The sequence below is a fragment of the Kitasatospora sp. NPDC085464 genome, from assembly GCF_044541955.1.
In the GTDB taxonomy this organism is placed as follows: Bacteria; Actinomycetota; Actinomycetes; order Streptomycetales; family Streptomycetaceae; genus Kitasatospora.
This window is the reverse complement of sequence record NZ_JBITTM010000006.1, coordinates 167270-249972: the sequence shown is the minus strand read 5'-3', so window position 1 is coordinate 249972 and position 82703 is coordinate 167270. Positions and strand designations below refer to the sequence as shown.

Below are 82703 nucleotides of genomic sequence, written 5' to 3'. Positions count from 1 at the left end.
CGGCGATCATCTTCAACGCCCTGGTCATCATCGGCCTGATCCCGCTCGCCCTGCGCGGCGTGAAGTACCGCCCGTCCGACGCCAGTTCCCTGCTGGCCCGCAACATCGGGATCTACGGCGTCGGCGGTCTGGTGGTGCCGTTCGTCGGCATCAAGCTGATCGACCTGATCGTCCAGTTCATCCCCGGTCTGAGCTGAGAGAACGAGAACCATGCCCACCATCGTGCGCACCCACCTCACCGCGCTGCGGGCGCTGCTGGTGATGACCGTCCTGTGCGGCATCGCCTACCCGCTGCTGGTCACCGGCATCAGCCAGGTCGCGTTCAGCGACAAGGCCAACGGCTCGATCGTGAAGGCCGACGGCAAGGAGATCGGGTCCAGCCTGATCGGCCAGAACTTCAACCTGCCGAAGAAGAACCCGGACGACCCGAAGGAGGAGGCCCAGCCGGACCCGAAGTGGTTCCAGCCCCGCCCCTCCGCCGCCGGGACCGGCTACGACGCCTCCTCGTCGGGCGCCTCCAACCAGGGCCCGAACAGCGACGACCTGCTGAAGGCCGTCAACGACCGCCGCGCCGCCGTCTCCCAGTTCGACGGCGTCGACCCGGCGAGCGTCCCGGCCGACGCGCTGACCGCCTCAGGCTCCGGCCTCGACCCGCACATCTCCGTCGCGTACGCCAAGGAGCAGGTCGACCGGGTCGCCAGGGAACGCGGGCTGCCGACCGACCAGCTCAACCAGCTCGTCGACAAGTACACCGAGGACCGCTCGCTCGGCTTCCTCGGACAGGAGGGCGTCAACGTCGTCCTGCTCAACAAGGCTCTGAGCGAGACGAAGTGACCGCCTTGGCGACCTGAGCAGCCAGACCGGCCCGAGCGCGGAGGACCACCTGCGCGCCCGGGCCGGTCTCCGCGTTTCGCGCAATCCCAGCGGGCCACACCTCACCGTCTGCCTTCCCTACCCCGTTCGTTGCGGCCGCCCTTCGTCAGAAAGCGCAGCACCCATGTCTCCTGACCTCACTCCCGGCATCGTTCATCGCCGCGGACGGCTGCGGGTCTACCTCGGCTCCGCCCCCGGTGTCGGCAAGACCTACCGGATGCTGGACGAGGCCCACCGCAGGCGGGATCGCGGCGCGGAGGTCGTCGTCGGCTTCATCGAGACCCACGGGCGCAAGCACACCGCGGGGATGCTCGACGGACTGGAGGTCGTCCCCCGTATCCGCCGGCACTACCGGGACGCCGAGTTCGAGGAGATGGACCTCGACGCGGTGCTCGCCCGCCGCCCGTCCGTCGTCCTGGTCGACGAGCTGGCGCACACCAACATCCCCGGCGGCCGCAACGCCAAGCGCTGGCAGGACGTCGAGGAACTGCTCGCCGCCGGGATCGACGTCATCACCACGGTGAACATCCAGCACCTGGAATCGCTGAACGACGTCGTCCGGAAGATCACCGGCATCCCGCAGCGCGAGACCGTCCCGGACGAGGTGGTCCGCCGGGCCGACCAGATCGAGCTCGTCGACATGGCCCCGCAGGCCCTGCGCCGCCGGATGGCCCACGGCAACGTCTACAAGGCGGAGAAGGTGGACGCCGCACTCTCGAACTACTTCCGGGTCGGCAACCTCACCGCCCTGCGCGAACTCGCCCTGCTCTGGGTGGCCGGGCGGGTGGACGAGGGACTGCGCGACTACCGGGCGGCCCACAGCATCGACCGGGTCTGGGAGACCCGCGAACGCGTCGTGGTCGCCCTCACCGGCGGCCCCGAGGGCGAGACGATCATCCGCCGCGCCGCCCGGATCGCCGACCGCACCGCCGGCGGCGACCTGCTGGCCGTCCACGTCACCCGCAGCGACGGCCTGGCCGGCGCCTCGCCCGGTGCGCTCGCCCAGCAGCGACAGCTGGTCGAGGACCTCGGCGGCAGCTACCACATGGTGGTCGGCGACGACATCCCCACCGCGCTGCTCGCCTTCGCCCGCGCTCACCATGCCACCCAGCTGGTCCTCGGCACCAGCCGCCGCGGCCGGATCAACCGCTTCCTCACCGGCCCCGGCACCGGGCAGACCACCGTGGACGCCTCCGAGGACATCGACGTCCACATGGTCACCCACGAGTTCACCGGCCGCAGCCGGCTGGTGCCCAAGCTCGGCCCCCGCCACTCCAAGCGCCGCAGCATCGCCGGCTTCGCCGCCGGCCTGGTGGTGCCCACGCTGCTGACGGCCGTCCTGTCCCAGTTCCACAACTCGGTCAACCTCACCACGGACGCGCTGATCTTCCAACTCGGCGTCGTGGTAGTCGCGTTGCTCGGCGGCGCAACCTCCGCGCTGCTGGCCTCCCTGGTGGCTTCCCTGCAGCTCAACTACTTCTTCATCCCGCCCGTCCACACCTTCACCATCGACGAGACCAACAACTTCATCGCCCTGATCGTCTTCGCCGTCGTCGCGCTCACCGTCTCCACCGTCGTCGACCACGCCGGCCGCCTCACCACTCGGGCCGCCCGCGCCACCGCCGAGGCCGAGTCCCTCTCCACCCTGGCCGGCAGCGTGCTGCGCGGAGCCGACGCCCTACCCGCCCTGCTGGACAAGACCCGCACCGCGTTCGGCCTGGACTCCGTCGCCCTCCTGGGCCGCGACGGCGGCACCATCGCCCGCAGCAACGGCGACGGCGAACCGGCAGCCGACCACACGGTCACCGAACTGCCCGCCGGACCGGACGCACTACTGATCCTTGCCGGACGCCGGGTCTCCGCCGCCGACCAACGCGTCCTCACCGCCTTCGCCGCGCACATCGCCGCCGCGCTGGAACGCGACCGCCTCGCCACCGCCGCCGCCGAGGTCGAACCGATCAAGGCCGCCGACAAGATGCGCACCGCCCTGCTCGCCGCCGTCAGCCACGACCTGCGCACCCCGCTCGCCGCCGCCCTCGCCGCCGTCGGCTCGCTGCTCAGCGCGGACGTGGAGTTCGCCCCCGCCGACCGCGACGAACTGCTCACCATGGCCAACGAGTCACTGCTCAAGCTCACCGCACTGGTCGACAACCTCCTCGACATGAGCCGCCTCCAGGCCGGCGCCCTCACCCTCCACCTGGAGGCCGCCCAGCTCGACGAAGTACTGCCCCGAGCCATGGACTCCCTCGCCGACCCGGACGCCGCCGTCCAGCCCCTCGACCTGGACACCGCCCCGCCAGTGCTCGCCGACCCGCCCCTGCTGGAACGCGTCCTGGCCAACCTCATCGCCAACGCACTGCGGCACAACGCCCCCGGCGCGCCCGTCCTGGTCACCGCCAGCCACCACGCCGACCAGGTCGAGATCCGTGTCGTCGACCGCGGCCCCGGCATCGCCCCCGAGGACCGCGACCGGGTCTTCCTGCCCTTCCAGCGCCTCGGCGACACCGACAACACCACCGGCGTCGGCCTCGGCCTCGCCCTCTCCCGCGGCCTCGCCGAAGCCATGGGCGGCACCCTGGAGGTCGAGGACACCCCCGGCGGCGGCACCACCATGCTCCTCACCCTGCCCGCAGCCACACAGGTCGAGGAGGAGCAGTGAGCCGAATTCTCCTGGTCGACGACGATCCGCTGCTGCTGCGGACCCTGCAGCTCAACCTCCGAGCCCGCCAGTACGCGGTCCTGACCGCGAGCAGCGGCCGGGAGGCCCTCGACGTGGCCGAGGACGAATCGCCCGACGCCGTCCTCCTCGACCTCGGCCTGCCCGACCTCGACGGCATCGACGTCCTCCGCAGCCTGCGCGCCCACCTCGACGCGCCGATCATCGTCCTGTCCGGCCGCACCGACCCCGAGGAGACGATCCGCGCCCTCGACTCCGGCGCCGACGACTACGTCACCAAACCGTTCGACCCCGACGAGCTGTTCGCCCGCCTGCGGGCCGCCCTGCGAAGACCGCTCCACCTCGTACGCGAACAGAACCCCAGGATCGGCGAATACGAGATCGACACGGACACCACCACCGCCGCCGGACCGGACGGGCCCGTCCGGCTCACCCCCATCGAGTGGAAGATCCTCACCCTCCTGCTGGCCAACCCGGGCCACCTGGTGTCCGGCCGGCAGATCCTGCACGAAGTCTGGGGCCCAACCGCCGAGAAGCAGCGCCATTACCTGCGTGTCTACGTCGCGGGCCTGCGCCGCAAGCTCGAACCCGACCCCGCCCACCCCCGCCACCTGATCACCGAGGCCGGCATGGGCTACCGCTACGAGCCCTGACCAGCCCACGGGGAAACCAGGTCCGGAGGCAGTGGGCCGAACACGAACGGCCCGCCGGGCAGGTCAATGGTGTTCCTCCGGCCGGAGGCCGCCGACGACCTCGGCAACCAGTACACCGACTACGGCGGTGTCCACGGGCTGAGCGCCGACGGTGTGCGGACGGACGGTTCCACCCCCGGTCAGCCGGCGATCGATGCGAAGACCGGCCCGCTCACCGTGCGCCTGGTTTTCCTCCAGGGGCAGACGGAATCCGACTGCGAGTTCTCGTTGGCGCGGCCGGACCGGACCTGAAGCCCGAGCCACCGCCGATCGCCTCAGTCCCCGCCCGGGGCAGGCGCTCTACTCGCCGTGGTCCGCCGAGGGCGGGAAGCGGAACATCTGCCGGCGCAGCCATCCGTCCGGCAGGACGGCCCTACCGAACATGATCAGACCGATTCCGAGCGAGACTCCGGCGGGATAGACGCAGACCGTGGACAGCCATCCGATCCGGCGCTCGTCGGCGATGCCGCCCACGACGGCAGAGACCACGAACAACACGGTGCAGACCGCACTGATCAGCCCGTACACCCACCGCGGGCGCATAGTGGTCCTCCGATCGTCCGGTCATCCGCTGGCCGCAAGGCCCATGCGACGCACTGCATACGCACCTGTGCACTGCGATCAGGCACTGTAGGTCACCCACGCCGTCCCCGCGCGCGGGAACGAACCGGACTTCCCTGGACGACTGTGACGACCGGTGACGACCGTGGAGTCCGGCTTCGGGCCACGGCCCCGCTCTGCGGCTTCCCACGGCCCGGTCAGGCGAACTCGCGCAGGCGCGGCCGCACTCCGAGCGCGGTCAGGGCGAGCGCCGCCGCCAGGGCCGCCGCGCCGAGGCCGGCGGTGGTGGCGTCGAGGTCGTCGTCGGTGGTGGCGACCGCGGCCTCGAAGGCACGCTGGTTGATCGCCTGGTTGTCGTCGAGGGCCGAGCTGAGCGTCCCGAAGTCGGCGTTGGACTGGCCCGGGGTGAGACCGGTGTTGAAGGTCACGGCCTCCTTCAGCTTGCCCTGGGCGTTCAGCTCACGGATCTTCCGGTCGTCGCGCTGGTACTGCTGGAAGGCCGCCAACACCCGCTCCGCCGCGTCCTGTTCACCGGCGAAGGTGATGTTGCGCAGCTCGTCGCCGAGGTACCCCCCGAACCCCACCTGGCCGTGGTCGGCCCGGTGCTTGTCGGCCAGCGCCGCCAGCCTGTCGTTGTACGTGGCGAGGGTCGCGCCGTCGACCCGGGCGAAGGACTGGGTCTTGTCGAGGAAGCTCTGCTCGTAGGCCGCCGACCGGGCGGGGTCGCTCAGGTAGCGGCTCTCGTCGGCGTTCAGGTCGTACGCCACCGCGCGCGCCCGGCTGAGGGCGATCACCGAGTCGAAGGAGTTGCTCTTGGCGACCACCAGCTGGTGGTCCGCCCGGGATGTCAACGTCAGGGCCGTCACCAGGCCGACGACGGTGAGCAGACTCGTGACGGCCAACGGCACGTTGACCAGACGGCGGAACCGCACCGTCAGCAGCCGCTGCAGCAGCCCGAGGGCGGCCAGGGCGAGCAGCCCGGTGACCAGGATTCCCCACCAGCCGCCGGCCAGGGCATCACGCCGGTCGGTGTAGTTGTGCTCGACCACGGCCGCGTTGGCCTTGGTGACGTCGTCGACGGCCGGCAGCAGCCGCTGGCGCAGCAGGTCGGTGGCCTGCCGGTAGGCCACCAGGGCGTCCGCCGAGGGCCGGCCGGCCGCGGCATGGGCCTGCTCCTCCAGTAGCTGGGCGCGCGCCACCAGGGCCTCGTAGCGGCCGAGTTCACCGATGACGGTCTGCACGGCCCGCTGCCCGGCCGCATCGCCCGCCACCGCCTCCGTGACGCGCTGCAGGTCGGCGTCGGCCTGGGTGCGCCGCTGCTCGTAGGTGTCCAGCGTCTCCTTGCGCAGCGCCGCGTAGTCCGGGTCCGCGCCGAACAGCAGCAGGTTCGCGGCCTGGGCGTCCATGTCGTTGAGCGCGAAGTACAGGTCCGCCGAGCGCACCACCTGCGGGGCGGCCTCGTGACCGATGACGTCCATGCCGTCCCTGGCCCCGCCCAGGACGGTGCCGGTCGCCGTGCCGGCGGCAAGCAGCGCCGCGAGGCAGAGACCGGTGAGGCCGCGCACCAGGCGCGGGGTGTTCCACCAGACCCGGCTGCGCCAGGAGATGCCGAGCCGGTGTTGGGGGGCGCGCGGCACGGGGAGCGGTACGGCCGTCTCCTGTCGCGACGTGTCCGACGCGACCTCTTTCCCCATGACCGCCGTACCGCTCGACGTTCCCGTTGGCATCGCCGCGCGCCCCCTCCCCTGTTTCTCACTGGCCGCCGAACCTTCCCCGGAGGAACCCGCCGGGGGTCGGGGTTCGGCAAACGGTTCGCCGCCAGGCCCCACGCCCGGACGGCGAACCGTTTCCTCGCAGCTCACGCTAGATGTGGTCGAACATCCGTCCGTCGTTCCTGACGCGTCCTTGACGCCTTCGACGACCGTCTTGACGCAGCATTGGCGGTGCTTCAGCGGGTGATCGTCCACTGCTGCTCGGTGGACCCGTCGCAGGTCCACACGCCGAGCGTCTTCCGGTCCTCGTGGTAGGTCAGGCAGTCCTGGTCGCTGATCCTGATCTGGTACGCGTCACCCGTGATACTGAGGACCTCCCACCTCTGCTCCGGGCTTCCCTTCCAGCCGTTGACGTCGGCGAAGTAGGTGTCGGTGTTCTCGGTGAGCTCCGGGCCGAGGCCGTTGGTGATCCGTTAGCGGCCGCCACCGGCGTCCTTGAACGTCCAGCGGGAGCCGGCGCCGCCGAGCTTGTCGGCGATCACCGTCGAGCCCGGGGCGTCGTCGGTGGCGACGGCGCCGAGGCCGTTGACCGTCCACAGGTACACCGGGGTGTCCTGCGGCGGGCGGCCCGAGCCGGACGGCCTGCCTGGCTTGGCAGGCCCGCCGGGCTTGCCGGGGTGGGCAGGCTTGCCTGGCTGTATCGGCACGCCCGGCGTGGCGGGCTCCCCGCCCCTGGGGACAGCGGGAACGGTGGGCACGAACGGCGAGTCGATCTGGCCAGGCTGGGCCGACGTGCCGGACGGGACGGCACTGGTAAGCGTCCGCCGGAAGTTCACCACGGCATCGGTGTGGTTGTACCGCTGGCCGGGGCGGCTGGTGCCTGGCGGATAGGCCCAGTTGTGCTCGCGGCTGGTCCGGTCGAACAGGCCGTAGAACGCCCAGTTCCCCCAGCCGCCGTCGAATCCGTTGGCGAACATGCCGCCACCGTGGAAGATCCAGATCCGGTAGGCCTGGTCCTCCCGCGAGGTCTGGTCGCGGTAGGTGACGTCGTACGTGAAGTCGACATCCTCCAGGTGCTCCTCGTAGTTGTGGACATACCACGGATCCCCGAAGGCGTTGTTGCCCCTGATGTCGAAGATCATCACGTTGTAGTAGCCGTTCGTCTGCTTCACCAGCAGGTCGAGCAGCCCTTTGACGAAGCCCTCGCGCGCCTTCCGCTTGGCCTCACCGCTCTGTTGCGCCTGCTGGATGCACCACACCAGGGCAGTGGAACCCGGCGTCACCACGTTCGCGGCGTTGCAGTTCTCCATTCCCGGGTCGTAACTCCCGTCGGCCGCCGCCGGCCCGGCCTGCGACGGCCAGGGTGCTGAGGCCCGCGGCCACGGCCGCCAACCTGATCCTCGACAACACGTGCTCTCCTTCGCATTCGGACCCGAACGGATCCGATCGGAAGGCACGATGACAGTGCAGAAGGTCGATTCCGGGATTCCGCCGATAATCCTGACGCGATCCGTGCGAGAGGGATCAAGAGGGCACGAATTCTGTTGAACGCCTTTGCGTAGAAGGGCCGTTGATACGCACAGGAGCCTTGGGTCGAAAGAGATGAGCCCCGACACGGAACGTGGGTTTCGGCGTTCCGGATCTCAGCCGGGTCAGGGCTGGAACCGGCAGTCGGCCCCGAGTTCCGTCAGCAGGTGGCGCGGACGGGCCGTGTCGGTTCGAGCTTCCGCGACCGGACATGCCACAACCCCTGAGGCCCACCGTCCGCACAGCCGGACGACAGGCCTCAGGGGCCGAGGGAGTGCACCCGGTGCCGGTGGCACGCGGCACCGGGTGGGCCTGTCGGTTACTGCCCGGGCTTGCGGCCGTGGTTCGCCTTCTTCTTCCGCCGGGCCTTCTTCTTACGGGCGCGCTTGGACATCGCGGGTCCTCCGGTCTCTCGGGTCGTACGGTTCAGGCGGCCCGGCCGACCAGCTGGTCGGCCAGCTTGGCCAGGCGCTTGAGCGAGCGTTCCTCCTGAGCGGCCTGCGCGGTGGGCGCGATGGTGCCGCCGTCGAAGTAAGCGCCGTTGGTGACAACCGTCTCCGGCAGGCAAAGCCGGACGACCTCGGCCGCACCGTCGGCGGCCGGCGCACCGACCCGCCCGTAGAGCGGCAGCAGCGCGGTGTCGCACAGGCCCGGGTTGACGCTGACGGCGGTGATGCCGGAGCCGGCCGGGGCCATGTCGGCGGTCGCCATGGTCAGCGCGAGCTGCGACTGCGCGTACGCGGCGACCCGCGAGTACTTCTTCACCCGGTGCGGGTCCGACCAGTTCATCGAGGCGGTGCGGTGCAGGGAGGACGACACGTTGACGATGCGGGCGTCGCCGGCCGCCGACAGCGGGGCGCGCAGCAGCTTGGAAAGCAGGTGCGCGGCCAGGAAGTTGACCTGCAGCGAGACCTCGTTGCCGTCGTCGGTGAGGGTGCAGCGCTCGGGCGCCATCGCGGCGGCGTTGTTCACCAGCAGGTCCAGCGCCGGGTAGTGCTTGACGACCGCGCCGGCGAGCACCGCGACCTCCGACAGGTGAGTGAAGTCGGCTGCCAGCTCGACGAGTTGGTCCCGTCGGGCACCGGCGGCGACCAGCCGCTCGACGGCCGCCTCGGCCTCCGCGGTGGTGCGTGCGTGCACCAGCACGGTCGCGCCGTGCCCGGCGAGCAGCCGGGCGGTCTCCCAGCCGATCCCGGAGGAGGCGCCGGTGACGAGGGCGGTGCGGGCGGACAGAACAGCGTCGGACATGACCCATCCAAGGGTGGAAGGGCACCCGCGGGGTGCGAAGGCAATGCGGCACGAAGCCGCACGGCCACGGGGCCGCGGGTGCGAAGAGGTGTGATGCGAGGAACGAACGCGCGCCCGTCCCCGGGCCCTCGGAGCCGGTTGGAGCCGAGGGACGGGCGGCGGTGATCAGCACGGGACCGGTGGAAGCCACCGGATCCGTGCCCGCGGCCGGCGCCGAGCGGGGTAGCGGCTCGGTCCTACCGGACGGCGGTGGCGACCGCGACAGCGACGATCCGCGGCCGGCTATGCGGCGGGCGGTCGTGGTGGCGTGTCGAGCGGTGCATGGCCCCCATCAAAGCCCTCCCCGCCACCCCGGGGCAAGCCGGTTCACTCTCCCTGACGAACCCCTGACGCCCCGCCGACGACTCCTTGACGACGCAGGCGCATCCCGTCCTGCCGGAGGCGTCAACCACACCAGCACTGCGAGCAGTTGCGGACCATCCCCTCGCCGCATCGCCAAGGATTCGTCAGAAGGCGCCCCACCACCGCCAGGCTTCCGTCAACGGGGCGACGCCAGGCGGTCGCGGTACGCCGTACTGGAGGGATGCTCGTCAACACCCTTCCCGCCACCGACTGGTTCTCCCCCGAACGGCCCGGCGCACGCGTCCTACCCGCCCACGTCACCCGGAGCGCCCACGGCGGCTGGTGGGCGGACGACCCGGAGGCGGCCCGGGCACTGCTGGTGCACTGCGGACCCGAACGGCTGCTGCATGGGGATCCGGACCACCTGGACCCGGACGTCCTGGCACGCTTCGGGAGAGGCCAGTTCCACGCCCCGGACCGGTTCCTGCCCCTGCTGGGACGCACCTTCACCCACCTCACCCCGTGGGTGCGCGTGCTGCACGTCCACACGGAACGGCCCCGACCGGTGCCGCGCAACACGGCCGCGTGGGTCCGCCCGCTGAACGCCGGCGATGAGGCCGCGCTCGACCGGCTCGCCCGACGAGCCACCTCCCCGGGACAGCGCCCGGACGCCCCTCACTGGGCCGCCGCGACCTGGGGCGGCCATCGCGCGCTCGCGAGCAGCGGCTTCGCCTGGGGCGCGTTCCTCGGGCCCTACCTCGCCTCCCTCGCCTGCGGCTACCTCGTCGGACGCGACCACCTCGACATCGCCGTGGCCACGGACCCGGCCTTCCGCCGGCTCGACCTCGCGCTCGCCTGCGTCCACGCCGCGACCACCGCCGCCCACGCACAGGGTTTGACCGCGACCTGGTCGGCCCCCGGGAGCAACCACGCCAGCCGCGCGCTGGCCGCAGCGGCTGGCTTCCGGCCGGTTCACCAGGAGGTGGTGTACTGGGCGGGCCCGGCCCTCCCCCGCTGACAGCAGTGCTCGAAAGGGTGCCAGGAAGGCGTCGGAGCCGTGCCCGACGCCGTCGAGCCCGCATCGACGACCGGCTTCGACCACCTGCGCCGTGGTCGACTCGGAGCGTGTCCACCCCCTGATCCAGCGCGGAACAAGTGCTCGCCCGATCAAAGCCGGAGGTTCGGATGGACCACACCACCGGGCCTGATGACGGCCCGCTGCCGAATCGAGTCGTCGAGGCGGCCGCGCAGCGACGACTGGGCAGCCACCGTGCAACCTACGTTCCGATTCCGCCCTCACCGGCCGCCCATCGGTCGGACCGCATCGTCCTGTCCGTCTTCTTCGCCCTCCTGGTGTCCGCCGGCATCGCCCTCGCCCCCACGTCCCCGGCCCTCGGCGTCTTCTGCATCGCGCCGATCACGGTCCTCGTGGTCTCCCGGCTCGTACGCGAGAATCGCATCAGGAGAACCCGGAAGGACGCCGGCCTCCATTTGTACGAGCACGGCCTGGTCGTCGCCGCAGGGCGGAGGCTGCGGACGCTGCGCTGGGACGCCATGACGGTGTACCAGAACATCGGCCGCTACCACACCTTCGGCCGGAGCACTCGCATCAAGCACGCCTACACGCTGCGTGATGACGACGGCCGGGAGGTGACCGTCCGCGAAGGGTTCCCGAACGCCGAGGAGTGGGGCCCGCGGATCCAGCAGGCCGTGGCCGACGCACAGCTGACGGACGCGATCAACGCGCTCCGGGCAGGAAGGACGCTGCCGTTCGGCTGCTTCCGGCTGAGCCGTAACGACCTGGAAGCGGGCGGCAGGCGAGTCACCTGGTCCCAGGGGAAGGGTGTCGGCACGAGGCAGGGACTCGTCAGCGTCGAGGTCGCCGGCAGGCGCGCGGGGCTGTCCGGCGACCCGGTTCGGATGTTCCCGAAGCTGCGGCTCTTCACCTCGCTGGTCGAGCAGCTGCGTTCGTGACCGGCGAGCGTGATCGGCCACGACCGAACTGTTCCTGGATCGGTCGACCCCGTGCTGGGCCTTCGTCCGCCTGCGGAGCCGCCAGGCCCCTCGCAGGATACGAGGGGCGGTCACTGCCGTCAGGCGCTTCACTGTGGCCGCAACATATACCTGATGAGCCATCAGGCGCGGTCAGCAAAGGTCAGCATAGGTACGAGCAAACCCTGTCCAACGAGCACAGACGTGAGACTCGACCACTCGCGGAGCCCCCACTCGACGAGGAGCCCAGCCCCCCTGACTGGAGGCCCATGAGCCCTCTCGTGCCGACTGGAGTCGGCCGCTCGGCACCTGTCGAAGAGCGCTGAAGGCACGACTGCACGGGAATCCGTCCAGTTCAGAGCGATATCGAGCCGTCTCCTGGAGAGAACAGCGCTCTCAGCAGGGACGGCCCGCCGGACCTTCCGGGCTTTCCTCGACCTTTCCATATCTGTACAATGCGGACACCGGATCGGTCGATCTACTTGCGTGCCTCGATCAGGAAGCGGGCCGAGTGGGCGACGAACGGGCCCTCGGAGCGGATCTGCTGGTCCAGTTCGCGCAGCCGGTCCCGGTAGGCGTCGACGGTGAAGCCGGGGACCATCCAGATCACCTTGCGCAGGAAGTACACCACCGCGCCGATGTCGCGGAACTCCATCCGCAGCCGCTCGGAGCGCAGATCGACCACGTCCAGCCCGGCGGCGCGGGCCTCCTCGCTCTCGACCTCGGGGCGGCGGCCCTCGCGTGCCTCCGGCTGCGGCCCGAGGAAGTACTCGACCAGCTCGAAGACGGACGCCGGGCCCACGTGCTGGGCGAAGTAGCTGCCGCCGGGCCGCAGCACCCGGGCGATCTCCGTCCACCAGGCCCGTACCGGGTGGCGGCTGGTGACCAGGTCGAAGGCCTCGTCGGCGAAGGGCAGCGGAGGCTCGTCCTGGTCCGCGACCACCACCGCGCCCAGCGGGTGCAGGAGTCGCGTGGCGCGAGCGACGTTCGGCGGCCAGGACTCGGTCGCGGCGAGGACGGGCGGGAGCCAACCCTTCGGCTCGGCGAGCCGCAGGGCACCTGCCAGCACCTCGCCGCCACCGGTCTGGACGTCCAGCGCAGCCGTCACCGCGCCAAGCCGCTCGGACAGCAGCCGCTGGTAGCCCCACGAGGGGCGTTCCTCGGTGGCCCGGCCGTCCAGCCAGGAGAAGTCCCAGCCGTCCACGGACACGGCCTCGGCCTCGGCGATCAGCTCTTCGAAGGTGCGCATGCACGCATCATCCCGGCGTGTGCCCCGCAGGGCCACCGGATTCCGCGCCGGGCGTGCGCCGAAGTACCAGCTCAACCCGCATCTGCAGGCTCCCGGCGGCGATCAGCCCGGTCACCGGCTCCGAGCCTCCGCCGTCCGCCTCGAAGGCCACCAGCACACCCGGTGGCTCGCCGCACTGCCGCTCGACCGCCTGCCGCTCCTCGGGCGTGGGAACGCGGAACACCGGGTCGTGGAAGTCCGCCGGGCAGCGGACGTACAGCGGATCGGCGAAGACCAGTTCCAGGCCGTGGTGGTAGGACAGGTCGTACCCGGCGGCCAGGCGCAGCTCACCCGGGCGCCAGGAGAAGACGTCCCAGTCCCACCAGGACCCCTCGGGCAGTTCGACCGGCTGCTCCTCCGGGGCCGCTGCGGGACACGCTCCCGGTTCGGGTTCCGGTTCGGGTGCTGGTTCGGGTGCTGGTTCGGCTCGTAGCCCGGCTTCCGGTTCGGCTTGTAGCCCGGCTCGCGGCCCGGCTCGCTGCGCGGTCGCCCGCTGCTGCCCCGGATCCATCCGGTCCCCCTTCTCGCCCTGGCTGTGGCGTCGTCGAAAACCGGTGTCCCGCACCGGCTTTCCTCCGCAACGATAGTGGCATGACCAGCTCTCCCATCGGGCGTTTCTACGACGGCTTCGCGGCCGACTACGACCTCCTCTACGCCGACTGGGACGCTTCCGTGGCCCGCCAGGGCGCCGCGCTGGACGCCCTGATCCGGGACCGCCTCGGCGACCGCGTGGCCGAGGTGCTGGACTGCGCCTGCGGCATCGGCACCCAGGCGATCGGGCTCGCCGGGCTCGGGCACCGGGTCACCGGCACGGACCTCAGCCCGGTGGCCGCCGGACGCGCCGCCGCCGAGGCCGCCCGGCGCGGGCTCGACCTTCCCACCGCGGCCGCCGACATGCGGCAACTCCCCTTCCCGGACGGCCGATTCGACGTCGTCGTCAGCGCCGACAACGCGCTGCCCCACCTGCTCACCCCCGAGGACGTCCTGGCGGCGCTCGGCGAGATGCGCCGTGTTCTGCGTCCGGGCGGCCTGCTCCTGCTCACCACCCGACCGTACGACGAACTGCGCCGCAGCCGCCCGTCCTCCACTCCGCCGCAGACCGCCGAGCGGGAGGGACGGAGGTCCGTCGTCTTCCAGCTCTGGCAGTGGCACGAGGACGGCGAGCGGTACGACCTGGAGCTGTTCCAGCTGCTGCGCGACGACACCGCGCGGTGGCGGGTCGACGTCCGCCGCGCCACCTACTGGGCCCTCACCCGGACGCAGTCGAGCGGCTTCGCCACGGAGGCCGGCTTCACCGGGGCCACCTGGAATGAGCCCGCCGACACCGGGTTCTTCCAGCCCGTCCTCATCGCGCGGAGGCCCTGAGCGTCGCCCGGAGGCCTGAGCGTCGCCCGGCATCCCCGCCGGGCAACGCCGCTGCCGGCTCACACCGCGGATCGCGCCCCGCCGGGACGACGAGCCACCAGGGGGTGCCACTCGCGCCCGCACCCCGTGGCGCGGGACGCACGGCGTGTACGTCGACCTGAGCCCGGCCAGCCGGACGGCTTCCAACGCGTCACCTGTCGTGGCACGGGACGCCGCCACCGCCCGGGCCGACGCTCACCGTTCCGTTGGCTCCCCTCTCCCCTTCCCTCGGCGCCGCCACGGCTCGCTCCGCTACGACCTCCACGTCGCCACCACCTCCCCGACCCGCGCGGAACCGTCCTCCCGCGCCATCGCACGAGCCGCCGCCTCGGCCCGGGTGCGCAGGGTCCGGTCCTCGACGGCCCGGCGTATGGCCTCCGCCAGCCCGTCGGCGGTCAGATCGGCGAACCGGACCGGCGCGGAGGCAGCGCCGACCCGGACGAGCCGGTCGGCCCAGAACGGCTGGTCCGCCATCACCGGGACAGGAACGCTCGGGACCCCGGCACGGAGGGCCGCGGCTGCGGTACCGGCTCCGGCGTGGTGCACGACGGCAGCCATGCGGGGGAAGAGGTGGGTGTGCGGCATCTCGCCGACGCTCAGCACGTCGTCCCCTTCCCCGGCTGTTCCGGCCCAGCCCGCCTGCAGAACCCCCCGGACTCCCGCCCGCCGCAGCGCGTCCACCGCGAGCGCGCCCAGCCGCTCGCCCTGCCCCGCCGCCATGCTGCCGAACCCGATGAACACCGGCGGCGGACCCGCCCGGAGGAAGTCCTCGACCTCGGGCGGGAGCCGGTAGTCCGCGGCGACGTGCGGCCACCAGTTGCCGACCACCTGCAACCCCTTCCGCCAGTCGGCCGGGCGGGGCACGAGCGTGGGACTGAACCCGTGCAGCACCGGCCAGTTCACCCGTTCCACGGCCCGCCGCCGGGCGTTTTGGGAGACCGCCGGGAGGCCCAGCCGCTCCCGCAGCCGGCGTGCGGCCCCGGTGTGCAGGCGGTCGACGACCCGCTGGCCGAGCGCGCCCGCGGCCCGGTTGCCCCACCCGCCCAGCGAGCGGCCTCCGCCGACGACCGGCGGGAACTCCCGCGTCGGCAGCGTGGGTTGGAGGTAGACGCCGAGGCTCGGTACGTCCATCGCCTCGGCGAGGTGCCAGCCCAGCGGTGCGGTGGTGGTGCTGAGCAGCAGCAGGTCGGCACCGGGCGCAGCCGCGTCGGCGAGCCCGTCACCGAGCCGGTCGATGAACGCGGCCGCTCGCGCAAACAGTTCGGAGCTGCCGCCCCGGGGACCGGCGGACGCGCCGCGCGGGTCGACCGGGAGCGGACGGAAGTCCAGGCCGCTGTCGACCGCCGACTCGCGGAAGGTCTCCGGCGCGGCGAGCGCGACGTGGTGCCCCTCGCCGCGCAGGTGCGCCCCGAGTCCGGTGTAGGGCGCGACGTCACCGTGCGAGCCGGCCGCCATCACGAGGATCCTCATCGCGTCACCTCCGGGTCGGTCGCGGTCGCGGGGGCGTTCGCCGAGTTCGTCGTCCCGGACTCGTTCGGCGAGCTCGCCGTCGCGGGGGCGTTCGCGCTGTGCCGGTCGGCGTTGCGGCCGATGGCCGTGCGGAGGTAGCCCGCCAGTCCCGGGCGTTGCTCGGCTGCCGGTACGACGAGTGCGAAGGCGCGGGCGTCCGCCTCGTAGTCGTCGGCGATCCGGCAGTGCATCTCGGGCGGGCAGGGCGTGAACCACCGGGTGATGTGCCGCCGGTGTTCCTCGGCGAGGTCCAGCACCACCCCGTGGTCGGCCGGCAGGCCGTCGTCGAAGGCGGCCAGCAGCCGGCCGCGCCACTCGGCGGCCTCCGTCATCAGTTGCCGCCAGTCCTCCTTCGAGTGGGTGGCGGCGCGGGCCAGGGCTTCCCGGTGGCTCTCCCGTTCGCCCCACTTGAGGTGGGCGTCGGCGGCGTAGCTGAGGTCGAAGACGACGTCGCCGAAGACCTCGAAGCGTTCCTCCGGGCCGAGTTCGACCCCGGTGCGCCGGACCTCGATGGCCCGCTCGGCGACGTCGACCAGTTTCTGCAGCCGGGTGATCTGCTCGGTGAGGGCCTGCCGCCGGGCCAGCAGGTGGTCCAGGGCGTTGGCCTGCGGGTCCGCCAGGATGTCGCCGATCTCGTCGAGCGGGAAGCCGAGTTCCCGGTAGAAGAGGATCTGCTGCAGCCTGGCGAGGTCGGCGCCGTTGTAGAGCCGGTAGCCGGCCGGGCTGCGTTCGCTGGGCGACAGCAGCCCGGAGCGGTCGTAGTAGTGCAGGGTCCGAATGGTGACCCCGGCGAATCCGGAGACCTGTCCCACCGACCAGCTCATGCGTCCTCCCGTATCGTCCGTGCATCCGTGCGTTCGCTGCGGCCCCACCGTGCGGCCTGACGTGGGGTGAGGGTCAACACGCGCAGCTCGGCGGCCTGCTCCGGAGCCGGGAAGCGGGCCCGGTCAGGTCTCGCGCTGCGGGTGGTAGGCGGTCTCGGGTATGCCGAAGGTCCAGGCGACCCCGGCGCGGGCGGTGCGGGTGCTCGGGGGGACGCGGAGCCAGTAGGTGCGGTGGGTGCCGTCCGGCTCGGGGGTGGAGTTGACCACCTCGACCATCACGACCGGTTCGTCGTCGGGCAGGACGATCCGCCAGAGCACGCCGGTCTCGTCACGGTGGATGGGCTCGGCACCGGAGTCGGCCAGGTAGCGGTCGTAGCCGTAGTGCTCCAGCAGGACGCGGCGCAGCTCGGCGTTCTCCTCGGTGCGGATCCGCTCGACGCTCACCTCGGCCAGCCCCGCCAGGAACTCCGCGGGGACGGGCATGCCGCGCCAGGCGTGCAGGGCGAAGCCGTCGGCGTACTCCAGCGCGGGCCCGTCCGCCCGGTCGAGCCGTCCGGCCTCGTCGCGGTGCAGTTCGGTCGGCCGCTCGCTGAGCAGGGCCACCTCGCGGTAGGGCCACCACCAGCCGGCCTCGCGGGCCGACTCGGAGAGCGGCGCGACGGCAGCGGCGGCACTCGGCCCGGCGGCCTCGAAGGCCGCGAACCACGGCGCGTCGTGGTGGCCGCGGACGGCGTCCAACAGCGCGAGCCGGACGGTGGTGCGGCGGGCCCGGGCCTCGGTCGCCACGGCGACGTCCGCCGCGCGGTCGGCTTCGGGCGCGAGCCTGTCGAGCACGGCGTTGCGCACCCGGTCGGCGAGCGGGGTGGTGACCGGGCCGAGCTCGCCGCCGGTCAGTGCCCAGTGCGCAGGCCAGCCGGCCGGGCCGACCTCCTCGACGGCCAGCCGCCGGGCCTCCTCCCAGGGCCGGGTGCGCACGGCCTCGCGCACGCTCTGCGCACCGGCGGCCCGCAGCTCCGTCGCCGCCCCGGCTGCGGCGAGCGGCGAGCCGAACCAGCGGATCGCCGCGGGCTCGGGCAGCCCGCCCGCCCGGTAGGCGGCCCGGACGGCGCGCTCGGCCACCGCCCGGTCGCCCGTGCCGGTGGCCGCGGCGGCCGCCCGCCAGCGGGCCGTCACCTCGGCGGGCCGGGCCGCGGCCGGAAGGTCCGTCGTCAGCGCGGCCGCCGGGTTGTCGTGGGTCACCGTCTGCATCGCCTGCTCCGTTCCCGGCCGGGCTCCCCACCCGGCTGTCTCGTTCCCGTTCTCGTTCCCGCTCCGCGGGCCACCCTCGGCCCTGCCACCGCGCAGTGCCCCTGCCCGAGCCCCGCCCGCCGACCCCGTGCGGCAGCCCGCACGACAGGCGCGGCGGAGGTCAGTCCGCGACGATCCGCACCGCGCCGGGGACGTACTCGCGCTGACGGACCACCCGGTACCAGCCCTTGGGCAGCGGTATCGCCGCGTGCTCCTCGTGCACCACCCTGCCGCCCTCGGGCAGGTGCAGCCAGCCCGCGCCGAACGGCCCGGCCTCCCGGCGGAGCTCGCCGGGGCCGACCACGGCGTGCGCGTGCCCGGTGACCTCGCCGAGCGCGAGCACCATCCGGCCCCGCGCGTCCCGGGGCTGCACGGCCGGCTCCGCGATCCGCGGCGGGACCGCGTCCTCCTCGACCGGCACGATCAGCACATCGCCCTGGCGGTACATCAGTCCTCCCTCGCCGTACGGCCGGACCCCGGCGGACCCCGGAGCCCACGGCTCCGCCGCGCTCCCCGCGGTCACTCTCCGGAGCCATGACCGGAACATAGGGCAAGGGTCTGACAACGCACCCCGACGCCCACCCGGCCGCCGGGTTGTCAGCGAGCTGCAGGACGAGATCGCCGCCGCCCTCGCGCACGCGCCCGTGGTCGCCCGGTTGGAGTCGATGGACCTCTCCATGGGCGTGCTCTCCGACGAGGGCGCCACGGCGCTGCTGGAGGGCCAGCCGCTCACCCACCTGCGCCCGCCGACCGGCTGGAGGTGCTGGCCGCCCGGGGAACCACCCGGCTGAGCCTCGGCGTGCAGTCCTTCGACGACACGGAGGCGCGCTCCGCCGTCCGGCCGCAGAAGCGGGCCGAAGTGGAGGCCGCCCTCGGCCGGATCCGGGCGGCCGGGTTCCCGGTCCTCAACATCGACCTCATCTACGGGATCGACGGCCAGACGGAGGCGAGTTGGCTGCGCTCCCTCGACGCCGCGCTCGCCTGGCAGCCCGAGGAGCTGTACCTGTACCCGCTGTACGTCCGTCCGCTGACCGGTCTGGCCCGGCGCGGCGAGCAGGAGAGCCCGGCGGACTGGGACGCCCGCCGGCTCGCGCTCTACCGCTCCGGCCGCGACCACCTGCTCTGCCACGGCTACGAGCAGGCGTCGATGCGGATGTTCCGCCGCGCGGCCTCCCCGCAGGCCGGGGCGGGCGAGTACGCCTGCCAGACCGACGGCATGGTCGGTCTGGGCTGCGGCGCCCGCTCCTACACCTCGCGGCTGCACTACTCCTTCGACTACGCGGTGAACGCCACCGAGGTGCGCGGCATCATCGACGACTACGTCGCCACCGAGGACTTCCACCGGGCCGAGGTGGGCCACCGGATGCTTGGCGCAGAGCCGCGCCGTCGCCACCTGGTGCAGTCGCTGCTGCAGGCCGGGGGCATGCCGCTGGCCGACTACCGGGCCCGGTTCGGCGGTTCGCCCGCGGAGGACTTCCCGGCCGAGCTCGCCGGGTTCGCCGAGCGCGGCTGGCTCGCGGCGGGCGACCCGGAGCACCTGCGGCTCTCGCCGGAGGGGCTGGCCCACTCGGACGCGGTCGGTCCGATGCTGTTCTCGCCCGAGGTCCGGGCCCTGATGGCGGCGTACGAGGCGAAATGACCTTCCTCGGCATGCCCGCCGCCCGGCCCGGTTCCGCTCCCGCCCCCGGGCCGGCTGCGGAGGACGGCGCGCGGGAGCTCACCCTGCTCTACCGCGGCCCACTGGCCTCCTGCGACTACGACTGTCCCTACTGCCCGTTCGCCAAGCGCCGCGACACCCCGGAGTAACTGCGTGCCGACCGGGCCGCGTTGGAGCGCTTCACCAAGTGGGCCGCCGGGCGGGCGGGCAGCGGCGACACGCTGTCGGTGCTGTTCACCCCCTGGGGCGAGGGGCTGGTCCGTTCCTGGTACCGCCGGGCGCTGGTGGAGCTGAGCCGCCTGCCGCACGTCCGCCGGGTCGCGATCCAGACCAACCTCAGCTGCCGCACCGACTGGCTCGCCGGGGCGGACCTCGACACGCTCGCCCTCTGGGTCACCTTCCACCCCGGCCAGGTCGGCCGCGAGCGGTTCCTCGCCAAGTGCCGCGAGCTGGACGTGCTCGGGGTGCGCTACAGCGTCGGCGTGGTCGGCCGGCCCGAGCACCTCGACGAGGCCCGCCGCCTGCGCGCCGAACTCGCCGAGGACGTCTACCTGTGGGTCAACGCCGCCGAGGGCCTCTCCTACCCGGACGCCGAGGCCGCCCGGTGGGCCGAGCTCGACCCGCACTTCGGCTACAGCCGGCACGCCCACCCCAGTGCCGGGCTGCCCTGCCGCACCGGCGAGTCCGTGCTGTCGGTGGACGGCGGGGGGACCGTGCGCCGCTGCCACTTCGTCCGGGACGTCCTCGGCAACCTCTACGACGGCAGCTACCGCGCCGGGCTGGGGCCCCGCCCCTGCCCGGCGACGGTCTGCGACTGCCACATCGGCTACGTCCACCTGGAGACGCTGCCGCTGTACGAGCTGTTCGGCACGGGCGTCCTGGAGCGCGTGCCGCACGAGTGACCGCGGCGCAGGTCATAAATCGGTTGCGAACCGACCACGCTGCGTGAAAGCGTACGAACAACCGCATGCGACCAGCATGTTCAGGAAGGAGGCCCGACATGATCAGCGGCATACGACCGGAAGCCGTGCCGGGCCCCGTGCTCGGACGCAGCCCGGCTCGGTCTCGGCCTGCGCACCGCTCCTTGACAACTGAATCGTGTGCCTTCAGCGCCTCGACATGATCGACGCCCGCCGGCCGCCCGCACGCTCACCCCGCGCCGATGACTCCCAGCAACCCCGCGCCTACCCTCTGCATCGCCTCCTCGCCCACCGGGCGGCCCGGCTCCGGATTGCCTAGCCTGATAGCAGGGAGGAGGCGATACACCATGCTTGGAGACGCACCGCTGCAAGCAGTCATCCCCGCCACCGATCTCGCCCGCGCCAAGGCCTTCTACACCGACACCCTCGGCCTCAAGCTCACCGATGAGAGTGAGGAGGAGTTCGCCTGCGACTCCGGCGGTACCCAGTTCACCGTCTACCACACACCGAGCGGTGGGCAGGCGGCCCACACGCTCGCCAGCTTCAAGGTCGCCGACCTCGACGGCGAGATGGCCGGCCTCCGCGACCGCGGCATCACCTTCGAGGAGTACGACTTCCCCGGCCTGAAGACCGTCAACGGCGTCGCCGAGGGCGAGGGCATGCGCGCCGCCTGGTTCAAGGACAGCGAGGGCAACATCCTCTGCGTGGCCCAGCGCGTCGGGCCGTAGACCGTCCCACCACCCACCCGGCCGGTGGACGGTTCCGCGAGGGTCCGCCCACCGGCCCGTCGCGCCTCCCGCGCCTCCCGCACCCGCGACACCCGCCGCCTCCCCACGCGCGGTGACGCCGCTGCCCGGCCCACTCGTGCGGAGCGGACCGGGCAGCGACAGAGGCAGCGACGGGGACCGGGGCGGAGGCCGGCCGCTCGACCGGTCACCGGTCACCGGTCACCGGTCAACCGATCAGTCGTCCGTCTCGTCGTAGCGGCCGTGGCCGAGCCGGCGCGGGTCGAAGGACCAGATGCCACGGCCGAAGGTGGCGGCGTAGAGCTTGCCGTCCGGGCCGATCTTCAGCTGCTGCACCGAGGTGGTGGGGAGGTTGCGGCCGAGGACGCGCCAGTCGGTGGTGCCGGGGGCGCGGTAGAACGCGGCGAGGTCGGTGCCGAGGGCCAGGCCGCCGTTCGGAAGGATCTTCACCGAGATGGCCGGGACGTCGGGCAGGTTGGTGGACACGTCGGTCCAGCTGACTCCGCCGTCGTAGGTCTCGAAGAGGTGGCCGATGCCCGCGCCGGGGCCCTCCGTCCAGGTGCGCGAGAAGCCGTTGAAGGCGACGAGGACGTGCCGGGCGTCGTTCTCGTCCACGGCGAAGGAGGAGATGTAGCGGTTGGGCAGGGTGCCGTCGACGGGCAGGTCGAGCTGGTGCCAGCCGGTGCCGTCGGTCTTGCCCACCGCGATGCCGCGACTGAAGCCGACGTTGTTGCACGGGCCGCACCAGCCCGCGTACACCGTGCCGTCGACGGTCGCGACGGCGCTGGCAACGTGCCCGGCACCGAGGTCGTAGGCCGAGGTCCACTCGCTGCCGCTGCGGATCGCGTAGCCCTTGTGCTGCACCCAGACGTGCTGGCCGCCGGCGATCCAGGTGTTGCCGTCCTTCGGGTCGCTGGTGATCGGCGCGATGAAGCGCGCGGCACCGGCATCCTTGTCGGGCGGGGCGACCTCGTAGGAGGTGGCCTTGCTCGGGTCCTTCGTCCAGCTGCCGTCGTTCACCGCGCAGTTCTGGGTGACCCACATGTCGAGGTAGACGTACTCCTCGGCCATGTTGCAGCCGTTGTTCGGGTCGACGAGGGTGTCGGCGCCGTCACCGCCGAAGTTGGATCCCATCACCTTGTCGTGGGCGCGCAGGATCGACTGGCCGTTGTCCTGCAGGCCACCGGTGACGATCACGCCCTTGCCCGAACGGTCCGCCGGGTCCTTGCCGACGCCGACCGAGTAGTACTGCAGGGTGTCGATGGTGCCGTCGTTGAGCGGCGTCCAGTCCTTGGCGTGGCCGTAGGCGTCCAACTGCCCCGCGGCCGGGCGCCGGTAGATGCCACCGTCGTTGCCGACGAACACGGTGGCCTTGCCCTGGTAGCCGCCGAAGGCGACGGCGTGCTGGTCGGAGTGGGTGGTCGGCGAGCAGTCGCCGGTCTGCTTCGCCGGGTCGATGCTCCAGCAGGGGAAGCCGTTGTTCCAGTACGGCCCGACGGTGGCCCATTCGGCGCCGCCGTCGGTGGTCTCGAAGACCTCCTCAAGACCGGCGTAGACGTGGTCCGGGTTCGCCGGGTCGACCTGGAGGGACTGGTTGTACCAGGCCTGGATGCCGGGCTGGTAGCCCTCGTCCTGCAGCGCGGAGCCGGAGTTCTTCAGCTTGTCCTTGTCCGCGATCTGGGTCCACGGTCCGGACGGCGAACCGGACTTGGAGACGTAGATGCCCTTGAGGCCGGTGTCCGGGTCGCTCGCCATGACGGCCGGGGACTGGTCGATCGCGTAGTAGCGCGAGCCGTCCGCCGAGCGCGCGAAGGTCACGTTGCCGACGTTCGCGGCGTCGGTCGGCAGGTCCCCGAGCGAGGCCACACGCTGCCAACTGCCGTCCGCGGCCTTGCTGTAGAAGCCGTTGTAGGTGTCGCCGCCGCGCCAGCCCACCGCCAGGACCACCTTGGACGGGTCCTTGGGGTCGATCGCGATGTCGTTGGCGATGTTCTTGTACGGCGCAGCCGGGTCCCCGGCCTCGGCGCCTCCCGGCAGGTACTCCGGGTTGGGCGCGAACTCCAGCGTCCACGGGCCCGACAGCGTGGTGACCGAGTGGCTCCACACGCCCCGGCTGGTGGCCGCCCACACCTTGCCGCCGCCGAAGCGCAGCGCGTGGATGATGGTCGACTCCAGCTCGGCGCCGCCCACCCTCATGCCGGGCTGGAACTCGCCGTGCCTGGGATCGCCGAGCACGTACACACCGGTACCGACGTACGAGGTCGCACCGGTGTTGGACTCGCCCGTGGCGTACCAGAGCCGGCCGCCCTCGTCGAGGTTCAGGGTCCCGGTGGACAGGGTGGGCAGCTTGTCGGCGATCGGCTCCCAGTGACCGCCGCCGGTGCGGGAGCGGAACACCCCGCCGTTGGCACCGCCCGCGTAGACGTAGCCGTCCTTGTCGGCCGCGAGGCCGGTGATCCGGCCCGTGACCAGACCGGTTCCGCCGCTGGAGTTGGAGTTGACGTCGCGGTAGCGCGGGTCGTCGGAGTCGTACGGCTTGTCGGTGACGTGGTCCCAGGTGCCGCCGGTGTGCGGCATGGACTGCAGTTGGGCCCAGGCCGCACCGTAGGCGCCGGGCGCGACCACACCCGGGGCGGTGCGGGCCTCGGTGTACTGTGCGGTGCCCTCGGCGGAGTTCTCCGCCTCGTCACCGCCGTCCCCGGCCTCCGTCTCGGCCCGCGGGCTGAGGCCCGGGGCCGCCGGGGCCGCGGTCGTCGCGCCGGCGGCGTTCCGCACCTTCCGGGCGTGCTGTTTGCCGATGTCCGCCTGGTGCCGGACCTGCCACGGCTGCGAGTCCGTGGGGGCGGGCGGCGCGGCGAGCGCCTGGGTGGTGGTCAGTCCGATCGCGGTGAGCGTGACGGCGCTCAGCAGCAGCCGTCGTCGTTGCCTGGTGGGCACGGTTGCGGTCCTCCCCTGCGGCCGGCCGCGCGGTCGCGCGACTCGGCGGAAACAGGGGGACAGCCTGGTCGGCCGATCCGTCCGGGGGAAGGGGCGTACGGTAAGAAGGCGGTAAGGCCCTTACGGTTTCGAACAGTTGGCATTCACCGAATACTGACTGACCGTCATACCGGCGCGGGGGTATTCCGATCAGTGCCCACGCACCCGTCGCCAGGCCGCGCGCACGAAGGCGACCGGGTCGAAGGCGCCGGGGCGGTCCCGGGTCAGCGGGTAGCAGGCGAATCCGATCAGCGCCGCGCTGAGGTGACCGATGCTGGTGTAGTCCCGGTTCTGCTGGACACCCAGGCCGTAGACGACCAGCACGCCGACCGCGTACAGGTACCGCCAGGGCCGCACGATCAGGTAGGTGAGCACCGCGACCACGCCGGCGAGGGCGTAGCTGACGCCGTAGTCGAGGGTGTAGACGGCCCTCGGCGGGGCGAGCCCGCGGTGGATCGCCCAGCCGAGCACGCCCTCGCTGAGGTAGGTCGCACCGACGTGCGCGATCCCCGCCACCGAGATCCAGCGCAGCGTTCCGAGCCAGCGCTCGGCAGGCACGTGGAAGAGGTTGTAGAGCAGGAAGTAGGACAGCCACCCGCCGCCCGCGATCCACAGCGCGCTGGTCACCAGGACCCGGACCGGCGAGACCTGCAGGTGGTGCAGGTTGGTCGAGCGCCGCTGCAGGATGCGGTCGGCGGTCATCGGGTCGACGTGCCGGATCACCTGCGTGGTGACGAGCAGGATCGCCAGCCAGATGTAGGTGCCCGGCGCGCGCCGGACGTAGGCCCACACCGCGTGGGCGGCGCGTGCCCACCAGGGCCGCCGGTGCGCCTCGGAGCTCCTGGCGGTACTGCCGGCCATCGACGCCTCCTCGGCACTCCTCCCCGCACCGTCCACTCCCCTCACCCTCCCCCCGCCCGGCCGCCACCCGCCGCCGCGGCGGCCCGTCCGGGTGATCCGCCGCCGCCTCGGTCCCTCCCTGACCGGGCGCCCCACGAGCCGGGAGCCCTCGCGGACCGGGAGCCCTCGCGGACCGGGAACCCGCACGGGCCGGGAGCCCGCACCACCCGGGCCCGGACGGACCCGGTCCTGCCCGGCCCGTCGTCCGGCGGCCCGTCGTCCGGCGGCACGGCAGCCGGCGCCGGCGGCTACTCCCCCGGATCGGTGACCACGAGGACGACGTGCCTCGCGTCGTCGCTGTGCACGGCACTGGAGCGGTAGCCGGGCGGGACGTACAGGGCCTCGCCAGTCAGGGTGGGGACTTCGGCGGCGGGGGTGCCCGGCGACCGGAGCGTCCAGCGGCTCGATCCGGCGGACTGGATCACCAGGACGTGGCCGGAGGGTGGTCGCGCGCCGGTGGCGTGCTCGACCTTCCAGCCCAGCAGGCTCGTGAGGCCGGCCGCGACGTACCCGGCCAGTGCCGTGTCCGGAGGTCCGCCGGCGCCTCGGGGCACGACGGGGTCGTTCTCGGGCCAGAGCAGGCCGAAGGTGCGGGCGAAGTGGGCGTCCAGGAAGAGCGCCAGCTCCTGGAGGTAGGGATCCGTCCCGGGGCGCTCGCTCAGACGTTCCCAGTTCACGTGTCGTCTCCTTCGACGGTGCCGTCCACCACAGTGATGTCGGAGTGTCAAGAATGGTGCATCGGCGTGTCGCGCGGCATCACGATTTTCAGGTATCCAGCAGGCCCGCCCGACTGGCGGCGACGCCCGCCTGGAAGCGGCTGTCCGCACCGAGCTGCTCCAGGATCTCGGCGATGTGACGGCGCGCGGTGCGCAGCGACATGCCCAGCCGACGGGCGATCGCCTCGTCCTTCAGGCCGTCGGCGAGCAGGCGCAGGATCGTGGAGTGCAGTTCCCGGGCGACGGCCTCCATCTCGCGTCCGGTCGACTCCTGGAACGGGGTGGCCTGGCCCCAGGTGAGTTCGAACATCTCGTAGAGGTAGGCGACGGTCGACGGGTCGCGGACGACCGCCGCTCCCAGCTCCGGGCCCGCCGCCGGGAGGAAGGCGGTCTCGCGGTCCATGATGATGAGCCGACCGGCCAGTTCGTGCGTGGTGCGATACTCGGCGCCCAGGTCGGAAGCGGCGGCGACGTAGGCCTGGCTGGGGCCGTTGAAGCGGGCGGTGTGGTGGTAGAGGGTGCGGATGCGCACGCCGCGCTCCAGCATCGCCCGGTCGCGCACCAGCGCCTCGGACATCGCCTCGGGGAGCCGGGCGCCTCCGCCGGGCTGGCAGGAGACCACCTCGGTGGTGCACTGCTCGCCCAGCCGGTTGAGCAGGAAGCGCACCTCCGCCAGGGTGGGGATCACCTCGATGCCCGCGCCGGACTCCCGGCTGTCCGGGAAGAGCGGGGCGAACTCGTCGAACCGGCTGCGCATCCGGGCGATGTCGTCCTGGCGCCGGCGGATCTCCGCCTCGACGGGCGCGGCGCGCCGGAAGAAGGCCGAGTCGGGGGACACCACCCGCAGGCCTTCCTGCCGGGCGCCGGCCGGCGCCAGCAGTCCCGCGTCGAGCAGCCGCCCGACCGCCGCCGACACGTCGGACGGGGACAGTCCGGTCGCCCGGGCCACGACCGCCGCATCGTGGGCGCCGGTGTACCGGTTCTCCGCGAACCATGCGTAAACGGAGAGGTCGGGTTCGCGCCCCAGCCCTGCTTCGCTCCGACGCTCCCGACGCTCTGTCACATCGCGATCGCAATTGTCCATATTTACCCCCACACCCCTTTGCTGCCAGGCAAGTTGATGAACGGTTCCAAGCATGTCGACGATCTTCGGTGCCCGCCAGAGTGGAGCCATGGCCCCGTCACCCCATGGGGCGAATGCAAACGACCCCGGGAGATCCCCATGAAGCGCACCATCCTCACCACCGTGGCGCTGCTCGGCGCGGCCGCCGCCTGGCTGACGCCGACCGCCTCGGCCGCCGTCCCGGGGCACGACCACCGCGACGGCGCGACCGCTGCCACCCATCGCGCCGGGCCCGCCCCGTCCGCCACCGTCATCTGCCCGGCCAGTACCCGCTGCAACGACACCTCCTGGGGAGGCTGAGCCCTTTGTTCACAACGCGGGAGAGGGAGATCCTCGTTCACCTCGCACAGGGCCGCACCTCCCGGGTGATCGCCCACCTGCTGCACCTGAGCCACCACACCGTCGAGACCCACGTCCGCAACATGCGGGCCAAGAGCGGGGCCAGCAGCCGCACCCAGTTGCTGGCCATCGCCCTCGGGGTCGACGCCGTCGGGCCCGCCGGGCCCAACAGGGGCTGATCGCCGATCCAGTCCGAATCCGCTCAGCACTCCCGACGGGGGTCGGACAGGTCCGGCCGGCCGGCGACCCGCCCTGCGGCGACGCCAGGACCGGCGGGTACCGGGCGTGCTGGGAGGACCACTCCGGAGAAGGGGGATGTCACAGACCGATGGAAATACCGATCCTGATTTGTGCGGGCCAGCCGCTGATGCGCAGCGGACTCTCCTCGGCCCTCGTGGCCGAGCCGGACATCCGGGTGGTCGGCGAGACCGCGGACGGGAGCACCGCCAGCGCGCTGGCCCGGGAGCTGAACCCCGCCGTCGTCGTGGCCGACTTCGAACTCGCGGACATGACGGGGATCGATCTCGTCCGCGAACTCCTGGGGCCGAGCCGGGAGGCCCCCCGTACGCTGCTGATGGCACCGGCCGAGGACGACGCCGTCCTGGAGTCCATCCTCGCGGGAGCGACCGGGATCGTCACCCGGAACACCCTGGTGGAGGACTTCCCCCAGGCGATCAGAGCCATGGCCACCGGCCACTCCTTCCTCTCGCCCGACATCGCGGCCCTGCTCCTGGGCTGGGTCCGCGACAAACAGCCCGCGCTGTTCCCCGCGCTCGGTCTCAACCTCCTCACCTTCCGCGAACGCGAGATCCTGGCGCTCCTGGCGAACGGGATGTCCAACGCCGAGATCTCCAAGCGGCTCTGCATCGTGCAGTCGACGGTCAAGTTCCACGTCTCCCAGCTGCTCAGGAAGCTCGGCCTCAGGGACCGTCTGCAGGCCGCCGTGTTCGCCCACCAGAACGGTGTCATCTGATGCTGCGACAGAACCAGGACCACGGTGCCCGTTGGCTGCCGTGGACCAAGGGGACGACGGGCCTGCCCCGCGTCTACTGCCTCCCCTTCGCCGGCGGGGCGGCGCACTTCTTCCGCCCGTGGACGGAGGCGGCCCGGCACCTCGCGGTCGAGGTCGTCCCGGTCGAACTGCCGGGCCACGGGACCAGGTTGCGCGATCCCCTGGTGAGCGGCATGGCCGCCATGGTGGACGCGCTGTGCGAGGAGGTCCTCCGGCAGGAGAGCGGGCCCTTCGCGATCCTCGGTCACAGCATGGGCGCGAAGATCGCGTACGCGGTGGCCGAAGAGCTGGAGCGGCGGCCCGGGGCGACGCCGCCGGCCCGGCTGTTCGTGTCCGGGGCCCTGCCGGCCTCGGTCCCCGAGCCGAAGCCGCTGCACGGCCTGCCGGACGCCGCGCTCACGGCGGAGCTGTCCGCGATGGGCGGTACGCCTCCCGAGATCCTCGCCAACGCCGAACTGATGGAGATCATGCTGCCGGTGATCCGGGCCGACCTGACCCTGCTGGAACAGTGGCACGCGTCGCCGCGGAGCCGGGTCTCCTGCCCCATCACGGCGTTCGCCGGCCGGGACGACCGGATCGTCCCGGCGGAGCTGACCACGGGCTGGGCCGACCACACCTCGGCGTCCTTCGCGCTCCAGGTCCATCCCGGGGACCACTTCTTCCTGCGGGAGGAGAGGGACGCCGTGCTCGCCCGGGTCGCCGCCGACCTCCACGACCGCCCCGGCGACCGTCCGGCCCCGAGCGAGGTGTGACGAACCGCCGCATTCCGTCGGCCCGTCACACCTCCACGTCCCCGTCCCCGCCTCGGCGGCTCGTCGAGCCTCCCGGCCGCCCGTCACCCCTCCTCGACGCCGACCTCGATCAGTCCGGTCGCCTCGACCAGCGCCCGTCCGACGTCCTGCGGCGACGACCCGACGGCGATGACGTGGCCCAGCCGGTCGTAGGCGCTCCGCGGCGGCCGGACCTCGCGCCCCGGCGTCCCGCTCACCAGGACGCGCTCCACGCCCGGCACCCGCTCGGCCTGCCGGACCCCGTCCACGCCGGTCAGCCGCCCCGGCCGCGGCGCGGTCAGGAACCGCAGTCCGGCCCGGCGTGCGTGGTCGGCCGACAGGTTCAGCGGCAGGCCGGCGGCGGCGCGGATCTGCTGCTCCAGCAGATCGATCCCGGTGGCCGGGCGGATCAGTTCCGGGATCATGCCGCCGGCCAGCCGTCCGTTGATCTCGATGACGGCCGGGCCGTCGGCGGTCAGCCTGAGCTCGACGTGCGCCGGGCCGCGCTCGAAGCCGACGGCCTTCAGCGCCTGCCGGGCCGTGTCGGCGATCCGCTCGGCCAGCGCGTCGTCGATGTCGGCGGGGAAGAGGTGACCGGTCTCGACGAAGTACGGCAGCGGGCTGACGGTGCGCTGGGTGACGCCGACGCACCGGGCCTCGCCGTCCACGCCGAACATCTCGGCGCTGAACTCGGGCCCGTCCACGAACTGTTCGACCAGCACCGCGCCCGGGGTCCGCTGGCCGCGCACGTTGTGGGTGACGGCGAGCAGGTCGACGGCGTGCGCGACGGCGGTCGCGGCGTCCTCGCACCACAGCACGGACTGCGAGCCGGACTCCCCGACCGGCTTGACCACGCAGGGCAGCCCCACCGCGGCGACGGCGGCCGCGACCCGGTCCGGGTCCGGGTCCGTGACGATCGCGAAGCCGGGCTGGGTCACCCCGGCCTCGTGCAGCGCCGTGCGGGTCAGCGCCTTGTTGCGGCAGCGGGTCATCGCCTCCACCGGGTTGCCGGGCGTGCCCAGGGCCGCGGCCGCCCGCGCGGTGTGCTCCAGGTAGAACTCGCTGGTCGTCGTGACGCCCGCCACCCGGCGTCCGGCGCTGACCGCGGCGACGGCCCCGGTCAGCGCGGCCTCGTCGTCGGTGTCGCAGACCACGACCCGGCAGCCGGTGCCGGGCAGTTCCGGGTAGCGGGCCGCGTCCTTGGTGAACAGCACCGGTTCCAGGGCCAGCCGGACGGCCGTCCGCAACGCGATCATCCCGGTGCCGGTGGTGTTGGACTCGATGAACAGCAGCAGCTTCCGGTCCCGGCGGGGTATCCGGGCGAACGACCAGCTGGAGACGGTGGCACCGTACTCCACCTCTTCCGGGGCGGTGGAGACGGTGCCGAGCTCGGCGCCGTCGGCGTAGACGGTGTCCACGTACCGGTCCCCGCGGTCCGGCATGATCCCGACCAGCCGGGTGCCCGGCTCGGCGCGGGCCGCGAGGTGGGTGAGGATCCGGTAGACCGAGCCGGAGGTGTTCCCGCCGAAGATCTTCTGCTCCCGGGCGAGCCGGCGGGTGGCGTCGAAGGCCTCGTCGTCGGACAGCCAGTGCACCTCGTCGAGGAGCCGGTAGTCGATGTTCTCCGGGATGAGGCTGTTGCCGAGTCCGCTCTGCCTGCGGGTCGGGCGGTCCGGCTGGCCGAAGAGCACGCTGCCCACGCAGTCCACGCCCACCACCGAGACGTCCGGCAGGCGCTCCAGCAGCGCCCTGGACGTCCCGCAGAGCGAGCCTCCGCTGCCCACCGCCCCGACCACGACGTCCACCGGGCCCAGGTCGGCGACCAGTTCGTCGGCCAGGCCGCGGTACGCCGCCGGGTTCTGCGGGTTGCTGTACTGCTGCGGCCAGAACGCGCCGGGCAGACCGGCCATCAGCTCGGCCAGCCGCTCCAGCCGGGCGCTCTGCCAGCCCTGACCGGTCATCGCCGACACGACGTGGACCTCGCAGCCCAGCGTGCGCAGCTTGGCCAGGGTGACGGGGTCGATGCGCGGGTCCGTGACGATGTGCACGGGGTGGCCGAGGTAGGTGCCGACCAGGGCCACCCCGAGCGCCATCGTGCCCGAGGAGCTCTCCACGATCGGCCCGCCCTCGGCGAGCGCGCCGGTGCGCCGGGCTTCGAGGATCACCTGCCGGGCCACCCGGTCCTTCATCGCGAAGAGGTTCTGCATCTCCAGTTTGGCGAAGACCTCGACGCCCTCGGGGGCGTCCACCCGCAGCCGCACCGCCGGGGTGTGGCCGATGCCGTCGATGACCGATTCCTGCCGCATGTGTGCACGTCCTTGGGAGGTGTGGGATCCGCCGCTACCGGGCGGGCTGGGTGAGGGTCCGGAACAGCGACGTGTCGTCGCCCAGGGCCTCGCAGGCCGCGTGCGCTTCGGCCACCTTGCGGGCGCGGTCCGGGTCCGCGTCGTCGAACAGCAGGCCCAGCATGGTGCCGCTGTGCGCGCACACCACGCCGAGTGCCCCGGTCCGCCCCGCGATGGCCAGCATCGCGTCCAGGTGCCGCTTGGGTGCGAACCGCTGGTTGAGGACGGCACTGCGGGTGGTCACCCGGCCCACGGCGGCGAGGTCCCCGGCGCGCACGGCCGCGGTCAGGGTGCCCAGCAGTCCGGTGAACTCGGCGGTCTCGGCAGGCGAGTAGCGCTTGGGGCGCTTGTTGAAGGCGACGGTGTCCAGGTGGCCGCCCTCGTCCACCGCCACCACGGTGGCCGGCGCCAGGCCGCCGAGGGTCTCGCGCAGCCGCACCTCGCGGTGCTCGAAGACGACGACGCCCGGGTGCATCACCCCGTCGGTCGGCTCGATCGGGCGCAGCCAGTGCTCCACCGCGGCCGGACCGGTGTCCAGTCCCAGCGCGCCGCCGACCGCGCGCGCGGTGGCGACCAGGTCGGCCGAGGAGCTGGCCAGTCCCTTGCCGACGAGCAGGTCGCTGTCCAGGATCAGGGTCCCGCCGCCACCGGGCTGGTGCGAGGTCAGCATGGCCTCGGCCAGCCGCAGGGACTTCGTCTTGTGCGCGGGGAAGACCCGCAGCGGACCGGCCGGGTCGTGGCGGAACCAGGCCCGGGAGCGGAGCGTGATCGGCAGGGTGACGAGGAAGTCGGTGCCGTCCGGCAGCCGGCCCTGGAGCAGTTCGCCGAAGGTGCCGGAGGCGTCGGCCCGGCCGCTGCGCAGGTCCGCGCCCGGGCGGCGGGTGATGAGGCTGGGGCCGGTCACGGGGCGCCCGCCGGGGTGCCCTCGCCGGTGCCGGCCGCACTGTTCCCACCGATGCCCTCGGCACTGCCCGCACCGACGCCCTCGGCACTGCCCGCACCGATGCCCTCGGCAGTGTCCCCACCGATGCTCTCGGCGGACTCCCCACCGATGCCCTCGACGGCCAGCAGGGCATCGACGCGCGCCGCGGCGACGCCCGCCGCCTCGCCGCGCAGCCGCCACTGCTCGGACACCTCCCGGAAGGCGCGTTCCTGCGCGGCGAGCACGGCACGCACGGCGTCGGGGTGCGTCGAGCCCGCGGAGTGCTTGACCCGGACGGCCTTGTCGGCGTCGAGGGAGCCGGACAGCAGTTCGGCGGGTTCGGGCACCCGGTGGCCGTGCTCCTCGGCGATCGCCGCGAGCAGCGGGCCGTCAGGGGTGGCCGCGGGCAGGCCCTTGGCGATGGCGGCCCTGACATAGGCTCCGGCGATCACCTGCGCCGTCCGCCACGGCACGCCGGCCTCAAGGGTCAGCAGGTTCGCCAGGGTGAAGGCGCCGAGGAAGTCCCCCTCGCAGGCCTCGCGCATGCGGTCGGTCCGGAAGGTGGCGGTGGCGAGGGCGGTGTGGGCCAGCCGCAGGGCCGAGCGCAGCGCGGCGAACTGGGCCGGGAGGTGCCGCCCGGCCTCCTTGGACACCTCGACGCTGTTGGCGTACGGGGTGCCGTGCTGGGCGAAGGCGAGCTGGGTCGCGCAGCCGACGACGTGCGAGCAGCGGCCCCGGATCCGTTCCAGGACCGGGAAGTTGCGCTTCTGCGGCATCGCGGCCGAGATCCCGGCCAGCGCGTCGGGGAAGTCCACGAACCCGAACCCGGCGCCGCTCCACGTCATCAGGTCGGTGGTGAAGCGGCTGAGGAGCACCGCGAAGTTCGACAGCTCGGACGTGACCGCGAGGGCCCAGGACCGGGAGGCCACCGACACGAGGGCGTGCGGCTGCGGCTCCCGGAAGCCCAGCAGGCCGGCCATCCGGTCGCGGTCCCAGGGCAGTTCCTGGCCGGCCATGCTGCCCGCGCCGAGGGGCGAGCGGTCGATCCCGTCGTAGGTGGTCAGCAGCCGCCGGGCCGCGGCGAGGGTCTCCTCGGAGAGGGCCGAGAGGTAGAAGGCGGGTGTGATGGTCTGCGCGGCCTGCGCGTGGGTGTATCCGGGCATCGGGCTGTCCGGCAGTTCGGCGGCGCGCGCCGCCGCCGTGCGCCCCAGGGCGACGAGGTCCCCGGCGAGGGCACGGACGTTCTCGCGGCAGGACAGCAGCTGGCCGCAGGCCTGGAAGTCGTTGCGGCTGCGGTCCACGTGCCAGGCCGCGAACGGGGCGGTGCCGCCGCGGGCCACGTGGCGTTCCATGGCGAAGAAGATGTCCGACATGTTGTCCCGCGGGTCCGCCCGGATCAGCTCGGGGGTCAGCTCGTCGAGCCTTTCGGCGATCGCGGCCGCCCCGTGCGGGTCGACCAGGCCCATCCTGCGGTACTCCAGCAGCAGCACCTTCTCGATGGACACGTAGTGCGGCAGCAGGGCCTGGGCCTCGTAGCCGAACTGCGGGGCCAGCACCTCCTCGTCCCAGACCTCGCTGGGCACGCCGTCGATCCGGCCGGTCACTGCCATGTCTCTCCTTCGGGGTCGGTCCGGTCCTCCCGGCGCGTCGCGCTGTGCCGCTCAGGCCCGGCGCTGTGCCGCTCCGGCCCGGCGGTCTGCCGCTCCAGCTCGGCGGCCAGCCGTGCGACGGTCGGGTGCGAGAAGAAGGCGTCGGCGGTGGTCTCGACGCGGTGGTCGGACGACAGCCGGGCGAGCAGGCGCAGCGCCTGCAGCGAGTGGCCGCCGACGGCGAAGAAGTCGTCGTCGACGCCCACCTCGTCGACGCCGAGGACGTCGGCCCAGGCGCGGGCGACCAGTTCCTCGGCGGCGGTGCGCGGCGGAACGTGGCCGGGCCGCGGGGCCGGGGTGTCGCCCGGCCCGGGCCACGGGCCGGCCGGGAGCCGGGACAGCGGTGTCGCCGGGTCGGCGAGGGCCGCCGTGAGCACCGCCGCGTAGTCGGCGAGCAGCCCTGCGGCGGTCTCCCGTCCGAACAGGGCGGTGTCGTACTCGATGCGGGCCGTGGTGCCGGACACCTCCAGCAGCAGGTCGTCCTCGGCCGCGGTGGACGGGGGCCCGAAGCCCTCGGCCGCGGTGACGTTGAACGCCAGCTGGTAGAGCGGGGGCAGGCCGGGTCCGCGCTGCGGTGCGAGCTGCTCGACCACGGTCTGGAACGGCAGCTCCTGGTGGTCGCGGGCCGCCCGCCAGACCGCCCGGACGCGTTCGACGAGCCCGGCGTACGACGGGTCGCCCGAGGCGTCCACCCGGAGCACCACCATGTTCACGAAGGTGCCGACGAGGGGCAGCAGTTCGGGGCGGTCCCGGCCGGACAGCGGCACCCCGAGGACGACGTCGTCCCGGCCGGAGCGCCGGTGGAGCAGGGCCGCGTACCCGGCGAGCAGCAGCTCGAACGACGTGACCCCGTACCGGCGGGCGGCCTCCGCGAGCGCGGACGCGGTGCCGGCCGGGAGCTCGGCCCGGAGTTCCGCGCCGGCGAAGGACCGCCGGGCCGGCCGCGGCCGGTCCAACGGGAGGCCGTGCGCGGCCGGCAGACCGGCGAGCTGTGCCCGCCAGTAGTCGGCCAGCTCGGCGGCCCTGGCCCCGCCGAGCCGTTCGCGCTGCTGCCGCGCGTAGTCGCCGTAGGAGAGCGGGAGTCGGGGGACGCGCGGCGGCCGGTCCTGTTCGGACGCCGCGCAGAACTCGGTGATCTCGGCGTGGAGGTTGAACAGTGACGGGGCGTCGCAGACCGCGTGGTGGGCGACGAACAGCAACCGCCAGCGCCCGGCGCCGAGTCCGACCAGGCCCGCGCGCCACAGCGGTGCGCGGGAGAGGTCGAAGGCGGTGTGCTTCAGCCGGTCGGCGAGGGCGGCACGGTCGTCGCGCTGCTCCTCCTCGGTGCGGCCGGACAGGTCGACGACCTCCAGGTCGAGGTCGACGCGGTCGCGGACGACCGCGGTCAGCGCGCCGTCCACGACCCGGAACCCGGTGCGCAGCGCCTCGTGCCGGTCCACCACGGCGGCCAGTGCCGCCCGGATCTGCGCCTCGGAGACGTCCCCGTGCAGCGGCCACTGGTCCGCGACGTGGTACAGCGCGGTGTCGGCGGCGAACCGGCTGGCCAGCCAGGCGCGTTCCTGTGCGAAGGAGGCGGCGGTCATCCGGCCCCACCGCCGGGCCGGAGGTGGTCGGCGGCACGGACGGGGCCGTCCAGGACGTGGTCGGCGAGGCGGACGGGATCGCCGAGCACGACGGCGACCTCCCGGCGGCCCTCGTAGGGCTCCCGGCTGTGGGCCATCCGGATGTTGTCGACGACCAGGACGTCGCCGTCCTGCCAGGACTCGCCGAAGGCGGCAGCGTCGTAGACCGCGTTGACGGTCTCGACGGTGTCGGCGTCGATCGGGGTGGTGTCGCCGTGGGCGGTGGTGAACGGCAGGCCGGCCGGCCCGTACTGGTCGAGCAGGTACTCGCGGATCGCCGGGTCCATGGTCAGTTCGTTGAGGAAGGCGATCTGGTTGAACCAGCCGGGCGCGCCGGTCTGGGGGTGGGCGACGACCGCGGCCCGGCGCTGCACGGTGCGCAGCCGGCCGTCCTCGTACCACTCGTGCCGGATGCCCTCGGCCGCGCAGTAGGCGTCGACCAGGGCCCGGTCGTCGGTGCCGAAGGCGTCCGTCCAGGGCACGCCGACGTCCTGGTAGGTCCGCAGCAGCAGCCAGCCGTGCCGGCGGAACGGCTCGACCAGGTCCCGGGGCAGGCTGCGCAGCACCTGCTGGGAGTCGGCGAGCATGGTCCGGCCGCCGCGCTCCGGGGCGGTCAGGCACCCGAACACCAGCAGTCCGGGGACCTCGGCGGCGTAGCTCTGCTCGTGGTGCATGCACATCGGGGCGTCCGCGGGCCAGTGCGAGGCCGAGTAGACCGTGTCGCCGTGGCGGTCGCGGGGCGCGAACCCCTCCCGTTCGGCCATCGGCTCGACGCCGAGCGCGGCGGTGACGGCCGCGAGGTCGGCGGCGGAGGCGACGCCCAGGCCGCGGAGCAGGACGGCCCCGGACGCCTCGACCTCGGCGAGGACCTCCTCGCGGTGCTCGGCGGCCCACTGCGGGCCGGGGGCGGCTGCCAGCACGTGCAGGCCCGGCGCGCTGCGGGTGGCAGGGGTCATCGCCGCGCCTCCGTGCTCCGGCCGGCCGCCTTGCGGTCGAGGAGTCCGGCCACCTCGGCGACGGTCGGGGTGGCCTTCAGCTCGCCGACCGTCACCGCGCGGTCCAGGGCGATCGCCAGCCGGATCGCGGCGAGCGAGGTGCCGCCGAGCTCGACGAAGCGGGAGCCGCGGCCGACCTGGTCGAGCGGGACGTCGAGCAGTTCGGCCCACAGCCGGGCGACCCGCCGCTCGGTGTCGGTCTCCGGGAGCACCACGTCGCCGTCGGCGGCCGGCCGGCCCTGGGCCCGGGCCTCGGCGGTCAGCGCCTTCTTGTCGATCTTGCCGTTCGCGGACAGCGGCAGCCGGGCGAGGCGGTGCAGCCGGCCGGGCACCATGTAGTGCGGCAGCACGGCGGCCAGGGCCCGGTCCACGGCCCCGGGCTCCGGGGCGGCGGCGCCGCTGTAGAAGCCGACCAGTTGCGGGTCCTCGGCCGAACCCGCGATCACCACGGCGCCGTCCCGGACACCGGGGACCTGCAGCAGGCGGTTCTCGATCTCGCCGATCTCGATCCGGAACCCGCTCACCTTCACCTGGGAGTCCCGGCGGCCGAGGTACTCGAACTCGCCGGAGGGCAGCCGGCGGCCGAAGTCTCCGGAGCGGTAGAGCCGTTCGCCCGACCGGTACGGGTCCGGCCGGTACGCGGCGTCCGTCCGGGCGGCGTCGTTGACGTACCCGCGGCCGACGCACACCCCCGCGAAGACGATCTCCCCCGGCGCCCCGTCGGGGACCATCCGCAGCCGCTCGTCCACCACGTACACCCGGACGTTGCGGGTCGGCGGGCCGAGCGGGACGGCCCGGCCGACCGGCGGGCGGCGCAGCACGCCGTGGTTGGTGTCGTCCGAAACCTCGGTCGTGCCGTAGCAGTTGACGAGCGGGATGCCGGGGAAGGCGGCGAACCAGCGGTGCACCAGTTCGGCCTTGAGCGCCTCGCCGGTCACCGCGAGGCAGCGCAGGGACGGCAGGCCGAGGCGGTCGTCCTGGAGGGTCTCCAGCACCAGGTCCAGGTAGGAGGGCACCAGTTGGGCCACCTGGACGCCCGCGCGGGTGACGGTCTCCACGAACCGGCGGACGTCGGTGACGGTTTCCTGTCCGATGATCTCCGTCCGGCCGCCGACCAGCAGTGCGCAGACCAGCTGCCACAGCGAGATGTCGAAGCACTGCGGGGCGGTCTGGGCGATGACGTCGCCCTCGCGGACGCCCAGGTCCTCGATCTTGGCGTAGAGGTGGTTGAGGAAGCCGGCGTGTTCGCACATCGCGCCCTTGGGCTCACCGGTCGAGCCCGAGGTGAAGTAGATGTACGCCAACTGGTCGGCGCGGACGGCCAGTCCGAGGTCCTCGTCGGACTCGGGCGCCGCAACCTCCGCCGGCACCTCGGTCGGCATCTCGGTCAGCACCGAGACGGTCACCTCGCCACCGCGCCCGCGCCCGCGCCCGCGCACCGCCTCGTCGAGCTGGGCCAGCCCCGGGTCCGCCAGGACCCGGCGGCAGCCGCTGCGCTCCAGCACGACGGAGATCCGCTCGGCCGGGAAGGCCGGGTCCAGCGGGAGGTAGCAGCCGCCCGCCTTGAAGACCGCGATCACCGCGGCCATCCACTCCAGCGAACGCTCGGCCACCACGGCCACCACGTCCTCGTCGGCCAGCCCCTGCCGGCGCAGCGACCGGGCGATCCGGTTGGCGCGGCGGTTCAGCTCCGCGTACGTCCAGCTCCGCCCGGCCTGCACCGCGGCGACCGCGTCGGGGTGCCGGCGCACCCGCTCCTCGAACAGCTCGTGGAACCGGCGGTCCGGCAGCGCCCGGACCGGACCGGCGGAGGCCGCGAGCGTGGCCGCGAGCTCCTCCCCGGCGACCAGGCCGTGCTCGTCGTGCGCCTCGTCCGGGGAGCCGGTCATCCGCTCCAGGACCGTCCGGACGTAGCCCTCGGCCCGGTCCGGGCCGACGTGCCCCTGGGCGGCGGCCTCCTGCCGGACCCGCTCGGCCTCGGCCCGCCCCTCCGAGGTGGCGACCCGGGCGACCAGCTCGCGCCAGCTCCGGCCGTCGTCGCCGAGCGCGTCGGAGCCGGTGAGCACCGCCGCCACCTTGAACGACGCGGCCAGCCGCACCGTGTCCGGGCCGACCCCGGTCTCGGCCGCCAGGGCCGCGATCGCCGCTTCGGCGTTCTTCATCGGATGCCTCCAAGGGGGCCCCGGCCCGTGGGCCGGGGAGGAATCGGATTGCCCGCGGAGCGGGTCAGGGGGGTCAGGGGGGTGATCGGGCTGCCGTCAAGGCAGTACGGAGTGACGGAAGGTCATGTCCGACCGCAGCACCGGCGGCCACGACCCGCCCGGGCGCAGCGGCTCGGCTGCGGGCCAGCGGGCCAGCGGGGCTGCAGAGCCGAGGGGCCGAGGGGTCCTCCAGGGCGGGGAGGGTGTCAGGCCCCGTCACCTTCCGGGCCGCTCCGTCGTCCCGGCAGGGGCCAGGGCAGCCGCGCACGATCGCGTTTGTTGGTGGCGGTGCGCGGCAGGTCGGCCAGCACCGCGATCAGGTCGGGCACCGCGGGGGCGGGCAGCCGCGCCGCGACGAGCCGCCGCAGCGCCTCGCCGGAGACGCCGGGGTCGGCCACCACGTAACCCACCAGGCAGGGGTCACCGGACGCGGTGGTGCGGACGGCCGCGGCGGCCTCCCGCACGCCGGCCTGCTGCTCCAGCACCGCCTCGACCTCGTCCAGTTCGACCCGGTTCCCGCGGATCTTCACCTGGTTGCCGGTCCGGCCGGTGAACGCCAGGGTGCCGTCGGCCCGCCAGTACCCGCGATCGCCGGTGCGGTACAGCGTCCGGCCCGGCCGCCAGGGGTCGGGCAGGTACGCCGCGGCCGTCTCGGCGGGCCGGCGGTGGTAGGAGCCGGCCAGGAACGGGCTGCGCAGGTGGATCTCGCCGGGCACCCCGACCGGGCACGGCCGGCCGAGGCCGTCGAGGACGAGCACCTCCCGGCCCGGGATCGCCCCGCCGATCGGCACGCCCGCCGGGTGCGCGCCGCCCGGGGGCAGTTCGTGGTGGGTGGCGAGGATGCACTCGGTGGGCCCGTACAGGTTGTGCAGGCCCGGCCGCACCGCCCGGTGCGCCCAGGCCTCCGCCAGGTCCACCGGGAACACCTCACCGGCGATCAGGACGTGCCGCAGGTCCGGCAGTTCACCGCCCTGCGCGTCCAGCGCCTCGGTGAGCAGCCGGAAGAACGACGGCACGGTCTGGATCTGCCCGATCCGCTCCTGCCGCAGCCAGCGCACCACCGCGACCGGGTCGCGCCGGGCGGCGGCGGGCGGCAGGCAGAGCTCGGCGCCGGCGGTGAGTGCCGCGAACACCTCGGTGTACGCGGCGTCGTAGGTGAGCGGCGCCCACTGGGCGACCCGGCTGCCCGGCCCGATCCCGAACCGCTCCCGCTGCCACTCGGCGAACTGCGCGAATGCGGCCCGCGACAGCGCGATCCCCTTGGGCGTGCCGGTGCTCCCCGAGGTGTGCACGATGCACAGCGGGTGGTCGGCGACCGGCGGGGCCGGGAAGCCGCCGTGCCCGCCCGGCGGGTCGTCCCCCGGGACGGGCTCCAGCGGGAGCACCGGCAGGCCCGCGAACCGGCCGTCCGGCCCGAGCAGCGCGGGGTGCGCCGCGGCGGCGGCCGGGTCGGCCAGCACGCAGACCGCCCCGGTGCCGGCCAGGATGTCGCGCAGGCGGGCGTCCGGGTCGGCGGGGTTCAGGCAGGTGAAGGTCGCACCGGTGCGCGTCGCGCCGAGGACGGCCGCGATCTGTGCCGCGCCGCCGCCCGGCAGCAGCGCCACCACCTGCCCGGGGCAGGCGCCGTGGGCAGCGAGGACGCGGGCGATCCGGTGGCTCCACCGGTCGAGCCCCCGGTAGTCGAGCGTGCCCTCGTCGGAGCGCACCGCGACCGCCTCGGGGGCCTCCCGCACCCGGGCCGTGAACTCCTCGTCCAGGAAGGCCAGGTGGTCGCGGTACGGCCGGGCGGTGGCGGGGGCGGGTGCCGGGTACGGGGCGGGGCGGCCGGAGAGGTCGAGCTCGGCCAGCGGCCGGTCGGGGGTGGCGAGCCCGAACCGCACCGCCCGGACGACGTGGTCCGCGAAGCCCGCGGCGGTCACCCGGCCCGGCAGCGCGCCGGTGAGGACGACGGTGAACTCGTCCGGCCCGGTCAGGGCCAGGGTCAGCCGGCCCTCCGGGTGGGGCGGGGCGTCGACGGTCACCTCGGCGGCGATGCCCGGCAGGTCCAGGGCCGCCGCCGGGAGGCCGTGCGGCGTGAACACGGCGCGGATCGGGAAGGCCGGTCCGTCCGCGCCGGCCTGCGGTGCCGTCCGCACGGCGGCGCCCAGCCGGGCGAACGTCAGGTCACCCGGGAGGTCCAGCCGGATCACCCGGGCCGCCGGGCCGTCCGGGGCGGTCCCCGCGGGCCCGTCCGGCACCACGGCCACCTCCGGCACCGGCACCGGCACCGGCACCAAGGCCTCGGCCGGAAGAACCGGCACCGCCACCACGCCCGCATCCAGCACCGCCACCACGGCCTCGTCCAGCACCGTCACCACGGCCTCGTCCGTCCCGGCGTACCTGCCGAGCACCGTGGCGAAGGCAGCGAGGACCCGCTCGGCCGTGGCGCCGCCGGGCTGCCCGGGCACCGTACGGGACGCCCGCTCACCCGACAGCCAGGCACCCGGCGACCAGTCACCCACCGTCCGGACACCCGCCGGCCGGGCATCCGACGGCCCGGCACCCGGCACGGCCCCGGCCCCGGCCGCGGGCGGCGGCGCCGGTGCGTCCGGCGTCCGCGCGCGGTAGGCCGCGCCGAGGTCCCGGGTCAGCCCCGCGACGGACCACGCGTCGGCCCGCTCCCGGTCCAGTGCGAGCAGGAGTTCGTACGCCCCGGCGCCCAGCCCGGCGAGGCAGGCCCGCAGCCGGGGGCGCCCGGCGGCGCCGACCGGCCGGGTGGCCTCGTCGGCCGCCAGGTCGGCGAGGACGCGCCGCTGCTGCTCCCCGGCGGACCGCGAGAGGTCGATGACGCGCAGCCGGACCCGGCCCGGCCGCTCCCCCGCCGCTGCGAGTTCCGGACGCGCGGCCACGAGGTCCTCGACGGCGGCCGACAGCGCGGTGACGTCCAGCTCCCCCGTCAGGCGGGCGCGGAGCACGGCGTTCGCGGGCGGCGCCGCCGCGGGGGCGCTCACGCCCCGCTCCGCGCGGTGCGGTCCGTCACGGCCGCGGCGAGCCCGGCGACGGTCGGGTCCTGGAGGAAGGCGCGCAGCGGGAGGTCCACCCGGTACTCGTAGCGGACCCGGTCCATCAGCCGCGCGATCGCCAGGGAGTCGCCGCCGAGCAGGGTGAAGTCGTCGTCGCGGTTGACGCCCGCCAGGCCGAGGATCTCGCTCCAGATCGCGGCGATCCGGGTCTCCTCGGGCCCCTGCGGCGGTTCCGTCGCCTCCGCCGTCCGCTGCAGCGGGACCCGCGGCAGGGAGCGGCGCTCCACCTTGCCGTTGAGCGTGCGGGGGATCGCCGCCATGCGGACGAACACCGAGGGCACCTGGCCGGGTGCGAGCCGCTGCGCGGCGTGCGCGCGCAGTTCGGCGTCGGGGACGTCCGGGGCCACCACGTAGGCGACCAGGGCGGTCGACACGTCCTCGGTGACCGCCGCCGCGCACGCGTCCTGCACCCCGGGGTGGCTGCGCAGGGCGTTCTCGACCCCGCCGAGGTCGATGCGCACGCCGTGGACCTTGACCTGCTGGTCGCGCCGGCCGTACAGCTCCAGCGCCCCGTCGGGGCGGAACCGGCCGAGGTCGCCGGTGCGGTAGGTGGTGGCGGTGCCGGGCCACTCGTCGGCGCCGAGGTACCCGAGGAGCGGGTACGGGACCTCCAGCTCCACCTCGCCGAGCGCGTCCGGCGGGTCGCCGGGCCCGGTCAGCACCCGGGCCGCCACGCCCGGCAGCGGCCGGCCGACCGGCACCAGCCGGGCCCGGGCGTCGTCCTCGGTCGTCCGGTGGAAGAGCTTCGTCATGGTCGTCTCGGACGGCCCGTACAGGTTGACCAGCTCCTTGCCGCCGCCGAACAGGCCGCGCCACCACGCGACGTCCGCGGGGTGGAGCTGCTCGCCGGCGAGCAGCACGGCCCGCAGGGCCGGGAGGGAGTCGGGGGTCAGGGCGGCGGAGCGCAGCGTGCGGAAGAGGGTCGGCACGCAGTGCAGGACCTCGACCTCGTTCTCGGTGAGCCAGCGGGCGAGGCCGTCGCCGACCGGCGTCTCGGCGGCCGGGTTGACGCAGACGGTGCCGCCCGCGCACAGCGGGGTGAGGGCGTCGCGCAGGAACGCGTCGAAGCCGGGGGAGGTCAGCTGGGAGACCCTGGTGCCCTCGCCGATCCCGAACTCGGCGATCTCCCAGTCGACGAAGTGGTGGACGGCCCGGAGGCTGCCGCGGATGCCCTTCGGGCTCCCGGTCGTCCCGGAGGTGAAGTAGACGTATCCGCGGTCCTCCGGGGCGGCCTGCCGCCAGGCTTCGGCGGACCACTCGCGGGGCTCCAGCGTCTCGGGGCGGACGGACCCGGCGCCGCCGGGCAGTTCGCGCCCCGCGAGCGCCGCGCGCCCGGCGGCGTCGGCGACGACCGCGCCCGGCCGGAGGGCGGCGAGCACGCCGTCGAGCACGGCGGCGGGCAGGCGGGGGTCGACCGGGGCGAAGGTGCGGCCGGCGGCCGTGCAGCCGAGGAGGGCGGCGATCACCTCGACCGGGTCGGCGCAGGAGACCAGGACGGGGTCGGCGGGCCGGCCGATCTGCTCGAACGCGGCCTGGTAGCCGGCCACCCGGCCCGCGAGCTCCCGGTAACCCACTTCTCTGGTACCGGACTTGACGGCGCAGTGGGAGCTGTTGCGGGCCAGGCTGTCCGCCCATCGCCGCAGAACCGTCGGCGTTGTCATAGTGCTCCATCCCTGATTCGCTGTGCGATGACGGTCATCGGGTCGATGCTGGGCAGCTGCCGGGTCAGCCCGCGGTCCTCGATCGCCCTGGTCACCAGGTGCAGTTCGGTGCAGCCGGCGACGAACGCGGCGGCCCCGTACGCGGGCAGCAGCGCGCGGACGAAGTCGATCGTCGGGAGCCGGTCGGCGTTGCGCTTGAGCCGGTAGATGTGCTCGTGCAGCTGTTCCTGGTCCTCCTCGTCGGGCAGGACCAGGCGGTGCGCGAACTCGGGCCAGCGCTCGTGGTCGGTGAAGACCCCGGCGAGGACGCTGCCCCGGGTGCACAGCACCAGGTGCCGGCCGGGGCGTTGGGCGAGCTGCTCGAAGACCAGGTCGACCAGGGAGACGCAGCGGGAGCGCAGCCGCTCCGGCAGCAGCCGGATCGCGGGGTGCGCGGTGATGCAGGCCACCACGACGCGGTCGGCGCCGGCGGTGAGCAGGCGGTCGACGGAGTCCTCCAGCGCTGTGCGGACGAGGTCGACCGTCCCGGACCGGATGGCCGTGGTCCGGTCGGCCACGGCCGGGTCGGACCACAGCAGGATCCGCGCGGCGAGCTGCTCGTGCTCGGGCGGTTCGAGTCCGTACACCGTGTTGAGCAGTTCGGTGGAGGCCAGCGGGCCCATTCCGCCGATCACGCCGATCAGCGGCCGGCGGGTGCCGGGCTCCGCGGTGGCCGCGGGGGCGCCGGCCGGCATCGGCCGCCCCGCGCCCGGCTGGGGCACGGCGCCCGTCGGGTGCACCGGTCCCGCCGGGTGCACCGCTCCCGCCTCGTGCGCGGCGGCGCGTTCTCGGATCATCCCAGGCACGGCAGGCCGAACTCCTCCAGGAAGATCGCGAAGGTCGCGATGACGAGCAGGTAGTCCGTGTCCAGGTGCGGGTGCACGGTGCGGGCCCCCGACGTCTGCCGGCGGATCAGCTCGGCGACGACGGCCGGGTCGAAGTAGCCCTGCCGGCGCACGGTGGCGGGCGAGAGCAGGTCGTTGAACCACTCGTCGCCGGCCAGCAGCAGCTCGGTGCTGGTCTGGCTGCGGAAGCCGAACTTGCGGCGGTTCAGGACCTCGTGCGGCACGAGTCCCTCGGCCGCCCGGCGCAGCACGGCCTTCTCCCGGCCGCCGGCCGTCATCAGGGACGGCGGGATCGCCGTCGCGTGCCGCACGACGTCCCTGGCCAGGAACGGGAAGCGCATCTCGACGGAGCCGGCCATGGCCATCCGGTCCCCGTGGTCGCCGAGCAGGTGGTCGGCGAGGCGCAGGTGGAAGTCGAGGTAGGAGCGCTGGTGCAGCGGGTGGCGCCCGATCAGGCGCTCCGGGTCGACGAGGCGCTGGGCGGTCACCGAGAAGCCGTCGAACTCCTCGGCCAGCGGGCCGCTGTAGAGCTGGCGGCGCAGGTCGTGGGCGGGGAGCTGGTCGGTCTCGTACCGCAGGTCCAGGCCCCACATCCGGTGGGCGGCCTCGCGTTCGAGCTGCTCCTCCAGGAGGTCGCCGGGCCCGCGGCCCGGGCCCCCGGTGTCGAAAAGGTAGCCCGGGTAGCCGCCGAACAGCTCGTCGGCGCCCTCGCCGCTGAGCACCGCGACCGTGCCGGTGGCGCGCACCTTGCGGGCCAGCAGCATCGAGCAGACGTTGTAGGACTCCTTCACCGGGGTCTCGGCGTGCCGGACCATGCCGGTGAGCAGGCCGGCGGTGTCCGCGGCGTCCACCGGCACCTCGTGGTGCCGGGTGCCGATCTTGCCGGCCACCAGCCGCTGGTAGCGGGCCTCGTCGATGCTGCTGCCGGGGAAGGTCACCGCGTAGCTGGGCCACGGGTGGTCGGGGCGTTCGGCGGCCATGAGCCCGCCGATCAGGCTGGAGTCGAGGCCGCCGCTGAGGTACATCCCGACGGGGACGTCCGCGACCGAGCGGGAGCGGACGGCGGCTTCGAGCAGGTCCCTGGTCCGGTCGGCGTAGCCGTCGAGCACCCGCGGGTCGGCGAGCGCGGCGGCGTCCCGGTGGCGCGCCCCGTCGTCCCAGAGCGGGTAGTCGAGGTCCCAGTAGCGCTCGGTGCGGTACCCCGAGCGGTCCGCGACGAGCCGTTCGCCGGGGCGCAGCGAGCGGATGCCCTCGAACATCGTCCGGGGGCTCACCAGTCCGGGCAGCGAGAGCACCTGGTCGAGCCCGCGCAGGTCGACCCGGCGTTCCACCAGCGGGTGCTTGAGAATGCTCTTGATCTCCGAGGCGAAGACGATCCGGCCGGCCACCACGGTGTAGAACAGCGGAAGGACTCCGCAATGGTCGCGGGCGAGCACCAGGCGGTCTTCGCGCCGGTCGTGGAGGGCGAAGGCGAACTGCCCGTCCAGATGTTCCACGAGTGCGGTGCCGTATTCCTCGTAGAGGTGGACGAGCACTTCCGTGTCCGATTCGGAACGGAATCGGTGGCCTTTTCGCCGGAGTTCTTCCCGCAGGCTCCGGTGGTTGAATATCTCGCCGTTGCACACCGAGACGACCGAGGAATCCGGGGTGGCGTGGGGCTGCCCTCCGCCGGCCAGGTCGACCAGCGAGAGCCGGCGGAACCCGGCGGTGAACGCGCCGGTCTCACAGGTGGCGTGCGCGTCTGGGCCCCGGTGCACCAGCGCGTCGGTCATGGCCGTCAGGACGTCGGGGTCCAGGCCGGCCGGGTCGTCGAGTCCGTAAACCCCGGCTATTCCGCACATCGAGCTCAGGCTCCTATCACCCGGTCGCTCACGCGAATCCTGACGGAATCCGCTGCTCCTTCGATATGTCCGCCGGTCACATTAGGAGCGGCGTCGCGCACGGGTCAACGCTTCACCGCTCGTCCTTTCGACCGGAATTCCGGCCGTACCGAAGTACAGGTCAGGTCCCGACCTACGGGCGGCGACGTGCGGGGATCTCCCGGCCTAGCGTGAGGGCCGAACAATTCCGCGCGGCATCGACGGTGAGGTTGGAGACTATGCGCGTCCTCGGCTACAGCGGGCTGAACGGCGGTCTGGAATTCAAGCGGGAGGCCTTCCCCGGGCTCGATCCCCGGCTGCACAGGTTCGCCCAGGGCTACGACTCGGCGGCGGCCCTGGTGATCGACGGCGAGGTCGTGGCCGCCGCCGCGGAGGAGCGGTTCACCGGCGAGAAGACCACCGGGTCGTTCCCCGTCAACGCGATCGAGTTCTGCCTGGCGCAGGCCGGTCTGGGGCCCGACGACATCGACGTCCTGGCGCACGGCTTCGCCTACGGGGAGCCGGCCGACAGCTTCGGGAGCCCGCATTCCGCGGCCCGGTTCCGCGAGGTGTACTCGACGGAGTCGCAGCTCGCGCTGGCCGGGAAGTTCCTGCCAGGCCGCCCCTGGGACGACCGCTTCCGGCCCGTCCCGCACCACCTGGCCCACGCCGCCAGCACCTTCTACCCCAGCGGGTTCGAGGAGTCGCTGATCGTGGTGAGCGACGGGATGGGCGAGTCGGAGAGCCTGACCGTCGCGGTCGGCCGGGGCGAGTCCATCGAGGTGCTGAGCACCATCCCGGCCATGCACTCGGTCGGGATCCTCTACAGCCTGGTCACCCACCACCTCGGCTTCGTGCCCTTCATGGACGAGTACAAGGTGATGGGCCTGGCGCCCTACGGCGACCCGCAGCGCTACTACGACCGCTTCGCCGCGATGGTGCGGCTGCGGGAGGACGGCACGTACACCGTCCCCGTGCTGGCCCGGGACCGCACGGCCTTCGAGCACGAGACCCACGAGGGCGTCCTGCGCGAGCTGGCGGCCGTGCTCGGCCCGGCCCGGCTGCCGGGGCAGCCCTCGACCCAGGACCACGCCGACATCGCCGCGGGCCTGCAGGCGATCACCGAGCAGGCGATGCTGCACGTCCTGCGCGCGGCCCGCGAGCGCACCGGCCTGTCCCGGCTCTGCCTGGCCGGCGGTGTCGCGCTGAACTGCACGCTCAACGGCCTGGTCTCGCGCAGCCGCCTGTTCGACGACGTCTTCGTCCAGCCGGCCTCCAGCGACGACGGCACCGCGATCGGTGCGGCGCTCGCGGCGGACGCCGCCGGGGCCTCGCGGGCCGGGCGGATGTCCATGCCGTACTGGGGGCCCGGGTTCTCGGACGAGGAGCTGGCGGCGGCGGTCGGCGAGCCGGAGGGCTGCACCGTCGAGGAGTACGCCACCGACGCCGAACTCGCCGAACGGGTCGCGCAGCTGCTGGCCGACGGCAGCATCACGGCGTGGGTCCAGGGCCGGATGGAGTTCGGCCCCCGCGCGCTCGGCAACCGCAGCATCATCGCCGATCCGCGCACCGAGGCGATGCGCGACCGCCTGAACGAGGTGGTCAAGGAGCGCGAGAGCTTCCGGCCGTTCGCACCGGTGGTCCGCGTCCAGGACGCCGGCGAGTACTTCGAGATCGACCCGGGCACCGAATCCCGGTACGCCCACATGCTGTTCGTGACGCAGACCCGCGCCGAGCAGCGCGACAACCTCGGCGCGGTGACCCATGTCGACGGCAGTGCCCGCGTCCAGGTGCTCCACCCCGCGAGCAACCCGCGGTTCTTCGAGCTGATCGGCGCCTTCGGCCGGCGCACCGGCACGCCGGTGGTGCTGAACACCTCCTTCAACCTGCGTGGCCAGCCGATCATCGCGACCCCGCAGGAGGCGCTGCGCACCTTCCTGCGCTCGAAGCTGGACGCCCTCGTCCTCGGCCGCACCGTCATCGTCAAGGACGCCGAGGAGTCGATCGCCGATGTCGGCTAGCCCCTTCCGGCCCGGCCGGCCGGCCGAGCACGCGACGCTGCCGCCCGACCGGCCGCGCCCGCCGGTGCCGCAGTTCCGGCGCGCGACGGTCAGCCTCGACGGCGCCGCCTTCGCCGAGTGCCTCTCCGAGGTCTCCGCCCGGTACGGGGTCGAGCCGCAGACGGTGGCGGTCGCCGCGGTCGCCGCCGCACTGGCCGCCCGCCACCGCCGCGGCCGCACCGCGCTCGCCGTCGGCACCGCCTTCGGACCGGCCCGACTCCTGGACGTCGAGGTCGAGTCGGGCGGCCGGGCCGCCGCGACGGTGACCCTCGGCCGGCTGGACGCCGAGCTCGAAACCGCGCTGGACACCGAGCCCGGAGCCGGGTCGGAGTCCGCCGGGCGCTCCGGTGTCGCGGTGCTGTTCGGTCGCCCGGCCGAGGAGTGGCGGGGCATCGCACCGCAGCTCGCCGACCGGGACGTGGTGCTCGTCCTCGACCCGGACCGCAAGGAGGCCGGCTGCGAGTTCGACCGCGACCTCTACGACCCCGCCGCCGTGACGGCCTTCTGCGGCGACGTCCGGCAGGTGCTGGCCGCACTCCTGGACTCGCCGGACCTGCCCCTGCTCGACGTCGAGGCGGACGCGGACCCGGAGCCGGCGCAGGCCTCCCCGGCGGCGCCCGGCACCCCCGGACCGACCACCACCGAGGGCCTCCTGACGGCCGTCTGGGCCGAGGTCCTGGACGTCTCCCCCGCCGAGATCGACACCGAGTCCGACTTCTTCGCCCTCGGCGGGCACTCCCTGCTGGCCGCCCGGGTCGCCATGCGGGCGGGCACCCTCTTCGGCGTCGAGCTCACCGTGGAGGACCTCTTCCACCACCCCACGCTCGCCGCGCTCGCCGACCGGATCGACCGGGCCGCGCCCTCGACGGTGCGCCCGATCCCGACCGCACCGGTCGGCGGCGCCCACCCGCTCAGCTCCGCGCAGACCGGGATCTGGCTCGCCGAACAGCTCAACCCCGGCGCGGCGCAGTACAACTTCCCGCTGTACTGGCGGCTGCGCGGCACGGTGGACCCGGACGCGCTGCGCCGGGCCCTGAACGAGCTGGTACGGCGGCACGAGGCGCTACGGCTGCGGATCACCGAGTCGGACGCCGGCCCCGTCCAGAGCCTCGCGCCGGACCCGGCGGCCCCCTTCGAGACCGTCGAACTGCCCGGATCCGACGAGGCGGCCCTCGCCGCGCTGGTCGACCGCACCGTCAACGCGCCCTTCGACCTGGCCGAGAACGCGCTGCGCGCGGTGCTCGTGCGCCTGGCCGAGGACGACTGGGCCTTCGTCCTCGTCGTCCACCACATCGTCTGCGACCAGTGGTCGCTGGCCCACCTCGTCGACGAGCTCGGCGCGCTGTACGCCGGCCGGGCGGGCGCACCGGACGACGGGCCGCGCACCGGCTACCTGGACTACGCGGCCTGGCACCGCGGCGTGCTGGCCGAGCGGCTGCCCGCGCTGCAGGACCACTGGCGGGAGGGCGTGGTCACCGCCCCCGAGGTGGACCTGACGGCGCTGCACCGCTCCGACGCGGGCCCCGGCCTGCGCAGCGGCTGCCACCGCTTCGAGATACCCGCCGGGCTGCTCGGCGAGGTCGAGGCGCTCGGCCGGCGCAGCGGCACCACCCCGTTCATGGTGCTCTACGCCGCCTTCCTCGGTCTGCTGCACCGCTACTCGGGCGGGCACGACCTCACCGTCGGCACCTCCGTCGCCGGCCGCAACCACCCGCAACTCGAAACGACGGTCGGCTCGTTCGTCAACCTCGTGCAGCTGCGCACCGGGCTGGCCACCGGGCTCCCGTTCCGCGAGCTCCTGGACCGCGCCCGGACCACCGTCATCGACGCCTACGCGCACCAGGACTACCCGCTGGAGACCGCCCTGCGGGAGCGGCGGGCCCACGGCGCCCCGGGCTCGCCGCTGACCTCGGTCATCTTCGAGCTGCTGAACGTCGACCCGGTCCGGCTCGTGCTCCCGGGGGCCGAGGCCGAGGAGGTGCCCGTCCGGGTCCGCTCGGCGAAGTTCGGGCTGATGGTGACGCTGGAGTCCACCACCTCGGGGACCATCGGCAACGTCGAGTACCGGGCCGACCGCTACGACGCCGCGCACATCGCCCGGTTCGTCGAGCACTACCTGTCGCTCCTCGCGGCCGTGGTGCGGGATCCGGAGCTGCCGGCCGACGGGTGGCTGCCCGTCGGGGAGCCGGCCGCGCCGGACCGGACCGCCGGGGCCCCGCTCGACGAGGCCCCGGCCGCCGGTCCGGCCCCGGCCGGCGAGGCCCCGACCCACGAGGACCCGGCCGCCGGTCCGGCCCCGGCCTCCGGGCGGCGCGCGGCCCTCGAAACCGTCCTGGCCGACATCTGGGCCGACGAGCTCGGCGTGGAGGCCGTCGGCGCCGACCAGGACTTCTTCGCGCTCGGCGGCTACTCGCTGACCGCGACGCGGATCGTGGCGCGGCTGCGGCGCGAACTGTCCGTCACGGTGCCGCTGCGCGTCCTGCTGGTCGACGGGACGGTCGCCGCGCTGGCGGCGCACATCGAGGCGCACGAGCCCGACCTGCCGGGCCTGCACAGGACCGTCAGGGTCATCCGGCTGGCGCGGGCGGACGAGCACCGGCAGCGGCAGACCGCCGATCAGGAAAGAGGTGCGGCGTCATGACCCACTCGACACACTCGCTACCCGTGTCGCCGACCCAGCAGGGCATCTGGCTGGCCGAGCAGGTCAACCCGGGGCAGCCGGTGTACAACGTGCCGGTCGCGCTGCGCCTGCGGGGCGAGCTGTCCACGGACGGGCTGCGGGACGCCGTCGCGGCGCTCGTGCGCCGCCACCGCGCGCTGCGGACGAGGTTCTCCTCCGCCGCCGGACTCCCCCGCCGGACCGTCCTCGACCACGGCGACGTCCCCGTCCGCGAGCTCCGGCTGACCGACGAGGCGGCCGCCCGGCAGGCCATGGCCGAGGAGATCGCGCGTCCCTTCGCCGTCGCCGGCGACGCCCTGCTGCGGGTGACCGTCCTGCGGTACGCCGAGGACGAGTGCTTCCTGCTGCTGGTGTCCCACCACCTCGTGAGCGACGGCTGGTCGGTGGACGTCCTGCTGGAGGACCTCGCCGCCCACTACCGGCCCGGCGCGGACCGCACGCCCGGACCCGACGAGGGGCCGCAGGAGCCCGAGCTCCGGCCGCTCGACGCCGCCACGGCCGAGGAGAACCTCGCCTTCTGGGAGCGGACGCTGCGCGACGCCCCCGCGGCGACGGAGCTGTTCGGCTCCGGCCGCCCGGCGACGGCCCGCACCAACCGGGGCACGACGTCCCGGTTCACCCTGCCCGACTCGCTCTGCGAGGCCGTGCGCGCCTTCGGCCGCACCCACCGGGTGAGCCCCGCCGTGACGCTCCTCGCCGGGTTCGCCGCGCTGCTCACCCGCTACAGCGGGGAGCAGGACCTCGTCATCGGGACGTCGCTGGCGGGCCGGGACGACCCGCGGACGGACCGGCTGGTGGACTGTCTGGTCAAGGTGGTCCCGCTGCGGATCGCCGCCCGCCCCGGCACCGACTTCACCGGCCTGCTCGACACCGCCCGGGACGCGTTCATCGACGCCCTGGAGCACCAGGACGTCGCCCTGGAGGACCTCGCCCGGCGGCTCGGCACCGACCGGGACGGCTCGCCGCTGTTCCGGATCCTGTTCGGCTACGCCCGCGGCCACGCGGCGCCCCCGATGGCGGGGCTGGAGACCGCCCACGTCCCGGTGAACACCGCGACCGCCAAGTTCGACCTCACCTGGAACGTCAACGACGACGGCGAGCGGATCGAGATCGAGGTCGAACACCGGACCGAGCTGATCGACGCGGAGCTGGTCGAGCGCCTGGTCGGGCACTGGCGCCGACTGCTCGCAGCCCTCCTGGCCGAGCCGGACGCACCCGTGGCGCGCGCCGAACTGCTGTCGGCCGAGGAGCGGGCGCAGCTCGTCGGGACGGCTCCGGCGCCGCGGGTGCGGCCGTCGGCGCCGGAGCGGTTCGCCGCGCAGGTCGCGGCGGCCGGTGACCGCGTCGCGGTCACCGACGGCACCGGCGCACGGCTGACCTACCGCGGGCTCGACGAGCGCGCCGCCCGGCTCGCCGCGCTGCTCGCCGGGGCCGGGGTCGGGCGCGGCGACCGCGTCGGGCTCTGCCTCGGCCGCTCCGCCGACATGGTCGCCGCCGTCCTCGCCGCCTGGCGCCTCGGCGCCGCCTACGTCCCCGTCGACCCCGACAACCCCGCGGACCGGATCGCCTACGTCCTCGACGACGCCGGGGTCCGGCTCGTCCTCACCGACCCGGACACCGTCGGCCTGGTCCCCGCCGGCGGCCGGCGAACGCTCCTCACCACCGCGGCGCCGGACGGCCCCCGGCCCGGAGCCGTCCGCCCGGAGCCCGGCGAACCCGCCTACGTCATCTACACCTCGGGCTCCACCGGCCGGCCGAAGGGCGTCGAGGTCACCCACGGCAACCTGGCCGCGCTGCTGGACGCCGGGGAGCAGACCGTCGGCCTGCGCGACACCGACGTCTGGTCGCTGTTCCACTCGGTCGCCTTCGACTTCTCGGTCTGGGAGATCTGGGGCGCCCTCGCCCACGGCGGGCGCCTGGTGGTCGTCCCGCGCGACGTGACGCGCGACCCGGCGGCCTTCCTCGACCTGCTGGTCCGCGAGCGCGTCACCGTCCTGAACCAGACGCCGTCCGCGTTCCGCCAGCTCGCAGCCGAGGCGGAACGCCGCCCGGAGGCCGAACCGAGCCTGCGCCTGGTCGTGTTCGGCGGCGAGGCGCTCGACCCGGCCGCGGTCCGCACCTGGTGGCGCCGACGGCAGCCCGGCCACCCCGTCCTCGTCAACATGTACGGCATCACCGAGACCACCGTGCACGTCACCTGGCAGGTCCTGGACGAGGAGCGGATCGAGACCGGCAGCAGCCCGATCGGCCGGGCCCTGCCGGGCTACCGGGCGCTCGTCCTGGACGCCCACGGCGAGCCGGTACCGGTCGGCGTGCAGGGCGAACTGCACGTCGGCGGCGAGGCCGTGGCCCGCGGCTACCTCGGACGCCCGGACCTCACCGCCCAGCGCTTCGTCCCGGACCCGTTCGGCGGCGTGCCCGGCGCCCGTCTGTACCGCAGCGGCGACCTCGCCCGCTGGAACGCCCACGGCGAACTCGAATACCTCGGCCGCAACGACGACCAGGTGAAGATCCGCGGCTTCCGGATCGAACTCGGCGAAGTGGCGGCCGCGATCGGCCGACACCCGTCCGTCCGGGGCGCCACCGCGGTCGTCCGCGAGGACACCCCCGGCGACCGCCGGCTCGTCGCCTACGCGGCCTGCCCCGACGGAACCGACTCCCGCGCACTGCGCGACTTCGCCGCAGCCCACCTGCCCGCCCACATGGTCCCTGCCGCAGTCGTCGTCCTGGACGCCCTGCCGCTGACCCGCAACGGCAAGGTCGACCGCGCCGCCCTGCCCGCACCGGACGTCTCCGGCGACGCCGCCTCCTACGTGGCACCGCGCACCCCGGCCGAGGAGGTCCTCGCCGAGGTCTGGGCCGAGGTCCTCCGGGTCGAGCGGGTCGGCGCCGACGACGGCTTCTTCGACCTCGGCGGCGACTCCATCCGCGCCGTGCAGGTGGCCGCCCTCGCCCGCGGGCGCGGACTCGGCATCGCCGTCGCCCAGATCTACCGGCACCGCACCCTCGCCGACCTCGCCGCCGCCGCCGACACGGCCGACGACCGCGCGCGCACCGAGCCCTTCGGGCTGCTCTCCGCGGCCGACCGGGCCCGGATCGCCGACGGCCCCGGAGCCGACCTCGACGACGCCTACCCCATGACGGCCCTCCAGGTCGGAATGATCTACCACATGGCGTCCGACCTGCAGGCGCTGCCCTACGTCAACGCGGCGAGCTACCGCCTGCCGTACCGGTTCGACGAGGAGGCGTTCCGCCGCGCCGTCCGGGCCGTGGTCGCCCGGCACCCCGTCCTGCGGACCGGCTTCGACCTGACGGACTACGACGAGCCGCTGCAACTCGTCCACCGCGAGGCCGACGTGCCGCTCGTCGTCGAGGACCTGCGGGCGCTGAACCCGGCCGAGCAGGACCGGGCCGTCGACGAGCTGCTGGAGCGGGAGCGCCGCCCGTTCGACCTGGAGCGGCCGCCGATGCTGCGCCTGGGCGTCCAGGTGCTCACCGACGACAGCTTCCAGTGGACGCTGGTCGAGCACCACTCCATTCTCGACGGCTGGAGCCTGTGGTCGACGATCACCGAGATCCTCCTGCACTACACCCGGCTCCTGGACGGCGCGGGCCCGGCCGAACTCCCGCCCCCGGCCTCGGCCTACCGCGACTTCGTCGCTCTGGAGCAGCGCGCGTCGGCCTCGCCCGAGTCCCGGCGGTTCTGGTCCGAGACGCTCGCCGGGCACACCCTGCCGCAGCTCCCCGCGCTCGCCGAACAGGCACCCAGGCCCGCCGGGCAGGCCCTGCGCGGCGACGGCGCCAGCGGCGTGGTCGACGGCTACGGCTGGCGCGACGCGCACCTGCCGGCCGGCCTCGGCCCGCGGGTCGGAGCGCTCGCCAGGCGCCTCGGCGTACCGGAGAAGACCGTCCTGCTCGCCGCGCACCTCCAGGTGATCGCGGCGCAGACCGGCCTCGACGACGTCTGCTGCGGCGTCACGCTCAACGGCCGGCTGGAGGAGACCGGCGGGACGGAAGCCCGCGGGCTGTTCCTCAACACCGTCCCGTTCCGGCTCGCGGTGGGCGGCGGGCGCCGGTCCGACCTGGTCCGCCGGGTCTTCGAGGCGGAGGCCGGGATCCTGCCCCACCGCCGGATGCCGTTGGCCCGGATCCGGCAACTCGCCGGCGGGCGCGACCTGTTCACCACCAACTTCACCTTCAACAACTTCCACGTCATGCGCGACACCATGGGCGACGGCGCGCACGCGGACCTGCTCAGCGGCCTGGGCGAACTGACCGCCAGCCGCCGGGTGGAACCGGCCGACGTCCCGCTCACCGTCACGTTCTTCCGCAACCCGCTGACCGACGGCCTGCAGCTGTGCATCGACTACGACGCCCACCGGCTGACCCCGGCCCAGGTCGAGGAGATCGCCGAGCAGCACGTCCGGGCCGTCGAGGCCCTGGTCACCGACCCGGAGGGGGAGCTCGCCGGACCGGCCGCGGCCCCGGCCGCGGCACGCACCGCGACCCCCGTTCCGCAGGGCGTCCTGGCCCGGTTCGCGGCGCAGGTCGCGGCGAACGGCGACGCCACCGCCGTCGCCGACGCGGCGGGCGGACGGCTGACCTACCGCGGGCTCGACGAACGCGCGGCCCGGCTGGCCGCCCTGCTCGCCGGGGCCGGGATCGGGCGCGGCGACCGCGTCGGGCTCTGCCTCGGCCGCTCCGCCGACATGGTCGCCGCCGTCCTCGCCGTGTGGCGCCTCGGCGCCGCCCACGTCCCGATCGACCCCGACCACCCGGCGAGCCGGATCGAGTTCGTCCTCAAGGACGCGGACGTCCCGCTCGTCCTCACCGACCCGGGCACCACCGGCCGCGTCCCGGACGGCACCTGGCGCACGCTCGTCACCAGCCGGGCGGGGAACGCCGACCAGGCCGGGGACGCCGGCCGGGCAGGGAACACCGGAAAGGCAGGGAACACCGACCACGGCGGAACCGTCCGCCCCGAGGGCGCCGAACTCGCCTACGTCATCTACACCTCGGGCTCCACCGGCACGCCCAAGGGGGTCGAGGTCGACTGGCGGTCGCTGGACAACCTGGTGGCCGTCACAGACGAGGTCATGGCCCTGCGCCCGGACGACCGGCTCCTCCAGTTCGCGTCGCTGAGCTTCGACGTGTCCGTCGCCGACCTCGTGTCCGCCCTCACCACCGGCGCCGCCTTCGTCGTCTCCCCCGGCGGGGCCGACCGCGTCGGCGAGGGGCTGGTCGCGGCGATCCGCGCGCACCGGCCGACCGTCCTGTCGATGCCGCCGAGCGTCCTGGCCGGCCTGGACCCCGGCGACCTGCCCGCGCTGCGCCGGGTCGTCGTGGCGGGCGAGGCGCTCCCGGCGCCCCTGGCCGCGCGCTGGGCCGCGGCGGCCGAGCTGGTCAACGCATACGGCCCGACCGAGGCCACCGTCTACGCGACCGCCCACCGCTGCGCCGCGGAGGGCGACGTCCTGATCGGCCGGGCCGTTCCCGGCGCCGTCGCCCACGTCCTGGACGGGGCGGGCCGGCCGGTGCCGCCCGGTGTCCGCGGGGAGCTCTGCATCGGCGGCGTCGGCGTGGCCCGCGGCTACCTCGGCCGCCCCGCGCTGACCGCCGAGCGCTTCGTGCCCGACCCGACCGGCGACGCGCCCGGGGCACGCCTGTACCGGACCGGCGACGTGGCCCGGTGGACGCCCGCCGGCGAGCTCGAATACCTGGGGCGCACCGACGACCAGGTGAAGGTCCGCGGTCTGCGGATCGAACTCGGCGAGGTCGAGGCGCACCTGCGGGCGCACCCCGGGGTCGCCGCCGGTGCCGCCGCCGCGCTCGGCGAGGGCGCGGAGCGCCGGCTGGTGGGGTACGTCGTCCCGGCCGCCTCCGCCGCGGTCCCGGCCGCCTCCGCCGCGGTCTCGGCCGACGAGGTGCGCGCCTGGCTGGGCCGCCGGCTGCCGGCGTCCCTGGTGCCCTCCGCGGTGGTGGTGCTGGACGCGCTGCCGCTGTCGCCGAGCGGCAAGGTGGACCGCGCCGCGCTGCCCGCACCCGTCCGCTCCGCCGCCGCGGCCGGGCACGTGGCGCCGCACACCCCGCTGGAGGAGGCCCTGGCCCGGGTGTGGGCGGAGATCCTCAAGGTGGAGCGCGTCGGCGCGGAGGACGACTTCTTCGACCTCGGCGGGGACTCCGTCCGGGCCGTGCAGATCGCCTTCCGGATCAAGCGCGAACTCGGCCTCCCGCTCAAGCCGGTCGACGTCCAGCTCCACCCCACGGTCGCGGAACTCGCACGCCACCTGGCGGCCTGACGTTCCCGACACCCCGTCAGCACACGGCGGGACCCGCACCATCCGTCATCCCAACCCCTTTCCCCCTGTGGAGGTCTGCCATGTCCGACGACGAACTCGACCTGGACTACAAGGTCGTGGTGAACGACGAGGAGCAGTACTCGATCTGGCCCCAGGACCGGGAGAACCCGCCCGGCTGGCAGGACGCCGGGGCCCGGGGCAAGAAGCCGGACTGCCTGGAGTGGATCGAGCGGAACTGGACCGACATGCGGCCCAAGAGCCTGCGCAGCGCCTAGTCACGGTCGTACGGGACGGAGTTGGAGGTACATCGGATGTCACACGGTCTGGACGCCCGGGAAGACGGGTCGACTCCCGCCCCGGCACCCCTGTCGCCGGACGCACCCGCCGCGGCGGGTGCCGGCCGGCTGCCGCTGTCACCGGCGCAGCAGCGGCTGTGGTTCCTTTCCAGGCTCGGGGAGCACCGGGCCGGGTACAACATGCCCCGGGTGGTGCGGATCTCCGGCCCCCTCGACCGGACCGCGCTCACGGCGGCGCTCGGCGACGTCGTACGGCGCCACGCGGCGCTGCGGACGGTGTTCCCGGAGGTCGCGGGCGAGCCGTGGCAGCAGGTCGTGCCGCCCGGCGACGTCGCCGGTCGGTTCACGGTGGAGTCCGCCGAGTGCGCCGCCGGGGAGGTGCCGGGCAGGGTCGACCTCGCCTGCCGGCACGAGTTCGACCTGACCTCCGAACTCCCCGTCCGGGCATGGCTGTTCGCGACCGGCCCGGCGCAGCACGTGCTGGTGCTGGTGCTGCACCACATCGCGGCGGACGGCTGGTCCCTCGGGCTCGTGGAGCGCGACCTCGGGACGGCCTACGCGGCGCGCCGGGCCGGTGCCGAGCCGGCCTGGCCCGCCCTGCCCCTGGAGTACCCGGAGCACGCGGTGCGCCAGCGCTCGGCGCTCGGCGCGGAGGACGATCCGCAGAGCCTGGTCTCCCGGCAACTCGACCACTGGCGCGAGGAGTTGCGTGGCGCGCCGCAGGAGCTGGTGCTTCCCCGGGACCGGCCGAGGCCGCCCACGGCGGGCTCCTCGCCGGCCGGGACGGTGCACTTCGAGGTCGACGCCGACACCCACCGGGCGCTGACGCGGCTGGCCCGCGAGCACCGGGTCACGCCGTTCGTGGCGCTGCAGGCGGCGTTCGCGGCGCTGCTGAGCCGGCTGGGCGCGGGCACCGACATCCCGATCGGCTCGCCGGTGGACGGCCGGACGGACGAGGACCTGCAGGAGCTCGTCGGGTTCTTCGTCAACACCCTGGTGTTCCGGGTCGACTGCTCGGGCGACCCGACCTTCGGCGAGCTCCTGAAGCGGGTGCGCCGCACGGCCCTGACGGCGTTCGCCCACCAGGACGTCCCCTTCGACCGGGTGGTCGAGGCCGTCAACCCCGTCCGCACCGCGAGCGGCAACCCCCTGTTCCAGGTGAGTTTCTCGCTGGAGGCCGGCGGGGAGGGCGGCCTGGTCCTGCCCGGCCTGACGGTCGCCGAGGAGCCGTTCGGCGCCGGGGCGGCCAAGTTCGACCTCAGCCTCGGCCTGACCGAACACCGCGAGGACGGGCAGCCGGCCGGCCTGAGCGGCGTGCTGGAGTACGCGGAGGACGTCTTCGACCGGGCCACCGCGCAGGCCGTGGCCCGCCGCTGGCAGCTGCTGCTCGCCGGGGCGCTGGCCGATCCGGAGCGGCCGGTCGGCGAACTCCCGGTGACGGACCGGGCCGAGCGGCAGCGGCTGGTCGACCTCGGCAGCGGAGCGGCGGGCGCGCTGCCCGACGTGCGGCCCTCGGCGGTCGAGCGCTTCGCGGCGCAGGTCGCGGCCGTCGGCGGGCACACCGCCGTCACCGACGGCAGTGGCACCCGGCTGACCTACCGCCTGCTCGACGAACGCGCCGCCCGGATCGCCGCGCTGCTGGCCGGCGCGGGCGTCCGGCGGGGCGACCGGGTCGCGGTCTGCCTCGGCCGCTCCGTCGACATGGTCGCCTCCGTGCTCGCCGTCCTGCGGCTCGGCGCCGCCTACGTCCCCGTCGACCCGGACTACCCGCCGGCCCGCCTGCGGTTCATCCTCGACGACGCCCGGGTGCCGCTCGTCCTCACCGACCCCGGTACCGCGGCCCGCGTCCCGGACGGGCCGTGGCGCACCCTCGACGCCACCGGCGCGACGGACGCGACCGGCGCGACGGACGCGACCGGCGCGACGGACGCGACCGGCGCGACGGACGCGACCGGAACGACCGGCGCCGCCGACCCGGCCGAAGCCCCCGGGCCTGCGCCCGTACGGCCCGAGCCGGCCGAACTCGCCTACGTCATCTACACCTCCGGCTCCACCGGCCGGCCCAAGGGCGTCGAGGTCACCCACGGCAACCTCGCCGCGTTCCTGGCCTCCGTCCAGGGCCTCGCGGACCCGTCGGACACCGACGTGTGGACGCTGTTCCACTCGCTCGCCTTCGACTTCTCGGTCTGGGAGATCTGGGGCGCGCTGGCCTTCGGCGGCCGACTGGTCGTCGTGCCCCGCGAGGCGGGGATGGACCCGGACGCGCTGCACGGGGTGCTGGCCCGCGAGCAGGTCACCGTCCTGAGCCAGACGCCGTCCGCCTTCCGGCAGTTCGTGGCCCGGGAGGAACGGCACCCGCTGGACGCGCTGCGGCTGCGGCTGGTCGTGCTCGGCGGCGAGGCGCTCGACCTCTCGACCGTCGGCAGGTGGCAGCGCCGGCACCCGGCGGACTCCACCCGGCTGGTGAACGCCTACGGCGCCACCGAGAACACCGTGTTGACGACCTGGCGGGTGCTGGCCCCCGTCGGGACCGGGCCCGCCGCCGCGGCCGAGGGGAACGCCTCCCCCATCGACGGCACGATCCCGGGCTGGCGGCTGGTCGTCCTGGACGCCCGCGGCGAGCCGGTGCCCACCGGGGTCGTCGGCGAGATCCACGTCGGCGGTCCCGGCGTGGCCCGCGGCTACCTCGGCCGCCCCGCGCTGACGGCCGAGCGCTACCTCCCGGACCCGTTCGGCGACGTGCCCGGCGGCCGCCTCTACCGCACCGGCGACCTGGGCCGGTGGAACGCCGCCAGCGAACTGGAGTACTGCGGCCGCACCGACGACCAGGTGAAGATCCGCGGCTTCCGGATCGAACTCGGCGAGGTCGAGGCCGCCATCGGCCGGCACCCGTCCGTCCGGGGCGCCGCCGTGCTCGTCCGCGAGGACACCCCCGGCGACCGCCGGCTCGTCGCCTACGCGGCCTGCCCCGACGCGACGGACCCCCGCGCACTGCGCGACTTCGCCGCCGCCCACCTGCCCGCCCACATGGTCCCCGCCGCGGTCGTCGTCCTCGACGCCCTGCCGCTGACCCGCAACGGCAAGGTCGACCGCGCCGCCCTGCCCGCACCGGACGTCTCCGCCGGGCCCACCGGCCGCGAACCCGCGAACGCCACCGAGGAGGCGCTGTGCGGACTGTTCGCCGACGTCCTCGACCTGGACCGGGTCGGCGTCGAGGACGCCTTCTTCGAGCTCGGCGGGCACTCGCTGCTGGTCATCCGGCTGGTCGACCGGATCCGCGCCGCCCTCGGCGTGGAACTGTCCATCCGGGCCGTCTTCGAGGCCCCGACCCCGGCCGGCCTGGCCGCCACCGTCGCCCTCGGGCAACAGGCCCGCACGGCCGTGCGCCCCGCGGTGCGCCCGGAACGCCTGCCGCTGTCCTTCGCCCAGCGCCGCCTCTGGTTCCTCAACGAGCTCGACGGCGGGGCGGCCTACAACATCCCGTACGCAGCGCGCCTCACGGGCGCCCTGGACGTCGAGGCACTGAACGCCGCCCTGGGCGACGTCGTCGACCGGCACGAGTCGCTGCGCACCATCCTGCCCACCGAGGACGGCCGCCCCTGGCAGAAGGTCCTGACCGGCCCGGAGGCCCGGACCGCCCTGACCGTCACCGACACCACCCCGGAGGCGCTGGAGGCCGAACTCGCCGGGGAGAGCGGGAAGGTCTTCCGGCTCACCACCGAACCCGCCCTGCGCGCCCGCCTCTTCCGCCTCGCCCCGGACGAGCACGTCCTGCTGCTGGTGGTCCACCACGTGGCCTGCGACGGCTGGTCGCTGGAGCCGCTGCTCGACGACCTCGCCGAGGCGTACGCGGCACGCCGCACCGGCACGGCCCCGGCCCGGCCGCCGCTGCCCGTCCAGTACGCCGACTTCACGCTGTGGCAGCGGGACCTCCTCGGCGCCGAGGACGACCCGGCGAGCCGGCTCTCGCAGCAGACCGAGTACTGGCGCCGGACCCTCGCCGGCATCCCCGACCAGCTCGCGCTGCCCTTCGACCGGCCGCGCTCGGGCACGGTCAGCCTGCGCGGCGGGGAGGTCGCGGTCGAGGTCGGCCCGGCGCTGCACGCCGCCCTGGCCGCCACCGCACGGGCCCACGACTGCACCGTGTTCATGGCGCTGCAGGCCGCGGTCGCCGTGGTGCTCTCCCGCTGCGGCGCCGGGCCCGACATCCCGCTGGGCACGGCCACCTCCGGGCGCGCCGACGCCGTGCTGGACGGCCTGGTGGGCTTCTTCGCCAGCACCCTGGTGCTGCGCACCGACGTCTCGGGCGACCCGACCTTCGCCGAACTCCTCGGCCGGATCCGGGAGGCCGACCTCGGCGCCTACGCCCACCAGGACGTCCCGTTCGAGACCCTGGTCGAGGCGCTCAACCCGGCCCGGGTACCCGGCGCCAACCCCCTGTTCCAGGTGAGCGTCTCCATGCTGAACAGCATCAGCGCGGAACTCGCCCTCCCGGGGCTGGCGGTCGCCCCCCACGACCTGAGCATGGGCATCTCGGCCTTCGACCTGTCCTTCGTGTTCGGCGAGCGCCCGGGCTCCGACGACGCGTCCGGGCCGGCCGCCGGCCTGGTCGCCGCGATCGGGTACGACGCCGACCTGTTCGACCACGCCACCGTCGAGGGCATCGCCGACCGGCTGGTGCTGGTGCTGGAGGCGCTGGCCGCCGACCCGGGCCGCCGCATCGGCGAGGTCGGGCTGCTCTCCGCCCGGGAGCGCCGGCAGGTCCTCCGGGAGTGGAACGACACCACCACCGAGGTGCCGGCGGGGACGCTGCCCGAGCTCTTCGCCGCCCGGGCCGCGCACACCCCCGCGGCCCCGGCGGTCCGCTGCCTCGGCACCGAGCTGACGTACGCCGAACTCGACGCCGGCGCCAACCGGCTGGCGCACGAGCTGATCGCCCGCGGCATCGGGCCGGGCCGCCGGGTGGCCCTCGCCCTGCCCCGCTCGGAGCAGGGCGTGGTGGCCCTGCTCGCGGTCCTGAAGGCCGGGGCGGCCTACCTCCCGGTCGACCCGTCCTACCCCGCCGACCGCGTCGCCTTCATGCTCCGGGACGCGGCCCCGGCCTGTGTGCTCAGCACCGGCGAGGTCGCCGCCGCCCTGCCCACCGCCCCCGGCCTGCCGGTCCTGGCGCTGGACGACGAACAGCTGCGGCGCTCGGTCGCGGACCGGCCCGCCGCGGCGCCCACCGACGCGGACCGGACCGCGCCGCTGCTCCCGGCCCACCCGGCGTACGTGATCTACACCTCCGGGTCGACGGGCCGCCCGAAGGGCGTGGTGGTCTCCCACCGCGGCGTCCCGAGCATGGTGCACGCCCAGGCGGCGACGCTCGGCGTCGACGCCGACAGCCGGGTGCTGCAGTTCGCCTCGACGAGCTTCGACGCCTCCGTCTGGGACACCTGGATGGCACTGCTGACCGGCGGGTGCCTGGTCGTCGTCCCGGAGGCCGACCGCGTCCCGGGCCCGGCCCTGGCGGACTTCCTGCGCGTCCACGGCATCACCCACGCCACCCTGCCGCCCGCCGTGGTCCTCGCCACCGAGTTCGACGAGGACGTCGCCGGCGTCACGCTGATCACCGCCGGCGAGGCCTGCACCCCCGCCGTCCTCGACGCGGCCCGGCACTTCGCGAAGGTGGTCAACGCCTACGGCCCCACCGAGTCCACGGTGTGCGCGACCATGCGCACCGTCGACGGGGTGCCGCAGGCCGTCCCGATCGGCCGACCGGTGGCGAACACCCGGGTGTACGTGCTGGACGCGCGGCAGCGCCCCGTCCCGCCCGGCGTGCCCGGGGAGCTGTACCTCGCGGGCGCCGGGCTGGCCACCGGCTACCTGAACCGGCCCGCGCTGACGGCGGAGCGCTTCCTGCCCGACCCCTTCGGTGCTCCCGGCGAGCGCCTGTACCGCACCGGCGACCTGGTGCGGTGGACCGCGGACGGCGAGCTGGTCTTCCTCGGCCGGACGGACGAGCAGATCAAGATCCGGGGCTTCCGGGTCGAGCCCGGCGAGGTCGAGGCGGTGCTCACCGGCCACCCGGAGGTCGCCCACGCCGCGGTGGTCGCCCGTGAGGACCGCCCGGGGGACGTCCGGCTGGTCGCCTACGCCGTCCTGGCGGCCGGTCGGCAGCCGCAGGACCGGGACCCCGCCGGCGCCCTGCGCCGCTACGCGGCCGAGCACCTGCCCGAGTACCTCGTTCCCGGCGACGTTCTGGTCCTCGACCGGCTGCCGCTGACCCCGAGCGGGAAGCTCGACCGCAAGGCCCTGCCCGCGCCGTCGGCGAGCGGGCCCGCCGCGGAGGGCCGGGCCGGCGACGGCCGGGCCGGCGAGGACGCCCCGGACGACCCGCGCACGGCCGTGCTGGTCCGGCTCTTCGCGCAGGAGCTCGGCCTGGACCGGGTCGGTCCGGACGACTCGTTCTTCGAGCTGGGCGGTCACTCGCTGCTGGCGACCCGGCTGATCGGCCGGATCCGCGCCCTGCTCGGCGCCGAGATCGGCATCGCGACGCTGTTCGAGGCGCCCACCGCCGCGGGGCTCGCCGCCCGACTGGACGAGGCCCCGACCGACCCCTACGCCAGCGTCATCGAGCTCCGGCGCGGCCGGGCGAGCAGCCGCCCGGTCTTCTGCATCCACCCCATCGGCGGGCTCAGCTGGTGCTACAGCTCCGTCCTGCCCCACCTGGAGCGGGACCAGCCGGTCTACGGGATCCAGGTGACGGAGAGCCACGGCCGCTTCAAGGCGGTCGAGTCGCTCGACGCGCTGGCCCGGCGCTACGCGGACCTGATCACCGCGACGCACCCCGACGGCCCGTACGTCGTCATGGGCTGGTCGCTCGGCGGGGTCCTGTCCTACGAGGTCGCCCGCCTGCTGGAGGCCTCCGGACGGACGGTCGACCTGGTCGTCCTCTTTGACGCCTGGCCGTACGAACGCCCGGTGACGCCCGAGGAGCTGGACGGCGACTTCGCCGCGTGGGTGACCGGCGAGGTCATCGCCGGCCCGTCCGCCGACGGCGCCCTCGACGCCCGCCAGAGCCGGGCCCTGGTCCGCGCGGCCAAGGGCGTCGCCGCCCTCCTCGGGCCGCCGCACCCGGACGGCTACCACGGGCGGGTCCTGAGCATCGCCGCCGCCAAGACCGTCGCCGAGCGGGGCTCCGCCGCGCAGGCCTGGCAGCCGTACCTCACCGCAGCCGAGCACCACGTGGTGGACTCCGACCACGACGCGATGATGACGCCCGCCGTCATGGAGCAGTCGGGGCCGCTGGTGACGGCCGCCCTGCGGGCCCCGCGGGACGACCGGGCGACCGCACCGGAGGCCCGCCGTGACTGACCACCACGCCCCCGGGGCCGACGCCGATCCCGATCCCGACCTCGACCCCGACCTGGACGTCCCGGACCCCCGCGATCCGCGTCCGCTCGGCGACGACCGCCTCGTCTTCATCCGCCCGGTGCTCCAACCGGACGGCAAGGTCGTCGCCGGGAACTTCTCCTACTACGACGCCTCCGAGGACACCGCCGGGTTCGAGGAGGCCCGGGTCCGCTACGCGTTCGGCACCGAGCGCCTGTTCATCGGCCGCTACTGCTCCATCGCCGCGGGCGTGACCTTCGTGATGGCCGGCGCGAACCACGTCTTCGACGGTCCGACGGGCTATCCGTTCCTCAGCTTCGAGGGCGACTGGCGCGACAGCCTGCTCGACGACCTGATCGCCCGGGGGCCGGGCCGCAAGGGCGACACCCGGATCGGCAACGACGTCTGGATCGGCCGCGGCGCCACCATCATGCCCGGGGTGACCGTCGGCGACGGCGCCATCATCGGCGCGGGCGCCCTGGTCGCCTCCGACGTGGCGCCGTACCGGATCGTGGGCGGCAACCCGGCCCGGGTGATCCGCGCCCGCTACGGCCCCGAGGACGTCGAGCGGCTGCTCACGGCCCGCTGGTGGGACTGGCCGGTGGCGACCGTCTCCCGGCACCTCCCGGAGCTGGTCCTCGGCCGGCCCGAACGGATCCTGTCCATCGCGCGGGCCGAGCAGCTGCTCGGCCCGGCGCCGGCCACCACCCAGGGAAGCGCGTCATGACGAAAGCAACCGGCATCCCCGGCGCCCCGCCGACGGTCGACCTCGCCGACCCGGCCCTGTACGGGGCCGGCGACCCGGAGGCGGTGTGGGCCGGACTGCGCCGCGACCACCCCGCCCACTGGAACGAGTCCCCGGACGGCAGCGGCTTCTGGGCCGTCACCCGGCACGCCGACGTCCAGCGGGTGCTCAAGGACACCGCGACCTTCACCTCCGCCCAGGGCATGCGGATCGGCCACAACCCGACCGCCACCGCCGAGGCCGCCGGGAAGATGCTCATCGTCACGGACGCGCCCCGGCACGCGAAGATCCGGCGGGTGATCAGCTCCGCGTTCACTCCGCGCACGGTCGCCCGCCTGGAACAGAACATGCGGACGATCGTCCGCGAGGAACTGGAGCCGGTGCTGGCCGGCGAGCCCTGCGAGTTCACCGACTTCGCCGCCGTCCTGCCGGTGGCCGTGATCTGCGACCTGCTGGGCGTGCCGAAGAGCGACTGGCGCTTCATGCTCGACTCCACCCGGGCCGCCTTCGGCGCCTCCGACGTCGACCCGATCGCCCGGCTCGAAGCACACGCCGGCATGCTCGCCTACTACGCCGACCTCGTCGACTTCCGCCGCGAGGAACCGGGCGAGGACGTCATCAGCGCCATGGTGAACGGCCTCGTCGACGGCGAGCCGCTCACCGACGAGGAGATCTTCCTCAACTGCGACGGCCTCATCTCGGGCGGCAACGAGACCACCCGGCACGCCACCGTCGGCGGGCTCCTCGCCTTCGCCGCCGACCCCGACCAGTGGCGGCTCGCGGCCGCCTCCCCCGACCGGATGGACGGCGTCGTCGACGAGGTCCTGCGCTTCACCAGCCCGGCGATGCACGTGCTGCGCACGGCCTCCCGGGACGTCGAGATCGCCGGCCGGTCGATCCGGGCCGGCGACCCGGTGACGGTCTGGATGCCGTCGGCGAACCGGGACGAGACGGTCTTCGAGGCGCCCGAGCGCTTCGACGTCCGGCGCACGCCCAACCCGCACGTCTCCTTCGGCGTCGGCCCGCACTTCTGCCTGGGCGGGGCCCTCGCCCGCACCGAACTGCGGGTCCTGTTCACCGAGTTGCTCGCCCGCGCCGAAGGCGCCGAACCGGCCGGCCCGGCCCGCAGGCTGCACTCCAACCTCATCCGGGGCCACGAGTCCGCACCCGTCCTGCTGCACCCCCGCGACGGCCGGGAGAGGCGGTGAAGCCGCTCGCGGACCCCCGCTTCCGCCGCCTGCTCATCGGCCAGGCGCTCTCCGGCTTCGGCAGCAGCGCCCTGTTCCTGACCCTGGGCATCTGGGCCAAGGACCTCACCGGCAGCAACGCCGCCGCCGGTGGGGTCGAGGCCGCCCTCGGCGCGCCCATGGTGCTGTCGCCGCTCTTCGGCCACCTCGCCGACCGGGTGCGGCGGCGCCCGCTGCTCATGGCCACCAACGCCCTGATGGCGCTGGCCGTGCTGTCCCTGCTCGCGGTGCACGGCGACGAACAGCTGTGGATCATCTACCTGGTTGCGGTCTGCTACGGCGTCGCCTTCGGCGTCCTCGGCGCCGCGTCCGCCGGAATCCGCCGCGACCTCCTCCCCGACGACCAGCTGACCGGCGCCAACGCCCTCCTGCAGACCGTCGCCCAGGGGCTGCGCATCATCGCCCCGCTGGTCGGCGTGGCGGTCTACGCGGCCGCCGGGGCCGGAACGCTCGCCGTGCTCAACTCCCTCACCTTCCTGGCCGCGATCCTGGCGCTCGCCGGCCTGCGGGTCGAGGAGTCGGTCGGACCGGAGTCGCCACGGGAGCCGTTCCTCCGCAGCGCCCTCGCCGGCGTGCGGCACATCGGCGCCACACCGGTGCTGGCCCGGATCGGCTACGCGGCGGCCTGCGCGTTCTGCGTTATCGGCCTGAGCCAGACCGTGATGTTCGCGGTGGTGGACGAGGGGCTCGGCCGGCCGCCGTCGGCGCTCGGCCCGCTGAACGCCGTCCAGGGCGTCGGTGCGGTGGTCGGCGGCCTCACGGTCTCCGCGCTGATCCGGCGGGTCGGCATGGCGCGCACCGCCGGCCTCGGGATCGGCGCGTTCACGGTGGCGGCGCTCGGCTACTGCGCGCCGAACCTGGCGTTCGTCGTCGCGGGCGAGGTCGCGGACGGGATCGCCATCACCTGGATCATGGTGGTGCTGTCGTCCGCGGCGCAGCTCCACACGCCGTCCCGGCTGCAGGGCCGCGTCAACGCCATCTGCACGATGCTGGTGCTGGTCCCGCAGTCGCTGTCGCTGGCCGCCGGCACGGTCCTCATCGACCGCTTCGACTACCGGACTCTGCTGATCGCAATGGCGGCGGTCACCGCGGCCTGCGCCGCCGCGCTGGTGCTGAGGCCGGTCCCCGCGCTCACCGAGCGGACGTTCGTGACCTCGGCGCCGACCGCCCCGGCTGACCCCGCCGACCCTGCCGTCCCTGCCGACCCTGCCGACCCTGCCGACCCTGCCGACCCTGCCGACCGGGCAGTCGCTGCAGACCGGGACACCGCCGGCTCCGGCCCCCCGGCGCAGCGCTGAGGCCGCCGACCGGGCCCGGACGCGACTCCCCCGCGGGGTGGCGTCCGGGCCCGGTCGGCGTTCGACCGACGGCACGCCGCCCCGCCCCTCGCCGCGCCGACACGCCGCGTACTCGCCGTATCGACGGAGAGTCACCGCACCGCCGCCGCCCGCCCGTCCATGCGAAGCGACCGTTCTCGGCGCCCCGCGCCGCCCGCCGCAGAACTCGCCGCCCCAACCATGTTGTGAGGCAAGCGAATTGACCGGATCCACACCCGCCGGAGACCGGCCCCACAAGGAGCCGCCCCGGCCGACTCGATCGTATGCTCTTGCGGTCCTCTGCAAATCTATGCCAGAGTTCGGGGCATCGGATCGAGTACGCCGAATCCCGTCACACAACGCTGAATCAGGGGCCCGCCCGCGCGGGTCATAGGGTGCATCCATGTCGAAGGTCTTGAGCAAGCTGCCGGTCGGTGAACGGATCGGCATCGCATTCTCCGGTGGGTTGGACACCTCCGTCGCCGTCGCGTGGATGCGCGAGCACGGTGCCTTCCCGTACGCCTACACGGCCGACATCGGCCAGTACGACGAGCCGAACCTCGCCGACGTCCCCGCCCGCGGCCGCGCGTACGGCGCCGAGCAGGCCCGGCTGGTCGACTGCCGGGCCCCGCTGGTCGAGGAGGGCCTGGCCGCCCTCGCCTGCGGCGCCTTCCACATCCGCTCCGCCGGGCAGACGTACTTCAACACCACCCCCCTCGGCCGCGCCGTGACCGGCACCCTGCTGGTCCGCGCCATGCAGGAGGACGGGGTGTCCATCTGGGGCGACGGCTCCACCTACAAGGGCAACGACATCGAGCGGTTCTACCGCTACGGCCTGCTCGCCAATCCCAGCCTGCGGATCTACAAGCCGTGGCTGGACCAGGCGTTCGTCGACCAGCTCGGCGGCCGCAAGGAGATGTCCGAGTGGCTCGCCGAGCGCGACCTGCCCTACCGGGACTCCGCCGAGAAGGCCTACTCCACCGACGCCAACATCTGGGGCGCCACCCACGAGGCCAAGCGGCTGGAGTACCTGGACACCTCGATGGAGATCGTCAGCCCGATCATGGGCGTGGCCTTCTGGGACCCCGAGGTCGAGATCCCGACCGAGGACATCACCGTCGAGTTCGAGTTCGGCCGCCCGGTCCGGATCAACGGCCAGGAGTTCGCCAGTGCCGTCGACCTCGTCCACGAGGCCAACACCATCGGCGGGCGCCACGGCCTCGGCATGTCGGACCAGATCGAGAACCGGATCATCGAGGCCAAGAGCCGCGGCATCTACGAGGCCCCCGGCATGGCGCTGCTGCACATCGCCTACGAGCGGCTGCTCAACGCCATCCACAACGAGGACACCCTCGCCACCTACCACACCCAGGGCCGCCGCCTCGGCCGGCTGCTGTACGAGGGCCGGTGGTTCGACCCGCAGTCGCTCATGCTCCGGGACAGCATGCAGCGCTGGATCGGCCACCCGGTCACCGGCAGCGTCACGCTGCGGCTGCGGCGGGGCCAGGACTACTCGGTCATCGACACTCAGGGCCCCAACTTCAGCTACCACCCGGAGAAGCTGTCGATGGAGCGCAGCGTCGACGCCGCGTTCGTCCCGGACGACCGCATCGGCCAGCTGACCATGCGCAACCTCGACATCGCCGACTCGCGCAGCAAGCTGGAGCAGTACGCGGTCCACGGCCAGCTGGCGCCGTGGAGCGGCCTGATCGGCGAGCTCGCCCCCGGCGGGGCCGCGCCCATCGCCGCCGGCAACGGCGACGCGGAGGAGTCCACCGCGCTCGACCACGCCGCGATCGAGTCCGGCACCGACTGACACGTCCGGCCCGGCCGACACGTCCGGCACCGACCGACGCGCCCGGCCCGGCCGGCGGCCCGGAGTCGCCCACGGAGGCCGCCGCACCACACCGGTGCGGCGGCCTCCGCCGTCCCCGACCGACCCGACGGCCCCACCCGCCCCGCCGTAGGATGACGGACGTGCGCCCGGCGACGGGAAGGCAGGACCCGCCATGGGTGAAGCGGTCGGTTCGATGCTGGCCTCCGCGGTGGCGCTCGCGATCAGTCCACGGCCGCTCATCACCGTGATCCTCGTCCTGGCCACGCCGCGCGGGCGGACGAAGAGCCTCGCCTTCGCGGCCGGCTGGGTGCTGGGCCTCGCCGTGCCGGTGATCCTCGTCCTGGTGGCCGGGCGCGCACTGGGCGGGGTCGGGGCCGCCCCCACCTGGCCGTCCTGGCTGAAGCTCGCCCTCGGCACGCTGCTCCTGCTGTCGGCCGCGCGGCAGTGGCACGACCGGCCGCGCGCGGGCCACGTCACGGCGCCGCCCGCCTGGCTGCAGTCGATCGAGCGCTACTCGCCCGCGAGGTCCGCCGGCCTCGCCCTCACACTCGTCGCGAGCAGCCCGAACACCCTGCTCCCGGCCGTCGGCGGCGCCGCCTCGATCGCGGGCACCGCGACCGGCCCCGGCGCGCGGGCGGTGGCAGCGGCCCTGTTGGTGTCGTTCGGCTCGCTCGGCTCCCTCGTGCCCCTGGTGGTCCGGATGCGCGGCGGAGCCCGGACCCTCGGCGAGTGGCGGGCCTGGACGGCCGCCCACCAGGCCGCGATCGTGACCACCGTCGCTGCCGTGCTCGGCGCCGGGTACCTGGGCGACGCGGTCTCCGCGCTCGGGTGACCGAAGGCTGTCCTCGGACTCGGACTCGGACTCGGGCTCGGACTCGGACTCGGCTGACGGCAGGCCGCCCCCTTCACCGGATCCGCACCACCCCGCGCCCCCGGACCGCCCGGACGCCCAGCCGCGCGGGATCCGCCCTCGGACGCGCCGCGACCGCGTCCCGGAGCGTCAGCAGGATCTCCCCGTCGTAGCGTTCCGCCAGCACCCGGGCCAGCTCGGCCGGACCGCCCGGCCGCGCCTCCGGCGCCAGATCGGGCAGCCGCCCCGGGGCGCTGAGGTCCTGTGCCTGGGCGGCCCAGCGTGCCGCGTCGCGCCGCTCGCCCTCGGCGCTGTAGTGCACGGCCAGGCAGTGCACGGCCAGCTGGTCGCCGTACTGGGCGGCGATCCGCCACCAGAAGACGCCGTCCGCCGTGCGGCCCATCCCGTACAGCAGGCAGCCGAGGGTGCGGAAGGCGGTCTTCTCGGCGAGTTCGAGGTCCAGGGCCAGTTCTCCGGGCTTCGCGGCGCCCGCCACGCCGGCGCACAGGTGCCGCAGGTCCCTGCGGAGCTCCGCCCGTCCGCCGGCCCAGGGGGACTGCGCGGTCCCCGTGCCGGCGCCGGTGCCCGGCGCCCCGCCCGGGAGCGAGTTCCAGGCCTGCCCCGGGCCCGGCCCCGGACCGCCTCCCGATCCCAGCCCCGCCCCCGGGCCGGCCCCCGAGGCCGGTGCGTGCGGTGGCCGGGCTCCGGCCGGCGGACGGGCGGGGCGTTCGCGCACGGCCGGGGCGGGCCGACGGGCGGCGGCGAGCCGCTCGGCCAGCCGCCGGGTGAACGCCACCGGATCGTGGTCGTCGAACTCCCGGTCCAGCTCGGCGGATTGCGCGCGCAGCAGGTCCCCGACCCTCATGTCTCCGCCCTCATGCGTCCGCCCTCACGTCACGGCCCTCACGTCACGGCCCCCATGTCACGGCCCTCATGTCTCCGCTCCGTCGTCTCCCGGGTGTTCCAGCAGGTACTCCAGGTGGCGCCGCCCGAGGCTGTAGTAGGTCCGGGCGGTGGTGTGCGCGATGCCGAGCGACCGGCCGATGTCGGGGTACGACAGGCCCGCCTGACGGAGCCGGACGACGTCCGCCTGGACCGGCGCGGCCCGTGCGAGTTCGTCCATCGCCCAGTCCAGGGCGTCCAGTTCGGCGAGTTCGTCCAGCTCGTCCTGGCTGGTGTCGGGGCGGCGCTGGGCGATCACCCGCAGCCGCTTGCGTTCGGTGCGCCGGCGGTCGCGCAGAACGTCCACCACCGCGTCTTTCACGACTTTGAAGGCGAAGGCCTGCGGATCGGCGCTGGCCAGGGCGCGACGCCAGTTCTTGTAGAGCGTCGTGCCGGCGTTCTGGACCGCGTCCTGCGCGTCCTCGCGGTGCCGCAGGCGTTGCTGGGCGTAGCGGAGGTAGCCGGAGTTCTCGCGGGTGAAGAAGGCCTCGAAGTCGTTCGGCAGGTCGCCGAGCGGGTCCGCCCGGAGGCCCCGCTCCTCGCCCGGCCCGGGAGTGTTCACGCACGCCCCCCTTTTCGTGGGTCAGCTGGCCGGCCCACCGGGTGGCACGCCGACGGCCCCATGGGGGCTCGTGGTGTAACCGTCCGGGAGGCGCGGGATGTTGACCGGATCGGGCGGACAATTGGCGAACGTTTCCGCCCACTTTTGAACAGCGCCACTGACCTGCCGATTCGGGCCCACCGACGTCCTCGGCAGGCCGGGCGAGTGACCCAGATCACACCGCGCGCGACGCCGGCTTGACAAGCCCCCCGCTGCCGGATCACCCACCCGCCCCACGGGGCCACCCCCGCGCCACCGGCACCGCACCACCGCCCGGACAGCACGGGTCTCACCGCACGCACCCCGCAGCACAGCACCGACACCGGGCCTCCGGCCGGCCCTACGGCGCCGGTTCCACCGCCGCCGAGTCCAGCGCGGCGGTCACCCGCTCCAGCAGCCCGCGCAGCTCCGCCAGGTCCTCGACCGGCAGCCCGGTCGCGGCGAGCAGCCGACGCGGGACCTGCCCGGCCCGCTCGCGCAGCGCCGACCCCTCGGCCGTGAGCGCGACGGTGACGGACCGCTCGTCCTGCGCGCTGCGCTCGCGGCGCACCAGCCCGGCCGCCTCCAGCCGCTTGAGCAGCGGGGAGAGCGTGCCGGAGTCGAGCCGCAGGCGCTCGCCGATCCGCTTGACGGGCAGTTCGCCGTCCTCCCAGAGCACCAGCATGACCAGGTACTGCGGGTAGGTCAGCCCGAGGTCGCGGAGCAGCACCCGGTAGACGCCGCCGAAGGCCCGCGAGGCCGCGTTGAGCGAGAAGCAGATCTGCTGGTCGAGGCGGAGCAGTTCCTCGTCCGCCATGCCGGGAAGCGTGGTCATGGCTCCATGGTACCGATCACACTCGCACCATTGAGTTGTGCGCAATTGAATTGCGTGCTCTACTTGTCGCAGGGCAGGAACCCGGACGGGTCGCGGAAACGAAGGCGACGCACCCCGGACCCACCCGCAATCCGAGCAACCGAAGCACCACGAAGGGGACCGACCATGGACGCGCTCTACACCGCAGCCGCCACCGCCAACGGCCGGGAGGGCCGTGCCGTCAGCTCCGACGGGCAGCTGGACCTCGCACTGGCGATGCCGCCGGCGCTCGGCGGCAACGGCCAGGGCACCAACCCCGAGCAGCTGTTCGCGGCCGGTTACGCCGCCTGCTTCGCGAGCGCCCTCGGCCTGGTCGGCCGGCAGGCCCGGGTGGACACCAGCGAGGTCTCGGTGACCGCCGAGGTGTCCATCGGCAAGGACGGCGCGGGCTTCGGCCTCGCGGTCGTGCTGCGCGTCGAGCTGCCCGAGTCCCTGGCGGGCGAGACCGGCGAGCTGCTGGTCAAGCAGGCGCACGAGGTCTGCCCCTACTCCCGCGCCACCCGCGGCAACATCCCGGTCGAGCTCGTCGTCGAGTAGTCGACCGGGGCACGGGGACGCCGGTCGCCACGACCGCGTCGAAGCCCCCTCGCAGGCGCGCACCGGGCCCGCCGCACACCCCGTGCGGCGGGCCCGCCCCGTTTCCCGGGCCGGCGCCCCTACCCCGCCGCGCCGGGCGGAGACCCACCGCCCGCCGGGCCGGCCGCACCCGGTCCGCCGGCACCCGGCCCGGCGCTGCCGGGCCATCCGCCGCCCGGCCCTGCGCCACCGTGCCCGCTCGCCGAGCGCAGCGTCTCCAGTCTGTGCCGGTACTCCTCCGCGTCGATCTCACCCCGCGCGAACCGATCCGCGAGCACCTGCTCCGCGGGTGGTCCCGCCCCCCAGCCGCCGGGGCCGCCCGGCCCCGGCCCGCCCACACCCGGTGCCGCCGGACGGCCGGGCGGGACCGGCTGCCGCGAGCGCGAGACGTACCGGAAGAGGGCGACGGCGAGGAGCACGAGCAGGGCCAGGACCAGCAGCGTCCCGATCACCATCAGCCCGATGCCCCAGCCGCTCATGCCGTGGCCGTGCCCGTATCCGTGCCAGTGCCTCATCAGGACCTCCTCCTCCGGCCCCGCACGGGCCCACCGAGGTGATCAGCGCCGAAGGGCCCGTCTTCGAACCCCCGCCTGCGGGGCGACGCCGGGGCACGCACCTCGCCGCGTTGTCGTCGGTCGCCGATGCTCCGCATGGACTCCGTCCTCCGCCTTGCGATGCACGCACCCCAACGCCGCCCCGCCCGCCCTCCGGGCGGACGACGGGGGCTCGAAGACGGGCCCTACCACCATCCTGCGCCCGGCACCGGTGAAAGCGCTGTGAAGAAAGCCTGAGAAAACGTTCCGGCGCACGAGCGCGCATCCACGGGGTAGCGTGCCGCTCGTGACCCGGTACCCGCGCATGACCCACCACCCGCCCGACGACGCCCGCTCCCCCGAGCAGCTCGTCGCCGCCGGACTGCTGCGGCGCCACGCCGACCCCAGCCCCCACCCGACGCTCGGCCACTCCCCGATCGCCTACGTCGCCACCGCGCTCTGGGCCGAACTCACCGCGCTCGCCATCGCGCCGTCCGCCGCCGAGGCCACCGCCACCGCCCTGCTGCACGCACTCGCGGACCGGGCCGTGGACGCGGCCCTCGCCCCGGGCAACGAGCGCGCCCCGCACGACGACCTGTACGTGACCGATCCCGCCCACATCGGCCGGAACCGCCGCACGGTGTGGTTCCAGCGCTACGGCCCGCACGGCCCGATCACCGCCGCCTTCGCGCCGTGAACCCCGCGCGCGGAGCCGGCCCTCGGTACCGGCGGCCTCAGCGCTCGACCTGCAGGCTGTGGCAGACCCAGCTGAGCCGGTCCGGCCCGGAGACCGGCGGCCGGGCGTGGTACGTCCCGTCCGCCACCGACAGGTTGACGATCAGGTAGGCGTGCCAGCCCGGTCCCACCCCGTGCAGGTCCGCGTAGACGAGCTCGTCCTCGACGTACCAGTCCACCGAGTTCGCGCCGAGCACCACCCGCAGACCGAAGGTCGCCCCCGGGCCGATCCCGGCGCCGCCGCCGTGCCAGTACCGGTAGCCGCCCCGGACGTGGTTGGAGATCTCCAGCAGGTCGGGGTTGTCGGGGTGGTACTCGAAGACGTCCACCTCGTTGCCGCCGTCCCGCCAGGTCCAGATCGCCGGCCAGGCGCCCAGCCCGGTGGGCAGCGTCACGCGCGCCGACAGCACGTCCCCGGTGCGGACCTGGAACCCGTCCGGACTGCCCTCGGTGGTCAGCAGGTTGCAGCTCCACAGCCCGCCGCTGTGCCGCCGGGTGGCGGTGAACACCCCGCCCGGGCAGTACCCGCGGACGAGGTAGTCGAGCTTGTGGTCGCTCCGGTTGGTCGGCCCCATCCGGGGGTAGGCGCTGCTACGCCCGGTGATCCACTGCCTGGTCGAAGTGAAGTCCGCGTCGAAAACGACGGTCACGGCCGCCTCCCCGGTGCTCCGGCGCCCCGGCAGTCGGATCGGCCGGGCACACAGAGTGATTTACCCGGTACGGTCCGCTGTATGCGAAGCGGACCCCCCGGGTCCGTGCCGGGACCGGGCGGACCCCTGAGGCGGCGGTCGGCCGCGGGGCCCGGGGCCGGCTCAGCCGACCGCCGCCGCACCCCCGGCGCCGAGCCGGTCGGTCACCGAGACCACGCCGTCCACCGCGCGGCACAGGTTGAGCACGATCGGCACCAGGTGCGGCTCGGGCACGGTGCCGCTGAGCACCACCCGGCCCTGGTTGACCTCCACCCCGATCTCCGCCGGGCTCACGCCCTCGATCCGGCCGAGCACCTCCTCGACGATCTCCCGCCGGATCACCCCGTCCTCGCGCAGGAACACCCGCAGCAGGTCCCCGCGGCTGACCATGCCGACGACCCGCCCCTCCTCGTCCAGCACCGGCAGCCGCTTGAGCCCGTGCCGGCTCATCGTGCGGGCCGCCGCGACCACGCTGGTGCCGGGCGAGGTGCAGACCGGTTGGCCGGTCATCAGGTCGGCGGCGGTGACCTCGCCGTTCGGGCCGGCCTGCGGCGACTCCGGCGCCGGCAGCAGACTGCCCGGGTCCTCCTGCGCGGCCAGGGTGCGCAGCAGGTCGGCCTCCGACACGACGCCGAGCGGCCGCCCTTCCGGGTCCACCACCGGTACTCCGGTGATGTCGTACTCGCTCAGCAGCGTCACGATCTCCCGGAACCCGGTCTCGGGGGAGACCAGGACCACGGGGCCGGTCATCACGGATTCGACGGTGGCATGCCGCACGCCGGTTCACCTCGTCCAACGGTGCTGGTCCGACCGGGCGCGGATCGTCCCGGCCGGTTACCGGCAGCATGGCGCGCGGCGGCGCGGATCGCCAGGGGCCAAGGGGCCGAACGGGTGGGTCCTTGGACCCCGGTGCACGAACACGTCCCCGACGGGCCGGACCGGGGGCGGGACGTGCACTGTCGCCCCGCGAGCGGGGGCGACGGCCGGCCGGAGGACCCGTCGCGCGCCTCCCGGTGGCACGCCGGTCGCCCGGACAGCGCAACCATCACATGATCGACTCGTTGGACCGTCCACCACTCCAGCACCACGCACGGTTCCCGGGAGGACCCTTTGCCAGGACGGACGGTGGGCGCGGCGGCGCCGGCCCAGGGGGTCGCCGCGCGTCCCGTGGCCCGGGCGGAGGCGGTGCTGGTGCGCCACTACCGCAGGCTGGTCCGCCTCGCGTACCTGGCGCTGCCGGCCGACCGGGACCGGCACAGCCGGGTGCTCGCCGCCCACGCCGCCGTCCACCGCGCCCTGCCCTTCCGCTGGACCCGCCGTGACGAGGGGACCCACCACGACGCCCCGGGCGCCGCCGGGGCGGATCCGCCGTACGCCGCCCTGCGCCTGCGGGTCCTGCGCACCGCGCTCCGCCCGCACCCGGCCGCTCGTCTGCTGGCGCCCCGGGTCTGGGGGCTGCGGTTGTTCACCCCGCACGGCGGCGAGGAGGACGCGGGGCTCGACCACGCGCTCGCCGCGCTCGACGCCCCGGCCCGGGCCGCGTTCGCCCTGCGGACCGTGGAGGAGCTGTCCGCCGGGCAGGCGGCCGAGGTGCTGCGGCAGGCCGGGGTGGCCCGGCCGGACGACGCGGTCGCCGCAGCCGCGGCCGTCCCCTGCGGCGCGGACCGGGAGCCGCCCGCCTTCGACCCGTGCGCGGTCCGGGTGCAGCCCACCGACCTGCTGCGCCGCCGTCGCACGCTCACCGCGGCGCTGGCGGTCGGTGTGCTCGGGCTCACCACCACGGCCGCCGTACTGGGCGGTTCCGGCCCGGCAGCGCCGGCAGGTCCGGCGTCGGCTGCCGCCCCGGGTGCCGCCGATCCGGCCCGACTGGTCCGGGTGGCGCCCGACGCCTGGCAGCACACCGCACGGGTCGACTTCTCCGCCTGGCCCGCCCGGGGCGACCGCCGCGAGGACGGGGCACTGCTCGGCCGCGCCCTGGCCGCCTGGGCGCAGCCCGGCCCGCAGACCCGTGCCGAGCCGGGTACGGACCCCGCCCCGCCCGTCGAGGCACCGCAGCTGCTGTTCGCGGGGACGGTGGAGGGCACCGGTGTGGTGGTGCTGTACGACGGCCGGCGCCTGGCGCGCTACACCGACGGTCGCGACGGCGGTCTGGACCTCGCCCGGGCCGACGACTCGGACCTCACCACGGCGGGCGCGGTGGCGCTGCGGCGTCGGGGCTCCGACGTCCGGTACCTGCTGGCGCCCTGGGTAGACTCCGCCGAGACCCGCCGGATCGACCAACCCGACGCCCCGGCCCGCCCGTTGGAGCACCCCGAGGGCGTCACCGCGCCGGCTCCCGGGGGCGGGCTCGCCGACTGCCGGGGCGCCACCCTGCTCCAGCTGCGGTCCTCCCCCGTGGTCGCCGAGAAGCACGCCTTCCTGCTGGCCGACCTGGGCGGCCTCGTCCCCGCGCACCTCACCTACCTCCCGCCACCGGACCGCTCCCCCTCCGCGCAGTCCGCCCAGTCGGCGCAGTCGGCCCACGAGCCCCGCGAGGCGACCGCCCAGGACGCGCTGCAGGCCTGGGCCCGGGCGGGCTGTGCCGTCCCGGACGGCAGGCCGGGCGTCAAGCAGCTCGACCTGTGGGCCTTCGCGGTGCAGCCGCTGCCGCAGAACGCGGGCTCGGCCGCCTGGGTCTGTCTGCGCGCCGACCGCTGGAACGGCGAGGGCAGCGCGGCCACCGCCGTCGTCCTGCCGACCGCCCGCGCCCCGCAGCGCACCGGCGGCGGTCCGGGCCGGGCGTGCAGCCGGTTCGAGCGGGAGACGGTGGCCTGGGCGTGGTGGCGCTCCCCGCAGGGCACCGAGTACCTGCTCGCGGCGGGCAGCCGCCGGGTCACCCGGCTCACCGTCAAGGGCCCGGACTGGTCCGCCGACCGGTCCGTCGCGGACCACACCCTCGCCGTCGAGCGCCCCGCCCGCTCGGCCGTCCGGGTGGAGGCGGTCCTCGACGGCGGCAGCCACATCGGCCCGCCGCAGTGAGCCCGGCCCCGCCGCGTGCGGCGCGTGCGGCTCGCACCCGCGCCGCGCCCGGTCCGCTCAGCCTGCACGGCCCACACGGCCGGCCGCGCCCGACGACTCCGCCTCGTAGTCCGGCAGTTCGACGCTGCTGACCTCCTTCCCCAGCTCCAGCATCTTGTCCAGCGCCCACCGCCGGTTCAGCAGCGCGTTGCGGAACCGCAGCCCGGTCGCGGTGCGCGGCGCCAGGAACGGCCCGGTGCGGTCGCCGCCCTTCTGGCAGCCCTGGGCGTAACCGCGCAGCAGCCGCTCGTACCGCTCGAAGGCGGTGCGGTGGTCACCGCGCGCCCGGGCCAGCTCGCCCGCCAGGACGTACGCGGCCACCACCGCCGTCCCGGTGCCCATGCCGCCGATGGTCGCGCCGCAGGCGGCGTCGCCGATGAGGGCGATCCGGCCGTTCGACCAGGCGGACACGTCGGCCCGGCTGATGGAGTCGAAGTACAGCTCGGGGGCGGCGTCCAGGCTCTCCAGCAGCTGCGGGACCCGCCAGCCGAGGCCCGTGAAGGCGGCTCGGACGAGCGCCTTCTGCTGCGCCTGGTCGTGGCGGTCGTAGCGCAGCTCGGGCGAGGCGAACAGGGCGAAGGCGCCCGCCCGGCTCGGGTCCCGGTGGCCGGCGCCGACCGACATCAGCCGGCCGGGGACGTTCAGCCCCACCGAGCCGACGGGCAGCCCGAGGTCGTTCGGCAGCTGCCAGGTGGCCGCGTAGTAGCCGAGGTGGCGCACGTAGCGCTGCTCCGGGCCGAAGGCGAGCCGACGGACGTTGGAGTGCAGCCCGTCGGCGCCGATCACCAGGTCGAACTCCCGCGGTGCGGCGTGCCGGAAGGCGGCCCGGACCCCGCTCGGAGTCTCCTCCAGCGCGGTGATCGAGTCACCGAAGAGGTACTCGGCCCGGGCGCTGCTGTGCCGGTGCAGCAACCGGGCGAGTTCCCCGCGCGGGACCTCCACGTCGCCGCCCGCGAACTCGGCGGGCAGGTGCAGCAGTCGGCGCCCGTCGGCGGCCACGAAGGTCATCGGGCTGCCGCCGGTGCCGAGTGCGCGCAGCTCGTCCAGCACGCCCATCCGTTCCAGCACGGTCAGGTGGGTGCGGCCGCGGAAGTCGACGTCCTGGCCGCCGTCGCGCAGCGCGGGCGCCAGCTCGACCACGGTCACTTCGAAGCCGTACCTGCCCAGCCAGTGGGCCAGCGCGGGGCCGGCGATGCTCGCGCCCGAGATCAGGATCCTGGTGCTCACGGGAACCACTCCGTCCGTCGATCGAGAAACTGTGTCTCGCAGACACGGTTTGTTGCTGTGTACGGTAGACACAGTTGGCGCGCGGGGCAACCCCCGAGGCAGGAGCCGACGACGAGCCGAGGACGACCCCCGGCGGAACCGGTACGGAACCCCAGGACGGGAGCGGACGATGGGCGAGGCGGCGAACGACACGGTGCGGCTGCTCTGGGGGCCGCCGGCCAAGCCCACCCGGGGGCCGAAACCGGCCCTCACCCTGGAGCGGATCGCCGCCGCGGGCGTCGAGGTCGCCGACGCCGAGGGCCTGGCCGCGGTCTCGATGCAGAAGGTGGCCGGGCTGCTCGACTTCACCAAGATGTCGCTGTACCGCTACGTCCCGGGCAAGGCCGAACTGATCGCCCTGATGGTCGAGTCGGCCGTCGACGAGCCTCCGCGCCCTGCCGAGGGCACCGGTTGGCGGGAACAACTCACCGCCTGGTCGGGCCACTTGGCCGACTCCTTCGCCCGGCACCCGTGGCTGCTGGACGCCACCGTCGGCCCCCGCGTGGTCGGCCCGAAGGAACTCACCTGGCTGGAGCGGGTGGTGTCCGCGCTCGACGGCCACGGACTGACCGGCCCCGAGCGGATGGACGCCGCCGTCCTCCTCGCCGGACACGTGCGCGGGATTGCCGCGCAGTCCCGCGCCACCGGGCCCGCCGGCTCCCCCGAGGCCGAATTCCTCACCGTCTTCGGCCTCGTGATGCAGCAGCACGCCGACCGCTACCCCGCCGTCGCGGCCGCCGTGGCCGAACCGGGCGGGCGCGACCAGGCACTCGACTTCGGCCTGGAACGCATCCTGGACGGCCTGGCCGCCCTGATCGAGCGCCGCACGGCGCAGCCCTGACACCGCGGCGCGGCCCCGGTCGCCCGCGCACCCGCGCACCCGCGCACCCGTGCACCCGTGCACCCGTGCACCTACGCGCCTTCGCGCCCGGAAGACCCTTCGGAGCCACGCCCGCCCGGGCGCTAGCATCGCGCCCCATGGCGATGTTCGTGCACCTGACCGCCGCGGCCAACGCGCCGCGCATCCGCCGCGCCGGGATCCGGGCCGACAGCCGGGGCCAGGGCGGGGCCCGCGGGCTCTACTGCTTCCCCGTGCTGCCCTCGTACACCCTGACCCACCAGTGGCTGCGCGAGCTGGCCCGGTTCGGCCCCAAGGGCTCGCTGGTCGCGGTGCACGTCCGGCTGGACGACGCGCAGGAGGTCCTGGCCGGGCACTACCGGGACCGCGCCCGGGACGCCCAGCAGCCGGTGTCCGCGGCCGAGGCGGTCCGGCGGATCGGCGCACTGCCCGACCCGCGCGGCTGGGAGGTCTTCCTGCCGCGTGCCGCGGGCGCCCGCGAGGTGCACCGGATCCGCACCGTGCCGCAGGTCGCCGGCTGGCGCTACCGGCCGGGCGCCCACGGCACCCGGCCCTGCACCTGCTTCGGCTGCCGGATCCGCGGCGAGTACGGCGGCCGGCGCCTGCGCGAGCGCCACCCGCACCCGCTGGACGGCCCGCCGCCGCCCGTCCCCGTCCTGCTCGCCCGGATCGCGGCGGCCGGCGAGCCGGGCGACCCGGCCGAGCTGCGGGAGGCCCTGCACTGGTTCGGAATGCGCCGCCGCGGCCCGGTGGACCTCCTGGCGCCCCTGGCCGCCCATCCCGACCCGCGCGTGCGCGAGGACCTGGTCTGGACCGTCGGCTCCTGGTCCACCCCGGGCGTCGCCGAACTGCTGGACGGCCTCGCGGACGATCCGCACCCGGACGTCCGCGAGGCCGTCGGGGCGGTGCGGGACCGCTGAGGCCCCGCACCGCCCCGGGTCGTGCGCGGTCCGCCGTCAGGACACGCGCTTCAGCTGCCAGCTGTTCTTGTCGAAGCTCGGCACCGCGGAGTACTGACAGCCGGCGCTGTAGAAGCTGCTGACGATCGTCCAGCCGGCCGGCGGCCAGGTCGAGGCACAGGCGTTGACCACGGTGCCGACCGGGTAGCCGGTGAGCTGCATGATCTTCTTGGTGTTCGGGTTGAACCCGGAGCCGCAGCCGCCGCTGTTCCACCACTGGACGTCCACGTAGCCGCCCGGCGTGAGCGAGGAGGAGCACATGGTGGTGGTGTCACCGGGCGCGGCCTGGGCCGTCCCCATGGTCAGGGTGAGCGCGGCGGCGGCAGCGCCGATGGTCAGCGCGGCGGCGCGGAGGCGTATCACGGGGCGGGCTCCTCTCGGTGACGCGGCACCTCCGCGTCACCGCCCATTCCTATCGGTGCCGCCGCCTCGACGGACAGCGACTTTCCGGCCCGACGCGCGGCGCATTCTCGCCCCTCCGTACCCGACCCACCCCCGCGCCTCACCCGTGCCCGGCGCCGTCCGCCGCCGACGTGCCCGTCCGGCCGATCCGGGTGATCATGGGACGACACGCGTCTTCGACGATTCGGCGCACCGGCCGGCTCCGGTGGCGCCGGGAAGGTGGACTGCGATG

General features: G+C 74.4%; 61 protein-coding genes and 3 pseudogenes (1 of these 64 cut by a window edge). 32 read left to right on the top strand and 32 right to left on the bottom strand.

All coding sequences use genetic code 11. From position 1 onward, the window contains the following. From ACIGG8_RS07980 to ACIGG8_RS07960, 5 genes are all read left to right on the top strand, one after another. On the top strand, nucleotides 1-197 hold a 197-nt coding region (locus ACIGG8_RS07980; RefSeq protein WP_396546366.1), incomplete at its 5' end, for a hypothetical protein. Nucleotides 198-210: 13 nt separating this feature from the next. After that, nucleotides 211-834: a potassium-transporting ATPase subunit KdpC gene (kdpC, locus tag ACIGG8_RS07975; protein WP_396546365.1), complete on the top strand. Its 624-nt coding sequence runs from the start codon at nucleotides 211-213 to the stop codon at nucleotides 832-834. A gap of 163 nt (nucleotides 835-997) precedes the next feature. Continuing rightward, a complete protein-coding gene (locus ACIGG8_RS07970) occupies nucleotides 998-3532 on the top strand; it encodes an ATP-binding protein (protein WP_396546364.1) in 2535 nt (844 codons plus the stop codon). Then, complete coding sequence (locus ACIGG8_RS07965) at nucleotides 3529-4203, top strand: response regulator (protein WP_396546363.1); 675 nt, start codon at nucleotides 3529-3531, stop codon at nucleotides 4201-4203. The genes ACIGG8_RS07970 and ACIGG8_RS07965 overlap by 4 nt, the downstream gene beginning before the upstream one ends. Nucleotides 4204-4269: 66 nt before the next feature. Beyond that, nucleotides 4270-4494, top strand: a complete 225-nt coding sequence (locus ACIGG8_RS07960; protein WP_396546362.1) for a hypothetical protein — start codon at nucleotides 4270-4272, stop codon at nucleotides 4492-4494. 48 nt (nucleotides 4495-4542) lie between these two features. On the opposite strand, the gene ACIGG8_RS07955 is transcribed toward ACIGG8_RS07960, so the two are convergent. From ACIGG8_RS07955 to ACIGG8_RS07940, 4 genes are all read right to left on the bottom strand, one after another. After that, nucleotides 4543-4785 (bottom strand): hypothetical protein, encoded by a 243-nt coding sequence (locus tag ACIGG8_RS07955; protein ID WP_396546361.1) that lies wholly within the window; start codon nucleotides 4783-4785, stop codon nucleotides 4543-4545. 215 nt (nucleotides 4786-5000) lie between these two features. After that, nucleotides 5001-6440 (bottom strand): hypothetical protein, encoded by a 1440-nt coding sequence (locus tag ACIGG8_RS07950; RefSeq protein ID WP_396546360.1) that lies wholly within the window; start codon nucleotides 6438-6440, stop codon nucleotides 5001-5003. Nucleotides 6441-6988: 548 nt separating this feature from the next. Then, a complete protein-coding gene (locus tag ACIGG8_RS07945) occupies nucleotides 6989-7825 on the bottom strand; it encodes a hypothetical protein (protein WP_396546359.1) in 837 nt (278 codons plus the stop codon). A gap of 643 nt (nucleotides 7826-8468) precedes the next feature. Beyond that, a complete protein-coding gene (locus ACIGG8_RS07940; RefSeq protein WP_396546358.1) occupies nucleotides 8469-9290 on the bottom strand; it encodes an SDR family NAD(P)-dependent oxidoreductase in 822 nt (273 codons plus the stop codon). 583 nt (nucleotides 9291-9873) lie between these two features. Between ACIGG8_RS07940 and ACIGG8_RS07935 the strand changes: the two genes are divergently transcribed. Both ACIGG8_RS07935 and ACIGG8_RS07930 read left to right on the top strand, forming a co-directional pair. Further along, the gene (locus tag ACIGG8_RS07935; protein WP_396546357.1) at nucleotides 9874-10650 is read left to right on the top strand and encodes a GNAT family N-acetyltransferase; all 777 of its coding nucleotides are present in this window, start codon (nucleotides 9874-9876) and stop codon (nucleotides 10648-10650) included. Nucleotides 10651-10817: 167 nt separating this feature from the next. Next, complete coding sequence (locus tag ACIGG8_RS07930; protein WP_396546356.1) at nucleotides 10818-11606, top strand: DUF6585 family protein; 789 nt, start codon at nucleotides 10818-10820, stop codon at nucleotides 11604-11606. Between the two features lie 496 nt (nucleotides 11607-12102). On the opposite strand, the gene ACIGG8_RS07925 is transcribed toward ACIGG8_RS07930, so the two are convergent. Then, nucleotides 12103-12873, bottom strand: a complete 771-nt coding sequence (locus ACIGG8_RS07925; RefSeq protein WP_396546355.1) for a class I SAM-dependent methyltransferase — start codon at nucleotides 12871-12873, stop codon at nucleotides 12103-12105. A gap of 7 nt (nucleotides 12874-12880) precedes the next feature. Continuing rightward, complete coding sequence (locus tag ACIGG8_RS07920; RefSeq protein WP_396546354.1) at nucleotides 12881-13423, bottom strand: hypothetical protein; 543 nt, start codon at nucleotides 13421-13423, stop codon at nucleotides 12881-12883. 80 nt (nucleotides 13424-13503) lie between these two features. On the opposite strand from ACIGG8_RS07920, the gene ACIGG8_RS07915 reads away from it, so the two are divergent. Beyond that, nucleotides 13504-14277, top strand: a complete 774-nt coding sequence (locus ACIGG8_RS07915) for a class I SAM-dependent methyltransferase (RefSeq protein ID WP_396546353.1) — start codon at nucleotides 13504-13506, stop codon at nucleotides 14275-14277. Nucleotides 14278-14568: 291 nt separating this feature from the next. Here ACIGG8_RS07915 and ACIGG8_RS07910 read toward each other — a convergent pair whose 3' ends face one another. The 4 genes from ACIGG8_RS07910 to ACIGG8_RS07895 all read right to left on the bottom strand — a co-directional run bounded on the left by ACIGG8_RS07910 (nucleotide 14569) and on the right by ACIGG8_RS07895 (nucleotide 18384). After that, complete coding sequence (locus ACIGG8_RS07910) at nucleotides 14569-15786, bottom strand: glycosyltransferase (RefSeq protein ID WP_396546352.1); 1218 nt, start codon at nucleotides 15784-15786, stop codon at nucleotides 14569-14571. Then, entirely contained in the window at nucleotides 15783-16649 is an 867-nt protein-coding gene (locus ACIGG8_RS07905) for a MerR family transcriptional regulator (RefSeq protein WP_396546351.1), read from the bottom strand. The genes ACIGG8_RS07910 and ACIGG8_RS07905 overlap by 4 nt, the downstream gene beginning before the upstream one ends. Before the next feature lie 123 nt (nucleotides 16650-16772). Continuing rightward, nucleotides 16773-17897, bottom strand: coding sequence for a DUF6745 domain-containing protein (locus tag ACIGG8_RS07900; RefSeq protein WP_396546350.1), 1125 nt, complete (start codon nucleotides 17895-17897; stop codon nucleotides 16773-16775). Nucleotides 17898-18057: 160 nt separating this feature from the next. Next, nucleotides 18058-18384 (bottom strand): hypothetical protein, encoded by a 327-nt coding sequence (locus ACIGG8_RS07895; protein WP_396546349.1) that lies wholly within the window; start codon nucleotides 18382-18384, stop codon nucleotides 18058-18060. Between the two features lie 151 nt (nucleotides 18385-18535). On the opposite strand from ACIGG8_RS07895, the pseudogene ACIGG8_RS07890 reads away from it, so the two are divergent. From ACIGG8_RS07890 to ACIGG8_RS07875, 4 genes and pseudogenes are all read left to right on the top strand, one after another. Continuing rightward, nucleotides 18536-18679 (top strand): annotated as a pseudogene (locus ACIGG8_RS07890) (leucine-rich repeat domain-containing protein); the annotation flags it as partial. Further along, nucleotides 18676-19575: pseudogene (locus ACIGG8_RS07885) on the top strand (STM4012 family radical SAM protein); the annotation flags it as partial. The pseudogenes ACIGG8_RS07890 and ACIGG8_RS07885, both read left to right, overlap by 4 nt. Nucleotides 19576-19586: 11 nt before the next feature. Next, a pseudogene (locus ACIGG8_RS07880) lies at nucleotides 19587-20495 on the top strand (STM4011 family radical SAM protein). Between the two features lie 365 nt (nucleotides 20496-20860). After that, the gene (locus tag ACIGG8_RS07875; protein WP_350522699.1) at nucleotides 20861-21241 is read left to right on the top strand and encodes a VOC family protein; all 381 of its coding nucleotides are present in this window, start codon (nucleotides 20861-20863) and stop codon (nucleotides 21239-21241) included. Between the two features lie 234 nt (nucleotides 21242-21475). On the opposite strand, the gene ACIGG8_RS07870 is transcribed toward ACIGG8_RS07875, so the two are convergent. The 4 genes from ACIGG8_RS07870 to ACIGG8_RS07855 form a co-directional block, all read right to left on the bottom strand. Beyond that, complete coding sequence (locus ACIGG8_RS07870; RefSeq protein ID WP_396546348.1) at nucleotides 21476-24196, bottom strand: glycosyl hydrolase; 2721 nt, start codon at nucleotides 24194-24196, stop codon at nucleotides 21476-21478. Between the two features lie 189 nt (nucleotides 24197-24385). After that, nucleotides 24386-25096, bottom strand: coding sequence for a rhomboid-like protein (locus ACIGG8_RS07865; RefSeq protein ID WP_396546347.1), 711 nt, complete (start codon nucleotides 25094-25096; stop codon nucleotides 24386-24388). Between the two features lie 287 nt (nucleotides 25097-25383). Further along, complete coding sequence (locus ACIGG8_RS07860; protein WP_396546346.1) at nucleotides 25384-25812, bottom strand: hypothetical protein; 429 nt, start codon at nucleotides 25810-25812, stop codon at nucleotides 25384-25386. An 88-nt stretch (nucleotides 25813-25900) separates the two neighbouring features. Then, nucleotides 25901-26914, bottom strand: coding sequence for a helix-turn-helix domain-containing protein (locus ACIGG8_RS07855; RefSeq protein ID WP_396546345.1), 1014 nt, complete (start codon nucleotides 26912-26914; stop codon nucleotides 25901-25903). A gap of 159 nt (nucleotides 26915-27073) precedes the next feature. Here ACIGG8_RS07855 and ACIGG8_RS07850 point away from each other — a divergent pair, with 159 nt between their 5' ends. The 4 genes from ACIGG8_RS07850 (at nucleotide 27074) to ACIGG8_RS07835 (ending at nucleotide 29077) form a co-directional block, all read left to right on the top strand. Next, a complete protein-coding gene (locus ACIGG8_RS07850) occupies nucleotides 27074-27274 on the top strand; it encodes a hypothetical protein (protein ID WP_396546344.1) in 201 nt (66 codons plus the stop codon). Nucleotides 27275-27279: 5 nt separating this feature from the next. Then, nucleotides 27280-27492 carry a response regulator transcription factor gene (locus ACIGG8_RS07845; protein ID WP_396546343.1) on the top strand — a complete coding sequence of 71 codons (213 nt, stop codon included), beginning with the start codon at nucleotides 27280-27282 and terminating at the stop codon, nucleotides 27490-27492. A 149-nt stretch (nucleotides 27493-27641) separates the two neighbouring features. After that, a complete protein-coding gene (locus ACIGG8_RS07840; RefSeq protein WP_350522706.1) occupies nucleotides 27642-28286 on the top strand; it encodes a response regulator transcription factor in 645 nt (214 codons plus the stop codon). Further along, entirely contained in the window at nucleotides 28286-29077 is a 792-nt protein-coding gene (locus ACIGG8_RS07835; protein WP_396546342.1) for a thioesterase II family protein, read from the top strand. The genes ACIGG8_RS07840 and ACIGG8_RS07835 overlap by 1 nt, the downstream gene beginning before the upstream one ends. 83 nt (nucleotides 29078-29160) lie before the next feature. Here ACIGG8_RS07835 and ACIGG8_RS07830 read toward each other — a convergent pair whose 3' ends face one another. From ACIGG8_RS07830 to asnB, 10 genes are all read right to left on the bottom strand, one after another. Continuing rightward, on the bottom strand, nucleotides 29161-31401 hold the full coding sequence (locus ACIGG8_RS07830; protein ID WP_396546341.1) for a pyridoxal-phosphate dependent enzyme: 2241 nt from the start codon (nucleotides 31399-31401) through the stop codon (nucleotides 29161-29163). A 34-nt stretch (nucleotides 31402-31435) separates the two neighbouring features. Continuing rightward, entirely contained in the window at nucleotides 31436-32344 is a 909-nt protein-coding gene (locus ACIGG8_RS07825; RefSeq protein WP_396546340.1) for a kinase, read from the bottom strand. After that, nucleotides 32341-33972 carry an argininosuccinate lyase gene (locus ACIGG8_RS07820; protein ID WP_396546339.1) on the bottom strand — a complete coding sequence of 544 codons (1632 nt, stop codon included), beginning with the start codon at nucleotides 33970-33972 and terminating at the stop codon, nucleotides 32341-32343. Before ACIGG8_RS07820 ends, ACIGG8_RS07825 begins: the two co-directional genes overlap by 4 nt. After that, a complete protein-coding gene (locus ACIGG8_RS07815; RefSeq protein WP_396546338.1) occupies nucleotides 33963-35594 on the bottom strand; it encodes a condensation domain-containing protein in 1632 nt (543 codons plus the stop codon). Before ACIGG8_RS07815 ends, ACIGG8_RS07820 begins: the two co-directional genes overlap by 10 nt. Continuing rightward, the gene (locus ACIGG8_RS07810) at nucleotides 35591-36589 is read right to left on the bottom strand and encodes a TauD/TfdA family dioxygenase (RefSeq protein WP_396546337.1); all 999 of its coding nucleotides are present in this window, start codon (nucleotides 36587-36589) and stop codon (nucleotides 35591-35593) included. The genes ACIGG8_RS07815 and ACIGG8_RS07810 overlap by 4 nt, the downstream gene beginning before the upstream one ends. Beyond that, the gene (locus ACIGG8_RS07805; RefSeq protein ID WP_396546336.1) at nucleotides 36586-38790 is read right to left on the bottom strand and encodes an amino acid adenylation domain-containing protein; all 2205 of its coding nucleotides are present in this window, start codon (nucleotides 38788-38790) and stop codon (nucleotides 36586-36588) included. The genes ACIGG8_RS07810 and ACIGG8_RS07805 overlap by 4 nt, the downstream gene beginning before the upstream one ends. 245 nt (nucleotides 38791-39035) lie before the next feature. Further along, nucleotides 39036-41819 (bottom strand): amino acid adenylation domain-containing protein, encoded by a 2784-nt coding sequence (locus ACIGG8_RS07800; RefSeq protein ID WP_396546335.1) that lies wholly within the window; start codon nucleotides 41817-41819, stop codon nucleotides 39036-39038. Beyond that, on the bottom strand, nucleotides 41816-43552 hold the full coding sequence (locus ACIGG8_RS07795) for an AMP-binding protein (RefSeq protein ID WP_396546334.1): 1737 nt from the start codon (nucleotides 43550-43552) through the stop codon (nucleotides 41816-41818). Before ACIGG8_RS07795 ends, ACIGG8_RS07800 begins: the two co-directional genes overlap by 4 nt. Then, on the bottom strand, nucleotides 43549-44388 hold the full coding sequence (locus tag ACIGG8_RS07790; protein WP_396546333.1) for an aspartate/glutamate racemase family protein: 840 nt from the start codon (nucleotides 44386-44388) through the stop codon (nucleotides 43549-43551). The genes ACIGG8_RS07795 and ACIGG8_RS07790 overlap by 4 nt, the downstream gene beginning before the upstream one ends. Then, nucleotides 44385-46277, bottom strand: coding sequence for an asparagine synthase (glutamine-hydrolyzing) (gene asnB / locus ACIGG8_RS07785; protein WP_396546332.1), 1893 nt, complete (start codon nucleotides 46275-46277; stop codon nucleotides 44385-44387). Before asnB ends, ACIGG8_RS07790 begins: the two co-directional genes overlap by 4 nt. 257 nt (nucleotides 46278-46534) lie before the next feature. Here asnB and ACIGG8_RS07780 point away from each other — a divergent pair, with 257 nt between their 5' ends. From ACIGG8_RS07780 to ACIGG8_RS07735, 10 genes are all read left to right on the top strand, one after another. Further along, the gene (locus ACIGG8_RS07780) at nucleotides 46535-48316 is read left to right on the top strand and encodes a carbamoyltransferase (RefSeq protein ID WP_396546331.1); all 1782 of its coding nucleotides are present in this window, start codon (nucleotides 46535-46537) and stop codon (nucleotides 48314-48316) included. Continuing rightward, on the top strand, nucleotides 48306-50996 hold the full coding sequence (locus ACIGG8_RS07775; RefSeq protein WP_396546330.1) for a condensation domain-containing protein: 2691 nt from the start codon (nucleotides 48306-48308) through the stop codon (nucleotides 50994-50996). Before ACIGG8_RS07780 ends, ACIGG8_RS07775 begins: the two co-directional genes overlap by 11 nt. Then, nucleotides 50993-57334, top strand: coding sequence for an amino acid adenylation domain-containing protein (locus tag ACIGG8_RS07770; protein WP_396546329.1), 6342 nt, complete (start codon nucleotides 50993-50995; stop codon nucleotides 57332-57334). Before ACIGG8_RS07775 ends, ACIGG8_RS07770 begins: the two co-directional genes overlap by 4 nt. A gap of 80 nt (nucleotides 57335-57414) precedes the next feature. Next, a complete protein-coding gene (locus ACIGG8_RS07765) occupies nucleotides 57415-57609 on the top strand; it encodes an MbtH family protein (protein WP_350522721.1) in 195 nt (64 codons plus the stop codon). A gap of 36 nt (nucleotides 57610-57645) precedes the next feature. Next, on the top strand, nucleotides 57646-64986 hold the full coding sequence (locus ACIGG8_RS07760; RefSeq protein WP_396546328.1) for an amino acid adenylation domain-containing protein: 7341 nt from the start codon (nucleotides 57646-57648) through the stop codon (nucleotides 64984-64986). Further along, nucleotides 64979-65731, top strand: a complete 753-nt coding sequence (locus ACIGG8_RS07755; RefSeq protein ID WP_396546327.1) for a CatB-related O-acetyltransferase — start codon at nucleotides 64979-64981, stop codon at nucleotides 65729-65731. Before ACIGG8_RS07760 ends, ACIGG8_RS07755 begins: the two co-directional genes overlap by 8 nt. Next, nucleotides 65728-66957, top strand: a complete 1230-nt coding sequence (locus tag ACIGG8_RS07750) for a cytochrome P450 (RefSeq protein ID WP_396546326.1) — start codon at nucleotides 65728-65730, stop codon at nucleotides 66955-66957. The genes ACIGG8_RS07755 and ACIGG8_RS07750 overlap by 4 nt, the downstream gene beginning before the upstream one ends. After that, nucleotides 66954-68294, top strand: coding sequence for an MFS transporter (locus ACIGG8_RS07745; RefSeq protein WP_396546325.1), 1341 nt, complete (start codon nucleotides 66954-66956; stop codon nucleotides 68292-68294). The genes ACIGG8_RS07750 and ACIGG8_RS07745 overlap by 4 nt, the downstream gene beginning before the upstream one ends. 421 nt (nucleotides 68295-68715) lie before the next feature. Next, on the top strand, nucleotides 68716-70128 hold the full coding sequence (gene argG, locus ACIGG8_RS07740; RefSeq protein WP_350522726.1) for an argininosuccinate synthase: 1413 nt from the start codon (nucleotides 68716-68718) through the stop codon (nucleotides 70126-70128). A 193-nt stretch (nucleotides 70129-70321) separates the two neighbouring features. Then, nucleotides 70322-70981 (top strand): GAP family protein, encoded by a 660-nt coding sequence (locus ACIGG8_RS07735; protein WP_396546324.1) that lies wholly within the window; start codon nucleotides 70322-70324, stop codon nucleotides 70979-70981. A 73-nt stretch (nucleotides 70982-71054) separates the two neighbouring features. Here the strand turns inward: ACIGG8_RS07735 and ACIGG8_RS07730 are convergent, their stop codons facing one another. The 3 genes from ACIGG8_RS07730 to ACIGG8_RS07720 form a co-directional block, all read right to left on the bottom strand. Beyond that, on the bottom strand, nucleotides 71055-71864 hold the full coding sequence (locus ACIGG8_RS07730; protein ID WP_396546323.1) for a hypothetical protein: 810 nt from the start codon (nucleotides 71862-71864) through the stop codon (nucleotides 71055-71057). Nucleotides 71865-71930: 66 nt separating this feature from the next. Next, nucleotides 71931-72503 (bottom strand): sigma-70 family RNA polymerase sigma factor, encoded by a 573-nt coding sequence (locus tag ACIGG8_RS07725; RefSeq protein ID WP_350522729.1) that lies wholly within the window; start codon nucleotides 72501-72503, stop codon nucleotides 71931-71933. A gap of 379 nt (nucleotides 72504-72882) precedes the next feature. Further along, nucleotides 72883-73356 carry a MarR family transcriptional regulator gene (locus ACIGG8_RS07720; RefSeq protein ID WP_350522730.1) on the bottom strand — a complete coding sequence of 158 codons (474 nt, stop codon included), beginning with the start codon at nucleotides 73354-73356 and terminating at the stop codon, nucleotides 72883-72885. Nucleotides 73357-73521: 165 nt separating this feature from the next. Between ACIGG8_RS07720 and ACIGG8_RS07715 the strand changes: the two genes are divergently transcribed. Next, nucleotides 73522-73932: an organic hydroperoxide resistance protein gene (locus tag ACIGG8_RS07715; RefSeq protein WP_189921741.1), complete on the top strand. Its 411-nt coding sequence runs from the start codon at nucleotides 73522-73524 to the stop codon at nucleotides 73930-73932. A gap of 119 nt (nucleotides 73933-74051) precedes the next feature. Here ACIGG8_RS07715 and ACIGG8_RS07710 read toward each other — a convergent pair whose 3' ends face one another. Continuing rightward, entirely contained in the window at nucleotides 74052-74486 is a 435-nt protein-coding gene (locus tag ACIGG8_RS07710) for a hypothetical protein (protein WP_396546322.1), read from the bottom strand. A 325-nt stretch (nucleotides 74487-74811) separates the two neighbouring features. Here ACIGG8_RS07710 and ACIGG8_RS07705 point away from each other — a divergent pair, with 325 nt between their 5' ends. Next, nucleotides 74812-75201, top strand: a complete 390-nt coding sequence (locus tag ACIGG8_RS07705) for a hypothetical protein (protein WP_396546321.1) — start codon at nucleotides 74812-74814, stop codon at nucleotides 75199-75201. A gap of 37 nt (nucleotides 75202-75238) precedes the next feature. Here ACIGG8_RS07705 and ACIGG8_RS07700 read toward each other — a convergent pair whose 3' ends face one another. Further along, nucleotides 75239-75889, bottom strand: coding sequence for a beta-glucanase (locus ACIGG8_RS07700; RefSeq protein WP_350522733.1), 651 nt, complete (start codon nucleotides 75887-75889; stop codon nucleotides 75239-75241). Between the two features lie 162 nt (nucleotides 75890-76051). Further along, nucleotides 76052-76705 (bottom strand): CBS domain-containing protein, encoded by a 654-nt coding sequence (locus tag ACIGG8_RS07695; protein WP_396546320.1) that lies wholly within the window; start codon nucleotides 76703-76705, stop codon nucleotides 76052-76054. Between the two features lie 333 nt (nucleotides 76706-77038). Here ACIGG8_RS07695 and ACIGG8_RS07690 point away from each other — a divergent pair, with 333 nt between their 5' ends. Then, on the top strand, nucleotides 77039-78946 hold the full coding sequence (locus ACIGG8_RS07690; RefSeq protein ID WP_396546319.1) for a hypothetical protein: 1908 nt from the start codon (nucleotides 77039-77041) through the stop codon (nucleotides 78944-78946). Nucleotides 78947-79003: 57 nt separating this feature from the next. Here the strand turns inward: ACIGG8_RS07690 and ACIGG8_RS07685 are convergent, their stop codons facing one another. Then, on the bottom strand, nucleotides 79004-80212 hold the full coding sequence (locus ACIGG8_RS07685) for an FAD-dependent monooxygenase (protein ID WP_396546318.1): 1209 nt from the start codon (nucleotides 80210-80212) through the stop codon (nucleotides 79004-79006). 169 nt (nucleotides 80213-80381) lie between these two features. Here ACIGG8_RS07685 and ACIGG8_RS07680 point away from each other — a divergent pair, with 169 nt between their 5' ends. Together ACIGG8_RS07680 and ACIGG8_RS07675 are read left to right on the top strand one after the other, a co-directional pair. After that, the gene (locus ACIGG8_RS07680; protein WP_350522737.1) at nucleotides 80382-81092 is read left to right on the top strand and encodes a TetR/AcrR family transcriptional regulator C-terminal domain-containing protein; all 711 of its coding nucleotides are present in this window, start codon (nucleotides 80382-80384) and stop codon (nucleotides 81090-81092) included. A gap of 137 nt (nucleotides 81093-81229) precedes the next feature. Further along, a complete protein-coding gene (locus ACIGG8_RS07675) occupies nucleotides 81230-82030 on the top strand; it encodes a HEAT repeat domain-containing protein (RefSeq protein WP_396546317.1) in 801 nt (266 codons plus the stop codon). Between the two features lie 36 nt (nucleotides 82031-82066). Here ACIGG8_RS07675 and ACIGG8_RS07670 read toward each other — a convergent pair whose 3' ends face one another. After that, a complete protein-coding gene (locus tag ACIGG8_RS07670; protein WP_396546316.1) occupies nucleotides 82067-82432 on the bottom strand; it encodes a hypothetical protein in 366 nt (121 codons plus the stop codon). Nucleotides 82433-82700: 268 nt separating this feature from the next. Here ACIGG8_RS07670 and ACIGG8_RS07665 point away from each other — a divergent pair, with 268 nt between their 5' ends. Then, nucleotides 82701-82703, top strand: the beginning of a protein-coding gene (locus tag ACIGG8_RS07665; protein WP_396546315.1) for a GlsB/YeaQ/YmgE family stress response membrane protein. 267 nt of this gene lie beyond the right edge of the window; the window shows 3 of its 270 coding nt (coding positions 1-3); its start codon is at nucleotides 82701-82703; its stop codon lies off the right edge, out of view.

Excerpts from the sequence above, each read along its gene's own strand:
- ACIGG8_RS07970 (WP_396546364.1), top strand. The coding sequence starts at position 998 with ATGTCTCCTGACCTCACTCCCGGCATCGTTCATCGCCGCGGACGGCTG.
- ACIGG8_RS07830 (WP_396546341.1), bottom strand. The coding sequence starts at position 31,401 with ATGCGGCAGGAATCGGTCATCGACGGCATCGGCCACACCCCGGCGGTG.
- ACIGG8_RS07895 (WP_396546349.1), bottom strand. The coding sequence starts at position 18,384 with ATGTACCGCCAGGGCGATGTGCTGATCGTGCCGGTCGAGGAGGACGCG.
- ACIGG8_RS07875 (WP_350522699.1), top strand. The coding sequence starts at position 20,861 with ATGCTTGGAGACGCACCGCTGCAAGCAGTCATCCCCGCCACCGATCTC.
- ACIGG8_RS07850 (WP_396546344.1), top strand. The coding sequence starts at position 27,074 with ATGAAGCGCACCATCCTCACCACCGTGGCGCTGCTCGGCGCGGCCGCC.
- kdpC (WP_396546365.1), top strand. The coding sequence starts at position 211 with ATGCCCACCATCGTGCGCACCCACCTCACCGCGCTGCGGGCGCTGCTG.
- ACIGG8_RS07680 (WP_350522737.1), top strand. The coding sequence starts at position 80,382 with ATGGGCGAGGCGGCGAACGACACGGTGCGGCTGCTCTGGGGGCCGCCG.
- ACIGG8_RS07820 (WP_396546339.1), bottom strand. The coding sequence starts at position 33,972 with ATGGCAGTGACCGGCCGGATCGACGGCGTGCCCAGCGAGGTCTGGGAC.
- ACIGG8_RS07675 (WP_396546317.1), top strand. The coding sequence starts at position 81,230 with ATGGCGATGTTCGTGCACCTGACCGCCGCGGCCAACGCGCCGCGCATC.
- ACIGG8_RS07765 (WP_350522721.1), top strand. The coding sequence starts at position 57,415 with ATGTCCGACGACGAACTCGACCTGGACTACAAGGTCGTGGTGAACGAC.
- ACIGG8_RS07900 (WP_396546350.1), bottom strand. The coding sequence starts at position 17,897 with ATGCAGACGGTGACCCACGACAACCCGGCGGCCGCGCTGACGACGGAC.
- ACIGG8_RS07940 (WP_396546358.1), bottom strand. The coding sequence starts at position 9,290 with ATGTCCGACGCTGTTCTGTCCGCCCGCACCGCCCTCGTCACCGGCGCC.
- ACIGG8_RS07925 (WP_396546355.1), bottom strand. The coding sequence starts at position 12,873 with ATGCGCACCTTCGAAGAGCTGATCGCCGAGGCCGAGGCCGTGTCCGTG.
- ACIGG8_RS07840 (WP_350522706.1), top strand. The coding sequence starts at position 27,642 with ATGGAAATACCGATCCTGATTTGTGCGGGCCAGCCGCTGATGCGCAGC.
- ACIGG8_RS07865 (WP_396546347.1), bottom strand. The coding sequence starts at position 25,096 with ATGGCCGGCAGTACCGCCAGGAGCTCCGAGGCGCACCGGCGGCCCTGG.
- ACIGG8_RS07790 (WP_396546333.1), bottom strand. The coding sequence starts at position 44,388 with ATGATCCGAGAACGCGCCGCCGCGCACGAGGCGGGAGCGGTGCACCCG.
- ACIGG8_RS07815 (WP_396546338.1), bottom strand. The coding sequence starts at position 35,594 with ATGACCGCCGCCTCCTTCGCACAGGAACGCGCCTGGCTGGCCAGCCGG.
- ACIGG8_RS07795 (WP_396546334.1), bottom strand. The coding sequence starts at position 43,552 with ATGACAACGCCGACGGTTCTGCGGCGATGGGCGGACAGCCTGGCCCGC.
- ACIGG8_RS07805 (WP_396546336.1), bottom strand. The coding sequence starts at position 38,790 with ATGAAGAACGCCGAAGCGGCGATCGCGGCCCTGGCGGCCGAGACCGGG.
- ACIGG8_RS07945 (WP_396546359.1), bottom strand. The coding sequence starts at position 7,825 with ATGGAGAACTGCAACGCCGCGAACGTGGTGACGCCGGGTTCCACTGCC.
- ACIGG8_RS07715 (WP_189921741.1), top strand. The coding sequence starts at position 73,522 with ATGGACGCGCTCTACACCGCAGCCGCCACCGCCAACGGCCGGGAGGGC.
- ACIGG8_RS07905 (WP_396546351.1), bottom strand. The coding sequence starts at position 16,649 with ATGAGCTGGTCGGTGGGACAGGTCTCCGGATTCGCCGGGGTCACCATT.
- ACIGG8_RS07770 (WP_396546329.1), top strand. The coding sequence starts at position 50,993 with ATGACCCACTCGACACACTCGCTACCCGTGTCGCCGACCCAGCAGGGC.
- ACIGG8_RS07915 (WP_396546353.1), top strand. The coding sequence starts at position 13,504 with ATGACCAGCTCTCCCATCGGGCGTTTCTACGACGGCTTCGCGGCCGAC.
- ACIGG8_RS07960 (WP_396546362.1), top strand. The coding sequence starts at position 4,270 with ATGGTGTTCCTCCGGCCGGAGGCCGCCGACGACCTCGGCAACCAGTAC.
- ACIGG8_RS07735 (WP_396546324.1), top strand. The coding sequence starts at position 70,322 with ATGGGTGAAGCGGTCGGTTCGATGCTGGCCTCCGCGGTGGCGCTCGCG.
- ACIGG8_RS07910 (WP_396546352.1), bottom strand. The coding sequence starts at position 15,786 with ATGAGGATCCTCGTGATGGCGGCCGGCTCGCACGGTGACGTCGCGCCC.
- ACIGG8_RS07750 (WP_396546326.1), top strand. The coding sequence starts at position 65,728 with ATGACGAAAGCAACCGGCATCCCCGGCGCCCCGCCGACGGTCGACCTC.
- ACIGG8_RS07760 (WP_396546328.1), top strand. The coding sequence starts at position 57,646 with ATGTCACACGGTCTGGACGCCCGGGAAGACGGGTCGACTCCCGCCCCG.
- ACIGG8_RS07730 (WP_396546323.1), bottom strand. The coding sequence starts at position 71,864 with ATGAGGGTCGGGGACCTGCTGCGCGCGCAATCCGCCGAGCTGGACCGG.
- ACIGG8_RS07780 (WP_396546331.1), top strand. The coding sequence starts at position 46,535 with ATGCGCGTCCTCGGCTACAGCGGGCTGAACGGCGGTCTGGAATTCAAG.
- ACIGG8_RS07835 (WP_396546342.1), top strand. The coding sequence starts at position 28,286 with ATGCTGCGACAGAACCAGGACCACGGTGCCCGTTGGCTGCCGTGGACC.
- ACIGG8_RS07775 (WP_396546330.1), top strand. The coding sequence starts at position 48,306 with ATGTCGGCTAGCCCCTTCCGGCCCGGCCGGCCGGCCGAGCACGCGACG.
- ACIGG8_RS07710 (WP_396546322.1), bottom strand. The coding sequence starts at position 74,486 with ATGAGGCACTGGCACGGATACGGGCACGGCCACGGCATGAGCGGCTGG.
- ACIGG8_RS07920 (WP_396546354.1), bottom strand. The coding sequence starts at position 13,423 with ATGGATCCGGGGCAGCAGCGGGCGACCGCGCAGCGAGCCGGGCCGCGA.
- ACIGG8_RS07810 (WP_396546337.1), bottom strand. The coding sequence starts at position 36,589 with ATGACCCCTGCCACCCGCAGCGCGCCGGGCCTGCACGTGCTGGCAGCC.
- argG (WP_350522726.1), top strand. The coding sequence starts at position 68,716 with ATGTCGAAGGTCTTGAGCAAGCTGCCGGTCGGTGAACGGATCGGCATC.
- ACIGG8_RS07955 (WP_396546361.1), bottom strand. The coding sequence starts at position 4,785 with ATGCGCCCGCGGTGGGTGTACGGGCTGATCAGTGCGGTCTGCACCGTG.
- asnB (WP_396546332.1), bottom strand. The coding sequence starts at position 46,277 with ATGTGCGGAATAGCCGGGGTTTACGGACTCGACGACCCGGCCGGCCTG.
- ACIGG8_RS07935 (WP_396546357.1), top strand. The coding sequence starts at position 9,874 with ATGCTCGTCAACACCCTTCCCGCCACCGACTGGTTCTCCCCCGAACGG.
- ACIGG8_RS07720 (WP_350522730.1), bottom strand. The coding sequence starts at position 73,356 with ATGACCACGCTTCCCGGCATGGCGGACGAGGAACTGCTCCGCCTCGAC.
- ACIGG8_RS07930 (WP_396546356.1), top strand. The coding sequence starts at position 10,818 with ATGGACCACACCACCGGGCCTGATGACGGCCCGCTGCCGAATCGAGTC.